Below are 112,430 nucleotides of genomic sequence, written 5' to 3'. Positions count from 1 at the left end.
AGGGCGCCCTGCGCGATGCCGAGCGCCTGAGCGGCGATGGTGATGCGGGTGTGGTCCAGCGTCTTCATCGCGGTGGCGAAGCCGGTGCCCTCCTCGCCGATCATGCGGTCCGCCGGGATGCGAACGTTGTCCAGGTAGACCTCGCGGGTCGGGGAGCCCTTGATTCCGAGCTTCTTCTCGGGGGCGCCGAAGGAGACGCCCTCGTCGGACTTCTCGACGACGAAGGCGCTGATGCCCTTGGAGCGCTTCGTCGGGTCCGTCACGGCCATCACCGTGTAGTACTCGGAGACGCCGGCGTTGGTGATCCAGCGCTTCACGCCGTTCAGCACGTAGTGGTCGCCGTCTCGGACGGCCTTGGTCTTCATCCCGGCCGCGTCCGAGCCGGCGTCGGGCTCGGAGAGGCAGTACGAGAACATGCCGTCGCCCTTGGCGAGCGGGGTCATGTACCTCTTCTTCAGCTCCTCGGAGCCGGAGAGGATGACCGGGAGCGAGCCCAGCTTGTTCACCGCCGGGATGAGGGAGGAGCTCGCGCAGACGCGGGCCACCTCCTCGATCACGATCACCGTGGCGAGGGCGTCGGCGCCCGCGCCGCCGTACTCCTCGGGTACGTGCACGGCGTGCAGGTCGTTGGCCACCAGCGCGTCCAGCGCCTCCTGCGGGAAGCGGGCCTCCTCGTCCACCGCGGCGGCGTACGGCGCGATCTTCGCCTCGGCCAGCGAGCGGATGGCGTCACGGAGCATGTCGTGCTCCTCGGACGGGCGGTACAGGTCGAAGTCAGCCGATCCGGCCAAGGTCTCTCACGCTCCAAGGACGCTGTGTGTCTAAGTGCGATGCTGGCGCTAATTACCGTTAAGTAACTCGAATTTTAGAGGTCGGCTCACGGGAGTGATACGTGAGCTTGGCGACAGCTGGGAAGCTGCCCGTCAAGCCCTCCGACTATGCTCGGGCCCGCACTGCCACCGTCCTCGTTCTGGAGCACCCCATGGCCCTCAAGATCACCGTGATCGGCACCGGCGGCTACCTGGGCACCACACACGCCGCCGCGATGGCCGAGCTCGGCTTCGAGGTCCTGGGCATCGATGTCGTGCCCGAGAAGATCAAGGCCCTTGAAGAGGGCCGGGCTCCGATGTACGAGCCAGGGCTCGAGGAACTGCTGCGCAAGCACGTGGCCGGGATCGAGGGTTCCACGGGCAGACTGCGCTTCACCATGGACTGGGAGCAGGTCGCCGACTTCGGCGACGTCCACTTCGTCTGCGTCAACACGCCTCAGCGCCACGGCGAGTACGCCTGCGACATGTCGTACGTGGACAACGCGGTGAACTCGCTCGCCCCCCACCTGAAGCGGCCCGCGCTCGTCGTGGGCAAGTCGACCGTGCCGGTCGGGTCCGCAGACCGGCTGGCCAAGATCCTCGCAGAGCAGGCGCCCGTCGGCGAGGATGCCGAGCTGGCCTGGAACCCGGAGTTCCTGCGCGAGGGCTTCGCCGTCCAGGACACGCTACGGCCGGACCGGATCGTGGTCGGTGTGCGCAGCGAGCGCGCCGAGAAGCTGCTGCGCGAGGTGTACGCGACCCCGATCGCCGACGGCTCCCCCTTCGTCGTCACCGACTTCCCCACGTCCGAGCTGGTGAAGACCTCCGCCAACTCCTTCCTCGCCACCAAGATCTCCTTCATCAACGCGATGGCGGAGGTGTGCGAGGCCGCCGGCGGCGATGTCGCCAAGCTCGCGGAGGCCATCGGCTACGACGACCGGATCGGGAAGAAGTTCCTGCGGGCCGGCATCGGGTTCGGCGGTGGCTGTCTGCCCAAGGACATCCGCGCCTTCATGGCGCGCGCCGGTGAGCTGGGCGCCGACCAGGCGCTGACCTTCCTGCGCGAGATCGACTCGATCAACATGCGCCAGCGCGGCCAGATGGTGGAGCTCGCGCGGCAGGCGCTGGGCGGCGGGCCCTTCCTGGGCAAGCGGGTCGCCGTGCTCGGCGCGACCTTCAAGCCCGACTCGGACGACGTACGGGACTCGCCCGCGCTGAACGTCGCCGGACAGATCCACCTCCAGGGCGGCCAGGTCACGGTCTACGACCCCAAGGGCATGGACAACGCCCGCCGTCTCTTCCCCACCCTCGGCTACGCCGACAGCGCGATCGAGGCGGTGCGGGGCGCCGATGTCGTACTGCATCTGACGGAGTGGCGGGAGTTCCGCGAGCTGGACCCGGCGGAGCTGGGTGAGGTCGTGGCGGCGCGGGTCGTGCTGGACGGGCGCAACGCGCTCGATCCGGAGGTGTGGCGGGGCGCCGGCTGGACCTACCGGGCGATGGGGCGGCCGACGGCCTGAGTTCCCCCGCCGCGGCTGCCGTACCGGACCGCGCGGGCAGACGGGTGACGCCGTTTCGGCCGAGGCTCAGTCGGCCGAAACGGCGTCTTGGGCATTCTGCCCCACATCGGCGACCCCGCGCCGAGTGAATCTTCAACAACCTTTCGAAAAGGCTCACTTGGCTCGGTAGCGCCGCATCTTCGCGCGCGCCCCGCACACCTGCATCGAGCACCAGCGGCCGCGGCCGGCCGGACTGCGGTCGTAGTACGCCCAGTGGCAGTCGGCCGCCTCGCACGCCTTCAGCCGTGTCCAGGTGCCCTCGACGAGGGCCTGGGCGATGGCCGCCGCCACCCTGGAGGGCAGCGGGACCTCGTCGGCGGCGCCGCGGGCGGCCGCGCCCAGGGTCGCCGAGCCGTCGGTGGCGTCGACCCTGACGAGCAGCGGGGCCGCCGCCAGCAGATCGCCCAGCGGGGTCACCGCGCGGTGCGGCGGATGGCCCGCGTGGGCGAGGAGGGCCACGCGCAGGGACTCCCGCAGTTCCCGTGCCCTCGGCAGATCCTCCTCGGCCAGCCCGAAGCGGGCCCGGCCCTGCGCCGTGTCCAGCGCGTCGGTGCCCGACTCGAGGTCCAGCGTGTTGACCAGGGCTTCGACCAGCTCCAGACCCCCGGGCGCGGGTGATCTCTCACTCATGGCTGCACGCTACCTCCCGCGTTTCCCCTTGCGACGTTACCGCCAATGCGGGAGTATGCGGTAACGGAGTTACCTGTTGAGTGTGAGTACAGGTAACGAATGCTTCGAGGAGGAAGCCATGGCCATCGCCGAAGTGGGCGCCGTCGTCCTGGACTGTCCCGACCCCCGCGCTCTCGCCGACTTCTACGCGCGCGTGCTCGGCGGCAGCGTCGAGGGCGAGGGTGACTGGGTGGATCTGAAGGTGCCCGGCGGGCAGTCGCTGGCGTTCCAGGCCGCCCCCGGGTTCGTGCCGCCGAAGTGGCCGGCGGCCGATCACTCGCAGCAGTTCCACCTGGACCTGACCGTCGAGGATCTGGACGCGGCCGAGAAGGAGGTACTCGCTCTGGGCGCGAAGCCGCTGGACACCGAGGACCGCTCGCGGACCTTCAAGGTTTACGCCGATCCAGCCGGGCACCCGTTCTGCCTGTGCGCCTGCTGAGCACGCCCTGATTCGCCGGGAGGAACCCATGGCCCCCGTGGCACCCCTGCGTTCCGTCGTCATCGACTGTCCCGACCCGCGTGCCCTCGCCCGCTTCTACGCCGGCGTGGGCGGCGGTACGCCCGAGGACGACGACCCGGAGTGGGTCGTACTCCAGCTGCCGGGCGGGCCACGGCTCGCCTTCCAGTCGGCGCCCGGGCACACCCCGCCGGAGTGGCCGCGGGCCGACCGCAACTCCCAGCAGTTCCACCTCGACTTCGACGCCGGGTCCACCTGGGAGGAGGTCGAGGCGGCCCAGGAGAAGGTGCTGGCGCTGGGTGCGCGGCTGCTGCGCGCGGAGGACAAGGACGACTTCCGGGTGTACGCCGATCCGGCGGGGCATCCGTTCTGCCTCTGCCGGATCGAGCACCCCTGAGTCCGGTCCGTCGAACTCCGCGATCCTGCGGCGCCGGACCGGCGGGGCGACCGGCCGCGTCGGCCACCCCGCCCCGGCGATCAACCGTCCAGCTGCTCGATGGTCGCGTTGGACGGGCCACGGCTCGCCCGGAGGTCGCGGGCCACGTCCTCGGCCGCGCCCAGAACCCGTACGGCGTTCTGCCAGGTCAGCTTGGCCAGGTCGGTGCTCGACCAGCCGCGGTCCAGCAGTTCGGCGATGAGGTTGGGGTAGCCGGAGACGTCGTTCAGGCCGTCGGGCGTGAAGGCGGTGCCGTCGTAGTCGCCGCCAATGCCCAGGTGGTCGATGCCGGCGACCTCGCGCATGTGGTCCAGGTGGTCGGCGACCGTGGACACCGTGGCGACCGGGCGCGGGTTGCTCTCCTCGAAGGCGCGGTGCACCTTCATCGCCTCGGGGGTCGTGTCGAGGTGGTGGAAGCCGTGGGCGCGCATGTTCTCGTCGGCGGCGGCCGTCCAGTCGACGGCGGCCTGGAGGACGAACTTCGGCACGAAGGTCACCATCGCGACGCCGCCGTTGCCGGGGAGGCGCTCCAGGACGTCGTCGGGGATGTTGCGGGGGTGGTCGCACACCGCCCGGGAGGAGGAGTGGGAGAAGATCACCGGAGCGACGGAGGTGTCGAGCGCGTCGCGCATCGTCGTGGCCGCCACGTGCGAGAGGTCGACCAGCATGCCCTCGCGGTTCATCTCCCGGACCACCTCGCGGCCGAAGGCCGTGAGGCCGCCCGCCGCGGGTACGTCCGTCGCCGAGTCCGCCCACGCGATGTTGTCGTTGTGGGTGAGGGTCATGTAGCGGACGCCGAGCGCGTACAACGCGCGTAGCGTCGCGAGAGAAGCGGCGATGGAGTGGCCGCCCTCCGCGCCCATCAGGGAGGCGATGCGGCCCTCGGCGCGGGCGGCCTCCATGTCGGCCGCCGTCAGCGCCGGGCGCAGGTCCTGCGGGTAGCGCGCCAGCAACTGCCGTACGCAGTCGATCTGTTCGAGGGTGGCGCTGACCGCCGTGTCCCCGGCGTAGTCCGACCGCACGTACACCGACCAGAACTGCGCGCCCACGCCGCCCGCGCGCAGCCGCGGGATGTCGGTGTGCAGGTGGGCGCCCTGGTGGCCGGCGATGTCGCGGGCGTCGAGGTCGTAGCGGACCTGTTCGCGCAGGGCCCACGGCAGGTCGTTGTGGCCGTCGACGACCGGGAACTCGCGCAGGAGTTCCCGGGCTGCCTCCAGGGAGGTCATCGTCGTCACTTCCCCGAGCCGAAGCCGAAGCCGGCCGCGCCCTCCACCTTGGCGCGCAGGCGCTTGCCCTTCTCGGTGGCCTGGTCGTTCAGGTCCTGCTGGAAGTCCCGCATCTTCTGCAGCAGGTCCTCGTCGTGGGCGGCGAGGATGCGGGCGGCGAGCAGACCGGCGTTGCGCGCGCCGGCGACCGAGACGGTGGCCACGGGCACGCCGGCCGGCATCTGCACGATCGAGAGCAGCGAGTCCATGCCGTCGAGGTACTTCAGCGGGACCGGGACGCCGATGACCGGCAGCGGCGTGACCGAGGCGAGCATGCCGGGCAGGTGAGCGGCTCCGCCGGCCCCCGCGATGATCACCTTCAGGCCGCGCTCGGCCGCCTGCTCGCCGTAGGTGACCATCTCGCGCGGCATACGGTGCGCGGAGACGACGTCGACCTCGTACGCGATCTCGAACTCGTCGAGGGCCTTGGCGGCTGCCTCCATGACGGGCCAGTCGGAGTCCGACCCCATGACGATGCCAACAACGGGGCTCATTCGGTGATCGTGCCTCTCAGGTAACCGGCAGCGTGACGCGCGCGCTCGAGAACGTCGTCCAGGTCGTCGCCGTAGGTGTTGACGTGGCCGACCTTGCGGCCGGGCTTCACGTCCTTGCCGTACATGTGGATCTTGAGCTGGGGGTCGCGGGCCATGCAGTGCAGGTACCCGGAGTACATGTCGGGGTAGTCGCCGCCGAGGACGTTGACCATGACCGTCCACCTGGCGCGCGGGCGCGGGTCGCCGAGGGGGAGGTCGAGGACGGCCCGGACGTGGTTGGCGAACTGGGACGTGATCGCGCCGTCCTGGGTCCAGTGGCCCGAGTTGTGCGGGCGCATCGCCAGTTCGTTGACGAGTATGCGGCCGTCGCGGGTCTGGAACAGTTCGACGGCGAGGTGGCCGACGACGCCGAGTTCCTTGGCGATGGTGAGGGCCATCTCCTCGGCCTTGAGCGCGAGGGCCTCGTCGAGGTCGGGGGCGGGGGCGATGACCGTGTCGCAGACGCCGCCCACCTGGCGGGACTCGACCACCGGGTAGGCGACGGCCTGGCCGTGCGGGGAGCGTACGACGTTCGCCGCGAGCTCCCGCGCGAAGTCGACCTTCTCCTCGGCGAGGACCGGGACGCCGGCGCGGAACGGCTCGGCGGCCTCCTCGACGGAGTCGACGACCCAGACGCCCTTGCCGTCGTAGCCGCCGCGGACGGTCTTGAGGACGACGGGGAAGCCGTCACCCTCCGCGCCTTCGGGGAGGCCCTCGCGCGCGAACGCGGCGACGTCCTGCGGGTCGCTCACGATCCTGTGCCGTGGGCAGGGGATGCCGATCGCGTCGAGCTTCGCGCGCATCACACCCTTGTCCTGGGCGTGCACGAGCGCGTCGGGGCCGGGGCGTACGGGGATGCCGTCCGCTTCCAGGGCCCTGAGGTGCTCGGTGGGTACGTGTTCGTGATCGAAGGTGATCACATCGCACCCGCGCGCGAAGTCGCGCAGCGTGTCGAGGTCGCGATAGTCGCCGACGACGACATCGCCGACGACCTGCGCCGCGGAATCCTGAGGGGTGTCACTGAGGAGCTTGAATTTGATGCCCAGCGGAATGCCCGCCTCGTGTGTCATACGAGCGAGCTGGCCTCCGCCGACCATGCCGACTACGGGGAACGTCACGCCCCTAGGGTATCGGCCACGCCGGGGCGACCCTCTTACCGGACTTTTCCGGGTCTCTTCCCGGTCTCTGAGCTCGCCCACAGGCAATCGCGAAGGGGGGTGGTTAGCATGGCTGAGTTGACGAAACCGACCGACAAATCGACCGACAGGAGCCTTCACGACCATGGGACGTGGTTCCTCGGGGCTTCATACGGCGCCTCCGGTACCCCGCAGTGCCGTACGGCAGCGCGTCGACCGGCTGGTGCGTGAGGTCGCCAAGTTCGGCGCGGTGGGTGGGACCGGGGTCCTGGTCAACTTCCTCGTGTTCAACCTGGTACGGCATGTGACCGATCTCCAGGTGGTGCGGGCGAGCGTCATCGCGACCGTCGTCGCGACCCTCACCAACTACGTCGGCTACCGCTACTTCACGTACCGCGCCCGTGACAAGAGCCGCCGCACCAAGGAACTGAGCCTGTTCCTGCTGTTCAGCGTGGTCGGCCTGGTGATCGAGAACGGTGTGCTGTACGCGGCGACGTACTGGTTCGGCTGGGACAGCCCGCTGCAGAGCAACATCTTCAAGTTCCTGGGCATCGGTGTCGCGACGCTGTTCCGGTTCTGGTCGTACCGGACCTGGGTGTTCCGCGCGCTGCCGGGTCAGGAGCCTGCCGCCGGCGCGGAATCGTTCCTGGAGACGCGCAAGCAGCCGGAGAAGCCTCGCGTGAGGCAACGGGTGGGCTGACGTAGCCGGCGTCGAAGGCGCCCGCTACCTGACCGTCGGCCCCGAAACCTGTGTCGGCTTCGGTGGGGGCGTGCGGGAGAGGAACAGGGCTATGACCGGGGGGTTCGCCTGGAGCATTTCCAGGCGGCCGCCGTCCGCCTCCGCGAGGTCGCGGGCGACTGCCAGGCCGATGCCCGTGGAGTTGCGGCCGCTGATGGCGCGCTCGAAGATGCGGGCGCCCAGGTCCGCCGGGATGCCCGGGCCCTCGTCGGTGACCTCGATGACCGCCTGGTTTCCGGTGACGCGGGTGCGCAGCGCCACCGTGCCGCCGCCGTGCATGAGGGAGTTCTCGATCAGGGCCGCCAGCACCTGCGCGACCGCGCCCGGGGTGCCGACCGCCGTGAGGTGGCGTTTGCCCGAGCTGACGATCGCCCGGCCCGCGCTGCGGTACGCCGGGCGCCACTCCGCCAGCTGCTGCTGGATGACCTCGTCGAGGTCGAAGGTGACGGCGGAGCCGTTGCGCGGATCGCGGGAGTTGGTCAGGAGGCGTTCGACCACGTCCGTGAGGCGCTCCACCTGCGTCAGCGCGATGGTCGCCTCCTCCTTCACCGTGTCGGGATCGTCGGTGAGGGTGATCTCCTCCAGGCGCATGGACAGGGCCGTGAGCGGGGTGCGCAGCTGGTGGGAGGCGTCCGCGGCGAGGCGGCGCTCGGCTGTGAGCATCCGCCCGATGCGCTCCGCGGAGGCGTCCAGTACGTCCGCCACCCGGTCCAGCTCCGGGACGCCGTACCGCTTGTGACGGGGGCGGGGGTCGCCCGAGCCGAGGCGTTCCGCCGTCTCCGCCAGGTCGGTCAGCGGGGAGGCGAGGCGGTTCGCCTGGCGCACCGCCAGCAGGACCGCCGCGATCACCGCCAGCAGCGCCACCGCCCCGATGATCAGCAGCGTACGGCCGACCTCGCGCGTCACCGACGAGCGCGGCTCCAGCACGGTGACCGTCTCGCCCTCCTCGCCCGTCTCGGTGGCGCTGATGACGTCGCCGGTGGGCCTGGTGCCCACCTCGATCACCGGTTTCCCCGGGATGCGGATCTGGGCGTAACGATCCCCCTGGATCTGGTCCCGCAGCACCGAGGCGTCCACGGTCTCGTCGCCGAGGAGCCGGCTGTCCACGATGCTGACCAGCCGAACCGCCTCGGTGTCCACGCGCTCCTGCGCGGTGCTGGTGATGGTCCGCGTCTCGACGATCACGAGCGACACGCCGAAGACGGCGATGACGACGAGAACGACGGCGAGCGTGGACTGGATCAGTCGACGACGCATGTCCTGTTACTTGTCCGTGTGGCCCGCAGGCTCAGCTTTTCTCGAAGCGGAAGCCAACGCCCCGCACCGTGGCGATGTAGCGGGGGTTCGCCGCGTCGTCGCCCAACTTCTTACGCAACCAGGAGATGTGCATGTCGAGCGTCTTGGTCGACGACCACCAGGTCGTGTCCCACACCTCGCGCATCAACTGGTCCCTGGTGACGACCCGCCCCGCGTCGCGCACGAGCACCCGCAGCAGGTCGAACTCCTTGGCCGTGAGCTGGAGCTCCTCGTCCCCCATCCACGCCCGGTGCGACTCGACGTCGATCCGCACCCCGTGCGTGGCCGGCGGCTGCTGCGGCTCGGCCGCCCCGCGCCGCAGCAGGGCCCGGACCCGGGCGAGCAGCTCGGCGAGGCGGAACGGCTTGGTGACGTAGTCGTCGGCGCCCGCGTCCAGACCGACCACGGTGTCCACCTCGTCGGCGCGCGCGGTCAGGATGAGGATCGGCACGGCGTGGCCCTCGGAGCGCAGGCGGCGGGCCACCTCCAGGCCGTCCATGCCGGGCAGGCCCAGGTCCAGCACGACCAGGTCGACGCCGCCCTGCATTCCTGCGTCGAGCGCGGTGGGGCCGTCCTCCCGCACCTCGACCTCGTACCCTTCCCGGCGCAGGGCACGGGCCAGCGGCTCCGAAATGGACGCGTCGTCCTCGGCGAGCAGTACACGGGTCATGAGCTGATGGTAGTCCGCCCAGGACAAGAGCTGGGGTGTGATCGGGAGTCTTGATTCTTACTCACTTCTGGCCTGTCTCTTACCTTCGGCCCTGTGGTACAGACCATACGTATGAAGTGCGATCCTGGAAAGGACCTTGGAAAGGGCGTCTGCGGTTCCCTCGACACCTGTGATCCGTATCTCAAGTCCTTCCATATCCGGCAGTGTCCTGACGTATGGTGACTCCACGCCTGTATCACTGCGGGGACCTTCGGCGCACTTGACGCTGGGGGTCTCTTTCATGTGCGGACTGAAAAAGGAATGACCTGTGGCCGGGCCCCCGAAGGCGGGCCATACCCGCCGGCGCCGGCCGCCCCCCACCGGGCGCGTGACCGTTATACGTCGGTGCGCGTCCCGACCAGCAAGGATCGACCATGGCGTCCAGCCTGACGAAGGACTCGGCCTCCCCGGGCACCCCCGGCTCCGAGAAGACCTTCTTCGGCCACCCCCGCGGTATGGCCACGCTTTTCATGACGGAGATGTGGGAGCGCTTCTCCTGGTACGGAATGCGCGGCATCCTCGTCCTCTACTTGATCGCGGGTGTCCTCGACGGCCCCCTGGCGGGCCGGGAAGCCCTGGCCGCCTCGATCTACGGCGTGTACAACGCGGTCGTGTACATGGCCGCCATGCCCGGTGGCTGGGTCGCGGACCGCCTCTGGGGTGCCCGCAAGGCGGTGCTCGTCGGCGGCATCGTCATCGCCGCCGGCCACTTCACGCTGGCGATCCCCGCGGACGCCGCCTTCTTCTGCGGTCTCGGCCTGATCGCGATCGGCACCGGTCTGCTGAAGCCGAACATCTCCGCGATGGTCGGCGGCCTCTACGAGGGCCAGCCCAGCGCCCGCCGCGACGCCGGTTTCACCCTCTTCTACATGGCGATCAACATCGGCGGCATGGCCGCCCCGCTGGTCGTCGGCTACCTCGGCGAGAACGTCGACTGGCACCTCGGCTTCGGTGTCGCCGGTGTCGGTATGACCCTCGCCGTCATCCAGTACGTCCTCGGCGGCCGCCACCTCGGCGACATCGGCAAGCACCCCGGCACGCCGGCCTCCCCCGAGGAGAAGCGCGCCGCGCTGCGCAAGGTCGCGCTGTGGGGTGGCATCGCCGTCGCCGCGCTGCTGGTGGACATCGCGCTGGGTACGTACGACATCGAGCACATCGTCAACGTGCTCGCCATCCTCGGCATCGTGGTCCCGATCGTCTACTTCGTGACGATGTACCGGAACCCGGCCCTGGCCGCCGAGGACAAGCCGAAGATCCAGGCCTTCGCCTGGTTCTTCGCCACCGCCGTGCTGTTCTGGATGATCTACGACCAGTCCGGTTCGCTGCTGACGATCTTCGCGGACGGCAAGACCGACCGCATGATCGGCGGCTGGGAGTTCCCGGCGTCCTGGTACCAGTCGGTGAACCCGGCCATGGTCATCGTGCTGGCCCCCCTCTTCGCCGCGCTGTGGGTGAAGCTGGCCCGGCGCGACCGCGAGCCCAGCACGCCCATGAAGTTCGCCCTGGCGATGCTCCTCATCGGTGGCTCGTTCGGCATCATGGGCCTGGCCGGCGCCGCCGCCGCGAACAGCGACACGGGCAAGGTCACCGTCTTCTGGCTGCTGAGCGTCTACCTGGCGCAGACCCTCGGCGAGATGTGCCTGTCGCCGGTCGGCCTGTCCCTGTCGACGAAGCTGGCGCCGAAGCAGTTCGTGGGCCAGATCATGGGTCTGTGGTTCCTGGCCACCGCGACGGGCAACGCGCTCAACGGCTGGACCACCAAGCTCAACGCTCCGCTGGGTGACGCCGTGTACTACACGATGTGGGCCGTCATCGCCGTCGCGGCCGGGCTGGCGTTCATGATGGCCGGGCGGAAGATCCGGGCGCTGATGGGCGACGTGCGCTAGCGCGCTGCTTGAGCCGACGGGGGTCGCTGGGATCCAGGTGGGTTTCAGCGGCCCCGTCGGTTTCTGTACTGTGCGCGGTTCCCCGCGCCCCCAAGAAGGGTCGGTCAGCGCATCCCTCGCCTGGGCATGAAGGTGAACACAGCGCCGCCCAGCAACAGTGCCGTTCCTGCCACCAAGCCCAGCGCCTTCAGCGACCCGTGATCCTCCGCCCCCGTCGCCGCCAGACCCCCGTCGGTCGACGAGCCGCCTGCCGAACCCCCTGCCGAACCGCCGCCCGACGCGCCGCCCGGCTGTTCGGAGGTGTCCAGGGTGAGGGAGACCTCGGTCTTCGTCGGGGTGCAGGTCGTCGTCGTGCCCAGGGCCTTCACCGTCAGTACGCCCGGGGAGAGGGTCGACTCGCCGCTCGCGCCCGGCTTGTAGGTGCCGGTCAGGTCCGGGATCTCGATCGGGTCGCCCGCCTTGATGGCCTCCGCGTTGGTCGGGCCCTCGACGTGGACCGTGCCCTTGTCCGCGCCGCCCAGGACGACCTCCATCGACGGCTTGACCGAGTCCTTGGGGATGTCGGCGGGGCTGTCCATCACCGACTTCTTGAACCGGACGGTGAGGTCGAAGTTCCCGCCGTTCTTCTTGGCGTCGATCTGGACCGGCGAGGTGGCCTTCTTGTCGCCGATGGGCGTCTTGCACTCGTAGGGGACCTGGACCTCCTTGCCGGTGAAGTCCGTCCGGCCTCCGCCGCCGCCTCCGCCCGTGCTCGACGAGCCGCCCGCGTCGCCGCCCGTCTCGCTCTCGCTCGGCGTCGGACCGGAGGATCCCGTGGGCGGGCCGGTCGGCACGGTGGTCGGCAGCGTCGGCACGCTCGTCGGCAGCGTCGGGACGACCGTCGGCAACCCTCCCGTCGTACCTCCCGAACTCCCTCCCGCGTCCGTCACCTTGATGGTCGCGGCCGGCTTCACCGTCTCCTTCGGCGCGCACTTGGTGTCGGTGGAGATCGGCTTGCTGACGTTGATGTTGTACGCGTCAGGCGTCAACGTCACCTCGCCCGGTGCCGTCAGCTTCAGCTTGCCCTTCATGTCGGACAGCTTCATGTCGCTGTTCTTCGGGATCGGCGGGTTCTGCCGCGGCCCCTGCATGGCGAGGTCCGCGGTCTGCGCGCCGGCCGCCTTGAGGGTTCCCGTCGGCTGGACCGTGTCCTTGTCCAGGTCCAGGATGTCGGGGTTCTTGGACGCCGCCTGCACGAACTTCCAGACGATCTCCACCTCGTCGCCGACCTTCGCCTGCGCCGGTGCGGTGATCTCCACCTTCGTCGTGCCCTGGACCGGCGGCAACCCGGAGATGGCGGGCGGGACGCACTCGGTCGCGTACGACACCTCCGCGGCCTGGGCGGGCCCGGCGGACACGCCGAGCAGGATGCCCGCGCCGCCGAGCATCAGGGCGACGCCCGCCGCGCCCCCTCTTGTCGGGCTTGCCGGTGTGACTCTCCTTCGCTTGCTCACGGGGGTCCCTTCCTGGTCGGAGCCGTAGGACTCGTACGACTCGTCGGGCTGTCGTCGTGCGGTGCGGAGAGCCGACCGGCCGTGCCCGGGTCGTTGTCCGGGGTGAACCACGGCAGGGTCGAGGACGAACGAGCGGCGTGCCTCGCCTCTTCGCGGGGCCTCAACCCCGGCAGGCGCAGGGCCAGTTCGGGCAGGCGCAGCCCACGGTGGCGGGCGGTCTGCCGCGGCCGTACCCGGTCCACCACCGCCATCCCCGCACGGAACAGCGCCGCCGGCACGACCAGGCAGGCCAGCGTCCAGAACAGCGGCACGCCCCAGGGCCGGCCCACGCCCCAGGGCTGTTCGGCCATCACCTTGCCGCCGTACTTCAGGGAGACGGTGTAGTCGCCGTGCGCCCCGGCGGCGAGCTGCACCGGCAGTTCGATCCGCGCCTTCCCGCCGGGCCGGATCGTGCCGCGCCACTGCTGTTCCTCCCACTGCGGGGCGAACACGCCGTGCGCGGTGCCGACCTGGAAGACCGGGTTCCGCACGGCCGAGGTGCCCACATTGCCGACCGTGAAGACGAGCGTGCGCGTGGGCGGCGCCCCGAACCAGGTGAGCAGGCCGCTCGATCCGTCCAGCCGGGTGTCCGTGAGGACCGACAGGCGTCCGCCGGCCGCCTCCGCCGGCAGCGGCTCGACGGCGTGCCCGGCCACCTGGAAGACGGCGTCGGCCTCGGCCTTCGCCCCGGTCACCGTCGCGACGTGCACCGCGCACGGGCACGGCACGGGCGGCTCGGCCACCGGCAGCTTCCTGCTGAAGCGCCCCTCGGCGTCCGTGGTCACGGCCCTGCCGTCCGCGTTGGCGCAGGAGTTGGTGCCCCCTCGTACGCCGGTCGACGGCACCGACTGGCCGCAGATCAGGATCATCAGCAGGGCCCGCGCGCGCCAGCCGCTGCCGGTCACCGTGATCGAACCACCCGTCCCCGCCTGGGACTTGGAGAGCTTCACGACGGGCGGGGCGTCGGCCGCCGACGCGGTCACGGCCGCCGTCGGCGGCAACAGCAGCGCCAGTACCGTCAGCAGCGCCGAGATCCGCACCCTCCCGTTCACGTCCCCGCTCCCGTCAACTCAGCTGTGCTGTAGGGCTGTTCGGGCTCGGCGGCGGTCCCGCCGCCGTCGTGCGGCCTACGACGCCTTCGACGCCGTAGGGCCCAGAGGGCGCCCCCAGCCGCCACCGCGCACCCGGCGATCCCCGGCACCACGCCCGGCGGCACGAACCGCGCCGACGCCTGTGCCGTGTCGCTCGCCCCGCCCGCCGCCGTCACCGTCAGCCGCACGTCCACGGCGTCCAGCGCGGGCCGGTCCGGCCAGGGCTCGGTGAGCTTCGTACGGCTGCCCGGGGGCAGGGCGGCGGGGAGGGTGCGCGGGGCGCGGTCGAGGAGGCGGCCGAAGACACCGTCGGCGCGGACCGCCAGGGTCGGGGTGAGGGTTGTCGTACCGCGGTTGACCAGCTCGTACGCGATGCCGTCGCCGCGCACCGCCACGTGTTCGACGGTCAGTGCCGTCAACTCCGGGCCGGTGACGCGGAGTCTGAGCGGGACGGCCCGGGAGCGGCCGTCGGTGTCGCGCGCGACGATCTCGCCGGAGCGGTCGCCGGGGGCCGTGCCCGTCGGGGCGGCCACCGTGAACGGGACCTCGGCGCGGGTGCGGGCCGGGATCCGGACCGGGCTGTGCGCGAAGGCGATCGGGACGCCGGTGCCGTGCAGCCGTACGGTGACCGCCTCGTCGCCCCGGTTCGTCACGGACACCGTGTCCCGCAGCACCGTGCCGGGCTCGCCCTCGGCGTAGAAGGCCGGCCGGCCGCCGCCCGAGGGCGCGACGGACCAGCCCTCGGTGGCGCTCGCCGCAGGGGCGGCCGCGAGCACCAGCGGCAGGAGCAGGCACGGACACAGGACACGGACGGCTGACGACATCGGCGGCTCCAGCGGTGATGCGAAACGGTCAGCGGCGGGCCGGCTGCCCCCTGCGCGTCAGCCACAGCGCGCCCGCCGCGCCGACGAGCAGGACCGTGCCGCCGAGGGTGCCCAGGGCGATCGCCGAGTCCTCGGGGCCGGTCTGCGGGAGCTCCGCGCCGGAGTCGGAGCCGCTCTGACTCGTGCCGCCCGCGCCGGCCGCCGCCGTCACGTCGAGGGTCAGCGAGGGCCCGGGGTTGTTGGTGGGGGTGCACGTGGTCGTCGTGCCGAGGGCCTTGATGGTGAGCACGCCCGCCGTGAAGGTGACCTCGCCGGTCTTCTTCGGGGTGTACGTCCCCGTCAAGTCGTTGATCTTGATGGGGGTGTCGGCGGGAATCGCCTCCTGGTTGGCCGGGCCGGTCACCGCCAGGGTGCCGTTGTCGGCGCCGCCCAGCTTGATGGTGGCGCTCGGTTTCATCGCGCCCTTGCCCAGTTCGACCGGGCTGGACGAGACGCCCTTCTGCCACGACATGGTGATCTTGTAGCCGCCGCCGCTCTTGACGCCCTTGATGTCGATGGGCGAGACGGCACTCTTGTCACCGATCGGCGTCTTGCAGGCGTAGTTGACGTCGACGACCTCGGCCCGGGCAGCGGGGGCGGCCATCAACACCGCCGAGCCGGCCAGGGCCGCGGCGGTCGCGAGCACGGCGGTTCGCTTCTGCTTCGACACGGTCCCCTCATTCCTGACGGCACATCAGATCGGCCGTCAAGGTACGCCCGGGGCCTTGAGGAGGGAAGACACGGCGCACGCCGGAGTTGTGACGATCCGGCGTGCGCCGAGTGGAGGGGCTGACCCTCGGTAACTCAGCGTCGGGCCTGGCCCAGCACCTCGGGCAGCCCCCACCGCCGCAGCACCTCGGGCACGGCCACGGTCCCGTCGGCCCGCTGGTGCTGCTCCAGGATGGCGGGGAGCAGCCGGCTGGTGGCGAGGCCCGACGCGTTGAGAGTGTGGACGTACGCCGACTTGCCCCCGCCGTCCGGGCGGTACCGGATGCCGCCGCGACGGGCCTGGTAGGCGCGGGCGTTCGACACCGAGCTGACCTCGGCGTACCCGCCCAGGCTGGGCAGCCAGACCTCCACGTCGTAGGTCTTGGCCTGCGCGGGGCTGGTGTCCCCGGCGGCGAGCTTGGTGACCCGGTGATGGAGGCCGAGCCCCGCGACCAACTCCTCCGCCCGCGCGAGGAGTTCGAGGTGCGCGGCGTCCGAGTCCTGCGGTCGGGCGAACTGGAACAGCTCCACCTTGTTGAACTGGTGGCCCCGCAGCGTCCCGCGTTCAGCCGTGCGGTGGCTGCCGCCCTCCCTGCGGTAGCAGGGCGTGTAGGCGACGTACCGGCGCGGCAGTTCCCGCTCGTCGAGCGTCTCACCGCGATGGAGGTTGACCAGGGCCGTCTCGGCGGTGGGCAGCAGGAACCGCTCGGGACGGCCGCCCTCGCCCTCCTCCACCACGAAGACGTCCTCGGCGAACTTCGGGAACTGGCCCGCCGTATAGCCGGCGTCGTAGGTGAGCAGATGCGGCGGCAGGACGAACTCGTAGCCCGCCCGGCGATGGGCGTCCAGGAAGTGGTTGAGCAGCGCCCACTCCAGGGCGGCGCCCTCCCCCCGGTAGACCCAGTGGCCGTGGCCGGCGAGCGCCGTGCCGCGCCCGTGGTCGACGAGGCCGAGGTCCTGGCTGAGCCGGACGTGGTCCCGGGCGGGGAACCCGAAGGCCGGCGGGGCGCCCACGCTCCGTACGACCTCGTTGTTCTCCTTGCCGCCCGCCACGACGTCGTCGTCCGGGAGGTTGGGCAGGGCGTCGAGGAACTCCTGGTGGCGGGCGGCGAGGCGAGCGAGGTCCGCCTCGGTTGCGGTGAGCCGGTCGGTCAGGGCCTTGGCCTCGGCCCGCAGTTCCTCCGCGGGGGCGTCCGTACGGCGTCGTTCGGCGATCTCGGCCGAGATCCGCCGCCGCTCGCCCCGCAGCCGCTCCACTGCCGTACGCAGCACGCGGAACTCCGCGTCGAGGGCGAGAAAGGCCGGGAGGTCGGCGTCCACAGCGCGTTTGCGCAGGCCGGCGCGGACCTCGTCGGGGTGTTGTCGGATGAGGGTGACGTCGAGCATGATGCGCGCTCCGTCCGGTCGGCCGGGGCGCACGGTCCGCCCCGGGGTGGTCCCTCGGGGCGTGGGCGAGAGGGTGCTCGCGGTGCCACCACGCCTTCACCGCCGCACGTCACCCTTGTGGCCGTACGACGGACTCGTTCGGGCCCGATGACGGGGGCCGGCCGGCGGGGCATTTCCTCCCCGCACTCGGGAGTGGATTCACCCGGAGCGCGAGGCCGCCTTCACAACGACCGGCGGCTCTCTCGGCTCGCGGATCCGGGCTACTGGTCTCCGTCAGCGCGTTGCCGAGAGGGTAAAGCAGCACCTCAGCGCCGCGGAACCGATTTTTCCGTACGGCCGGACGGGCGCCCTATGCCGGTGCGCCCAGCTCCGCCCACACCGTCTTGCCCGCGAACCCGGGGGTCCGTACGACCCCCCAGTCCAGGCACAGCCGCTGCACGATGAACATGCCGTGGCCGCCGGGCCGGCCGGCGCGATGCGGGGTGCGGGGGGCCGGCTGGCCGGTGCCCTTGTCGGAGACCTCGACGCGGATCACCTTGTTGTCGCAGGCGATCCGCAGTTCGTCGGGACCCTCGGCGTGCAGGCAGGCGTTGGTGACCAGCTCGGAGACGACGAGCAGCACATCCTCGGCGGCGGCCCGCTGGTCGGCGCTCGCGGCGGGCAGCCAGCCCCACGCGTACAGCGCCTGGCGGGCGAAGTCACGGGCGAGCGGCACGACTCCGCTCTGGCCCTCGAAGTCCAGCCGCCGGACCTGACGCCCCGCCGGGGCCCCGGCGGACGCCTCGGACCCCTCGGACGCCCCGGAAGCGCCGCTGGGCTCAGGGCCGCGGTCGCCCGGCGAGAAAGGCCGGGTGGTGCTCATCAGCGCTTCACCTCACCGATTCACCAGTTCAACGTTCACACGATTCAGAAGTCAGTACGCGGAGTCAGTACGTCAGTACACAGTCCTTGCCTGATAGGTCGGTCACAGTCCCCACCCCCGGTGGCCGACATCACAGCCGACACGTTCAGGGAGTCTCCTGCCCGACCGCGCCGAGGGAACACCCCCGTATTCGGCACGAATGACGTGACGTCCGATGCGGGGTCGGGCGGGAGGGGTCAACCCGACCCGTCGGCCGTGTCGGACAGGGCGGATTCGAGCGAGTCGTGGACCGTGAAGACCGCTCCGGCCCCTGTGATCTCGAACACGCGCGCAACGGCGGGCAGCATGCCCGCGAGATGCACCCCGCCACCGGCGGCCTCCGCTTTCAAACGCGCTCCGAGCAGCACGTTCAGTCCTGTGGAGTCACAGAACTCCAGCCGCGAGCAGTCGACGACCAGTCGGCTGAAGCCCTTGTCGAGGCAGTCCTCAAGTGGCCCACGCAACAAATCGGCGGTGTGGTGGTCCAACTCACCCGCCGCGGTCACGACGGCGCTGGAGCCCTCTTCCCGCACCTCGACCAGAAGTCGGCCAGACTGTGCGCTGCCGACCGTCCCGCGGTCCATGCCGTCTCTCACTCCCGACGTCGTGGCTGCTGACTGACGCTCCCGAACACTACGCCTTCCCTACGCCCTCCAACACCCGAACATCCACCCAGAAACGGACATTTCGGAACAGAGCGCACTTGCGGTGGGCTCACGAAAGCGGGTAGGGCTAGTAGAGACACGTAACCGACTCGGCCGGCTTTGGAGGCGCCGCACACCGCAGTGCACGCACAGGCTTCGGCAGCCATATGCCGAGAACGATGGAGGACATCATGTCACCCCGGCTCGACGCATCGCATACCCAGAGCGCGACGTCGGCACCCCGACCGGCACACCTGGATCCCATCGAGCAGAACAGCGACGTACATTCCGAACACGATTTCGGTCACGACGACGCACTCGCCGGGCTTCCGGACATCCCCCCGTACGACGAGGTGGGACCGGTGGACGCGCGAGCCCTGTCCAAGACCCTCTTCGAGCGGCTGGAGTCGCTGGAGGAAGGGACCCACGAATACTCGTACGTCCGCAACACGCTCGTCGAACTCAACCTCGCCCTGGTCAAGTTCGCCGCCTCCCGCTTCCGCTCGCGCAGCGAGCCGATGGAGGACATCATCCAGGTCGGCACGATCGGCCTGATCAAGGCGATCGACCGCTTCGAGCTCAGCCGAGGCGTGGAGTTCCCCACCTTCGCCATGCCGACCATCATCGGCGAGATCAAGCGTTTCTTCCGCGACACGTCGTGGTCGGTGCGGGTACCGCGCAGACTTCAGGAACTCCGGCTCGACCTGGCCAAGGCCGGTGACGAACTGGCCCAGAAGCTCGACCGCGCCCCCACGGTGGCGGAACTGGCGGACCGCCTCGGCCTGAGCAACGACGAGGTCGTCGAGGGCATGGCGGCGTCGAACGCGTACACCGCCTCCTCGCTGGACGCCCAGCCCGAGGAGGACGACGCCGAGGGCGCGCTGGCCGACCGGATCGGCTACGAGGACCACGGCATCGAAGGCATCGAGTACGTCGAGTCGTTGAAGCCGCTCATCGCCGAACTGCCGCCCAGAGACCGGAAGATCCTCTCCCTGAGGTTCGTCGCGGGCATGACCCAGTCGGAGATCGGCGACGAGCTCGGCATCTCGCAGATGCATGTGTCGCGGCTGCTGTCGCGAACCCTGACCCGGCTCCGGAAGGGGCTGACGGTCGAGGAGTGACGACCGGCGGCGGAGGGACGTCCCCTCCCGCTGACCTGCGCTGTGCCCGGTACCCCGCCGAATCCGTCGGCCGGATACCGGGCACAGCGCGTTGCGGCCGTTCGCACCGGCCCCATGGGTTACCCACAGAAACCCTTTCCCCGAAGCGTCCCTTCCTCCACTATGAGCCGTCATACCCGCCGGTAAGTCAGCACTGCGAGCGGGCGGCAAGGCTGCGAGGAGGCAGGCGGATGGCTCGGGCCGACGACGGCGGGGACCGTGACCGTGGGGTGCACGCGGGCGCGTCCGACGCCCGGCTCACCGAACTGCTGCGCGCGGACACGGCCACCGCCTACCCGGCGCTCCACGAACTGCGCGCCCGCCATCACGCCTCCGTCCTCGCCTACGCCCGCCTGTGCACGCCGAACGAGTCCACGGCACGGCAGCTGGCGGCCCAGGCGTTCACGCTCGCGGCCCGGCAGACGGCGCGCGGCGTCGACCCGGGCCTGCCCTGGCGGCACCGGCTCCTGCTGCTGACCGCCCGGACGGCGGGGACGTGGGCCATGGACGAGCGGGCCGCGAGCCTCGACGCGGGCCTGCTGCTCGTCCTGAACACGGCCGGCGCCTCCGGCCCCGTCCCGCCCATGCTCACGGCCTTCCAGACCCTGCCGGCCCGCGCCCAGGGCCTGATCTGGTACGGGATCGTGGAGCGGGAGCCGGTGGAGCGGACGGCCGGTCTGCTCGGCCTCACCCGCGAGGACGTGGCGTACGGCGTCGAACCAGCCCTCCAGCACCTGTCCCGGGCCTGCCTGCGCACCCGCCTCGCCGGCTCCGACGACCCGGACTGCCCCGACTTCGGGCGCCTCATCGAGGAGTCGGTACGGCCGGACAGTCCCCGCGACAGCGCTGATCTGCACGCCCACATGGCGCGCTGCCCGCACTGCACGGCGGCGTACGAGGAGCTGTCGGCGCTGCGGGACGCACCGCGCGGGGCGCTCGCGGAGGGGCTGCTGCCCTGGGGCGGGACGTCTTACGCGGCACGGCGCGCGGACGAGCGGGAGGCCGCCCGTCCCGTCGCGGAGCGGAGGTGGCCGCAGGCGGGCCTGCCGTGGGACCGGCGCCGGGTCGTGCTCGTGTCGGCGGCGCTCGGGGTGGCGTTGCTGCCGCTGGTGGTGTTCCTGGTGGCGCAGGGCGATTCGCCGTCGGCGCAGGATCCGGTGGGGTCGGTCAAGACCGCGGTGAGCGTGCCGCCGGTGGCGGTGACGGTGACGGCCACCGTGTCGGCGACGCCGTCGACGTCATCACCCTCGCCGTCGACGTCGACGTCGACGTCGCCGTCACCGTCGCGGACGTCCAAGTCACCGTCGCCGACGCGGAGTTCGCCGCCCCCGAAGACCGCCCGTCCGAAGCCGCCCTCGCCTTCCGCCCACCCGCCGAACGGCAGCTTCGCCCAGGTGGTGAACGTCGCCTCGGGCCAGTGCCTGGACATCGACGGCGACCCGTACAACGGCACGGACGTCGTCACGGCCACCTGCACGTCCTCGGACGACCAACGGTGGCGGGTCGACGCCGGACGCGGCGTGCTGCAGTCGTACGCCTATCCCGGCTACTGCCTGGACAGCCGCGGCTCCCTGGACCGGGGCATCGGCATCTGGGAGTGCGACGCGGTCTACGGGCCCAACGGCCAGAACCTGAGGTTCGCGGTGGACTCCCGCGGCGTGATCCGCCCCGGCATCGCCCCGGACCACGCGGTGACCCCGGGCGGGGACGACTCGCTGTCCCTGGTGCGGGAGGCGGGGCGGGGGGATCAGCGGTGGCGGGCGGGTGCTTCCTGATCAGGCTTCACAGCTCCTGGCCGGGCTGCCGCTTCCTCGTCAGACCTCGCGTACGCCCCGCCGCCACACCCCGCTGACCAGCGGGACGCCCGGCCGGTAGGCCAGGTGCACATGGCTCGGGGCGTCCAGGAGGATCAGGTCGGCTCGGGCGCCCGGGGTGAGTCGGCCGATGTCGTCGCGGCGCAGGGCCGCCGCGCCGCCCGCCGTGGCCGACCAGATCGCCTCGTCCGGGGTCATCCCCATGTCCCGTACCGCGAGTGCGACGCAGAAGGGGACGGACGAGGTGAAGGACGAGCCCGGGTTGCAGTCGGTGGACAGGGCGACGGTGACGCCCGCGTCGAGGAGGCGGCGGGCGTCGGGCCACTGGGCGCGGGTGGAGAACTCGGCGCCCGGGAGGAGGGTGGCGACGGTGGCGCTGTTCGCGAGCGCGTCGACATCGTCGTCCGTCAGGTGGGTGCAGTGGTCGGCGGAGGCGGCGTCCAGTTCGACGGCGAGTCGGACGCCCGGGCCGTAGGACAGCTGGTTGGCGTGGACGCGCGGGTGCAGTCCCCTGGCCTTGCCGGCGGTGAGGATCGCGCGGGCCTGGTCGCCGTCGAAGGCGCCCTTCTCGCAGAAGACGTCGATCCAACGGGCGTACGGGGCGCAGGCGTCGAGCATCTCGCCGGTGACGAGGGCCACGTACGCCGCCGGGTCCTGGGCGTAGTCCGGCGACACGATGTGGGCGCCGAGGTAGGTGACCTCCTCGGTGTGGGCGGCGGCGATGCGCAGGGCCCGGGCCTCGTCGTCGACGGTCAGGCCGTAGCCGGACTTGGTCTCGAAGGTGGTGGTGCCCTGGCGGAGCGCCTCGTGGAGGTAACGGGTGAGGTTGGCCTCCAGTTGCTCGTCGCTCGCGGCGCGGGTGGCGGCGACGGTCGTGCGGATGCCGCCCGCGCTGTACGGCCGACCCGACATCCGGGCGTTGAACTCCTGCGTCCGGTCGCCCGCGAAGACGAGGTGGGAGTGGGAGTCGACGAAGCCGGGGAGGACCGCCCGGCCACCGGCGTCGACCCGATTGTCAGTGGCGGGTGCTTTGCTTTGATCACCGGTCCACGCGACGCGGTCGCCTTCGATGACGACGGCCGCGTCCTGGATCAGTCCGAGGGGGGATCCGTCACCGAGGGAGGGGTCGTTGGTGACCAGGGCGGCGATGTTGGTGATGAGCGTGCTCGCGGTGCTCGCGGAGTGGGCGGGGCTGACGGTCGTCGCGTTGCTCATGGCGTCCTTGGTTGCCTGGTCGGCGGTGGGGTCGGGTTCGGGGGCAGGGGCGGAGGCGGGCCGCGGGGGCGGGCGGCCCGGGGTCATCCGCGCAGGGCTGCGACGGCGTCCGCGAGGGCTTTCGGCACATCCGGTACGAGGGCGTGCACCCCGTCCCGTACGACGTGCCGACCTCCCACGACCGTATGCGACACGTCTGCTGCCGACGCGGCGAATACGGCCGTCTCGGCCCCGAGCCGCGGAAGCGGTCCTGCCGTCCTGACCGAGTCCAGCGCGATCGTCGTGAAGTCGGCGAGCGCGCCGGGCGCCAGGGTGCCCGCGTCGTCCCAGCCGAGGGCCGCGTGGCCGTCGGCCGAGGCCGCCCGCAGCAGGGCCGCCGCCGTCCAGTGACCGCGCGTACGGGTGCGCAGGCGCTCGTCGAGCTCCATCGCCCGCGCCTCTTCGAGCAGGTCGATCACGGCGTGGCTGTCGGAGCCGAGGCAGAGCGGGGAGCCCTCGTTCTGGAGGGCGACCGCGGGTCCGATGCCGTCGGCGAGGTCCCGCTCGGTCGTCGGGCACATGCAGGTGCCGGTGCCGCTGCCGCCGATGAGGGAGATGTCCTCGGCGGTGAGATGGGTGTTGTGGACGCCGGTGGTGCGCGGTCCGAGCACGCCGTGCAGGGCGAGGAGCTGCGTCGGGGTGCACCCGTGGGCCTCCAGGCACGCCTCGTTCTCGGCGGTCTGCTCGGACAGGTGCACATGGAGCGGGGCCCGCCGCTCCTCGGCCCAGCGTGCCACGGTCGCCAACTGGTCGGCGGGCACGGCCCGTACGGAGTGGATCGCCGCCCCGATCCGTGCGTGATCCCGTTCCTTGAGAACTGAACAGCGTTCGGCCCAGGACTCGGCGTCGCCGTCGGAGAAGCGGAGCTGGTGGGTGTTGGGCGGCTGTCCGAAGCCGGAGGAGAGGTAGGCGGTGTCGAGGAGGGTGATCCGGATGCCGGCTTCGGCGGCGGCCGCGACGAGGGCCTCGCCCATGGCGTTGGGGTCGGCGTACGGGGTGCCGCCCGGGGCGTGGTGGACGTAGTGGAACTCACCGACCGCCGTGATGCCGGCCAGGGCCATCTCGGCGTACACGGCGCGGGCGAGCGCGTGGTAGGTGTCGGGGGTCAGCCGGTCGGCGACGGAGTACATGACCTCGCGCCAGGTCCAGAAGGTGCCGGAGCCGACCTGGACGGTGCCGCGCAGGGCGCGGTGGAAGGCGTGCGAGTGGGCGTTCGCCAGGCCGGAAAGGGTCAGCCCGCGCAGGATCTCGGCACCCGGGGGCGGGGCGGGGACGTCGGTCCGGACGGCGGTGATGCGGCCGGCTTCGGTGTCCACGGCGACGCCCGGCTCGACGTGTGGGTCGAGCCAGGCGTGTTCCAGCCAGTACGTGCGGCTCCGCTGGGTGGGCGTCACGAGCAGGCCAGTCCTTCCAGTACGTCGGCGAGGGCGAGCACTCCGGCCACGCAGTCGTCCTCGGCGGCGAACTCGGCCGGGGAGTGCGAGACGCCCGTGGGATTGCGCACGAACAGCATGGCGGTCGGGATGCTCCCGGAGAGGATTCCGGCGTCGTGTCCGGCACCGGTCCCCAGGACGGGCACGGTGATGTCGGTGTGCTTGCCCAGGATGCGGGCGAGTTCGTCGCGCAGGGCGTGGTCGAACTCGACGACGGGCGTGAAGGACTCGCGGACCACGTCGAGGTCGATGCCGTGGGCTGCCGCGTACTCCCGGGCGGCCCGCTCGACGCCGCCGACCACGCGGTCCAGGGCGGCCTGGTCCTCGGCGCGGGAGTCGAGCCAGCCGCGCACGAGGGAGGGGATGGCGTTGACGCCGTTCGGCTCGACGGCGATCTTTCCGAAGGTGGCGACGGCGCCGGCGAGTTCGGCCTCGCGGCGGGCGGCGAGGACGGTCTCGGCGTACGACAGCATCGGGTCGCGCCGGTCCACGAGCCGGGTGGTCCCGGCGTGGTTGGCCTCGCCCCGGAAGTCGAACCGCCACCGGCCGTGCGGCCAGATGGCGCTGGCGATCCCGACCCGGTCGCCGGACAGGTCCAGCGCCCGGCCCTGCTCGACGTGCAGCTCGACGAAGGCACCGATGCGGGCGAGCCGCTCCGGGTCGGCGCCGATGGTGTCGGGGTCGTACCCGGCCGCCTCCATGGCCCGGGGCAGGCTGACCCCGTCCCCGTCGGTCAGCTTGTGGGCGTCCGCCACGGTGAGCTGCCCGGCGGTGAGCCGGGACCCGACGCAGGCGAGCCCGAAGCGGGCGCCCTCCTCGTCGCCGAAGTTGACGACGGCGAGGGGCTTGGTGAACTCCACGCCCCTGCCACGCAGTTCGTCGAGCGCGGCGAAGGAGGACACGACCCCGAGGGGCCCGTCGAAGGCCCCGCCGTCGGGTACCGAGTCGAGATGCGACCCGGTGACGACGGCGTCCCCGGCGGCGGGGTCCCCGAGCCAGGCCCACTGGTTCCCGTTCCGGTCGACCTCGTAGGCGAGCCCGCGTGCCTCGGCCTGCTCCTCGAACCAGGAGCGGCATTCGGAGTCGGCACCGGTCCAGGCGAATCGGCGGTAGCCGTGGGAGTCGGGGTGCCGGCCGATGGGGAGCAGCTCGCGCCACATGGCGTGGAACGAGCTACCGCCCCCGGTCGGTGGGCCACTGTCGTTCTGCGTCACGCGTCGTCACCCTCGCGCATGGGAACCCGCACGCCCCGCTCGTCGGCGACCGACTCCGCGATGTCGTACCCGGCGTCCACGTGCCGGATGACCCCCATACCGGGGTCGTTCGTCAGCACCCGCCGGATCTTCTCCCCGCCCAGCTTCGTGCCGTCGGCCACCGTCACCTGCCCGGCGTGCAGGGACCGGCCCATCCCGACGCCCCCGCCATGGTGGATGGACACCCAGGACGCACCGGACGCCACGTTCACCATCGCGTTCAGCAACGGCCAGTCGGCGATCGCGTCCGACCCGTCGAGCATGGCCTCGGTCTCGCGGTACGGCGAGGCGACGGAGCCGCAGTCGAGGTGGTCGCGCCCGATGGCCAGCGGCGCGGCGAGCTCCCCGCTCGCCACCATGTCGTTGAACCGCTCCCCCGCCTTGTCCCGCTCGCCGTAGCCGAGCCAGCAGATGCGCGCGGGCAGCCCCTGGAAGTGGACCCGCTCCCCCGCCATCTTGATCCAGCGGGCCAGGGACTCGTTCTCCGGGAAGAGGTCCAGGATCGCCTTGTCCGTCTTGGCGATGTCGGCCGGGTCGCCCGACAGGGCCGCCCACCGAAAGGGGCCCTTGCCCTCGCAGAACAGCGGGCGGATGTAGGCCGGCACGAACCCGGGGAAGGCGAACGCCCGGTCGTACCCGGCGAGTCGGGCCTCGCCGCGGATCGAGTTGCCGTAGTCGAAGACCTCGGCACCGGCGTCCATGAAGCCGACCATGGCCTCCACGTGCCGTGCCATCGATTCCCGCGCCCGGGTGGTGAAGCCCGCCGGGTCCTTCGCCGCGTAGGACGCCATCTCGTCGAAGTCCACGCCCAGCGGCAGGTATGCCAGCGGGTCGTGCGCCGAGGTCTGGTCGGTGACGATGTCGATGGGGGCGCCCATGGCGAGGAGCTGCGGGACCAGCTCGGCGGCGTTGCCGAGGACGCCGATGGACAGCGGGCGGCGGGCGTCGCGGGCCTCGACGGCCAGCTGCAGCGCGTGGTCGAGCGAGTCGGCCTTCACGTCCAGGTAGCGGTGTTCGATGCGCCGGTCGATCGCGCGCGGGTCGCAGTCGACGCAGATCGCCACGCCGTCGTTCATGGTCACGGCGAGCGGCTGGGCGCCGCCCATGCCGCCGAGACCGGCGGTGAGGGTGATCGTCCCGGCGAGGGTGCCGCCGAACTTCTTCGCGGCGACGGCGGAGAAGGTCTCGTAGGTGCCCTGGAGGATGCCCTGGGTGCCGATGTAGATCCAGGAGCCGGCCGTCATCTGGCCGTACATGGTGAGGCCGAGGGCCTCCAGGCGGCGGAACTCCTCCCAGGTGGCCCAGTCGCCGACGAGGTTGGAGTTGGCGATGAGGACGCGCGGGGCCCACTCGTGGGTCTGCATGACGCCGACGGGGCGGCCGGACTGGACGAGCATGGTCTCGTCCTGCTTGAGGGTCTTCAGGGTGCGGACCATGGCGTCGAAGGACCGCCAGTCACGGGCCGCCTTGCCGGTCCCGCCGTAGACGACGAGCTGGTCGGGGTGCTCGGCGACCTCGGGGTCGAGGTTGTTCTGGAGCATCCGCAGGGCGGCTTCCTGCTGCCATCCCAGGGCGCTCAGTTCCGTACCGCGCGGCGCTCGGACGGGGCGGGGTCCTGACATGGTCTGCCTCCAGCGGATGGTGACTGCGGGTTGTGACTGCCGCTTGTTGAAGTGGGTATTCACATCCTGGCTACCTGAATAGAACTAGTCAATACGTCCGTGCGCCAGCGTCTGCGTGTCCCGGATGTTTGGCTGGATGCATGGGCTCGTACAGCGAGATGACGGGGGATGCCGTGAGCGACCGAGTGGACAGCGGGATCGAGGTTCCGGCGTGGGACGCCGACCGGGCCGCCCGGCGGGACGAGGCGGTGCGGGCCGCCGTGGAGCAGGGGCTGCTCGGAGCCGGCTCCCCCATCGTCGGCCTGCTGGACGTCACCGGCATCCGGGAGTCGGCGGCGGCGCTGCGGGCGGCGTTCGACGCGGTGGTGGCGCCGGGCACGCCCGTGCTGCACGCCTTCGCGGTGAAGGCGACCCCGCTGGTGCCGGTGCTGCGGCTGCTGCGCGAGGAGGGCATCGGCGCGGAGGTGGCCAGCCCGGGTGAGCTGGCGCTGGCGCGGGCGGCGGGGCTGCGCCCGGAGATGACGGTGCTGGACTCGCCCGCCAAGACGCCGGCCGAGCTGCGCCAGGCGCTGGCGCTGGGCATCGCCGTCAACGCGGACAACCCGCAGGAGCTGGACCGCATCGACGGCCTGATGAGGTCGGCCACCAGCCGCTCCCCGCTCGGGATCCGGGTGAATCCGCAGGTCGGCGGCGGTTCCATCGAGGCGACGTCCACGGCTACGGCGACATCGAAGTTCGGCGTGGCGCTGCGCGACGAGGGGGCGCGGGAGTGGGTCGTACGGGCGTATCAGGACCGCCCGTGGCTGACCCGGCTGCACGCGCACACCGGGTCCCAGGGGATCCCGCTGTCGCTCATGGCCCAGGGGGTCGCGGCGGCGTACGCGCTCGCGGAGGAGATCAACCGGAGGATCGGCCGACGGCAGATCGACACGCTCGACATCGGCGGCGGACTGCCGGTGAACTTCGCGTCGGACGCCACCACGCCGACGTACGCGCAGTACGCGCGGCTGCTGAGCGAGGCGGTGCCGGGTCTGTTCGACGGGCGGTACGGGCTGGTGACCGAGTTCGGCCGGTCCTTGCTCGCCAAGCACGGGACGGTCGTGGCGCGGGTCGAGTACGCCAAGAGCGCGGGTGGCCGCCCGGTGGCGGTCACGCACGCGGGCGTGCAGGTGGCGACGCGGACGGTGTACGCGCCGGGGAGCTGGCCGCTGAGGATCGCGGCGTACGACGGCAAGGGGCACCCGAAGCAGGGAACGGCGGTGGTGCAGGACGTGGCCGGTCCGGCCTGCTTCTCCGGTGACCTGCTGGCCGAGGGATGCGCGCTGCCGCTGCTGGAACAGGGGGACCACGTGGCGGCGCTGGACACGGGGGCGTACTACTTCGCGCATCACTACGCGTACAACTCCCTCGCCCGGCCCGGCATTCACGGCTTCGCCCCGGACGGGAGCGGGGGCATCGCCTTCGCGACCGTGCGTGAGCAGCAGTCGCTCGACGAGATCGTGGACGAATCCGGCGGGGCGCACGCGGCCTCGCTCACCACCCTGCCCGCGCCCTGATCACTCAAGGGAAATCAGGGCCGAATCGAGGAGGGGCACCGTGGGCGATCCTCCGGGCGGCGACCACGAGGTGTCGGAGGCCGCCGAGACGGCGGAACCGGCGCGGCCGGCCGCCGAGCAGCACGCGTTCGGGGCGGACGTCGACGCCGATGACGACGGCGCCGACGACACGGATCCGCCCGTCGAGGACGTGATCCTCAGCAGCCGGGACAGCCACCACCCGCTGCGGTTCGTGCCGACCACCTTCGACCTCAATGCGTCCGCCGCCGGCGGCACCGACGCCGTCCGCGCCAAGATGCGCACGAGGGAGCACCTCGGCCTCAGGGCGGCACCGAGGACATCCTGATCACCCTCACCGACCAGTACCACCTGATCCGGCTGGTCACCGGACGCGGGGGCAACGGCCTCCTCCTGTACCTGGTGCTGGACGCCCGCGGAAGATCGAGGAGGGCCTGGAGGTCTGGCCTACACCAGGGCCGCGGTGCGGCGGCGGGCCCCGCCCGGGGCGGCGTCGCCCGCGGCGATGCCCGTACTGCGGTACACCTTGACCGCCTTGCCCGCCGGCCGGCCACCTCGCCGGTCGAGCCAGTCCACCCGCACCCACAGCAGGGCGTTCTCGGCCCGCTCCCGCCGGCCGAGCCACGCGGCCTTGAGCCGCAGCCCCGCTCCGCATCCCGCCAGCAGCATCCCGCCCGCCGCCGGCACGGCGAAGGCGCTGCCCAGCGCGGCGACGAACGCGAGCAGCAGCCACCAGCGGTGGCCGCGACGCCAGTTGCGGGCGGACACCGAGCGGTCCTGGAGCACGTCGTGCTTGCCGGCGCGGGCGGCCGAGCGGGCCAGGGCGGTGTAACGCCCGCGGCGTGCGTACGACACGACCACCGCCGCGACGATGAACAGCGCGGCCCCGGCCAACACCCCGATCCGACGCCCCGTCAGCCCCGGCACCAGCACACCGATGCCCGCCGCGAGCACTCCGAGCCACCACAACGGCGCCGCCCCGGACCGTACGACGACCGCCACCCGAGCCAGCCCCTGACCTCCGCGTGCCACGTTCCGCCTCCTCGTCGCCCTGGCACAGTTCTGTCGGGCGGGCAGATTAGTGAAGAAACGTGAGACGAGTCTTAAAACTCACTCGCCAGAAGAACTCACTCGGCAGGTGTCACTCGGCAGGTGTCACTCGACAAACAGCCCCCGCACCGCCGCCCGCGCGTCGAACTCCTCCAGCCGTGCCTGGGCGTCCGGCAGGTCGTCGCACATCGCCTCCAGCAGGACCCGGCCCAGCAGCATCGGCGCGCAGGCGGTGTCGAAGGCGAGGCCCGTACCGACGGCCGCCGGCAGCAGCAGGTCGGAGACCTTGGCGACCGGCGCGAACGCGGAGTCCGCCACCGTCACCACCGTCAGCCCGGCCTCCTTGGCGTACGCCAGCGTGTCCACGACCTCACGCGGGTGCCGGGGCAGCGCGAAGCACAGCAGGGCCGTCGCGCCGGCCCGGACGGCGGCGTCGACACGGTCGTGGATCATCGTGCCGCCCTCGTGCAGCAGCCGTACGTCCGGGTGGACCTTGGCCGCGAAGTAGGCGAAGCCGTACGCCTGGGAGGCCGCGGCGCGCAGGCCGAGGACGGGGAGCGGACGCGAGGCCGCGAGCAGCCGCCCGGCCTTCTGGACGGGCCGCGGGTCGGCGAGCGCCTCGGCCAGATGCCGCAGATTCTCGATCTCGGCCTCGACGGCCTGCTGGTACTCGTTGTACGAGCCGGCGTCCACCGGCTGCTCGACGGGCGCGACCTCGCGCAGGTGCCTGCGCAGCGCCGGGTAGCCGTCGAAGCCGAGGGCGACGGCGAAGCGGGTCACGGACGGCTGGCTGACCCCGGCCAGCTCGGCCAGCTCCACGCTGGACAGGAACGGCACGTCGGCGGCCCGCCGCACCATGCTGTGCGCGATGCGCCGCTGGGTCGGCGTCAGCCGGTGCCCCTCGAAAAGCGCCTGGAGCCGCGCGGCGGAGCTGTCCGTCCCCCTGGTGTTCCTGTCCGCGCTCATGCCGCGCTCCCGCTCCCCATGCAGCCCACACCTCTCACTCCGGACAACCGGCCTATTCAGATATCAAGAACTCTGCATGACCTTATACAGCCGGGCAAGAGACATCCGTTCCGGTCACCGCCCGGCGCCCTGGCCTGCCCCCGCACGAACAGGGGGGCTAACCCCAGTGCGGCCGTCGCCCCCGCTCCCTACCGTGGATCGCATGACCGGAATGGACGCGCGGGACACCGAGCTCAAGAAGGAACTCAACGCCACCCTGCAGGCCCGCAGGTAGCTGGGCGACGAGTACGAGTCCGCGCTGGTCGACTCGTTCCTGGAGAAGGTCGACCAGCGCATCGACGGGGCGGTCGAGCGCCGACTGCGGCGCCAGTCGGCCGAGCAGCAGATGGTGGCGGCCCGGGGCGCCCGGTCGCCGAAGCCGACGGACTCCTTCGGTGAGCGCTTCGGCTTCGGCATCGTCTCGCTGGTCGTGGCGATCCCGCTGTCCGCGATCGGCGGCGGCGTAGCCGGCCTCTCCGGTCTGCTGGTCACCTGGGTCGGCATCGTCGGCGTCAACGTCGTCCAGGCGGCGCGCACCCACCCCGGCCTGTTCAGGGGCCTGCGCCGCAAGGCCGCCAAGGACGACGACAAGTGGGAGGACTGACCCGCTCCGGGGAGCCTGGGGGACCGGGGCCGAGCCCGCCGTGATCCGTCCGCCCGCACAAGGAGTTTCATGCGCGGGGACCGCCGCTCCCCCGTTTCCAGGGGGCGGGACGACGGCGGTCCCCGCGAGGGACGCGGGCCGGGTCAGGGCCTGGCTTGCGCGTCCTTGGCGTCCATGGAGGTCCGGGAGCCGCTCCGGAGGTCCTTGGCGCCGTTCGGCGCCGGCTGGGGCGGGGAGCCGCTCCCGCCCTGCCGACACCCCCTAATGTGCCGGACCCGTGTTAAGCGGGTGCTGCGCGGACGTGACGCGCTCGTACCAGTTCCGCGACGTTCCGAGCGGCCGCTGTCACCCCAAGTTCGCCGCGTACACGGCCCGTTCACCGCGGGTTCGCCGCCAGGTCCGCCGCTACTTCCCGCCCTTGGCGAGGAAGGCCAGCAGGTCCTGCCGGCTGACCACACCGGTCGGCTTGCCCTCGACGAGGACGATCGCCGCGTCGGCCGCGCCCAGCACGGACATCAGGTCCGCGACCGGCTCACCGGAGCCGACCTGCGGCAGCGGGGCCGACATGTGCTTCTCCAGCGGGTCGTCGAGCGAGGCCCTCTTGGTGAACAGCGCGTCCAGCAGCTCCCGTTCGACGACGGACCCCACGACCTCCGCGGCCATGACGTCCGGGTGACCGGCGCCCGGCTTCACGATGGGCATCTGCGAGACGCCGTACTCCCGCAGCACCTCGATGGCCTGACCGACCGTCTCGTCCGGGTGCATGTGGACTAGGGACGGCATGGCGCCGTGCTCCTTGTCGTTGAGGACGTCGGCGACGCGCGCGCTCGGGCCCTCGTCCTCCAGGAAGCCGTAGTCGGCCATCCACTCGTCGTTGAAGATCTTGGAGAGGTAGCCGCGGCCGCTGTCCGGGAGCAGGACCACCACGACGTCGTCCGGACCGAGCCGCTCGGCGACCTCCAGCGCGGCCACGACCGCCATGCCGCAGGAGCCGCCGACCAGCAGGCCCTCCTCGCGGGCCAGCCGCCGGGTCATCTGGAAGGAGTCCTTGTCCGACACGGCGACGATCTCGTCGGCGACGGTCCGGTCGTAGGCGGTCGGCCAGAAGTCCTCACCGACGCCCTCGACGAGATACGGCCGCCCGGAACCGCCCGAGTACACCGAACCCTCGGGGTCGGCGCCGATGACCCGCACCTTGCCGTCGCTGGCTTCCTTCAGATAGCGGCCGGTACCGGAGATGGTGCCGCCCGTCCCCACGCCCGCCACGAAGTGGGTGATCTTCCCCTCGGTCTGCTCCCACAGCTCGGGGCCGGTGGAGTGGTAGTGGGAGAGCGGGTTGTTGGGGTTGGAGTACTGGTCCGGCTTCCAGGCGCCCGGCGTCTCCCGCACCAGGCGGTCGGAGACGTTGTAGTAGGAGTCCGGGTGCTCGGGGTCGACGGCGGTCGGGCAGACGACCACTTCGGCGCCGTAGGCCCGCAGTACGTTGATCTTGTCGGTGCTGACCTTGTCAGGGCACACGAAGATGCACTTGTACCCCTTCTGCTGAGCCACGATGGCGAGACCGACACCGGTGTTGCCGCTGGTCGGCTCGACGATCGTGCCGCCGGGCTTGAGCGCACCGCTCTCCTCCGCGGCCTCGATCATGCGCAGGGCGATGCGGTCCTTCACGGAGCCGCCCGGGTTGAAGTACTCCACCTTGGCCAGGACGGTCGCCCGGATGCCCTTGGTCACATTGTTGAGCCTCACCAGCGGGGTGTTGCCGACGAGACTGATCAGCGAGTCGTGGAAATGCACCGTTGTCTCCGGATGCTGAAAAAGAAATGGTCCTAGTGGTTCCGCCAGCCTATGGCCTGCACCGGGCCCATGACGGTCGTTCACTCCTCGTTGGGATTGGGCCACGGTCCGTGCGGGGCAAGCAGTTGATGTACGGCTATGAGGAGGTGGCGGCGACGCATGACGAGCTTGTCGAGGGCGAGGGTGGCCCGGCGGATCGCGGCGGGCGCCGCGTACGGCGGAGGCGGGATCGGGCTGGCCGGCGCGGCGGCCGTGGGTCTGCTCCTCGCCGAGGTGCGGCTGGCCAGGCGCCATGTGGGCAACGGAACCGACAACCATGTACCGAACGCCGACGGCCGGTACGGCCGCGGGTACGGCACCGCCGGCGAGGCACCGCTGCGTCTGACGCTGCTGGGTGACTCGACGGCCGCGGGCCAGGGCGTGCACCGGGCGGGCCAGACGCCGGGCGCGCTGCTGGCGTCGGGGCTGGCGGCGGTGGCGGAACGGCCGGTGCTGCTGCGCAACGTGGCGCTGCCGGGCGCCCGTTCGGACGACCTGGACCGCCAGGTGGCCCTGGTGCTCGCCGATCCCGCGCTGGTGCCCGACATCTGCGTGATCATGATCGGCGCGAACGACGTCACGAACCGGATGCCGCCGACGCGCTCGGTCCGTCACCTGTCCGCGGCGGTACGGCGGCTGCGCACGGCCGGCGCGGAGGTGGTGGTCGGCACCTGCCCCGACCTCGGCACGATCGAGCCGGTCCAGCAGCCGCTGCGGTGGCTGGCCCGACGGGCCTCACGGCAGCTGGCGGCCGCGCAGACGATCGGCGTCGTCGAGCAGGGCGGCCGCACGGTGTCGCTGGGCGACCTGCTGGGCCCGGAATTCGCGGCGAACCCCCGTGAACTCTTCGGCCCCGACAACTACCACCCCTCGGCGGAGGGCTACGCCACCGCGGCGATGGCGGTCCTGCCGACGGTCTGCGCGGCGCTGGGCCTGTGGCCGGCGGAGGAGGAGCGCCCCGACGTCACCCGTCGCGAGGGCTTCCTGCCGGTGGCCCGCGCGGCGGCGGAGGCCGCGTCCGAGGCGGGCACGGAGGTCACCGCCGCCATGCCGACGGGGCCGAAGGGCCCGTGGGCGCTGCTCAAGCGCAGGCGCAGGCGCAGGCTGGGAGAGGCGGAACCGTCACCCGCCAGCCCGTCCGGCGTCTGAGCCCATCGGAGGACCAAGCAAGCGCTTAGAAAATTGCGGCCAGGGTCACACCCCCATCCCCGTGACCCTGACCATACGTACGGGTAACTTCCCACACAGCCCTGCCCGACCCCCCGGTATGTCAATGGAGCCGTGATGCCCGAAGCCGTGATCGTCTCGACCGCCCGCTCCCCCATCGGCCGCGCCTTCAAGGGCTCCCTCAAGGATCTGCGCCCCGACGACCTCACTGCCACGATCGTCCAGGCGGCCCTCGCCAAGATCCCCGAGCTCGACCCCCGGGACATCGACGACCTGATGCTCGGCTGCGGTCTCCCCGGCGGCGAGCAGGGCAACAACCTCGGCCGTGTCGTCGCCGTGCAGATGGGGATGGACCACCTCCCCGGCTGCACGATCACCCGGTACTGCTCCTCGTCCCTGCAGACCTCCCGCATGGCCCTGCACGCCATCAAGGCCGGCGAGGGCGACGTCTTCATCTCGGCCGGCGTCGAGATGGTCTCCCGGTTCGCCAAGGGCAACTCCGACAGCCTCCCCGACACGCGCAACCCCCTCTTCGCCGAGGCGGAGGCCCGCACCGCCGCCGTCGCCGAGCAGGAGGGCACCACCTGGCACGACCCGCGCGAGGACGGCCTGCTCCCCGACCCGTACATCGCCATGGGCCAGACCGCCGAGAACCTCGCCCGGGCGAAGGGCATCACCCGCCAGGACATGGACGAGTTCGGCGTCCGCTCGCAGAACCTCGCCGAGGAAGCCATCAAGAACGGCTTCTGGGAGCGCGAGATCACCCCGGTGACCCTCCCCGACGGCACCGTCATCAGCAAGGACGACGGCCCCCGCCCCGGCGTCACCATGGAGGGCGTCCAGGGCCTGAAGCCGGTCTTCCGCCCCGACGGCCTGGTCACCGCCGGCAACTGCTGCCCGCTCAACGACGGCGCCGCCGCGGTCGTCGTCATGTCCGACACCAAGGCCCGCGAGCTCGGCCTCACCCCGCTCGCCCGCATCGTCTCCACCGGCGTCTCCGGCCTCTCCCCGGAGATCATGGGCCTCGGCCCGGTGGAGGCCTCGCAGCAGGCGCTGCGCCGGGCCGGCCTGACGATCGACGACATCGACCTGGTCGAGATCAACGAGGCGTTCGCCGCCCAGGTGATCCCCTCCTACCGCGAACTGGGCATCGACATCGAAAAGCTGAACGTCAACGGCGGCGCCATCGCCGTCGGCCACCCCTTCGGCATGACCGGCGCCCGCATCACCGGCACGCTCATCAACTCGCTCCAGTTCCACGACAAGCAGTTCGGCCTGGAGACGATGTGCGTCGGCGGCGGCCAGGGCATGGCGATGGTCATCGAGCGCCTGAGCTGAAGCGCCCGAACCGAAGCACCCGAGCGACCCCTGGGTAGTCAACTCACGACCCAGCGTGAGGCTTCGGCCCAGAACCCGGGAAACCCCTTGGTTCTGGGCCGTTTTGTGATCCAATCTCCCCCAGGATGTGACCTATCTCCCTCCGTCGAGGGATTCACGCAGCTCAGAGCCGTTGCAGCACCAAACCCCAGGCCCAAAGTCCTGTCCGTTTCGTGACGTTACGCACTGACAGCTGGATAGTCCGCCCTTCAAGCTGATGTAGGAAGTCGGGGGTCGACTTTGAACCGGGAGTACGTCAGTGAGCGCCATGCCGATCGCCCTGCTGCTCACCACGGCCGCCACCGGCGCCGTGGGCGTCGCCGTCCTGCGCACCCTCATGGTGCTGCGTCGACAGGTCGCGGCCCTGCACACCGAGCTGGCACAGAGCAACGCGGCCGCGACCCGCGGTCTCGTCCCGTCCGCCCGCCTCTCCACCGAGGCCGAGGAGATACGCGCCGCCGTCGCCGAGGCGCTCGCCGAGGAGCGTGAGCGGGAGCTGGCCGAGGCCCGGGCGTTCTGGGCCGCCCAGGAGGCCCGTGACGCCTCCGACGCGCCCACCCTGCTGGGCCTGTCCGACAGCGAGCTGTTCCTGCCCCGTCAGGCCGATTTCGCGGGCCTTGAGCACCTGGAGCACGTGGAGCGCCTGGAGCCGGTGGCGGAGCCGAGCGCGGACGCCGACGAGTTCTCCCCCAAGGACTTCGTCCAGGGGAGCACCCCCAGCGAGTCCCCCGAACTGGCCGCGGCACGCCGCCGCCACCCCTCCCACCCGGACTTCGTCCCGGTCTCCTCACCGGCCGTGAACGACCACGAGCGCACGGTGTCCACCCTTGAGGAGCTGGCCGCGTCCGCCACCGAACTGACCGACGTCCGCCCGGGCCCCCTGGGCACCCTCGACGTCTACGTCTTCGCCGACGGCACGACGCTGTGCATGACGCCGGGCCACCGCGAGACGGCGGAGCGCCTGGCGGCGGCCCTGCGCGCGGGCGAGACACCGGTGCTGCTGGGCGGTTCGGGAGTCTCCGGCGCCTACACGCTGACCTTCGCGTGCGGCGGGGAGAACGTCTACATCCTGGCCGACCGGGTCATAGCGTCCCTCTAGGCGTCCCGCTGGGCGTCCCCCAGGGCCTGCCGTTCGGATCCACGCCGGCGTCGGGGGATCACACCCCGGCCCGCTTCTGCGCCTCCGCCACCAGCCGCACCGCTTCCAGGACGTCCGCGTCGGTCTCGATCACCGTCGCCAAGTCATGCGCCGCGACGGTGATTTGGTCTGCCGCGGCGAACATCCCGGCATCGGGCATGACACGGGGCTCCACCTCGGGCGCCTCCAGGAGCTGGGCTCTGCGCGCCAGCTCTCTGGCCAGCCCCAGCGCCTCCGAAGCCGCACTTCTCTGCAGTCGGCTCTGCGGCGCGGCCCGCAGACGATCAGCGAAATGATCAACGGCACGAGTCAGAGGCGTCGTATCAACCACGCCGTGAGCGTACGCGACTGTTGCCAACGGGCGAACGCTCAGGCACCGTGACCTGAAGGACCGGCTTACATCCCCTTTGCGTCCGGAGGCGCCGATGTCCCACGTCCTCTCCGAGGAGACCCACCGCAACATGCTCGCCCGCATCCCCCACTGCACCGGTCGTGAAGTCTCCGACTGGCTCCGCACCGTAGAAGAAGGCCCGGCTCTCGTCCGTTTCGAGGAGAAGGTCAGCTGGCTTCGCCACGAATACGACCTCGCGTACGGCCACGCGAAGGCGATCGTCCACGAGTACGACCTGAGGAGGGCGGCGCGCAAATTCCTCTAGGCGCGCACAGACGACGAAGGGCCCCGGGACGAACCCGGGGCCCTTTCGCCTACGACCGTCGTCGCGCTACGGCGTCGGGAGTCAGTCGCTGCTGTTGAGGATCGAGATGAGCCTCAGGAACTCCATGTAGATCCACACCAGGGTCAGCGTGAGGCCGAAGGCCGCGAGCCAGGCCTCCTCGCGCGGCGCGCCGTAGGCGATGCCGTCCTCGACCTGCTTGAAGTCCAGGGCGAGGAAGCAGGCGCCGAGCAGGATGCCGACGATGCCGAAGACGATGCCGAGCGGGCCGCTGCGGAAGCCGAGGCCGTCACCGCCGCCGAAGACGGCGAACAGCAGGTTGACCGCCATCAGCAGGATGAAGCCGAGCGCGGCCGCCATCACGAAGCCGACGAAGCGGCGGTTGACGCGGATCCAGCCCGCCTTGTACGCCACCAGCACGGCGGCGAAGACCGCCATCGTGCCGAGCACCGCCTGCATGGCCGCGCCACTGGCGATGTGGGTGTCGACGACGCTGGAGACGACGCCGAGGAAGACACCCTCCAGCGCGGCGTACGTCAGGATCAGTGCCGGCGAGGCCTTGCGCTTGAAGGACTGCACGAGCGCCAGCACCATGCCGATCAGACCGGCACCGATGGCGATGCCGTACGACCGGTTGATGTTCGCCGCGTCGACCGGCAGCAGCGCCCAGGCGAGCGCGGCCGTGACGATCAGCGTGCCGAGCGTGGTGCCGGTGCGCAGGATGACGTCGTCGATCGTCATCCGGCCGGTGGTGGCCGGGGCCTGCGGCGGCGCACCGTGCTGAAGGTCCTGCTGGGCGTACGGGTTCTGCGCGTACGGGTTGCCCGCCTGCGGCTGGGCGTACGGGTTGCCCTGTGTGCCGACAGCGGCGCCCCCGGCCTGCGGCGCGGTGTTGAAGCCCGCGTAGCCGTTGTCGCGGCTGAACCCCCGTCGCGAGAAGACCGGGTTGCTGCTCCTCATTTCACTCCTCCATGGCCACCGTGCGTAGCCTTGGCTCAAGAGTAATAGGTGGGCAAAGGATTGACCCTAGTGCTTGGGGAGGATCTTTCCCTCGTCGTGCTGCGCAACACGCTACGCGGCTCGGTGATTCCCAGCCACGGAGGGGATCATTCATGACCAACCTGCGACGTGGCCGGAACCGATCGGAGATCACTCCTGTGCCCCACGCGTACGGTCACCCGAACGGAAACCCCGTGTACGCCTCGGCGAGGTCCGTCTCGGCCGCCCGCGATCCGGCGATCCGCTCCAGTCGCGCGAGCTGGAGCCGGTCCTCGAAGGGCGTGGTGCCGGGGGCGCGGTGCAGCAGGGTCGTCATGTCGTAGGAGAACCGCTCGGCCTGCCAGACGCGGCGCAGACAGGTCTCGGAGTAGGCGTCGAGGAGCTCGGTCGACCCGGTCTCCCTCTGGTGCGTCAGCGCCCTCGCGAAGGTGACGACGTCCCCGACGGCGAGATTCAGCCCCTTGGCGCCCGTCGGCGGCACGATGTGCGCCGCGTCACCGGCCAGGAAGAGGCGGCCGTGGCGCATCGGCTCGTGGACGTAGGAGCGCATGGGCGTGACCGACTTCTGGGTGAGGGGGCCGCGCTCCAGCCGCCACCCGTCGGCCGTCTCGAAGCGGCGCTCCAGCTCCGTCCAGATCGCCTCGTCGCTCCACTCCTCGGCGTCCGTGCCCTCGGGCACCTGGAGGTAGAGACGGGAGACGGACGGGGAGCGCATGGACAGCAGGGCGAAGCCGCGGTCGTGGCGGGCGTAGACCAGCTCGTCGTGCGAGGGGGCGACGTCGGCGAGGATGCCGAGCCAGCCGAAGGGGTACGTCCGCTCGAAGACCTGGGTCAGCTCGGCGGGGATCGCCTTGCGGGACACGCCCCAGAAGCCGTCGCAGCCGACGACGTAGTCGCATGCGAGGACGTCCTCGCCCCCCTGGTGCCGGAAGCGCACGCGCGGATGGTCGGTGTCCGCGCCCTCCACCGCCAGTGCCTCCGCCTCGAACAGCAGCGGGCCGCCGTCCTTGAGCTGGAGGGCGATGAGGTCCTTGCAGACCTCGGTCTGGGCGTAGACCATCACGGACCGGCCGCCGGTGAGGGCGGGGAAGTCGACGCGGTGGCGCCGCTTGGCGAAGCGCAGCTCTATGCCGTCGTGCCGGAGGCCCTCGCGGTCCATGCGCTCCCCGGCGCCGGTCGCGCGCAGCACGTCCACGGTGCCCTGCTCCAGGATCCCGGCGCGCTGGCGGTGTTCGACGTAGGCGCGGTCGCGGCTCTCCAGGACGACCGAGTCGATGCCGGCGGTGTGGAGCAGCCGGGCGAGAAGGAGGCCGGCGGGGCCTGCTCCGATGATGCCGACGGTCGTACGCATCGGTCGTTCCTCCAAGGCGGCGTTCGCATGGTGAACTTTTATTCACCATCTTCTGACCGAGTCTCCGACCGCATACGCCCGCTGTCAACGGTCGTGCGTGAACTCCTGAAGGGGCGATGCGCCCTTGAAGGGGAGGGAAGGGTCTCGGAAGTGCCCAGAGCCGGACTTGAACCGGCACGCCCGCGAAGGGGCAGCGAGGTTTAAGCTCGCCGTGTCTGCATTCCACCATCTGGGCAGGCCATGGGCTCCGCATCGAGGTTCCGAGCCTATCGGGACGCATCCCCCGAACAGCGGATGGGCGGACCGATGTTGTCTTATTTTATTGACGTCTGAGGGTGCATCAGCCCGCGGTACGCGCCATCCGCACTTGCCAATAGCCTTACGTGCGACGGTGGGCGGCGCATACGGAATGACGGAATTTCACCGTCCAAACAAGGACGCTCCACCTGTTCCCGACGCGATCCCCTCTCAGGGATCCTCGTCATCCTCAGGTATGACGCCGCCGTCTCCGCTCCATCCGCAGTCTGTCTTCAGAACCGGAACAGCGACTGACTACACGGCGGTTTCCGGACGGGACGATGGACGAGTCCTTCGAACACACCGTCGTCCCTCAGGAGCGTTCCTCTCGTGACCACCGCATCCATCGCCGGCCGGACCACCACCGTGGCCGCGCGTGCCACGGATCTGTCGAAGATCTACGGACAGGGCGAGACCCAGGTGGTCGCCCTGGACCGCGTCTCCGTCGAGTTCCAGCAGGCCGAGTTCACCGCGATCATGGGCCCCTCCGGTTCCGGCAAGTCCACGCTGATGCACTGCGTGGCCGGCCTGGACACCTTCTCCTCCGGTTCGGTGCGCATCGGCGACACCGAGCTGGGCTCCCTGAAGGACAAGCAGCTCACCAAGTTGCGCCGGGACAAGATCGGCTTCATCTTCCAGGCGTTCAACCTGCTGCCGACGCTGACCGCGCTGGAGAACATCACCCTTCCGATGGACATCGCGGGTCGCAAGCCGGACAAGCAGTGGGTGGATTCGGTCATCCGGATGGTGGGCCTGGCCGACCGGCTGAGCCACCGTCCCGCGCAGCTCTCCGGCGGTCAGCAGCAGCGCGTCGCCGTGGCCCGCGCGCTGGCCTCCAAGCCCGAGATCATCTTCGGTGACGAGCCGACCGGAAACCTCGACTCGCGCTCGGGCGCCGAGGTGCTGGGCTTCCTGCGCAACTCTGTTCGGGAGTTGGGCCAGACGGTGGTGATGGTGACGCACGACCCGGTGGCGGCGGCGTACGCGGACCGGGTCGTGTTCCTCGCGGACGGACGGATCGTCGACGAGATGTACAAGCCCACCGCGGACAACGTCCTCGACTTCATGAAGCAGTTCGACGCGAAGGGCCGCACCAGCTGATGTTCCGCACCGCCCTGCGCAACGTACTCGCGCACAAGGCCCGGCTCCTGATGACCGTGCTCGCCGTGATGCTCGGCGTCGCGTTCGTCTCCGGCACCCTGGTCTTCGCCGACACCCTCTCCAACGCCTTCCGCAATCAGTCGGCGAAGAGTTACGACGACGTCGCCGTCGCCGTCACCTCGTACGCCGACGCGGACAACCCCGAGGAAGAACCCGGCCTTTCTCAGAAGACCCTCGACAAGATCTCCGCGGTGGAGGGCGTCGACGCCGCCTACGGCCGCGTCGACGGCTTCGCCGGGGTCGCCGACCCCGACGGGAAGCTGATCGGCGTCGGCTGGTCCAACAAGGGCTCCAACTTCGCCCCCGGCAAGGACGGCAAGGACCCCGCCTACACGTTCACCGACGGCTCCGGCCCGGTGAAGGACGATCAGATCGCCCTGGACAAGGAGTCCGCGGCCAAGGGCGAGTACCAGGTCGGCGACCGGGTCCGGGTCGCCACGAACGGCCCGGTGAAGGAGTTCACCCTCAGCGGCGTGTTCACCACCGAGGACGGCGCCGTGAACGCCGGCGGCAGCCTCGTCCTCTTCGACACCGCGGTCGCCCAGAAGCAGTACCTGAAGCCGGGTTACTTCACCAGCGCCTCCGTCACCGCCGCCCCCGGCGCGTCCGACACGAAGATCCTGGACGCGGTCGAGCCGCTGCTGCCGGACACCGCCGAGGCGAAGACCGGACAGGCCCTCGCGGACGAGCAGGCCGAGCAGATCGAACAGGGGCTCAGCTCGCTCAAGCAGGTCCTGCTCGGCTTCGCGGGCATCGCCCTCTTCGTCGGCATCTTCCTGATCTCCAACACCTTCACGATGCTGGTCGCCCAGCGCACGAAGGAGATCGCGCTGATGCGGGCCGTCGGCGCGTCGCGCAAGCAGATCACCCGCTCGGTGCTCGCCGAGGCCGCGGTGGTGGGCCTGGTCGCCTCGTTGATCGGCTTCGTCCTCGGCGTCGGTCTCGCGGTCGGTCTGCGGTCCGGAATGGCCGCGTTCGACATGAAGATGCCCAACGGACCGCTGGTCGTGTCCGCCACGCCGGTGATCGCCGCGATCGGCGTCGGTGTGCTGCTCACGATGTTCGCCGCCTGGCTGCCCGGCCGCCGGGCCGCGAAGATCCCGCCGGTGGCGGCCATGAACAGCGTCCACGCGGTGGCGACCACCAAGTCGCTGGTGCTGCGCAACTCCATCGGCGCGGCCATCACCGCTCTCGGCGCGGTCGGGATCGTGGCGGGTGCCTCCTCCGGCGGCGGCGACGGACGCCAGCTCATCGCGGCGGGCGCGTTCTTCGCGCTGGTCGGTGTGATCATCCTGATCCCGCTGCTGTCCCGGCCCGTGATCGCGCTCGTCCGTCCGCTGCTCGTCGGCCCGTTCGGGGTGGCCGGCAAGCTGGCCGGCCAGAACGCGGTCCGCAATCCCCGCCGCACCGGCGCCACCGCCTCGGCGCTGGCGATCGGACTGACGCTCGTGACCGGCCTGTCGGTGCTCGGTGTCACGGTCGGCACGGCCATCGACAAGATGACCACGGACAACATCAAGGCCGACTACATGGTCTCGATGGCGAACAGCGGGGCCCTCGACCAGTCCGCGCTGACGGCCCTGGAGAAGGCCAAGGGCGTCTCGGCGGTCTCGCCGCAGCAGAGCGTCTACTTCCAGGCCGGCGGCGAGGACTTCGTGTCCGCCTCGGCGGTCACGCCGGGCGACATCGAGAAGGTCCTGAACGTCGACGTCGTCAGCGGCTCCCTCGACTCGCTGGCCAAGGGTCAGATCGCGGTCGCCGAGAAGACGGCCAAGAGCAAGGGCTGGAAGCCCGGCGACAGCGTCCCCGTCACCTTCAGCGACGAGAAGAAGGACAAGCTGACGGTCGGCGCCGTCTTCAAGGACAGCGAGTTCCTCTCCCCCGTCCTCGTCGACACGAAGGTCGTGAACCCCCACGAGGTGCGTCCGTCCATCCAGCAGATCTTCGTGAAGGTGGACGGCGGCCAGTCCGCGGCGAACGAGAAGGTCCTCATCGACGCGCTGGGCGACAACCCCGCGATCACGGTCATGGACCGGCAGGACATCCGCAACGAGTTCGGCGGCGTCATCAACACGATGCTGAACATCATGTACGGCCTGCTGGCGATGGCCCTGATCATCGCCGTGCTCGGCGTCGTCAACACCCTCGCGATGTCGGTCTTCGAACGGCAGCAGGAGATCGGCATGCTGCGCGCCATCGGGCTCGACCGGCGCCGGGTGAAGCGGATGGTCCGGCTGGAGGCCGTGGTCATCTCGGTGTTCGGCGCGACGGTCGGCATCGGTCTCGGCTCGTTCCTCGGCTGGGCGATCGGCGAGACCATCGCGGATGAGATCCCGGGCTACGCGCTGGTCCTGCCCTGGGACCGGATCGGGATCTTCCTGGTGCTGGCCGGTCTGGTGGGTGTCCTGGCCGCGCTGTGGCCGGCCCGCAACGCCGCGCGGCTGAACATGCTGAACGCGATCAAGGCCGAGTGACGGCGTCCCGCCCCACCGAAGGGCCGGGCATCCCCGCGACGGGGAGGCCCGGCCCTTGCGCTTGCGTCCGGATCAAGTGCGCTCGGGCTCGCTCCACGTGCGGGAGCGCAACGGCATCCCGGAGTCACCGGAGTCGGGCGTTCTGACGGCCAGCACCTGGTTGACGCCGATGCGGTTGTGCTCGAAGGCCAGCGCGCACGCGGCCATGTACAGCCGCCAGACGCGGGCGCGGCCCGGGCTGGTGAGCTGGACGGCCCGGTCCCAGTCGGCCTCCAGGTTGGCGACCCAGCGGCGCAGGGTCAGGCCGTAGTGCTCGCGGATCGACTCCACGTCCCGCACCTCGAAGCCGGCGCGTTCGAGCTGGGTGACGGTGACGCCGATCGGTTGGAGCTCGCCGTCCGGGAAGACGTAGGAGTCGATGAACTCGTCGACCCGGTAGGAGGTTTCGTCCCGCTGCGGGCGCCGCCCGATCTGGTGGTTCAGCAAGCGGCCCCCGGGCTTCAGGAGCCGGTGGAGCACATCGGCGTACTCCAGGTACCGCTCGGCGCCGACGTGTTCGGCCATGCCGATGGAGGAGATGGTGTCGTACGGCCCGTCGGCGACGTCCCGGTAGTCCTGTACGCGGATCTCCACCTTGTCGGTGAGCCCCTCGTCGGCGACGCGCTTGCGGGCGTAGGCCGCCTGCTCGTGGGAGAGGGTGATGCCGACGACGCTCACGCCGTACTCGCGGGCGGCGTGCACGGCCATGGAGCCCCAGCCGCAGCCGACGTCGAGCAGCCGCAGGCCGGGTCTGACGGCGAGCTTGCGGCAGACGAGGTCGAGCTTGTCGCGCTGGGCGGCCTCCAGGGTGCCCTGCGGGGGCGGGGCGGACCAGTAGGCGCAGGAGTACACCATGGACGGGCCGAGGACGATCTCGTAGAAGTCGTTGCCGACGTCGTAGTGGTGGCTGATGGCGCGTTTGTCGGTGCGCTTGGTGTGCAGGTGGCCGCGGCGCCGGCGGACCTCCTCGGGCGGCGGTGCGGGCGGCAGCGGGACGCCGCCGAGCTGGACGAGGCCGCGGACGGCGGCGCGTGCCTCGGGATCGCGCAGGGTCTCCGTGAGGCCGCGGGCGTCCTCACCCCGCTCCCACACCAGTCCCGACAGCAGGTCGAGGGCGGCGTACAGGTCCCCCTCGATCTCCAGGTCACCGGCCACCCAGGCGCGTGCCAGGCCCAGTTCGCCCGGCTTCCACAGCAGTCGGCGCACGGCACGGCGGTTGCGGACGACGAGTGTCGGCGCACCCGGCGGCCCCGACTGTGAACCGTCCCAGGCGCGGATGCGCACCGGGAGGGGTGTTCCCAGCAGTTGTTCGAGAAGGACCTGCAGCCGCAGCGCGGCGTCAGCCATGGCGCACACCTCCGTGACGACGAATCCCGGAATGTCCAACACCACGTAAACACCTGCGGGGGTGGGACGCAGTCCCCCACGCGCGTTACGGCTGGGCAAACAACCGTTACGGAGGCGGCGAAAGCCGAAGGACCTCCCGCACCACGGATGGCGGGAGGTCCTTCGGTGTGGTTCAGCGACCGGAGGAGGTCAGGAGGCCTTGGCCTTCTCGCCCTTCTCGGCCTTGCTCGCGGCAGCGACCGGCGCCGGCTTGGCCGCCTCGTAGAACTCCTCGCGCGGGGACTCCAGCGCGCCGAGCGCCACGACCTCGCGCTTGAGGAACATGCCGAGGGTCCAGTCGGCGAAGACGCGGATCTTGCGGTTCCAGGTCGGCATCGCCATGCCGTGGTAGCCACGGTGCATGTACCACGCCAGCCGGCCCTTGAGCTTGATCTTCATCTTGCCCATGACGATCATCGCCACGCCCTTGTGCAGGCCGAGACCGGCGACCGCACCCTTGTTGGCGTGCTCGTAGTCCTTCTGCGGGAAGCCCCGCATACCGGAGATCACGTTGTCGCCGAGCACCTTGGCCTGGCGCAGCGCGTGCTGGGCGTTCGGCGGGCACCAGGCGTTGTCGTTGCCCGCCTTGCGGCCGACGAGGTCCGGGACCTGGGCGTTGTCGCCCGCGGCCCAGATGTAGTCGGTGCCCTTGACCTGGAGCGTCGTCTCGCAGTCGACGTGACCGCGGGGGCCGAGCGGCAGACCGAAGCGGGACAGGGCCGGGTTCGGCTTGACGCCGGCGGTCCAGACGATCGTGTTGGAGTCGACCTCGAGCCCGTTCTTCAGCACGACGTGGCCGTCGACGCAGGAGTCCATCGAGGTGGAGAGGTAGACCTCGACCCCGCGGGCCTCCAGGTGCTCCTTGCCGTACTGGCCGAGCTTGGGGCCGACCTCGGGGAGGATCTTGTCGGCGGCGTCGACGAGGATGAACCGCATGTCCTCACGGGACACGCTGGTGTAGTACTTCGCCGCGTCGCGGGCCATGTCCTCGACCTCGCCGATGGTCTCCGCGCCCGCGAAGCCACCGCCGATGAAGACGAAGGTGAGCGCCTTGCGGCGGATCTCCTCGTCGGTCGTGGAGTCGGCCTTGTCCAGCTGCTCCAGCACGTGGTTGCGCAGGCCGATGGCCTCCTCGATGCCCTTCATGCCGATGCCCTGCTCGGCGAGGCCGGGGATCGGGAAGGTGCGGGAGACCGCGCCCATCGCGATGACCAGGTAGTCGAAGGGCAGCTCGTACGCCTCGCCCACCAGCGGGGCGATCGTGGCGACCTTGCGGTCCTGGTCGATGGTGGTGACCCGGCCGGTGAGGACCTCCGCCTTGGGCAGCACGCGTCGCAGCGGGACGACGACGTGGCGCGGGGAGATGCTGCCGGCGGCGGTTTCGGGGAGGAAGGGCTGGTAGGTCATGTACGACCGGGGGTCGACGACCGTGACGGTCGCCTCGCCGTAGCGCATCTTCTTGAGAATGCGCCGAGCTGCGTACAGGCCTACGTACCCACCGCCTACTACGAGGATCCTGGGACGCTCCGTGGTGCTCATGCCATCGAGTATCCACCCGCTCCAGGGGGGTCGCTCGTGCGCCCCTTCACAAGCTCTTGCATGCCCTGTGCTACACTCCCCGGCCCGCGTGACGCAGGTCATGTCCACGGTCGGGAACCCGTACACGGCACGACCCGTTGTCAATGCCGCGTGAGCTGCCTCTCTAGGTCGCCGGACCCCCTGTGAGCGGACGGAAACGACCTTCGGCGGCGGACTCCTCGCCCCTCCATACACCGTCCATCTGAACATGTTCAAGGGCCTGTTCACCCCTCGGAAGGGTCAACCGGCAGCCTTCCGTGCTTCGACTGGGCCGAATTCCTTGTGAAGAACTTCACGAACTTTCTTCGGCGGGGGCTTTCGAGGCGTCACGCGAGGACCCACCAGCCCCCTTCCGAGACGCTCATACGCTAGCCGACCTGCTCAACCGACGGCTACCAGCCAGTAACAAACGAGACCCGAACCCTCCTCGGACAGCGACCCGCGCCACCGTTCACCCGTCAGCCACATTCCGCGCGCGCTCGGACACAAGCGTGCATAACGTGCAGCCATGATCACTACACACCAGGCCCTCAAGCGGGCCACCGCGCGAATAGTCTCTGTCGGCGCTGCCCTGGGCATTGCCCTGGCGTTGGGGGCAGCGTCGGCCGCCTCCGCCGCGGCCGCACCCACCCACCACGTCGCCGCGAAGGCCACGGTCGCCAAGGCGAGTCCGAGCCACGGCGGCCACGGCCACCACCACGGCCACCACGGTGACGACGGGGGGTGCAGCGGCCTCATCGTCCTCCTCTGCAACTGACGGACAGCCCACATGGGCATAGACGACGGCCCCGTCACCTCCTCGGAGGTGACGGGGCCGTTCCGTGTCAGCCGCGCACCTCGCGGACCACATCAATCGGGCCGAGGAAGGCGTTCCGACGGTCATCACGCGCAACGGCGCTCCGGTGGCGGCCGTGGTGCCGATCGCGGACTTCGAAGCGCTGGAGGAAGCGGCCGACGTGATGTTGGCGCGTGAAGCCGAAGCGGTCCTGGCCGAGGACGGTCCCACCGTGACGATGGCGGAACTACTGGCGGATCTGTTCACCGAGCATGACGGCGAGACGGCGTGAAGTACGCCTTCCGGTTCACCACGGCGGCGCAGCGGCAGCTCCGGGCCATCAGCCGGCCCGACGCCATGCGCATCCTGACTGCGCTCACCGCACTCGGCGAGGACCCGTACCGCGAGGACGCCGACGTCAAGAAACTCACCGGCCCGTCGGGACTCTGCCGGCTCCGGGTGTAGTACGTGGCAAACGCCACCGCCGTCACCAACCGAGGAGTGCCGCTGAACGCTATCGGGCGTCCTCTGCCGCTTTGATCGCGATGCCGTCGAGGATGTCGTGCTCGCTGACGACGACCTCCTCGGCGCCGATCCGCTCCATGATCGCGAGCAGCACCAGGGCGCCCGACGCGATGACGTCGACCCGCCCCGGGTGCATGGACGGTACGGCCGCGCGCTCCGCGTGGGTGGAGCGCAGGAGCCAGTCGGTGATCTCCCGGACCCGGTCGTGGGTGATCCGGGAGTGGTGGATGCGGGTCGAGTCGTACTCCGGCAGGTCCTGGGCGATCGCCGAGACCGTGGTGACCGAACCGGCGAGGCCCACCAGCGTGCGCGCCTCGCGCAGGGGCACCGTCTCCTCGGCGAGGTCGAGGGCCGCCTCGATGTCGGCCCGCATCGCCGCGATCTGCTCCGTGGAGGGCGGGTCGCAGACGACGCCGTCGCGGACCAGATGGCGCTCGGTCAACCGCACGCAGCCGACGTCCACGGACCGTGCCGCCCGGACGTGCTCCTCGCCGACGACGAACTCGGTGGACCCGCCGCCGATGTCCACGACGAGGTAGGGCCGGTGCAGGTCCTCGCGTCCCGCCAGCTCCCTCGTCGCGCCCGTGAAGGAGAACTCCGCCTCCTGGTCCCCGGTGATGACCTCGGGCTCGACGCCCAGGATGTCCAGGACCCCGCGCACGAATTCGTCCCGGTTCTCGGCGTCCCGCGAGGCGGAGGTGGCCACGAAGCGGAGCCGCTCCGCGCCGTGCTCCTTGATGATCGCCGCGTACTCGCGGCAGGCGGCGAAGGTCCGCTCCAGCGCCTCGGGAGCGAGCCGGCCCGTGCGGTCGACGCCCTGGCCCAGACGGACGATCGTCATACGGCGGTCCAGGTCGACGAGGTGCCCGGTGGCGGGGTCCACGTCGGCGACGAGAAGCCGGATGGAGTTGGTACCGCAGTCGATGGCGGCGACGCGGCTCACTGGTCGTCCTCCTCGGACTTCTCGCCGTTCTCGGCCTTCTCGCCCTTCTCGGCCTTCTCGGCCTTCTCGGCCTTCTCCGGAAGCGTCACGCAGGCTCCCTTGCGCCACCACTCGGGCAGCATCGCGAGCGCCTCGTCGCCCAGTGGGTTGACCCCGGGACCGGCCGCCAGCGAGTGGGCGACCAGGACGTGCAGGCACTTCACCCGGTCCGGCATGCCCCCCGCGCTCGGGAACCCCTTCAGCTCGTCGATCTCGTCACGGCGCCGGATGTAGTCCTCGTGCGCGGCACGGTAGGCGGCGGCCAGCTCCGGGTCGCTCTCCAGCCGGGCCGTCATCTCCTTCATCACGCCGTTCGCCTCCAGCGTGCCGATCGCCGACGACGCCTTGGGGCACGTCAGGTAGTACAGCGTCGGGAAGGGCGTGCCGTCGGGCAGGCGCGGGGCCGTCTCGACCACGTCCGGCTGTCCGCACGGGCACCGGTGCGCGATCGCGCGCAGGCCGCGCGGCGGACGCCCGAGCTGCTGCTTGAATGCCTCGACGTCCGCGTCGGTGGGCTCGGTGCGCGGGGTGGGCGGCGGGGGCGTTTCCATGCCTGTCTTTCTATCGGTTTCTCACCGGCGATCCGTCGGCCGGTCCTGACGATCGCTCGGACCATCGGTTCGGACGATCGGTGCGCCGGTCTCGCTGGTCTCGCCGGTTCCTTGGTCTCGCTGGTCTCGCTGGTCTCGCTGGTCTCAGTGGTCGGCGGCGTCGGCCTTGTCGACCCCGTCCCAGATGTTCGTGTACCAGGGGCGGTCGGCCGCGCCCAGGTCGGTCCGCGACTGCTTGGCCGCGTCCGGGTCGATCACGACGTAACCGGTCTCCCCGGGCATCACATAGTGCAGTCGCTTCCGGATCTGCTGCTCGGCGTAGGCGTCGTCCTGCCAGCGTGCCTTGGTGTCGCGCAGCTGCTCGACCCGTTCGGCGGCTTCCTGCTTCTGCCGTTGCAGATCGGCGATCTCGGCGCGCTGGGAGACGTACTGCCTTATGGGGTAGGCGAGCGCCACGACCATGGAGCAGACGACCAGCGCGAGCAGGGCGGCGCGTCCGGTGAGCCTGGAGCGCCGGGCCTGCCGCTTGGTCTGGGAGCGGTAGACACGGGCAGCCGTCTGCTCGCCGAGCAACCGGATCCTGGTCGCGGTGGAGAACCGGTCCCGGTCCTTGACGGCCATGTCCCGCCTCCCGTTTCACGCGCGTACGTCCCCGCACACGGTACGGGACCGAGTACGGGGACGTACGTACGACTGGCTAAGCCTTAACCCGGTGAGGGTCAGGTCCTCAGCCCTTGAAGCGCGGGAACGCGCTGCGCCCGGCGTACACCGCCGCGTCGTCGAGGATCTCCTCGATGCGCAGCAGCTGGTTGTACTTGGCGACGCGGTCCGAGCGGGCCGGGGCGCCGGTCTTGATCTGGCCGCAGTTCACGGCGACGGCGAGGTCGGCGATGGTGACGTCCTCGGTCTCGCCGGAGCGGTGGGACATCATGCACTTGAAGCCGTTGCGCTGGGCCAGTTCGACGGCGTCCAGGGTCTCGGTGAGGGAGCCGATCTGGTTGACCTTGACCAGCAGGGCGTTGGCCGCGCCCTCCTCGATGCCGCGGGCCAGACGCTCGGGGTTGGTGACGAACAGGTCGTCGCCGACGAGCTGGACCTTGTCGCCGAGGCGCTCGGTGATGGTCTTCCAGCCGTCCCAGTCGTCCTCGAACAGCGGGTCCTCGATGGAGACCAGCGGGTACGCGTCGACGAGCTCGGCGTAGTAGTCCGTCATCTCGGCGGCGGAGCGCTCCTTGCCCTCGAAGACGTAGACGCCGTCCTTGTAGAACTCGGAGGCGGCGACGTCGAGGGCCAGGGCGATCTGCTCGCCGGGGGTGTAGCCGGCCTCCTTGACGGCCTCGAGGATGAGGTCGAGGGCGGCGCGGTTGGAGTCCAGGTTCGGGGCGAAGCCGCCCTCGTCGCCGAGGCCGGTGTTCAGGCCCTTGCGCTTCAGCACCTTCTTGAGGGTGTGGTAGACCTCGGCGCCCCAGCGCAGCGCCTCGGAGAAGGACTCCGCACCGATCGGGGCGATCATGAACTCCTGGATGTCTACGTTGGTGTCGGCGTGCGAGCCGCCGTTCAGGATGTTCATCATCGGCACCGGCAGCAGGTGCGCGTTCGGGCCGCCCAGGTAGCGGAACAGCGGGAGGTCGCTGGCCTCGGAGGCGGCGTGGGCGACGGCGAGGGAGACGCCGAGGATGGCGTTGGCGCCGAGGGAGCCCTTGTTGTCGGTGGCGTCCAGGTCGAACATGGCCTGGTCGATCAGGCGCTGCTCGGTGGCGTCGTAGCCGACCAGCTCCGGGCCGATCTGCTCGATGACGGCCAGGACGGCCTTCTCGACGCCCTTGCCGAGGTAGCGGTTCGGGTCGCCGTCGCGGAGCTCGATGGCCTCGAAGGCGCCGGTGGAGGCGCCGGACGGGACGGCGGCACGACCCGTGCTGCCGTCGTCGAGGCCGACCTCGACCTCGACCGTGGGATTGCCTCGGGAGTCCAGGATTTCCCGGGCTACGACGACGTCGATGGACGGCACGAGCATCTCCTTCTTGGGATGTGACGCGATGTGACGCTGGTGGTGCGCGGCACGTGGCCGTGCGCCTAGAGCCTAACCGCCTCCGGGACATCGGTCGGCGAGCGACCGTCCCGTGGACAGACTGACGGTACACATTGTTCCCGTGCGGAACAAAGAGGCTTCCGGATGACGAACAGAAAACGAATCCGGAACGAATCCGGAACGAATCCGGGTGGAAGAACGGGCGCAGAGAAAACCCCGCCCCGGTGCGTACGGGGGAACACGCACCGGGGCGGGGAGTCCGTGAGGACGGGGGCGGCGTCGCCCTCACGTGGTTCTCGCCATGAGGTCCACGGAGGGGAGGGCGCTCGGGTTCAGCCGCCGGCCCCGTACTGCTTCCCGGATTACTTCAGGTGCAGCTGCTGACCCGGGTAGATCAGGTTGGCGTCCTCGACGATGTCCTTGTTGAGCTGGAACAGCTTCTCCCAGCCGCCCTTGACGTCGCGCTCCTGCGCGATCGAGCTGAGGGTGTCGCCCTTGACGACCTTGTACTCGCCGTCGCCCTTCTTGACCTTCTTGCCGGTCGGGGTGGTGACGGTCTTCTTCTCGGCGGCCGGACGCTCGGCGGAGCGGGAGGCCGGCTGCTGCTCGGTGGAGCGCGTGGTGGCCTCGGAGCCCTGCGAGGAGTCGCTCGACGAGGAGCCGGAGTAGGCGGCGCTCGACAGGCCGGTGCCGCAGTGCGGCCAGGCACCCTTGCCCTGGCCCGCGAGGACCTTCTCGGCTATCTCGATCTGCTGGGCCTTGGTGGCCTGATCGGCGGTGGAGGCGTACTTGGTGCCGCCGTACGCGGCCCAGGTGGAGGCGGAGAACTGCAGACCGCCGTAGTAGCCGTTGCCGGTGTTGATCGCCCAGTTGCCGCCGGACTCGCACTGGGCGACGGCGTCCCACTCGGAGGCGGTGGCGGCCGAGGCGCTGCCGGCGGCCATCAGCGGGGCCGCGACGGCGGCGGCGCCGGTGACGCCGACGACGGCGATGGCGCGAGCGGCCTTGGACGGACGACGGTGCTTGCCCTTGCTGGAAAACAGCATGGAGAGATCCCCTCACCGACGCCTGCGAGGTGAGCTGTCGGGTTCGGGCCGGTTGAGTTGCCCGGCCGCGCACCGCTGGTGTCCGGTGCGCGACTTAACCCCTAGCCGACTCCGGCCGTGCGGCCCCGAAGGGCCTCAACTGCCGGACCCGGCGCTTACCTTGGGTCCCCCGCTCCTGCCTACGGCGCTTGACGCGACGACTGTTCCCGTACGGCCGCCGGCAGGATTCGGCGTGACGGCTGTCGGGGCTCGCTCTGGTGGCGAGCGGTCATGACCGTAGACACGCGATTCGCGGAATTTCAAAGACGATCAGGGCTTCTGAGATCTATCTCTCACTGCATCTAAAACGGACATTCAGGTGCGAATCATGACGCGAACTCCCGCAGTTTTTCGCCCCGTTCAGCCCTTATTCGGCGGGGACGTCCAGGGTCTGACCGGGGAAGATGTGGTTGGCGTCAGTACCGATGGCGTCCTTGTTCGCGTCGTACAGCGCACGCCACCCGCCGTCGAGGTCAAGGGAGTCGGCGATGGACGCGAGAGTGTCACCGGCACGGACGCTGTACGAGGCGTGGCGACCGCTCGACTTGGCGGTGCCGTCGACAGTCTCGCTCTCCTCGGCGCTGGCACCGCGGTGGCGCCCGGAACCGGCCGCTCCGCCGTCGAGCGCTCCGGTGTCGACCAGACTCCAGGAGCCCGCCTCCTGCTGCCAGTTGTCCTGATGGCCACTCTCGGGCGTCTCGGCGGGCGAGTCGTCGGGCGACTGCGCGGCCTCCACCTCGGGCGACTTTTCGGACTTCTTGGAACTGTCCGCCTCAGGGGACGAGGAAGGTGAAGAGGGAGAGTCTCCGGAGGAGTCGGACGAAACATCCGAGGAGCTGTCGGACGAGCCAGAAGAATTGAGCAAACCAGACGAATCATCCGAGTTTGACGAGTCCGTTGAGCCTGTCGAGCCCGTTGAGCCCGTCGAGCCCGATGAAGTGTCCGGATTCGACGAGTTGGATGAATCGAGCAATCCGGAGGATCCAGACACTTCGGACGGCGAGTCCTCCGCGACGCCCGTGTCGAGGTCGACGGAACCGGACTCCTGAGTGAGCCCGCTGAGCAGCCCGCAGGTGCGCCAGGCGCCGACGCCCTGGTCCGCCAGGATGTTCTGGGCCACGGAGATCTGCTGGGAGCGGCTCGCGAGGTCGGGGCTCGCGGCGTAGTCGAGACCGCCGTACTTGTCCCAGTCCTCCTGCGTCAGCTGAAGTCCGCCGTAGCGCCCGTTACCGGTGTCCGCGCTCCAGGATCCGCCACTCTCGCAGTCGGCCACCTTGTCCCAGACCGTGCCGTCGGCGGCGCTCGCGCCCGTGGCCCCGAGGAGCGGGATGGCGATGGCGGAGCCGGTCACTCCGGCCGCGACCAGAAGTGCCGGGGCCTGACGGGGGCGACGGTGACGACCGTTCCCGGAGAGCATGCAGGGGCCTTTCGCGAGACAGCAGTGACCGCGGCGCGTAAAGCCGGTGCGCCGTCGTTGATCCGTGAACGTATAGGCAGGCGATCACTTGTCACAAGTTAATGCCGCGCAGATCACGTGAAGATCACAGACATGAGCGCGTGTCACCTTTGCCAGACGGACGTACTCACTCAACTGGGCTGAACTTCACCGGCAGCGTGCGCAGTCCACGCATGATGAGGCCGCCCCGCCACCGCAACTCGGCCGGGTCCACCGCGAGTTGCAGATCCGGGAGCCGGGTGAGCAGCGTCGCGAGGGCGGTCTGGCCCTCCAGGCGGGCGAGCGGGGCGCCGAGGCAGTAGTGGATGCCGTGGCCGTAACCGAGGTGCTGGTTGTCGCGGCGGCCGAGGTCGAGGACGTCGGGGTCGGCGAACCGCTCCGGGTCACGGTCGGCGGCGGCCAGGACGACGAGGACGGGGTCGCCGGGTGCGATGTGCTGCCCGCCGATGGTGAGGGGCTCGGTGGCGAAGCGCCACGTGGCGAGTTCCACGGGGCCGTCGTAGCGGAGGAGTTCCTCCACTCCGGTCTCGAGGAGGGCGGTGTCGTGGGCGGTCAGGGACTCCTGGAGGCGGGCGCGCTGCTCGGGGTGGGTGAGCAGGGCGTAGGTGCCGTTGCCGATGAGATTGACGGTCGTCTCGAAGCCGGCGAACAGGAGGATGAAGGCCATGGCGGCGGCCTCGTTCTCGGTGAGGTGCTCGCCGTGGTCGGAGGCCCGGATGAGACCGGAGATGAGGTCCTCGCCGGGGGTGGGGGCGTCGGGGAGCGCCTCGCGCTTGCGGTGGATGAGCTCGGCGAGATAGCCGCGCATCTTCTTCACGGACCGCGCGACGCCGCCCCGGGGGCCGCCCTGGTGACGGATCATCATGCCCGCCCAGTCCCGGAAGTCGTCCTGGTCCTCGCGGGGGACGCCGAGCAGGTCGCAGATGGCGTAGATGGGCAGCGGGAAGGCGAACTCGTGGATCAGGTCGGCGCTGCCCTTTTCCGCGAACCCGTCGATCAGGCTGTCCGTGAGCTCCTGCACGCGCGGCGCGAACTCGGCGACACGGCGCGGGGTGAACGCCTTGCTGACCAGTCGGCGCAGTCGGGTGTGGTCCGGCGGGTCGATGTTGAGCAGATGCGTCATGAGCTCGGCCTTGCGCTCACCGGGGATGCCGGTCTTGCCCTTGGCGTGGGCCGGCTCGTCGTGGTGGGCCGGGTTCTTGGAGAGCCGGTTGTCGGCGAGCGTCTGCTTGGCATCGGCATACCGGGTGACCAGCCATGCCTCCACGCCGCTGGGGAGGCGGGTCCTGTGCACGGGCGCGTGGTCGCGGAGCCAGGCGTAGGCGGGATACGGGTCGGTCGCGAACTCCCAGGTGAAGAGGTCCGGGGGTTCGGGCGCGGTGCTGGTGGGGGCGGGCTGGTCGGTCACTCCTCGACGGTATCCGGAGCGTCGGTGGGGGCGCGGCCCCGAGGGTGGCCAGGAGGCGGGGGGTCGGGGTTGCCCTGTGGGGCTCGCGGCAGCGGCCTTGTCGAGGGCCACGCCCTGCCGGCCGCTCCACGATCGCACCGGCCGCCCCCTCGCCTCCGGCCCCGCCCGCTGCCAGGGCGGCACTCGGTGGCTACGCCAGCACTCGGTGGCTACGCCGGCACTCGGTGGCTACGCCGGCACTAATTGACTACGGGGGCGCTAAGCGGACATCCCCTCAGCAGCCCGCACGGCATCCCGGTAAGCCCGAGCGGCAACCCTCAGCGCCGCCTCCGGGTCCACCCCGGCCGCCTCCGCACGCACCGCCATCGCGAGCAGCTCGTAACCGATGCCCTCGCCTGTCGGCAGGTCCACCCGCAGTCCCGCCGTCCGCACCCGCGACGCCAGCTTCGCCGCGAGGGCGAGGCCCGGCTGGCCCAGGGGGATGCCCTCCGTCACCGACTCCCGCTGCTTCTCGACCGCCTTCGTGCGCAGCCAGTGCTCCTTGACCTCCTCAGGCGTCGTCGCCGTCTCGTCCCCGAAGACGTGGGGGTGGCGGTGGATGAGCTTGGTGACGATGCCGGCGGCGACGTCGTCGATGGAGAAGGGGGCGTCCGGGTCCTCCTCGGCTATGCGGGCGTGGAAGACGACCTGGAGCAGGACGTCACCCAGTTCCTCGCGGAGTTCGTCGCGGTCACCGTCCTCGATCGCCTCGACGAGTTCGTACGCCTCCTCGATGCCGTACTTCGCCAGGCCCTTGTGGGTCTGCTGGGAGGACCACGGGCACTCGGCGCGGATGCGGTCCATGACCTGGACGAGGTCGAGGAGGCGGGCGCCGGGCAGGTCGTAGGAGGCGGGGAGCAGTTCCAGTTCCGGCATGCTGACGCGTCCGGAACCGGCGAGGCGTGCCAGGCCGTCGGTGAGCGCCGGCTCGCCCTCGCCCGTGGCCACGACGACGACGGTGTGGCCGCCGGCGCACGCGGCGATGAGCTCCTCGGCGGTCGGGGCGGCCTCGTCGACCGCTATCCCTGCCTCGCGCAGATACGGCAGCTGCGGATGCGCGCCGTCCGCGCACAGCACACGGTCGGCGCCGTGCAGCGCCTGCCAGGCGGGCCAGGACAGCAGGCCGGGCGCGACACGGTGGCTGGTGGTGAGCAGGACGATGTGGCCGGGGGCGGCTTCGGGGCTGGTTGCGTTCACGATCCGAACGTAACCCACGACGCGGACGGACCCCCGAGTTATCCACAGGCCGGGTGGCTCCGCCGACGTCCCTGGTGGGGCCGACGACGTCCCTGGTGGGGCCGAGGTTGTCCCTGGTGGGGCCGAGGTTGTCCCTGGTGGGGCCGAGGTTGTCCCCCGGGGAGCGCCGGTGTCCCCCGGTCGGACCGCCGTACCGTTACATCGTCTGCTGCGTCCCCGTAGCCGTCACCTCGCGCACCCACGGCGTCTTCGCGTCGGCCCGGCTGTTCTTCTGGACGTCCCAGGTGCCGTACCGCGGGTTGAGGTCGATGTCGAGCTTCTTGGCCGCCTCGGTCAGGGCGTTCCAGAAGGCGGGCTTGCCGGTGTCGGTGCCGAGCTTTTCGGCGAGTTTCTGGGCCTCAAGCTGGAGGCGGAGGTTCTCGTCGAGGCGCTGCGGCGGGATGCCGTACTGCTGGAGCCAGGCCGCCTCCAGCGCCTTGGCGCCGCCGACCTGCTGTTCCAGGTCGGTGCGCATCCGCTGGAGCTCCTTGCGGGTGACGGTCACCCCGGCGTCCTGGGCGGCGCGGTGCAGCACCTCGTCGAGGACCATGGTGTGCAGGACGTCCCGGGGGAGGCTGCCGGACTTGGCGATGACCTGCGCGTACTGGGCGTCGTCCGGTACGGCCGCGCGCTGGGCGGCACGGACCTCGCTCACCCTGTTCTCGAGCTGTGCGACGGTGATGCGCTGGCCGCCGACGACGGCCGCCGCACCGGGATGCGCATCGTTCCCGCAGGCGGTGAGCAGCGGCGCCGCGGCGATCGCGGCGGAGAGAAGGAGCGCGGTGCGACGGCGGCGGTGCAAGGAGACCTCCCGAGGAGAGCTTGTGCGGCGGTGCACAAAGTCTTGCGGTGATCGATGGTAGGCAGTGGGCAAGCTCTGGCCAACCCATTCGACCAACGATTCATCAGGACTTCCGGCACCGCCGCGCCACCCGCACGGCCCTCAAGGTGAGCGAACGCCGTCCCGGAGCGGTCGGCGTCCCGGAGCGGTCGCCGGCGCGGAGCGGTCGGCGTCCCGGAGGCGTCGCCGCACCCACGCGCGCGTGTCTCAACGCGACCGGCCTCGACACACGGGCCTCGACACACGGGCCTCAATACGCGGGCCTCGACGCCACACATGCCTAGCCGCGCACCTGTCCCAGCCACTGCAGCGTCCGGCGCACCTCGGCCGCGAGCGGGTGGGCCGGGCCGTGCAGGCGTTCCACGTCGAGCAGCAGGCGGGCCAGGGTGTCGTGGGCGGCGGGGCGGTCGCCGAGCGCGAGCAGGAGGTGGCCGATGCGGCGGCGGACGTCGTGGGCGAGTTCGTGGTCGTTGCCGGAGACGTACTGGTTCTCGTAGTACGGCAGCAGCGCGCGGTACTCGGCGAGTGCGGCCGCCGGTTCGCCGAGCTGCTCCAGGCACTGGGCGGCGTCGTAGCGGAAGCGCAGGGACTGCGGGTCGGCCTGACCGGCCTCGGCGGCGCGTTCGTCGGCGAGCCGGCGCAGTTCGGGCAGCGCGCGCCGGTACTGGCCGTCGTCCATGAGCGTCGCCGCGTACTGCTTGCGCAGGGTGCGGACGACCGGGGAGTGCTCGCCGTGCTGTTCGGCGGCGGCGGGCAGGATCGCGCCGAGGATGTCGACGGCCTGGGTGATACGGCCCTCGCCGAGGAGGCGCTTGACTTCGTCGACGGCGCGCGCGACGTCCGGCTTCTCGTCGGCGGATGTGACGGGGGTGGCGGGGGCGGGCTGGGGCGCGGGGGTGCGGGCCCGGTCCGGCCAGGGAGCATGGGGGCGCAGGAAGGGGCGGGTGGGGTCGAGGGGCGCCCCGGTGGGCGTTCCGCGCGCGGGCAGGAGCAGCGCGAGGTGCTCGTACACCTCCTGCGCGGAGGCGGGGCGGTGCTGCGGGTCCTTGGCGAGCAGGCGCAGCACCAGGGCTTCGAGTGCCTCGGGGACCTCGGGGCGGATGCGGCGCACGGGCAGCGGTGGCTCGTACAGGTGCCGGTGCAGCACGCCGAGCGCCGTCGAGCCGGAGAACGGCACGTCGCCGCTGAGGAGTTCGTGCAGTACCACGCCGAGTGCGTACAGGTCGGTGTACGGGCCGACCGCGCCGCCCATCGCCTGCTCGGGGGCCATGTAGGCGGGCGAGCCGATGGGCGTGCCGGTGTGGGTGAGGCGGGTGGTGTCGGCGTCCATGACGGAGGCGACGCCGAGGTCGAGGACGGTGACCGTGCCGTCCTGCTTCACCATCACGTTGCGCGGCTTGAGGTCGCGGTGGACGATCGGCACGGCGTGCACGGCGCTCAGCACGGCGCACAGTTGCGCGGCGACCGCGACCGCCCACTGCCAGGGGTACGGGTCGTGTTCGGCGAGATGGGCGGAGAGGTCGACGCCGTCGACGTACTGCATGACGAGGAACAGCTCCTCGTCCTCGCTGCCCGCGTCGTGCACGGTGACGAGCCCGGGGTGGTCGACCTGGGCGGTCACCCGGCACTCGCGCAGGAACCGGCGGCGCAGCTCGTCCGCCTCCTGCCCGGCCACCTTGTCGGGGCGCAGCAGCTTCACGGCCACGCGCCGGTCGAGCCGCTGGTCGTACGCCGTCCAGACCTGGCCCATGCCGCCCTGTCCGATGAGCGTGGACAGTTCATAGCGGCCGGCGACGACACGTCCTGCCGCCACGGTCACCTTCCGCCCTCGGGGTTGCCGTCCTGCCGGCCGTCGTGCTGGCGCAGGTAGTCACTGAGCTCGTCGAGCTCGGCGCGCACCTGGTCGATGCGCGCGGGCGCGGGGCGCTGCGGGGGCGGTGGTACGGGGGTCCGGGACATCGGCGGCTGCGGTACCGGAGTCTGGGGAACCGGCGTCTGGGGTGTCGGCCGTGACTGCGGCACGGTCGTCGCGGTGTACGGCGACTGGGCCTGGGCCTGGGGATAGCCGTACGCCGGGGCCGGGGGCCGCTGCGTGGCGTAGCCGGGGAAGCGGAGCTGGTGGAAGTGGCGTATGTCGGCGGAGAGGTAGTACGCGATCGACGCCACGAGGCCGCCCATGACCAGGGCGAGGCCCGTCCAGCCGCCGGGGGTGTGGATCTCGTCGCCTGGTTCGGAACCCATCAGGTAGAGGCCGAGGAACTCCACCAGGATCGACGCCACGAACAGGCACCAGTCCAGCGCCCTGCGGGTCACGATGGCCAGGCGCAGCATCATCACCCACATCAGCAGGCCGAAGCTCAGCACCGAGAGCACGACGAAGAACACGCGCAGGAAGACCAGCCACCCCGTCGGCGGCGGCTCCTTCACCGGCTGCGTGTAGCCGTGGCCCTGCATGGCTGCTCCTGTTACCTGAGATGGGCGTGCGGGGTCGGCCCCCTGCCCGGTGCGGGACAACCTCGATCGTGCGATTGTCGCTTCGAGCGTATAGGTCGACACCGACAAACGGTCACCGGTTGTACCGAACCGTTGTCGTGCTGATCACTTCGTTGGACGGCGCAGGTGGCGGAGGGTCGGCTTCCGGCTCAGAGCGGGTGCCGCATCCACACGTTGGGCTCGACATACACCGCGTAGTCCCGCTCCGGCTCGCACCGCACCGGCACCAGCGCGCCGGGCACCTCGATGTCGCCCGCGGTGTCGAAGGGCAGGCCGGTCCAACTGCGCCACTGCTCCAGCGAGCCGGCGACGGTCATCGAGGCCGGGGCGATGGAGTCGACGGTGGCGCCGGCGCGGGCGTGGACGCGCAGCCAGGGATCGTGGGGCAGGCCGTCGGGGCGTACGCGACGGGCGTACTCCTCGATGGGAGTGTGCGGTTCGAGGTGTTTGGCGCTGGGGCGGACCGGCGCGACGACCTCGTGGAAGCCGTGGGCTCGGGCGTTGTCGCGCATCGCGGAGAGCATCCGCGCGGACAGCCCGCCGCCCTGGGCATGCGGGGCGATGACGACGGAGATGGCGCTTACCGTGTCGGGCCGGGTGCCGTTGCGCAGGTCGGCGAAGGCCCACACCAGCACCTCGTCCCAGCCCCGGACGGGCAGTCGGCCGCGGCCCTCGGCGGCGAGGGCGAAGGGCACGCTGTAGGCGTGGGCTACGACATCGCCCCGCTCGTCCTCGGCGAACAGCGCGTACTCCGGGAGTTCGCGGGGGATGCGCCCGTAGTGGGCGTTGCCCACCGGGTCCTGGACCGTGAACTCCGGCCAGGTGTCCGCCATGCCGACGACCCGGCCGAGCATCTCGGGGCGTTCGGCGAGGCTCGATACCTTCAGCTCCATGCCCGTCACCGTAGAGGCCGGGTGACCGCGCCCACCAGCCGATTCGGGCCCGCCGACCGGCACTCCGTCGCGTGCCCGGCCCGCCTCACCCTCCGCACTGGCGCAGCATCATCTCCTTGTCGGCGGCTGTGACCGGCAGTTCGTACTTCAGCGACACCTGGGCGAAGCGCACCGCGTACGAGCAGCGGATCCGCTTGTTCGGGGGCAGCCAGGACGCGGGACCGGAGTCGCCCTTGGAGCCGTTGGTCGGGCCGTCGACCGGCATGAGGTTGAGGGGGTCGTTGGCGATGTCCTGGCGTTTACCCTTCGGCCAGCGGGAGGCGCCCATCTGCCAGTCGTACGACAGCGGCATGACGTGGTCGATCTGCACGGCCGTTGCGCGGGACTTGACCCACTCGATCGTCCGGCCCGTGTACGGGTCGTGCAGCGTCATGGACGTCACGACGCAGTCCGAGCCGGAGCGGAAGCGGATGTCTTCGCCGTCACGCTTGAGTAGGTCGTTGCGGGTGTCGCAGCCGTTGCGCGCGAACGGGATGCCGCCCGGGGCCGAGTCCATCCAGGCGTAGCCGAACTCGTCCCGGTCGTAACCCGTCCTGGGGCCGCGGCCCTTGGTGGCCACCTTCTCGATGAGGGCCCGGGCCTCGGCGCGGTCGGCGTCCGAGGTGAGGGGCGCGAGCCCCGGTTTGGTGCCGTCGGGGTTGTCCAGCGGGCTCGCGGCGCGGCCGGAACCCGGGGCGGGGGCGGTGTCGGTGGGTGCGCTGTCCACGGGCAGGTCGACGTTCTCGCAACCCGTCAGTGCCAGCACCATGCCGAGCATCGTCGCGGCGCTCGCCGCCCCGCCCCTCAGACGCATCACGCCGCGCCCCTCCCCTTGCTGCCCGTTCCGCCCCGCACAGGCGGTTTTCCCTGGTACGCCGTCGTCCACACGGTAGCGACCCGGCGCGCGGCGGCGTTCAGGAGGTCCAGACCACAAGGAGGTCAACTGCGCATACCTCCCAACTCGGGCGTATCGTCAGTGGTGAATCACCTCCGGAAGGAGCTCTGCATGGGCATCTTCGACAGGTTCAAGAACCGCCACGGGCAGGACAAGGCCAGGGACATGTCCGACACCGCGGAGCGGAAGGCCAACGAGAAGTCGGGCAACAAGTACGAGAGCCAGGTCGACGACGCGCAGCAGCGCATGGAGCGCGAGTTCGGCCTGGACCGCGACCGCGACAGGCCCGAGCAGCAGTAGGGCCGCAGACGCCAGGCCTTCACCGCATCACCGTGCGAACAGGGGCCGTCCGCGGGAAGCAACCTCCTGCGGGCGGCTTTCTCGCACCATCCCGGTCCGCTCTCACTCCTTCCCGGTCCGCTCTCACACCTTCCCGATTCCCAGCGTCGTCTCCGAAGGCAGCAGACCGGAGGACAGCACCGCCACCCAGAACTCGCCGAGCAGTTCCACGAGCCGGTCCAACTCCTCGGCGCTCAGCGCCCGCCAGGGCACGGCGGCGAGCCGGTCGGTGTGGTCCTCCACCGTGCGGCGCAGCTCGCGGCCCGCCTCCGTGGCCGTACCGTCGGCGTCGACCAGACCTCGGGCCGCCAGGCGGGCGCGGGCGGATGCCCACTCCTCGGGGCTCCAGCCCCGGCTTTCGAAGCGCTCGACGGACGCGGCGCCGATCGCGGCGAAGGACACGAGTGATTCGACGGGGTCGAGGCCGGCCACCAGCAGGGCGGCTATGTGGCCGTCACCCCGGTGTTCACGCAGGAGTGTCGCCGCGTGCCAGAGCTGGAGGTGCGGGACCTCCGGCCAGTCCAGGGCGGCGTGGGCCGCGGCGAGCGGGCGGCCCGCGGTGTCGGCGGCCTCGGCGGCGCGGCGGGCGAGGGCTGCGGCTTCCCCGAGTTCCTTACTGTCCGTCCGGGCGCCGAATATCGCGCGGTAGGCCCGGTCGATCCCCCGCGCCCTCGCCCGCAACAGCGCTTCGGGCTCGGCGATCTTCCACGCGTGGTCGATGTGCTCGGCGACCGTGCGCGGACTGAAGCTGTAGAAGGCGGACGTGACACGCTCCCCGCCGACCGCCCCCAACGGCGCTGCCCGGTACGGGAAGTAACTCGGCCAGCGTTCCTCGGTGGGGTATCCGAGCGCGGCGGCCTCTTCGAAGACTTCCGGCGCGTAGTACAGCACCGCGTGCAACGGCTCCAGCAAGTGCCAGAGCTGACGTACGCGACCCGATTCCGGACCGCCGCCCTGATTCACCACGACGCGACTCCCCTGGCTCGATGTCGCGGGACTCCCGGCACCCCGCAACTTGACACTGACAAGATTGTCAGGCGCCGCCCGAACTTGTCAATGCCTAGATTGCGCGTACGCTGCTGACCATGGCCCCCGAGAAACCCTCCCGCCGCCCCTACCACCACGGTGACCTGCGCCGCGCCATCCTCACCGCGGCCCTGGACGTCATCGCCGCCGACGGCCCGTCCGCGCTGAGCCTGCGCGACCTCGCCCGCCGCGCCGGTGTCTCGCACGCGGCGCCGGCCCATCACTTCAAGGACCGCACCGGACTGCTCACGGCGATCGCCGCCGAGGGGTTCGGGCTGCTCGCGAGCACGCTCAACGAGGCGGCGGACCTCAGGGACGCGGGCGTGCGCTACGTCCGCTTCGCGCGCGAGCACCCCGCGCACTTCCAGGTGATGTTCACGCCCGAGCTGTTGCGCGCCGACGACCTGGAACTGACCACGGCCCGCACCCTCGCCGGCGACGCACTGCGCGGCGCCGTCTCCTCCGTAGGGCCCGAGAACCTCGGCATCGACTCCCGCCTGGCCGGCATCGCCGCCTGGTCCCTGGCCCACGGCTTCGCCACGCTGCTCCTCGGCCACAACCTGGACGGCCCCGTCGGCGACAGGGACCCGGAGGAGGTGTTCCGGACGCTGGCGGCGACGCTGTTCCGGACCGGGACGTAACCCCTGGTGAGAGAACCCGGGTGACAGAACCTCAGGTGACAGAAACCCGGAACAACGCTTGACCTCAAGTCCACTTGAGGTCACAGAGTGATCCGCATGACCACCGAAACCGCGCACACAGCCGTCGTGGAGGCCGTCGTACAGGCGGACCTCCAGGCCATCGCCGAAGTCGTCGCCGCCGTCGAACGCACCCAGCGGGCCAAGGACCCCGACGGCTTCCTCGCCCTCTTCCACCCCGACGCCCTGTGGACCACCGCCCACGGCAAGGTCCTCATCGGCCTCGACGCCATCGCCGAGTTCACCCGCGCGGTGCTGCCCACCGCGACCTGGGACGGCGAGGTCACCTACGAGGTCGCGCACGCCCGGTTCCTGCGGCCCGACGTGGCGGCCGTCAAGGTCCGGCAGGTCTACCACTCGCCGCAGGGCGACACGGAGGGCTCCCCGCTGTACGTCATGACGAAGCAGGACGACGGAAGGTGGCTGCTGCACACCGGGCAGAACACCGAGGTGCGGGCCGACGTCGGCTAGGCCGCTCGCCCGCCCGGCCGGCACCCGCCCGGCCACCCGGCCACCCGGCCACCCGGCCACCCGGCCACCCGCTTGACCTTGACACTGGCGGCAAGGTCCGACCATCGGGTCCATGAACGCCGCAGATCGTCGCACCGTCATCGTCACCGGGGCCGGCACCGGCATCGGCCGCGCCACCGCCCGCGCCTTCGTGGCCGAGGGCGCGCATGTCCTCGCCGTGGGCCGGCGCCCCGCGCCCCTCGCGGAGACAGCCGCCCACGCCGCGGACCGCATCACACCACTCGCCGTCGACATCACGGCCGACGACGGCCCCGACACCGTCGTCGCCACGGCGCTGGAGCGGTACGGCCGCGTCGACGTGCTGGTCAACAACGCGGCCGTCGTCAGCACCGAGTCCCTGCGCACCTACACCCGCGCCTCGGTCGAGCCCCAGCTCGCCACGAACCTCCTCGCCCCCGTCCTGCTCACCCAGGCCGCCCTCCCGGCGCTGGAGGACAGCCGTGGCGTCATCGTCAACGTGACGACGTCCGTCGCCCAGCGCGCCTGGCCCGGCGACTCCCTGTACGCGGCCGGGAAGGCGGCCCTCGAAGTCCTCACCCGGAGCTGGGCGGTCGAGCTGGCCCCGCTCGGGATCCGGGTGGCCGCCGTGGCCCCGGGGGCGATCGAGACGCCGATCGGCGATCACGCCGGCCACACCCCCGAGCAGCGTGCCGCGATCCGCGCGTGGCAGTTGGCGCACACCCCGCTGGGCCGGATCGGCCGCCCCGACGAGGTCGCCTGGGCGATCACGCAACTCGCCTCCCCGCACGCCTCGTTCGTCACGGGCGTGGTCCTTCCGGTGGACGGCGGCGCCGTCGTCGCGTGAGACTGGCCCGCGTGGAACGACCTTTGCCGCACCCTCCGGGACAGCCCCGAATGCGCATCGGTGAGCTCGCCGAGGCGACCGGCACGACGCCGCGCGCCCTGCGGCACTACGAGCAGGCCGGGCTCATCGCCTCGGAGCGTGCGGCGAACGGCTATCGGTGCTACGACACCACTGCCGTCGTCCGCGTCCGCAACATCCGGCGCCTCGTGGACGTGGGCCTCACCCTGGACGACGTGCGCGTGTTCCTGCCGTGCCTGGACGGCGACGTCACCGAAGGCCCCGCCTCCGACACGGCGCTCCGGGTCGCCCTCGACCGCCTCGCCGCGATGGACGCGCGCATCGCGGCGCAGGCCGCGGTACGGGACCGCCTGGCGGCCGCCCTGGCCGAGGCGACGGCCGGGCGGGCACGTCCGGTGGCCTGAGCCTCCCGCGTCCCCCGGCGGCCATGCCCGCCACGGTGCGGCAGGAAGCGGCCCCGGAGTCACACGGGCGCAAACCGTGCGCGACCCGCGCGCAAACCGTGCGGCTACGACCCCAGGATCGACGTCAGGAACTCCCCGACCCATCCGAGCAGGTCCCGCCCGACCAGCGGCTTCCCGCCCACCTTCGCGGTCTTCGGGCGCGGCACCAGCACCTGGTGCGCCGCCGGCTTGATGACGGTGCCCGGGTACAGGCGCTTGACCCTCAGCTCCTGGGACTCGCGCAACTCCACCGGTGCGAAGCGGATGTTGGTGCCCTGCAGCACGATCTCACCGACGCCGCACGCGCGTGCCAGCATGCGCAGTCCCGCCACCAGGAGGAGGTTCTCGACGGGCTCCGGCAACTTGCCGTAGCGGTCGGTGAGTTCCTCTCGTACGGCCTTGATGTCCTCCTCCGTGTTCGCGGAGGCGATGGAGCGGTACGCCTGGAGGCGGAGCCGCTCGCCGGGCGCGTAGTCGTGCGGGACGTGCGCGTCGACCGGGAGCTCGATCTTGACCTCCAGCGGCGGCTCCTCCTCGACCGCGCCCTCCAGCGAGGCGCGGTAGTCCGCGACCGCCTCGCCGACCATGCGGACGTACAGGTCGAAGCCGACGCCCGCGATGTGGCCGGACTGCTCGCCGCCGAGCAGGTTGCCCGCGCCGCGGATCTCCAGGTCCTTCATGGCGACGTACATGCCGGCGCCCATCTCCGTGTGCTGGGCGATGGTCGCCAGGCGCTCGTGGGCCGTCTCCGTCAGCGGCTTCTCCGGGGGGTACAGGAAGTACGCGTATCCGCGCTCCCTGCCTCGTCCGACCCGGCCGCGCAGCTGGTGCAGCTGGGAGAGGCCGAAGTTGTCGCCGCGCTCCACGATCAGCGTGTTGGCGTTGGAGATGTCGATGCCGGACTCGACGATCGTCGTGGAGACGAGGACGTCGAACTTCTTCTCCCAGAAGTCGACGACGACCTGCTCCAGGGCCTGCTCCGACATCTGCCCGTGAGCTGTCGCGATGCGTGCCTCCGGGACGATCTCGCGCAGGCGGGCGGCCGCGCGGTCGATCGACTCGACACGGTTGTGGATGTAGAAGACCTGGCCCTCGCGCAGCAGTTCGCGGCGGATCGCGGCGCCGATCTGCTTCTCCTCGTACGGGCCGACGAAGGTCAGGACCGGGTGGCGCTCCTCGGGCGGGGTGGTGATCGTCGACATCTCGCGGATGCCGGTGACCGCCATCTCCAGCGTTCTGGGGATCGGGGTGGCGGACATCGTCAGGACGTCGACGTTCGCGCGCAGCTTCTTCAGCTGCTCCTTGTGCTCGACGCCGAAGCGCTGCTCCTCGTCGACGATGACCAGCCCCAGGTCCTTGAACTTCGTCTCCGCGGAGAACAGGCGGTGCGTGCCGATCACGATGTCCACGGAGCCCTCGCGCAGGCCCTCCAGGACGGCCTTCGCCTCGGTGTCGGTCTGGAAGCGGGACAGGGCACGCACGTTGACCGGGAACTGCGAGTAGCGCTCGGAGAACGTCCCGAAGTGCTGCTGGACCAGCAAGGTCGTGGGGACCAGTACGGCCACCTGCTTGCCGTCCTGGACGGCCTTGAAGGCGGCCCGTACCGCGATCTCCGTCTTGCCGTAACCGACGTCGCCGCAGATCAGGCGGTCCATCGGGACCGACTTCTCCATGTCCTCCTTGACCTCGGCGATGGTCGTGAGCTGGTCGGGGGTCTCGGCGTACGGGAAGGCGTCCTCCAGCTCGCGCTGCCAGGGGGTGTCCGCTCCGAAGGCGTGCCCGGGGGCGGCCATGCGCGCGCTGTAGAGCTTGATCAGGTCGGCCGCGATCTCCTTGACGGCCTTCTTCGCGCGTGCCTTGGTCTTCGTCCAGTCGGCGCCGCCCAGGCGGTGCAGCGTGGGCGCCTCGCCGCCGACGTACTTGGTGATCTGCTCCAGCTGGTCGGTGGGGATGTACAGGCGGTCGCCGGGCTGGCCGCGCTTGGCGGGGGCGTATTCCACGACGAGGTACTCGCGCGTGGCGCCCTGGACGGTCCGCTGCACCATCTCGATGTAGCGGCCGACGCCGTGCTGCTCGTGGACGATGTAGTCGCCCGTCTCCAGGGTGAGCGGGTCGATGGTCTTGCGGCGGCGGGCCGGCATGCGGGCGCCGTCCTTGCCGGCCGCCTTCTGCCCGGACAGGTCGGTCTCGGTCAGGACGGCCAGCTTGAGGACGGGGTCCACGAAGCCGTAGTCGATCGAGCCGCAGGCGACATGGACGACGGACGGGGAGATCTCCCCCAGGTCCGCCTCCAGGCGCGCGGCGACGCCCTCGCCGCCGAGCACCTCGACCGTGCGGGCGGCCGGGCCGTGGGCCTCGGTCACGAAGACCGTGCGCCAGCCGTCGGCGAGCCAGCCCTTGGTGTCGGCGAGGGCCTTCGCGGTGTCACCGCGGTACGACTCCGGCGCGTGCATGCCGAGCTTGAGGGTGTCGGCGTCGACCTCGTCGTCGGCCGCGAACGGCGAGACCGACCACCACATCATGTCCAGTTCACGGGCGCGGTCGCGGACGTCCGCGATGGACCACAGGGAGGCCGCGCCGACGTCGATGGGCGCCTCCCCGCCGCCGGCCGTGGCCGCCCAGGACGCCTGCAGGAACTCCTGCGACGTGGCCACGAGATCGGCGGCACGCGTGCGTACCCGTTCCGGATCGCATACGACGGCCATGGCGCCCTTGGGCAGGACGTCGAGCAGCAGCTCCATGGCGTCGACGAGGACGGGGGCGAGGGACTCCATGCCCTCGACCGCGATGCCCTCGGCGATCTTGCCGAGCAGTTCGCCGAGCTCGGGGTGCTGTTCGGCGAGGGCACGCGCGCGTGCGCGGACGTCGTCGGTGAGGAGGAGTTCGCGGCAGGGCGGGGCCCACAGGCCGTGTTCGGCGACTTCGAGGGAGCGCTGGTCGGCGACCTTGAAGTAGCGGATCTCCTCGATGTCGTCACCCCAGAACTCGACGCGCAGGGGGTGTTCCTCGGTGGGCGGGAAGACGTCCAGGATGCCGCCTCGTACGGCGAACTCGCCGCGCTTCTCGACGAGCTCCACGCGCGCGTACGCGGCGGCGGCGAGGGCGTCCACGACGGCGTTCAGGTCGGCAGTCCGGCCGGTCCTCAGCGCCACCGGTTCGAGGTCGCCGAGGCCCTTGACCTGAGGCTGGAGGACCGAGCGGATCGGGGCCACGACGACGGAGACCGGGCCGGTCTCGGGGTCGTCGGCGCTGGGGTGGGCGAGACGGCGCAGGACGGCGATGCGGCGGCCGACGGTGTCGCTGCGAGGGCTGAGGCGCTCGTGCGGAAGCGTCTCCCAGGAGGGGTACTCCGCGACGCCCTCCGGGGGGAGGAGGGAGCGCAGGGCCGCCGCCAGGTCCTCGGCCTCCCGGCCCGTCGCCGTCACCGCGAGGACGGGGCGGTCGCTCTCGCGGGCGAGGGCGGCGATCGTGAACGGGCGGGCCGCCGGAGGGCCGACCAGGTCGACGTGCATGCGGTTGCCGTCCGCGGCCGCCCTGATCGCTTCCGTGAGGGCGGTGTCCTTGACTACGGCGTCGAGCAGACCGTGCAGACTCATTCGGGGCGCTTTCCGTCCGGGGTGGGCAACACGAAGGGCCCGACGCGCGGTACGGGCCGGGGGGTTCCAGCGTACGTCGCTGCGCGGGCCGGTGCGGGGGCTGTGGATAACGTCCGTTCTCCGGTGGCTCGGCCCGGCTGTGCCGTCACACAGGGGGCGCAGGGGCCTCCGGCTGGGACCGCCCCGCCGGGACCGCCCGACCGGCGCCGGAAGGTGTGGGTGGGCAAAGGCCCCGAAACCCGTACCGCGTAAGGTCCCTCCATGCCCACCCCCACCACCTCCGCGACGCCGAACACGTCCTCGGACCCCCACATACCGGCGCCCGCCACCCGCCCCGGCGGCCAGGAGCGGCCCGATCCCGGGCGGCGTGATCCCTGGCTGCTGGCCGGTGTTCTCCTCGTCGGCTACGCGATCGTGTCCGTCGGGCGTTACCGGCAGCTCGGGCAGCGGTCCTGGGACCTCGGGATCTTCGAGCAGGTCATCCGCTCCTACGCGCATCTCCAGGCGCCGGTCGCCGACCTCAAGGGCCCCGGGTTCAACATCCTGGGCGACCACTTCAGCCCCGTCACCGCCCTCCTCGCGCCGCTGTACCGGGTCTTCCCCTCGCCGGTCACCCTGCTCGTCGCCCAGGCGGCGCTTTTCGCCCTGTCCGCCGTCCCCGTCACCCGCGCCGCCGCCCGGCTGCTCGGGCGGCCGCGCGGTCTCGCGATCGGGGTGGCGTACGGGCTGTCGTGGGGGCTTCAGCAGGCCGTCGACTTCGACTTCCACGAGATCTGCTTCGCCGTACCGCTCATCGCCTTCAGCCTGGAGGCGCTGCTCGCCCGGCGCTGGCGTGCCGCTCTCCTGTGGGCGCTTCCCCTCGTCTTCGTGAAGGAAGACCTGGGGATGACCGTCGCCGCCATCGCCCTGGTCGTCGCCCTGCGAGCCCGCCGCGACTCCCGGCACGCGGCCCGGTACGCGATCGGCGTCGCCGTGTTCGGCGTGCTGGCCGTGGCGGTCACCCTGCTGCTGGTCATACCGGGCTTCAACAACGCCGGAACCTACGACTACTGGGACAAGGTGAGCGAATCGGGCGGCGGCGGTCCCTTCGACGGCCTCGACACCAAGCTCCGCACGCTCGGCTGGCTGCTCATCCCCACCAGCGGGCTGCTCGCCCTGCGGTCCCCGGCCCTGCTGGTGGCCCTGCCCACGCTCGGATGGCGCTTCGTGTCGTCCTATCCGGAGTACTGGGGGACGGACTGGCACTACAGCGCGGTCCTGATGCCCGTCGTCACCCTCGCTCTCGTCGACGCCCTCGACACCGCCCGCCAGAGCCCTCGCGCGTGGCTGCGGTCGTACGTGAACCATCTGCCGGCGGCCGTCGCCGCCGCCTCCCTCGCGTTGACGACCTCGCTGCCGCTGGCCGCGGTGACCGAGGGCGAGATCTATCGCAAGCCCGCGCGCGTGAGCGACATCGAGCGGCTGCTGGCGGAGGTTCCGGACGGGGCCTCGGTCGAGGCGAACATCGCTCCGATCAGCCGGCTCACCTCACGCTGCCGGGTCTTCTGGATCACCAACACGCGCGGCGTCGAACCCGACTTCATCGCCCTGGACAACTCCCGCAAGCAATACCGGGACGTCGAGGGCTACGTCAGGACCCTGCACCCCGACGCCCGGTACGCGGTGAAGGGCACCGCCCACGGATTCGTCCTGCTGCAACGGCAGATCTGACAGGGGCACGACGGGCACGGCGGGCACCGACCGCGGGCCCGGTCCGGAAGGTGACACCTCCGGACCGGGCCCGTCCCCCGGTAGCCCCCGGTAGCCCCCGTAACCCCCGTAACCCCCGTAACCCCCGTAACCCCCGTAACCCCCGTAACCCCCGTAACCCCCGTATACGGTGGCTACTCGGTCGCGATCGCGTTCAGTACGTTCATCCGGCCCGCCCTGAACGCCGGCACCAGTGCCGCGAACAGGCCCACGAAGGCCGAGCCGATGAAGACGCCGGTGATCGTCGGCCACGGGATCTCCAGGACGTTCAGACCCTCCAGGGCCAGCAGCCGCTGCGCCGTCGCGCCCCAGCCCATCCCGAGTCCCAGGCCCAGCAGGGCGCCGAACAGGGCGATCACCACGGACTCCATGCGGATCATGCGGCGCAACTGGCGGCGGGAGAGCCCGATGGCGCGCAGCAGGCCGATCTCCCGGGTGCGTTCCACCACCGACAGGGCCAGGGTGTTCACCACGCCCAGGACCGCCACGATGATCGCCAGGGCCAGCAGGCCGTAGACCATGTTCAGGAGCTGGCCCATCTGGTCCTTGAGCTCCTGCTTGTAGTCGGTCTGGTCGCGGACCGGGTACTGCGGGTAGTCGTGCAGCGACTTCTTCAGGGCCGCGTACGCCGCCTCCTCCTGGCCGTCCTTCGCCTTGCCGAGCAGCATCTGGCTCTGCGGCATCCGGTCGGCGGGCAGGTACTTGCGCAGCGTCTCGATGCTGATGTAGCGCGCGCCCTGGTCGAAGGAGGTGTCGTCGTCCGTGATGGCCGCGACCTTCAGTTTCGCCGTCTCGCCGCCCTCGAAGGCGACGGTGATGGTGTCGCCGACGTGCACGCCGTGCTTCTTGGCGTAGTCGGATCCGACCGACATGGCGTCCTTGCCGTAGGCGGCGGACAGGGTGCCCTCCGTGGTCGTACGGCGCAGGTCCTCGGCGTACGTCGGGTCGGCGGCCGTGAGCCCCGTGTCGTCGGTCTTGCCGTCCGGCGAGGTCAGCGTGGCGTGGACCTCCTTGGAGCGGGTGACGTGCTCCATGCCCGGCGTCTGCCGCATCGCCTGCTCGGCCTCGGCGACGATCTGCTGCTGGCCGCGCATGACGATGAAGTCCGCACCGACCGACTTGTCGAGCTCGCTCGTCGCCGAGGCGACCATCGAGGAGCCGACCACCGACAGGCAGGCCACCAGCGCGAGACCGATCATCAGGGCGGCGCCCGTGGCGCCGGTGCGGCGCGGGTTGCGCAGGGCGTTGCGCTCGGCCAGGCGGCCCACGGGTCCGAAGGCCCGCAGCAGCACCGCGCTGAGCACCCGGACCACGCCGCCGGCGAGCAGCGGGCCGATGACGACGAAGCCGATCAGGGTCAGCACCACGCCGCCGCCCAGCATCAGCGCGCCGTCGCTCGCCTTGTCGGCGGTGGCGGCCGCGAACAGGGCGAAGGCGCCCGCGCCGGTCAGCACCAGTCCGACCAGGCCGCGGATCCGGCCCGCCTTGCCGTCGGCCGGCGTACCGGCGTCGCGCAGGGCGGCCATCGGGGAGACCTTGCCGGCGCGGCGGGCGGGCAGGTAGGCGGCCAGCACCGTCACCACGACGCCCAGGATCAGGCCGACGACCGGGGTCGTCGCCTTCACCGTCAGGTCGTCGGTGGACAGGTTCATGCCGGCCATCGACATGAGCTTCATCAGGCCGATCGCGATGCCGACGCCGGCACCCACGCCCAGCACGGATCCGACGAAGCCGAGCAGCAGCGCCTCCACCAGCACGGACCGGTTGACCTGCCGGCGCGAGGAGCCGATCGCCCGCATGAGGCCGATCTCGCGGGTGCGCTGGGCGACCAGCATCGAGAAGGTGTTGATGATCAGGAAGACGCCCACCAGGAACGCGATACCGGCGAAGCCGAGCATGGCGTACTTGATGATGTTCATGAACTCGCCGACGTCCTTGCGGTTCTCGTCGGCGGTCTCCTTGGCCGTCTGGATCTTGTACGAGCCGTCCAGGGCCTGCGCGATGTCCTGCTTGAGCCTGGCGTCGCTCACGCCGTCCGCCGCGGTGACCGAGATCTGCGTGAAGCGGCCGGTGGCGCCGAGCAGGGTGCGCTGGGCGGTCTCGGTGTCGAAGTAGACGACGGCCGCGCCCGGGTTGGTGACCTTCCAGGAGGCTATGCCGACGATCCGCGCGCGGATGTCGCCGGTGGCGGCGATGGTGCGCAGTTCGTCGCCGAGCTTCAGGTCGTGCTTGTCGGCGGTGTCCGCGTCGACCATGACCTCGGTGGGGCCGCGCGGGGCGTGCCCGGAGGTGATCTCCATGGACTTCAGGTCGTTGTCGGTCCAGTTGCCGGCGAAGGTGGGCGCTCCGGTGGAGGAACCCATGTTCTTGTTCTCGGAGTCGACGACGGTCACGCTCGTCGAGGCGACAGCGCCCGCCGCCTTCTCGACGCCGTCGACGGCCGCGACCTGCTCCACGGTGGAGGCGGGCAGCGAACTGGGCCGGCCCGTGCCGTCGCCGTCGTCCTCGTCCCCGGCGTCCTTGGCGCTGACGGTGACGTCGGACGAGGTGACCGCGAAAAGCTTGTCGAAGGTGGTGTTCATCGTGTCGGTGAACACCAGCGTCCCGCACACGAAGGCGACGGACAGGAGCACCGCCACCGCCGACAGGGCCATGCGCCCCTTGTGCGCGAGGAAGTTGCGCAGGGAGGTCTTCAGGACGGTCATGACGTACGCCCCCGGGCGTCGAAGTCCTTCATGCGGTCCAGGACGGCCTCGGCGGTCGGCTTGTACATCTCGTCGACGATGCGCCCGTCGGCGAGGTACAGCACCCGGTCCGCGTACGAGGCGGCGACGGGGTCGTGCGTGACCATCACGATGGTCTGCCCGAGTTCGTCGACGGACCTGCGCAGGAAGCCGAGGACTTCGGCGCCGGCCCGGGAGTCGAGGTTTCCGGTGGGCTCGTCACCGAAGATGATCTCGGGGCGGGCGGCGAGGGCGCGGGCCACGGCGACGCGCTGCTGCTGACCGCCGGAGAGCTGGGTGGGCCGGTGCTTGAGCCGGTCGGACAGGCCCACGGTGTCGACGACGCGCCCCAGCCACGCCCGGTCGGGCTTGCGGCCCGCGATGTCCATCGGCAGCGTGATGTTCTCCAGCGCGTTGAGCGTCGGCAGCAGGTTGAACGCCTGGAAGATGAAGCCGATCCGGTCCCGGCGCAGCTGGGTGAGCTTCTTGTCCTTCAGCCCGGTGATCTCGGTCTCGTCGAGGTAGATCTGTCCGCTGCTGACGGTGTCGAGCCCGGCGAGGCAGTGCATCAGGGTGGACTTGCCGGACCCGGAGGGGCCCATGATCGCGGTGAACTGGCCACGCGCGATGTCCACGTCGACATGGTCGAGGGCGACGACACGGGTCTCCCCCGACCCGTACGCCTTGACGACCTGCCGCGCCCGCGCGGCAACGGCCGTACGCCCTCCAGTACCCCCGTGCCTGGGAATGGTCACAGCCGATGTCACGGTATGTCTCCTAAGTCGGTCATCAAATGAATCTGTCGCACCGGTCGTTCGGCGGGTGAATCACGAGGACTGGTACGACGGTCAGTCTCGCGGCGGGAGAGGGTCCTGCGCGCTGGTGCGCAACCCCCTCTTGTGCGGGGGAAAACCCCACCCCCGCGGGTTCGGTCAGCCGCCCCCCAGCGGCGTGAAGCCAGATTAAGGACGCCCCCCCTGCCCTCTCGTCCTCCGGCGGTACCAACCCTCCCCGAGACGTAGTACGGAGGTCCCCCTAGGGGCTCTCCCCCTTCCGGTGGAGCCCGCCTCGGGGTCGCCTCCCCCCTCGGGCCCATCCAGGCTCCACCCTCCCGCAACGTGAAGGTCAAGTGGGAAGCTGATCCGCGGGATATGGATGCAAGGGGAAACCAAAAGGGAGAGGACTCCGGTGGGCCGCACGACACCCGCGACAGGCGACACCGCACAGCACACCGGAACCGACAAGCGCGCGGCCGTGGTAGCGGCTCTGATGCTCGCGATGGCGCTGGCCGCGCTCGACTCCACCATCGTCTCCACCGCCGTACCGCAGATCGTCGGTGACCTCGGCGGCTTCTCGGTCTTCTCGTGGCTGTTCTCCGGATACCTGCTCGCCGTGACCGTGACCCTGCCGGTGTACGGCAAGCTCTCCGACACCTTCGGCCGCAAGCCGGTGCTGATCGCGGGCGCGGCGCTGTTCCTGCTGGGTTCGCTGCTGTGCGCGGTGGCCTGGAACATGGGGGCGCTGATCGCGTTCCGGATCGTGCAGGGGCTGGGCGGCGGCGCCCTGCAGGGCACGGTGCAGACGCTGGCCGCCGACCTGTACCCGCTGAAGGAACGCCCGAAGATCCAGGCCAAGTTGTCCACGGTGTGGGCGGTGTCGGCGGTGGCCGGGCCGGGGCTGGGCGGGGTCCTGGCGGCGTACGCGGACTGGCGCTGGATCTTCCTGATCAACCTGCCGATCGGGGCGGTGGCGCTGTGGCTGATCGCGCGGCACCTGCACGAGCCGAAGCGTGCCCCGGACCCGGACGCGTCGGCCACGCGCGCGCGTGTCGACTGGGCGGGCGCGCTGGCGGTGTTCACGTGCGGGGGCGTGCTGCTGACGGCGCTGGTGCAGGGCGGGGTGGCCTGGCCGTGGCTGTCGGGACCCTCGATCGCCCTGTTCGGTACGGGACTGGCGCTGGCGGCGGTCGCGGTGTGCGTGGAGCGCCGGGCGGCCGACCCGATCATCCCGGGCTGGGTGTGGCGCCGCCGGACGATCGCGGCGGTGAACCTGGCCCTGGGCGCGCTGGGGCTGCTGATGGTGGCGCCTACGGTCTTCCTGCCGACGTACGCCCAGTCGGTCCTCGGACTGGCTCCGGTGGCGGCCGGATTCGTGCTGTCCGTCTGGACGTTGAGCTGGCCGGTGTCGGCGGCGTTCAGTCAGCACGTGTACCGCAGGATCGGGTTCCGCAACACGGCGATGCTGGGGATCGGGGCGGCGTCGCTGATCCTCCTCGCGTTCCCGTTCCTGCCGTATCCCGGGCAGCCGTGGCAGCCGGCGCTGCTGATGCTGTTGCTGGGCGCGGCGCTGGGGCTGTTCCAACTGCCGCTGATCGTGGGCGTGCAGTCGACGGTGGGCTGGTCGGAGCGGGGAACGACGACGGCCTCGGTGCTGTTCTGCCGGCAGACGGGTCAGACGGTGGGCGCGGCGGTCTTCGGCGCGGTGGCGAACGGCGTACTGGCGTCCCGGCTCGGCGGCGCGAGCGACCTGGACTCGGTGACCCGGGCGCTGGACTCGGGCACGCCCCCGGAGGTGACGAGGCGGGCCATCGCCGACGCGGTGCACGCCGTGTACCTGGGGGCGTCGTGCGCGGCGGCACTGGCCTTCGTGGTGCTGTTGCTGCTGGCGCCGAGGCGGTTTCCCGTCCTCAAGGACCCGGCGTGACACGGGCGGCGACCGGCAGATGGTCGCTGCCGGTGGCGGGCAGCGTGCGGATATGACCGACCGTCGCCGCGCGGGCCATGACCTGGTCGATGCGGGCCAGTGGCACAGCGGCGGGGAAACTGAGGGCGAAGCCCCGCTCCGCCACGTTCATCCGTGAGGTGAGCGGGGCCAGCCCGCGGTCGTCGACCGTGCCGTTGAGGTCCCCCATCAGCACCACCGTCCGCAGCTTCTCGGCGGCGACGGCCTCGCCCAGCAGGCCGGCGCTCTCGTCGCGCCAGGAGGACGCGAGGCCGCTCGCCCGGATCCGGACCGAGGGCAGGTGCGCGACGTAGGCCGCGAGGTCACCGTGCGCCGTGTGGACGACGACCCGCAGCCCGCGACTCCAACCCTCCCCGATCCCCCGGGGTTTGATGTCCACCGCCCGGGCACCGGTGAGCGGATGCCTCGACCAGAGTCCGACGGTGCCCCGGACCGCGTGGTACGGAAAACGCGGGGCGAGCGTCTTCCGGTAGACCGGCAGCGCCCGGGGCACCACCTCCTCCAGCGCGATGAGATCGGGCTCGGCGTCGGCCAGGGCACGGGCCGTGCCCGCCGGATCGCCGTTCTCGTCACTGACGTTGTGCTGCACCACGAGCAGGTCGTGCGCGCCGGGCTGCGGCGCGGGCAGCAGCAGCCCGCCGAAGAGGTGCGTCCAGGCCGCCACCGGCAGCAGCAGGGCCACCAGCGCGACGGCCGAACGGCGCACCAGGGCCAGGCCGAGCAGCACCGCGATGACGGCGCCGAGCCAGGGCAGAAAGGTTTCCACCAGACTGCCCAGGCGCCCCACGGAGTTGGGTACGGCCCGGTGGAACGCCAGCAGCCCGCCCGTCAGTACGGCGAGCGCCGCGAGCATCCGCCCCCGCGCCGGCCACCGCGTCCTCGCCGCCCACACTGTCGATGTCACGCTTCCCAGGACGAGCCGCCGGGGAAAACAGTTTCGGACGGACGCCTCGGTGTCCCTATCCTGCGCCCATGGTGAAGTTGGAGCGGCTACGGGCCGACCACGCGGACGCCCTGCTGGCCTTCGAGCGGGAGAACCGGGAGTACTTCGCCCGGTCGATCCCGGATCGCGGGGACGCCTACTTCGCCGACTTCCCCGCACGGCACCAGGCGTTGCTGGCCGAACAGGACGCCGGGATCTGCCACTTCCACGTCGTGCTGGACGGCGCGGGGCGCCTCGTCGGCCGCGTGAACCTGGTCGACGTCGAGGACGGTTCCGCGGAACTCGGTTACCGCGTCGGCGAACGCGCGGCGGGCAAGGGGGTCGCCTCGGCGGCGGTCGCGGAGGTGTGCCGGGTGGCCGGGACGGCGTACGGGCTGACGTCGCTGGTCGCCGTCACCACCCTGGACAACCTCGCCTCCCGGGCGGTCCTGGAGCGCAACGCCTTCGCCGTCGTGGAAGACGGGGCAGACATCGTCGTGGGCGGCCGGCCCGGGCTCCGCTACCGGCGCTCGCGTCTCGGGCACTGACGGCGCACGCATTGTGCGCACATCGAGCGGGCGGCGAAGGCCGGATCGCTTGTTCCAACTGTTTACCGCGTGACCATCCGCCGGTTCCGTACGCGTCGAGAGTGACAGCTACGATCCGCCGGTATTTGACACCTGGTGATCGACCCAGAGCTGAATCGGTCGACGTCACACCAATGGGGAGGGCTTATGGGTTCCAGAATGCGAACGATCCGCATCGGCATGGTGAGCGTGGGGGCGGCTCTGACGCTGGGCGCGGTGGCAGCACCGGCGACGGCCGAGCCGCAGCGGACCACGGAGGCCGTCCAGACGCAGGCCGAGGCCGCCCCCGCGCCGACGGGACTCGCCTACACCTACGACGCCGCCAGCCAGACCGTGACGGTCACCTGGGACCCCAAGGACCCGGCGGACACCATCACCCGCAATTACCGCCCGGGCTCGTGCGGTCCGACGCCGCAGCACCCCTGCTTCATTTCCTCCCAGGTCATCCTGGGCAACTCCTTCTCTTTCAAGAAGGCGCCCAACACCGCTCCCGCATACGTCAAGATCTACGCCGAGAACGCCACCCACCAACTCACCGGCTCCCAGGTCCTGACCGTCACTGTCTGACCAGGTAGTACTCCACTGCCGTACGGCGGCCACTCCAGTGCGGATGTCCTGGGTCAGCCATCGCTGGGTGGCGGGGTCTTGTGCGTCGCATGGTTCGTCGGTCAGGCCCTCCAGCCGGTCCCGGACGAAACAGGCCCGCCACCGGCTCACCGTGTGCGCCTCAACGCCAAGCCGGGCCGCAACGTCCTTGCTCGAAGCGCCGGTTGCGCTCTCCAGCACAGTCCGGCACCGCAAAACAGGGCTTGGAGGGAGACGTGCCGCTCGCCCGGGACTTCGGCCCGCTGCTACGACGTCATGGGGCGCCGGATCGGTGAGAGGGCAGCGGTGTCCGCCTCGCCGGATCCGGTGTACGTCGTCTCGCGCGCCGCGCCCCCCGCCGCACCGGCCTCCCCGGCCCACCCTCGCCCCGGCCTCCGCCCCGGCCCTCTCTCCCCCGCCGAACACATCGTCCTCAGCCAGCGCTACGCCGCCCGCGACGCCGCTCCCGGCAAGGACAACGGCGACGCACCACCGCCGTACGGCTACCGCCTGGGCCGTCGTACGCGCATGACCGTCGACGTCTACAACTTCGGTGACTCAGGGCGGCAGGTGACCGTCACGGCGCGGGCGATGGGGGCGGGCTGGTCGGTTCGGGCGGTGGGCGGCGCGCGTGTGTGGGTGCCGGCCGGGGGACGCGCCGGCGTGGAGTTCGTGGTCGTCGCGGGGCGTTCGGTGCCCCGCGGGACGGACCATCGGCTGGCTTTCGGGGCGCGGCTCGACGACGGGGGCGAGGTGCCTGGCAGCGTGGCGTTGGTTCACCTGAGACAGGCACTGGGTCAACCGCGGTGACACCCCAGGTCTGACACGGTTCGGTGAAGTATGCGCATACCGACCGCTCAGTTTGGTGAAACCCCCGCGCACGCCCCGTACTCCGAAGTAACGTGCGTGGCTCGCCCGCCCCCCACACACTCCCTGCGGTCCGCCCGCCGGACCCGAGTCACGCAAGGAGCACGGGATGTCCCCGTCCAACGACCCGTCACCGTACCCGTACGGCCGAGGTGACGCGTCACCGTCGTACGCCACCTACCCCTGGCAGCCCCCCGCCCCTCCCCAGCCGCCTCCACCCCCGCACCACCGGACCCCGGACCATCCGCTCCTCGGCCACCACAGCGACCTGCGCATCCTGCGCACCGCCTACCGCTGGCAGCGGCGCGTGGCGACGCTCACCGCGCTCGGGTACTTCACGGTGTTCCTGGTCCTGTCCGCCGTCGCGCCCGGGTTCATGACGAGCACCCTCACCGACGGACTGCCCACCGGTCTGCTGCTCGCGCTGCTCCAACTGCCCGTGACCTGGCTGGCGATCTGGCTGTACGAGCACACCGCCCGCCGTCACGTCGACCCGCTCGCGGACCGCATCCGCAAGGAGGCCGCGGTGGACGCCAGGCGCGAGGCCGGCAAGCGGGGGACGCGGCGATGACGGACTTCAGCGGAGACGCGCAGGCGACGTCGCTGGTCGCGTTCTGTGCCGTGGCCACGATCACGCTGCTGCTGTGCGTGATGACGGGCCCGGACCGGGACGACCTCGACGAGTTCTACACGGGCTACAGCTCCCTGTCGCCCGTGCGCAACGGCCTGGCGATCGCGGGCGACTACATCAGCGCGGCGACCGTACTGGGCACGACCGGCGTGATCGCGCTGTGCGGTTACGACGGGATCGTGCTGGCGCTGAGCACGGCCCTGTCGCTGATGCTGCTGATGTTCCTGCTGGCCGAACCCCTGCGCAACGCCGGGCGGTTCACGATGGGCGACGCGCTGGCACGCCGCATGCCCGGGCGGGGCGTGCGGATCGCGGCGTGCGCGGTGACGCTGGCCGCGCTGCTGCCGCTGATGCTGGTGCAACTGGCCGGCACAGGGCAGTTGCTGGCGTTCATCCTGGGGTTCTCGGGCGAGTCCTTCCAGACCGGGTGCATCGTCGGTCTGGGCGTGCTGATGATCAGTTACGCGGCGATCGGCGGGATGAAGGGCACGGCCCTCATCCAGATCCTGAAGATGGTGATGCTGCTCGGGTCGGGCGCCGTGGTCGCCGTCCTGGTGCTGGACCGGTTCGACTGGGATCCGACCGCGCTGTTCAGCGCGGCGGCGCGGCAGAGCGGGGTCGGCTCGGCGTTCTTGGAGTCGGGCCTGCAGTTCGCGGGCGGGCCGTATCCCCGCCTCGACATGATCAGCTCCCAGCTCGCGGTCGTCCTCGGCGGCGCGTGTCTGCCGCACATCACGATGCGTATGTACACCGCGAGCGGCGCTCGTCAGGTGCGGCGCTCGATGTCGTGGGCGGTGTCGAGCGTGGCGGTGTTCGTGCTGATGATCACGGTGGTCGGCTTCGGCGCGACCGCGCTGATCGGCCGGGAGGCCATCGCCGGGGCGGACCCGCAGGGCAACACCGCCTACCTGCTGGGCTCCAGGGCCGCGTTCGGCGCCGAGGTCTCGAACGCGGAGACCCTCCTGTTCACGGCGGTCACCACGGCCATCTTCCTGACCGTGCTCGCCTCGGTCGCGGGCATGATCCTCGCCTGCGCGAACTCCCTCGCCCACGACGTGTTCGCCACACGGCTGCGGGAACTGTCCGGACGCCGCGAGATGGCGCTGGCACGGCTGTCGGCACTGGCGGTGGGCGTTCCGGCGATCATTCTGGCCACGATGGTCCAGCACCGCAGCCTGCAACCGCTGGTGACCCTGTCCTTCACCCTGGGCGCCTCCGCCATCGCCCCGGCCCTCGTCTACAGCCTCTTCTGGCGCCGGTACACGCGAGCCGGGCTGCTGTGGACGCTGATCGGCGGCTCGGTGGTGGTGCTGGCGCTGATGCCGGGGACCAATCTGGTGTCCGGGTCGCCCGTCTCCGCCTTCCCCGACGCCGACTTCAACTGGTTCCCGTTCACGACACCGGGGCTGGTGTCGATTCCGGCCGGGTTCGCCCTCGGCTGGCTGGGCACGGTCGTCTCGGGGCGGCGGCAGACGGAGGAGCACCGGCGGCAGTACGAGGCCGTGGAGGGGTGGATTCTGGCGGGGGCGGCACGCAGGGGTGGTTGACGGCCGGGAGCGGCGGCTCGGGGGTGTCGTCGCGGTCGTTGACGTCGGGGGCGGTGACCTTCGGCGGCAGCGGCAGCGGCAGCGGCAGCGGCTTTCAACGAGGGCGATCGGCGGTGGCGGTCATTCCCTGACCGCCTGCCCCGTCAGTGCCGTCAGGCTGTTGCGCATCTGACCGATGTGCGCCCGTACGTCGTCCCACATCGCCTGGTGCTCGCACAGCACCCGCTCCGTCTCCCGGGCGATCTGGTCCGCCCGCCGCCGGGCCTCCGCGAGCACCTCCGCCGCTCGCGCCCGTGCCTTCTCCTGCAACCGCTCCGCCGAAGCCTCCGCATCCGCCAACTCCTGCTTCGCCTCGGCCAACGATGCCTCGGCCCGCGCCACCCGCTCCTCCTCCGCCGCCTCCAGCGCGGCCAGCCGTTCCACGGCCTCCCGCTCCACCTCCGCCCACCGCCGCGCCTGCTCCTCGGCCTGCTCGGCCTGCAACCGGGACGTGCGCTGCCGTACCTCGCGCAGCGCCCCGAGCTCCTCCCCGCGTCCCTCCTTCACCGCGCGCCGGGAGGAGATACGGATCTCACCCGCCTCGGCGCGGGCCGCGCTCAGCCTCTGCCGGGCGTACTCGTCGGCTTCGGCGCCCATGGCGTCGGCGTGCGCCTGGGCCGCGTCGCGCACGCCGTCCGCGTGCGCCTGGGCCGCGTCCATCAGGCGCCGCGCCTCCTGCCGCGCGCCCTCCCGCACCGCCTCGGCCTCCTCCCGCACCAGCTCGAAGATCTGCCGCGCCCGCTCTCCGAGCGTCTCGTACGTCTGCGGGGCGAGCTGCGCCACCACCTCCCGCAGCCGCTCCGCCTCGGCGTCCATCTCCTTGGCCAGCACGGTGAGCCGGGCGGCTCGTTCCCAGGCGGCATCACGGTCGCGGAAGAGGGCGTCGACGTAGGCGTCGACCTGTTCGGGACGGTAGCCACGTCCTCGTACGACCACGAAGTCGTGGGGCGAGACCGGTGCGCTGCTCATCCTGGAACCCCTTTCCACCGAACGGATGCGAAATGATGATTTAGCGCACATCTTGATGTATCGGACAGAAGCGTTCATAACGCGACACTCCGCGCGCGGGAGCCGGCCGCGCGCTGCGGAGGTCAAGAAGTGCAGGTGAAAGGAGGTGGAGGAGGGGGTGACGGGAGGGAGGAAGGAGAGAGGTGGGAGGAGAGCAGTGGGGCGAGGTGCGCGGAGGGCCGGGGGCGGGGCCTCGGAGCGCGCGGACCCAGGGCGGGAGGGCGCAAGGGTGCGGCAACTCAAGGCGCGCAGGGCCGGGAATGAGGCTCGTGACGCGGAGACCGCTGACGAGGCGGTCCGGGGAACGGAGGCGGTTGAAGGCACGTAGACCCAGAGCGTGGGGCCGAGGGGCGCGAGGCAGAGGAGGGCGGGCCGGGTTGAGGGCCACCGGGCCGGGGAGGAGGAGGGCCGGGTTGAGGGCCGCCCGGCCGAGGGGCCGAGGAGTGCGGAGCTGCGGACGCGCGGACCGAGGGCGCGCAAGCCTGGCGCACAAGCCCAGGGACCCAGGGGACCAGGGCGCCGAGATCTCAAGAGGCGCAAGGGCTCCCAGGCGCAAGGACTCAGCGGTGCGGGGACTCAGCGACGCGGGAGACCCCGGCGATACGACGACCCATCGACACGGAGACCGATCCCTGCGACGCAGGCGAAAGGCCGACCGGCCCCGGCGACGCAGGCGAAAGGCCGGCCCCGGTCTCACGCAACCGGGGCCGGCCCTTTCACGCCTCCCGCGCGTCGCCGCCAGCGGCGGTCAGGTGGCGGTCAGGTGGCGGCGCTACGACAAGTGAGCGGACGGCGTCACAGCAGCCCGTCCCACATCTGCTCCAGCAGCACCGACCACCAGCTCTCCGGCGATCCGAGCGCCGCCGGGTCGAGGGCGGCGAGCTGGGCCTGGAAGTCGACGGTCCAGCGGCCCGCCTGCTCCGGGTTCAGGCCGAAGCGCAGCCGCCACATCCGGCCGAGCAGCGCCAGGCAGCGCTGGAACTCGGGCAGACCCGTGTTCACGAACTGCGGCGGTACGGGCGCACCACCCGGCCCCGCCTCCACCGGCACGGCGACGATGTGCGCCGTGCCGTACTGCACACAGATCGCCTTGCCGAAGTCGCTGCCCATCACGAGGTACGAGCCCGCGTCCGACGCCGGCTGCACCCCACGCTCCTGCGCCAGCTCCGCCAGCGTCGGAACCGGCCGCCCCGGCTGGGCCTGCGCCCAGAAGAACGGACCCATGTCCATCGGCAGGCCCCCGACCACCAGGCTGTGCGCCACGACCGGCGGCACACCCTGCCGGGACACGGCGGCCTGCTCGAACCGGAAGATCCCCGGCCCGAACGCCCCCGCCAGCTCCTGCGCCACACCCTCCGGCGGAATCGGCGGCGCCGACTGCACCTGCGGAAGCGGGGCGCGGACCGGCGCCGGCCGGGCAGGACCGTCGGCCACCTGATGCAACTCGCCTTGGTGCGCGAGGAGTTGCTGCATACCCTGCTGCCGGCTCGCGTGATCCCTGCCGTACGGCGCGATGGACGTGATCCGCGCCTGCGGCCACTGCTCCCGGATCATCCGCGCGCAGTAGGCGCCCGGCAGCTCGCACGACTCCAACTCGGTGTGCAGCTCCAGGACCTGGTCCGGGGGCACGTTCATGCTCCGCAGCTCGTGGAAGATCTGCCACTCCGGGTGCGGCGTGCCCGGCGCCGAACGCCGGATCAGCTGCTGCTCCGACCCGTCCTGCGCGCGGTAACGCAGCACAGCCTGATAGCCGGGGCCGACGGTCGGCTGACCGGTGGGCTGCTGCGGGTAACCGTACGCCGGAGGCTGCCCCGGCCCGGGCTGACCGTGCGGCGCCGGAACGGCACCGGGCGGCATCGGGGGTTGCGGGGGTTGCGGGGCACCGGGCGGCATGCCGGGGGCGCCGGGCGGCATGCCGGGAGCGCCGGGGGCTCCGGGGGCTCCGGGGGCTCCGGGGGCTCCGGGGGCTCCGGGCGGTGTGGGGACGCCGAGAGCACCGGGCACCGGGGGTACGCCAGGCGCGCCGGGAGCGCCGGGAGCCGCGGGTACGCCGGGAGCGCCGGGCGGCTGCGGCGGCGGAGGCACACCGGGGCCGCCGACCGGCGGCGCGGACAGCACGGTCTCCGCATGGTGAACGCCACCTCGGTCCCCGCCCGCGGAGCCCTGGGCGCCAGGCCCACCAGGCATGCCGGGGGCACCGGGAGGCTGAGGGGCACCGGGCGTGCCGGGGGCACCCGGAGCCCCGGGCGGGCTGGGGACGCCAGGCGGCTTCGGCGCACCAGGTACACCGGGGGCACCCGGAGGCGGCGGAGGACCGCCCATCCGACTGGGGTCGGCCAACACCGTGGCGGCCTGGTGCACACCGCCCGCAGGCGTACCACCGGGCACACCGGGCAGGTCAGGAGCACCGGGCGGCCGCGGAGCCCCCGGCCCGGCAGCACCCTCAGACCCATCGGGTCCCAACGCCGACACGAGCTGCGTCGGAACGTACCCACCGGCAGACGCACCCGCCGCACCCGGAGGAGGAGGCGTGCTCCCCGCACCCGGCGCGGGAACCCCGGGCGGAGGCGTGCTGCCCTGCGGCGCACCACCCTGCGTCGCCTTCGCACCCGGCGCGTTCGGATCGCCGACCGCCGGCTCGACCGCCGTCGGCGGAAGCTGGCTGCCGCCCGACATCAGCGCTGTATCGGCATCCGGCACCACAGGAGCGGGCGCAATGTCGTCGGAGCTCAACGGCGGCGCGAACACCGTCTCCGGCAACGGCACGGAACGGTCCTCACCCGGATCGGCGTTGGTGTCCGTCCCCGCCCACGGAGTCGCCCCCTCAGGCACACCGGGCACCCCCGGCGGAGGAGTCGCCGAAGACCCCGCCGGCACCCCGCCCTGCGTCCCACCAAGCGCCCCGGCACCGGACGTACCACCGCCCGCACCCCCGGCCACACCAGAACCGGAACCAGAACCGGAACCAGAACCAGAACCAGAACCTGCAGCACCCGCACCCGCACCGGACTCCGCACCACCGCCGGCCCCGGAACCCGCGCCCGGACCCGAACCCGCGCCCGAACCCCCGTCCCGCCGATCCGGAACCCCCATCCGATCCGCCGCCTCCTGCAACCACTCCGGCGGAGTCAGCAAGAACGACGTCTGGTTCAGATCCATCCGAGCCGGAGCAGCCGGCGCCGGCTCGGCCACCGCTCCCCCGAGGCCGTACTCCTCCTCGTACCGGCGAATCACCTCACCCACCGGCAACCCGGGCCACAGCGTCGCCTCCCCGCTGTCCCGCGCGATCACCAGCCGCTGCCCGCCCCCGTCCGAACGCGGCCCGTCCGCACGATCCTCGGCCCACACCACGAACCCGAGCTCGAACTCCCGCACCCGCACTTCACGATGCTGGTACGACGGCACATCCCCGTTGATCCACTCTTCCGCGCGCTCCTGCGCCTGCGCGAACGTCACCATCGCGAAGCTCACTCCCCCACAGCCGCGGCAGCCACGGGCACCGCACGCGCGAACCCACCGTCCACCATCAGATTCGCCACCGTCTCCAACTCCGGCGGAGAACCCGCCAGTCGGGACAGAAACGCGTCGAAGTCCTCACCACACGGCAGCAGCAACCGCTCCACCCGCTCCGCCGCCGACCACGCCGGATCCACATCCCGCGCATCGTCATACGCGCAGAACCACACCGAACCGACCCGGTCGCCACGCACCTTCACGGCCAGCAACCCGCCCTGCACGAACCCGACACCCAAATAATCCTTGGTCAGATGGTCCCGCAGACACTTGTTGACATAGACCAGGTCGTTGACCGCCGCCTCGTCCCGGACCGTGAAAAAAGGCTGATCGACCAGCAGGCCCAACTCCGCGTCCAAAGCCGTCCCCACCGGAGCACAGCCACCCGCCGCCTTCAGAAACGACCGATACGCACCCGGCAGCCGATACCCGAGGTCCTCCTCGACCCCCAGCACCTGCGACTCCGTCACCGCCACACCCGACTTCGGCAACCGGAAATGCGCCGGCCGCGTCTCCTGCAACGGCCGCGTCCCCCGCTTGTCCTGATCCACCGTCGACGTGGCGATCCCACCGTGATGCCGCAGCAACGCCTTCACCTCGACCGGCACCAACTCCAGCCGCCGCGCACCCACCACGTGATGCCACGTCCAGCCGTGCGGCGTCGCCACCGCCGGCACCGTGTCCCACAGATCGTGCCCCGACGCCGCCAGCGCCGCGTTCGCCGACACATAGTCCGTCAGCCGCAACTCGTCGACACCGAAACCCTCCGGCGGCTCCGCGATCTCCGCCGCCGCCCGCGCATACGGCGAGAAGTCGGGATAACCACCCTCGTCGACCCGTACTCCTCTCGGGTGACGGGCCGCCCGCACCGGATCCGGGAAATGCACGACCTGCCCGGCGTAGGCCGCGTTCGGCGGCGCGGCTTGCTGCCCGAGCCGACCTGTCGTCATGGCGGTAGCCCCCTGCGGCGTTCTGACACGGCCCGCCACGACCACTCTCGGTCACAACGGCCTCGTATCGACTGTCTCGTCTGCCTCCACGCGTCACCGCATGGAAAGCGGTGCCGACAGCCTATGCGGTACGACGACACCGGTCACCGGCACCGGCCACGCCCCCTCCGCTTCCGTGACCAGCCGTCACCCCGCCGTGACAGCCCGCCCCAACCCGGGCGTGTCGCACCGCCCCAGCTTCCCCACCCACTACGCCATTTGGCACTCTGTGACCTCCAAGAGCATGCCCGGGGGATGCTCGGGAGGGGATGATGATCATGAACGCGACGCAGACAGGCCCACACGCAGCCAGGTCCGGCGACCCCCGCATCAGCTGGAGCGCCACCGAAAACCCCCACGCACCCACCCTGCGCCACCGCCGCGACGGCATACTCCCCACCGTCGCCGCCGCCCTCTCCGTCCGCGGCGCCACCCTCACCGGCACCGCCGCCCGCGGCGACCAACCCCCCGCCCTGCACCACCTCGTCCAGGACTTCCTCGACACCCTCACCAGCGGCCAACGCGACCGCTTCACCGGCCGCTGCGCCGAGACCATCCTCATCTCACGCCACATCGCCGCCGCCGACGCCGCCCGCAGCAAACGCGCCGCCCGCAAACCCATGACCAACGGCGAAGCCCGCAAAGCCCTCAAACAGGCCAAACTCACCGCCCGCCGCATCCGCGAGGACGGCGACCCCCTCCACGGCAGCTTCGCCGCCCCCTGCCGCGCCTGCACCGCCCTCAGCGCCCACTTCGGCGTCCGCATCGTCGACCCCACAGCCACCGACGACTGACCCACCGACCACCCACCAGCAAGACCGCACCCCCGCCGGACGGCCACACACCACCGCACCCCCGGCGCACTCGACGAACGAAGGGCAGATGCACACCGACCGCACCTCCTCCCCCAGTCTCGGCTCCGCTCGACCGGGGGGACCCCCATCCCGCTTCCCCGTCCCCGTCGACGCCGCCCTGCGCGCCGCCGGCTGGCAACCCGGACGCTGGGACATCAAACAAGCCGAGATCTGGGCCGACACCCTCCGCGAACACACCTCACCGGCCGGCCACCGCCACGCCGTCTTCCCCGCCGCCGTGGAAGCCTGGGCCGAATTCGGCGGCCTCCACCTCACCCCCACCGGCCCCGGCCGCCAGGTCGCCCCCGCACACCTCCACTTCGACCCCCTCCACGGCCTCCACATGGCCCGCACCCTCGGCGACCTCGGCCGCGCCCTCGACACCGAGGTCTGCCCCCTCGGCGCCGAAACCGACACCCAGGCCATCCTCGCCATCGACACCGAAGGCCGCGTCTACACCCTCGACCACACCGGCGACTGGTACCTCGGCCCCGACATCGACCAAGCCCTCGCCGGACTCGTCGCAGGCATAGAACCCGTACGCCTCACAGCGGGCTGACACCCCACAGAGCACCGGCCACACAGCACCGGCCACACAGCACCGCAGCACACCCAGCGACAGCGCGGACGCTACGCCGCCGGAATCACCGCCGACACCCGAAAACCCCCCGCATCCGTCGGCCCCGACACAAACACCCCACCCAGCGCCACGACCCGCTCCCTCATCCCCACCAAGCCATTACCCCCCGACGGCAACCCCGCCGACGACGCCGACGACAACTCCGGCGGCGGCTCGTTCTCCACCTGCATCGCGATCTCCGACACCCGATGCGCGAGCCGCACATGCGTCTTCGCCCCCGCCGCATGCTTGTGGACGTTCGTCAACGCCTCCTGCACCACCCGGAACGCCGTCTGCTCGACCACCGGCGCATACGAACGCGACTCCCCCTCCACCGACAGATCCACCACCATCCCCGCGGCGGCCGACTGCCCGATCAACTCGTCCAACTCCGACAGACAAGGCCCCTCCCCAGCCCCCTCGTCCCCACCGAACACCTCCCGCTCAGCAGCCGCAGCGGCCGCGACCCCCACCGCGGCAAGCGGCACGACAGACCGCTGCTCCCGCTCCGCACCGCCCCCACTGCGCAGCACCCCGAGCATCTCCCGCAACTCCGTCAACGCCTGCCGACCCATGTCCCCCACGAGCGCGGCATTCCTCACCGCCTTCTCCGGATCCTTGCGCGCGACCGCCTGAAGCGCGGCCGCGTGCACGACCATCAGGCTCACCCGATGGGCCACCACGTCGTGCATCTCCCGCGCGATCCGCGTCCGCTCCTCGCCCCGCGCCCACTCCGCCCGCTCCTCGGCCCGCTCGGCGAGCAGCTGAAGCTCCCGCTCCAGACTGTCCGCCCGCTCCCGCAGACTCTCCATGAGCCGCCGCCGGGCCCCCACATACAGCCCCAGCAGCAACGGCGGCGCGGTCACCCCGAGCGCGGTGGTGACGGAGACCACCGGAACCATCCAGTCCTCGAAGGCCGGGTTCCCCCGCGCCGTGGCCTGCCGCACCCACACGAACGTCACGATCAGCATCCCGACGAACGACATCCCCGCGAGCGAGGCGATGATCCGCCGCGGCAGCTCGGAGGCGGCGAGGGTGTACATGCCGACGATGCCCATGAGGATCCCCATCTGGGCGGGCATCACAGCGATCGACACCAGCACGACGGCGATGGGCCACCGCCGCCGCACCACGAGCACCGACCCGGCCAGAACCCCGAAAACGACCCCCGCGGCCAACGGGATCCTCGCATCCTGAGCGAACCGGAACCCCTCCACTCCGCACTCCAGCGCGGACGCGACGGCCAGACTCACGTCCAGCACCGCCGCCCGCAACCTGCCCCACCACCACGGCCCCGCCCCCGGTGGCGGGTGCCCGGCGTGATCTTCCCCCGTCGTGGTCATGCCTCCAGCCTACGGGCGGACGTGCCCCGTTTTCCGGCGAGTTTCGCGGACTGGCCTACACCACAGCGCGTGACCGAACATAAGCAAAACCACCCGATATCCCTCGAACTGCTGAATCGCTCACCGTTCGACCCCGGAAGCGATCATTCCGGCCGGACGGTATGCCTATGGCACATCCACAGGGCAAATACGCCGACTTCGAAGGACTGCGGGAGCGGGCGGTGGCGCTGCGGCGGCAGGGCTACAGCCTTCGGCAAATCCGCGATGAGTTGAAGATCTACAACAACGACATCCTCAACCAGCTGGTGAAAGGGGAGCCACCACCGGAGTGGACGAAACGACCGAACGCCAAGGACGACCTCCGGGCGAGGGCACGCGAGCTACGCCTCCAGGGCTGGACGTACGACCAGATCGAGGCGGAGCTGGGCTGCTCCAGGAGTTCGGTGTCACTGTGGGTGCGAGATCTGCCCAGGCCCAAGCCTCGCTACACGCCGGAGGAACAACGAGCCCTCATGCAGGAAGGGCTGGCAAAGCGGCGCGCGGCGGACAACGAGGAGCGCAGGAGGACCAAGCTCGGAGCTCACCGGGAGATCGACGAGCTGACGGACCGCGAGCTTTTCCTGGCCGGGGTCGCGCTGTACTGGGCCGAGGGCTCCAAGAGCAAGCCCTACGACCGCCGAGAGCGGGCCATCTTCGTCAACAGCGACCCAGGTGTGATCCAGACTTACCTTGCTTGGCTGGACCTGCTCGATGTGGACCGGGAGCGCCTACGCTTCCGCCTGCTCATCCATGAGTCGGCGGATGTCGACGCCGCACACCGGTTCTGGGCGGAGATCGCTGACATCGACGTCTCGATCTTCGCCAAGCCGACGCTCAAGAAGCACAACCCGAAAACGGTCCGCAAGAACACCGGTGACGACTACCACGGCTGCCTGGTCATCGGCGTGGCACGCAGCGCCGATTTGTACAACCGCATCGAGGGCTGGTGGAGCGGCATCGTGTCCCACGCGCAATCACGTCTCCGGTAAGGTCTGAGTCGCTGTCCCCCGTGGTGTAACTGGCAGCACACTGGTTTTTGGTACCAGCAGGACAAGGTTCGAATCCTTGCGGGGGAGCCACAGCACACAAGACCTCGGTTCGGGCCCTGACAGCCAAGTCAGGGCCCGCTCCCATGTCCCCCACGAATCGCCCCGGTATCCTGCGGATGTCACCCCACCCCCTCCACAGCCGAAGGGCATCCCGTGAGCGCCATTCGCCCGGCAGCCGTCGTCGTTCTCGCAGCGGGTGAGGGCACCCGTATGAAGTCGGCCACACCGAAGGTCCTGCACGAGATCTGCGGACGCAGCCTCGTGGGGCATGTGCTCGCCGCCGCGCGTGAGTTGCGGCCCGAGAACCTGGTCGTGGTCGTGGGCCACGCGCGGGAGAAGGTCGCCGCGCATCTCGCCGAGGTCGACCCCGGCGTACGTACCGCCGTGCAGGCCGAGCAGAACGGCACCGGGCATGCCGTGCGGATGGCCTTGGAGGAACTCGGCGGCACCGTCGAGGGGACCGTCGTCGTCGTATGCGGCGACACTCCCCTCCTCACCGGCGAGACCCTCACCCACCTCGCCGCCACCCACTCCGCCGACGGCAACGCCGTCACCGTGCTGACCGCCGAGGTCCCGGACGCGACCGGGTACGGGCGGATCGTGCGGGACGGGGCGTCCGGGGCCGTGACGGCGATCGTGGAGCACAAGGACGCGACCGAGGCGCAGCGGGCGGTCCGGGAGATCAATTCGGGGGTGTTCGCGTTCGATGGGCGGTTGCTGGCGGATGCGCTGGGCAAGGTTCGTACGGACAACAGTCAGGGTGAGGAGTACCTGACGGATGTGCTCGGGATTCTTCGGGAGGCCGGTCATCGGGTCGGTGCGTCGGTCGCGGGGGATCATCGGGAGATCGTTGGTATCAACAACCGGGTGCAGTTGGCGGAGGCGCGTCGGATTCTCAATGACCGGCTGCTGACCCGCGCGATGCTCGACGGTGTCACTGTGGTGGACCCGGCGACGACCTGGGTCGATGTGACGGTGTCGTTCGAGCAGGACGCGGTTGTCCATCCGGGGACGCAGTTGCAGGGGGCCACTCACCTGGGTGAGGGTGCGGAGGTCGGGCCGAATTGCCGGCTGAGGGATACGCGGGTGGGTGCCGGTGCTCGTGTGGACACCACGGTGGCGGATGGTGCTGTGGTGGGGGCGCAGGCGAGTGTGGGGCCGTTCGCCTATCTGCGGCCGGGTACGCGGTTGGGTGCGAGGGGCAAGATCGGTACGTATGTGGAGACGAAGAACGCGTCGATCGGTGAGGGGACGAAGGTGCCTCATCTGTCGTATGTCGGTGACGCGAGTATCGGTGAGTACACGAACATCGGTGCGGCGAGTGTGTTCGTGAACTATGACGGACAGGACAAACACCACACGACGATCGGTTCGCACTGTCGTACCGGTTCGGACAACATGTTTGTGGCTCCTGTCACGGTCGGGGACGGTGCCTATACGGCTGCGGGCTCTGTGATCACGAAGGATGTGCCGCCCGGTTCGCTGGCTGTGGCCCGTGGTCAGCAGCGGAATATCGAGGGTTGGGTGGCTCGTAAGCGTCCGGGCAGTGCGGCTGCGAAGGCGGCTGAGGAGGCCTCTCGTCAGGGTGGGCGTGAGGACTGACCGGAAACCGGTGCGTCAAACACGGCGTACCGTGATAAGTGCATACCCGCACCCCACCAGCTGAGACGGCTTCCCGCACCCAGCCGGGACTGCCTGCTCGACACCCAGCTGCGACACCTCTGAGGAGACTGTGCTGTGACCGGGATCAAGACGACCGGCGAGAAGAAGTTGATGTTCTTCTCCGGCCGCGCCCACCCCGAGCTTGCCGAGGAGGTCGCCCAGCAGTTGGGTGTCGGGGTTGTCCCGACGAAGGCCTTCGACTTCGCCAATGGCGAGATTTATGTGCGTTATCAGGAGTCGGCGCGTGGTGCGGACTGTTTCCTGATCCAGAGCCATACGGCTCCGATCAACAAGTGGATCATGGAGCAGTTGATCATGATCGACGCGTTGAAGCGTGCGTCGGCTCGTTCGATCACGGTGATCGTGCCGTTCTACGGTTACGCGCGCCAGGACAAGAAGCACCGTGGGCGTGAACCGATTTCGGCGCGCATGATCGCGGATCTGATGAAGACGGCCGGTGCCGATCGGATCCTGACGGTGGATCTGCACACGGACCAGATCCAGGGTTTCTTCGACGGGCCGGTGGATCATCTCTTCGCGCTTCCGCTGCTGGCGGACTACGTGGGTGCCAAGGTCGACAAGGAGAAGTTGACGGTCGTCTCGCCGGATGCCGGCCGGGTGCGGGTGGCGGACCGTTGGTGTGATCGTCTTGGGGCTCCGCTCGCGATCGTGCACAAGCGGCGGGACAAGGACGTGGCGAACCAGGTGACCGTCCATGAGGTCGTGGGTGAGGTCAAGGGTCGGGTGTGTGTCCTGGTGGACGACATGATCGACACGGGTGGCACGATCTGTGCGGCGGCGGACGCGTTGTTCGCGCATGGTGCCGAGGACGTGATCGTGACGGCGACCCACGGTGTGCTGTCCGGGCCCGCCGCCGACCGGCTGAAGAACTCGCGGGTGAGTGAGTTCGTGTTCACGAACACGCTGCCGACGCCGGGTGAGCTGAGCCGGGATCTGGACAAGTTGACGGTGTTGTCGATCGCGCCGACGATCGCGAGTGCGGTGCGTGAGGTGTTCGAGGACGGCTCGGTGACGAGTCTGTTCGACGAGCAGTAGGGATCCGAGCGGTAGAGATCCGAGCGGTAGAGATCCTTTTGGGTGCGGCCTCCCTGTCCGAGTAGACTGCTGCAGTTGCTCGGCGAGGGAGGCCGTACCCGTTTGTTTTCCGGGTGTCGGCGGTCCGTTATCGACGCGCTCTTCGTAGCAGGCCGTTCGTGGCCGGGTGACCACGTCCGTTTCTACTTCTACGAGGAGTGATCCATATGTCCGAGGTGAAGCTCAGCGCCGAGACGCGCACCGAGTTCGGCAAGGGTGCCGCGCGTCGTATCCGTCGTGACAACAAGGTTCCGGGTGTGCTGTACGGCCACGGTTCGGACCCGCTGCACCTGACGCTGCCGGGTCACGACCTGCTGCTGGCGCTGCGTACGCCGAACGTCCTGATCGCGCTGGACATCGACGGCAAGACCAATGAGCTGGCGATCCCGAAGGCCGTGCAGCGTGACCCGCTGAAGGGCTTCCTGGAGCACGTCGACCTGCAGCTGGTCAAGCGGGGCGAGAAGGTCACGGTGGAGATCCCGGTGCACACCGAGGGCGAGCTGGCCCCGGGTGGCAACCTGCTGGAGCACGTGCTGAACGCGCTGCCGGTCGAGACCGAGGCCACGCACATCCCCGAGTCCGTCACCGTGTCCGTCGAGGGCCTGGGGGCCGGTGCCTCGGTCCTGGCCAAGGACATCACGCTGCCGAAGGGCACGACGCTGGCCGTCGAGGAGGACGCTGTCGTCCTTCAGGTTCTGTCCGCGCAGGCCGAGGAGGCCCCGGAGGGCGGGGCCGCCGAGGGCGAGGAAGTCGCCGAGGCCTGATCCTCTGCCTGGCCGGGGTCTGGTCCTCGGCTTTGTCATCGGTTCGTCAGCCGCTGTCCCGGTGGGGGCAGCGGCTGGCGCGTATCAAGGAGACATGGACGTGACGACCGACCCGAGCGCCCCTTGGCTGATCGCCGGCCTCGGTAATCCCGGGCCCGAGTACGCGATGAACCGGCACAACGTGGGGTTCATGGTGGTGGATCTGCTGGCGGAGCGGATCGGGGGGAGGTTCAAGCGGGCGGGGAAGGCTCAGGCGCAGGTCGTGGAGGGGCGGATCGGGCCGCCGGGGCCGTTGAACCGTCGGGTGATTCTGGCGAAGCCGATGTCGTACATGAATCTTTCGGGCGGGCCGGTGACGGCGCTGCGGGACTTCTACAAGGTGCCGGTGGGCAACATCGTCGCTGTTCATGACGAGTTGGACATCGATTACGGCGTGCTGCGGTTGAAGCTGGGTGGTGGCGACAACGGGCACAACGGGCTGAAGTCGATGACGAAGGCGATGGGTTCGGACTATCACCGGGTGCGGTTCGGGATCGGGCGGCCTCCGGGTCGTATGCCGGTGGCGGACTTTGTGCTGAGGGACTTCTCCTCCGCCGAGCGCAAGGAGCTGGACTATTTCGTGGACCGGGCGGCGGATGCGGTGGAGTGTCTGGTGATCGAGGGGTTGGAGCGGGCGCAAAGCACGTACAACTCCTGACTTGTCCGCCTGGTGCGGCGGACGGAGGTTGACCGGGTGCGGGGGCATGGCCAAGGATCGCGGCCATGCCTTCTGCCGTTGTCTCCAGTCAGGGCGCCGTGACCGTGCTGCGGTTCGGGCGGTTCGCGGCGATGGGTACGGTCGCGGCGCTGATTCTGATCGCGGGTGTGTGGGCGTCGTGGGGCAGTGCTCAGCATGTGATGCTCACGAAGGGCCGGGAGAGCGGCACGATCGAGGTGGCGCGGTGTGGTGCGGACACGTGCAGTGGTCCGTACACGCCGCTCTCGGCGGGGTCGCGGCCGCGTGAGTCGGTCGTCATAGAGAAGAACGCGGCGGTGCGGACGGGGCGGACGTACACGGTTGTGGTGAAGCCGGGTGGTGACGCGGTGGTGCGGTCGGGGCCGGCGGGTGTCCTGTATGCGTGGGTTCCGTTGGGTGGTGCGTTGTTGCTGGCGTCGGTGGTGGTCGCGGGTGGGTTGCGGCGGACGCGGGTGGCGTGGGTGCTGGCGGGGTCGGGGATCGCGCTGCTGACGGCGGCGTTCGTGACGGTCTGAGGGCTTGGCCGTTCTCCCTGTGTGTGGAGGATCTGTGTGTTGCCTGTTCGTGATTGACCGGGTGTCAGTCCGGGCTGGAAGCTGAGCCGCCCCCTCCACATCTTCCCGTTCCTTCTCGAAGATGGACTACTGCCTCATGCGTACCCTCAACCGCGCCGGCGCTCTGTCCGCCGTCGCCGCGGCCGCGGTTTTCTGTGTTCCGGCCGCCGCCCATGCCACCCCGCCCGGGGACAACGGCACCGTCAAGATCCATGACGCCTCCACCGGCGAGGAGCTGCGCAAGAACGAGCCGCACGTGTGCGAGTTCTACCTCGACGCGTTCGGCTTCGACAGCGTCCAGCAGGTCGACTGGCACATCGAGTCCTGGGCCCCGACGGCCGGTGTCAAGGGCGAGACCGTGCAGTCCGGTGAGATCACCCTGGACGGTGAGGGTCATGGCCGCACCGAGGACATGACGCTGCCCGACGGGCACTACAAGCTGTTCTGGAACTTCGAGGGCGAGCACGGTTCGGCCAAGCACAAGGTGTTCTGGACGGACTGTGAGGACGAGGAGGAGGGCGGTGTCCCGGCCGCGCCGAGCCCGTCCGTCTCCGAGTCCGGCACTCCGGGTGAGTCCGGCACCGAGCCGGCCGCGAGCCCGTCCACGTCGGCAGCGGGCGCCGCGTCGCCGTCGTCGTCGCCGTCGGCGCAGGGGGGTGGGGGTGACCTGGCCGAGACCGGCAACGGTGCTCCGGTGGGTCTGCTGGCCGCGGCGGCCGCGGCGCTGCTGGGTGCCGGCGGGTACCTGGTGTTCCGGCGTCGCAAGTCCTGACGAAAGGCCGTGACGAACGGCCGTGACGAACGGCTGTGACGAACGGTGCCCCCGTGCTCGTACGAAGCACGGGGGCACCGTTCGTTGTGTGCGGGCGGGTCAGCCGGTGTTGCGCAGGCCCGCCGCCACGCCGTTCACGGTGAGCAGCAGGGCGCGGGAGAGCAGCGGGTCGGCTTCGGCGCCGGCGGCCGCGGCGTCGCGCTGGCGCTTGAGGAGGGCGACCTGGAGGTAGGAGATGGGGTCGAGGTAGGCGTCGCGGATGGCGAAGGTCTGCTTGAGGACCGGTGTGGCGTCGAGGAGTTCCTTCTCGCCGGTGACCTTCAGGACTTCGGCGACGGTGCGTTCGTGTTCGGCGCGGATGGTGTCGAAGACGTGCTTGAGCTCGTCCGGGACGAGGGTGTCGACGTAGTGCGCGGCGATGCGCAGGTCGGTCTTGGCGAGGGTCATCTCGACGTTGGAGATGAAGTTGCGGAAGAAGTGCCACTGTTCGTGCATCTCGTCGAGCACGGTGTCGAGGCCGGCCTCGCGCAGGGCCTTGAGGCCGGAGCCGACGCCGAACCAGCCGGGGACGATCTGCCGGGACTGGGTCCAGCCGAAGACCCACGGGATGGCGCGCAGTCCGTCGAGCGAGACGCCCGAGCCGGGGCGGCGGGAGGGCCGCGAGCCCAGGTGCAGGTCGGCGAGCTGGTCGACCGGCGTGGAGGCGAGGAAGTACGTCGGCAGATCGGGGTCCTCGACGAGCTTGCGGTAGGCGGCGTGCGCGGCGTCGGAGACGACGTCCATGGCGGCGTCCCAGCGGGCGAGTGCCTCGACGGACTGGCGGGGCGCGGTGTGCAGGGCGGACGCCTGGAGGGTGGCGGCGACGGTCAGTTCCAGGTTCTCGCGGGCCAGGGAGGGCACGAGGTACTTGTCGGAGATGACCTCGCCCTGTTCGGTGACCTTGATCTCGCCTTCGAGGGTGCCCCAGGGCTGGGCGAGGATGGCGTCGTGGGAGGGGCCGCCGCCGCGGCCGACGGTGCCGCCGCGGCCGTGGAAGAGGCGCAGGCGCACGCCGTAGCGGTGGGCGACGTCGCGCAGGCGGCGCTGGGCGCGGTGGATCTCCCACTGGCTGGTGGTGATGCCGCCGAACTTGGAGGAGTCGGAGTAGCCGAGCATGACCTCCTGGACGTCGCCCCGCAGGGCCACGAGCCTGCGGTACGACGGGTCGGAGAGCATGTCCTCCAGGATGGTGTCGGCGGCCTTGAGTTCGTCGGTGGTCTCCAGGAGGGGGACGATGCCGATCTTGGCCCAGCCGGCGTGCAGGTCGATGAGGCCGGCCTCGCGGGCGAGGACGGCGGCGGCGAAGACGTCGTCGGCGCCCTGGCACATGGAGATGATGTACGACTCGATGACCTCGGGTCCGAAGACCTCCAGTGCTCGCTTGACGGTCTGGAACACGCCGAGGGTCTTCTCGCCGGCCGCGTCCACGGGGGCGGGGGTGGGCGCGAGGGGGCGGCGGGACCTGAGTTCCTTGGCGAGGAGCTTGGTGCGGTAGTCGCGGGGCATGTCGGCGTAGCGCCAGGATTCCTCGCCGAGGCGGTCGAACAGCTGACCGAGGGCGTGGTGGTGGGCGTCGGCGTGTTCGCGTACGTCCATGGTGGCGAGCTGGAGGCCGAACGCGGACAGGGTGCGGATGGTGCGGTTCATGCGGCCGTCGGCGAACAGGCCGCCTCTGTGCTCGCGCAGTGACGTCTGGATCAGCTTGAGGTCGTGCAGGAGCTCGCTGGTGCCGAGGTAGTCGCGGCCGGGCTCGTGCGGGATGTTCCTGGCCAGGCGCGTCTTGGTGTTCTCCAGCTTCTGCCGGATGCAGGTGGCCTTGAGCCGGTAGGGCTCCTCGGCGTTGAGGCGCTTGTAGCGGGGGCTGATCTCGGGGAGGTTCTCCAGGTCGGCCTTCAGTGACTCCAGGAGTTCCTCCGTCGCGCCGGTGTAGCGGATGGAGTTCGACAGGAAGCCGCGCAGCTCGTCGATCATCTCCAGGGCGTCGTTGATGCCGTGCTCGTGCTGGAGGATGAGGACGTCCCAGGTGACCTGGGGGGTGACGTTGGGGTTGCCGTCGCGGTCGCCGCCGATCCAGGTGCCGAAGGTGAGCGGGCGGGTGTCGTCGGGGATCTTGTGGCCGACGCGCTCCAGCTCGGCCGTGAGGTCCTCCAGGACGTCGCCGACGGCGCCGGCGTGGAGTTCGTCGAGGTAGTAGATGGCGTTGCGGGCCTCGTCGGCGGGCTCGGGGCGTACGACGCGCAGTTCGTCGGTCTGCCATACGAGGTCGATGTTCTCGGCCAGTCGGGTGTCGTGGCGGCGGCGGTCGCCTTCGAGGACGGGGGTCTCCAGGAGGGCCGCGATGCGCCGGAGCTTGTTCAGGACGGAGCGGCGGGCGGCCTCGGTGGGGTGGGCGGTGAAGACGGGGCGGACGTTGAGGTGCTGGACCGTCTGGCGCAGGTGCTCGGGGTCGGCGTCCTTGAGGCGGTCGGCCGTACGGGCGAGGAGGCCGCCCTCGGCGGCGCGCCGGGCGCGCAGCTCGCGGCCGCGGTGGACCTGCTCGGTGACGTTGGCCAGATGGAAGTAGGTGGAGAAGGCGCGGACCAGCTTGGCCGCGGTCTCCAGCTCGGTGCCGCGCAGCAGCTCGGCGGCGGCCTCGCCGTCCTCCCGGGTGAGGCGGCGGACCTTCTCGACGAGCTCCAGCAGCTCAGGGCCCTCCTGCCGGACGAGGGTCTCGCCGAGGAGATCACCCAGTCGGCGGATGTCGGCGCGCAGCTCGCTGCTCGTCGTCATGGTCTGGTCGTCGGCACTGCTCACAGGTGCGGCTCCTTGCAGTGTTGAAGCTCGTCTGGGAGGGAACCCGGACGGCGTCTCGCGCGGCGGGCGCCGCTTACGGGGCCGGACGTCCGGGAAGAGAAATCAGAGCGGACCGCGCTGTCCGACCGACTCCAGGATAGGTGTCGGCCGGAAGGCGCAGGCTCTCGGGCTCTTGCCGCCGGGCGGCGCACTGCCATACTTACGATGCCGTAGGTTACGGAACCGTAGGAAGCACCGCACGGGTTCCCGTGGCCCGGCTACCCCCTCTCCATCCACAGACCCCCCAGGGGACGCGTATGACCAGTAGTTCCGACGTGATCGAAGACGCCCCGAAGGCGCCCGGTCAGGACACCGACGCCGCAGCCGCCTCCGCTACCGCCACGCTGGGCGGCGAGCAGAAGCGCTCCATCGAGCAGATCGCCCTCCTCCTCTTCATCACCGTCCCGTTCCTCGCGCTGCTGGCGGCCGTGCCGCTGGCGTGGGGCTGGGGGGTGAGCTGGCTGGACCTCGGTCTGCTGGTGTTCTTCTACTACCTGGGGTGCCACGGCATCACGATCGGCTTCCACCGCCACTTCACGCACGGTTCGTTCAAGGCCAAGCGGCCCCTGAAGATCGCGCTGGCAATCGCGGGGTCCATGGCGGTCGAAGGTCCGCTGGTGCGCTGGGTGGCCGATCACCGCAAGCACCACAAGTTCTCCGACGCGGAGGGCGACCCGCACTCGCCGTGGCGGTTCGGCGAGACCCTTCCGGCCCTGATGAAGGGCCTGTGGTGGGCGCACATCGGATGGATGTTCGACGAGGAGCAGACGTCGCAGGAGAAGTACGCCCCGGACCTGATCAAGGACAGGACGCTGCGCACCATCTCCCGGCAGTTCGTGCTGTGGACGGTGGTGTCGCTGGCGCTGCCGCCGCTGATCGGCGGTCTGGTCACGATGTCCTGGTGGGGCGCCTTCACCGGGTTCTTCTGGGGTTCGCTCGTCCGGGTGGCCCTGCTGCACCACGTGACGTGGTCGATCAACTCGATCTGCCACGCGGTCGGCAAGCGCCCCTTCAAGTCGCGTGACCGTTCGGGCAACGTGTGGTGGCTGGCCGTCCTGTCGTGCGGTGAGTCGTGGCACAACCTGCACCACGCCGACCCGACGTCCGCACGGCACGGTGTGATGCGCGGCCAGCTCGATTCGAGCGCCCGCCTGATCCGCTGGTTCGAGATGCTCGGCTGGGCGTACGACGTGCGCTGGCCGTCACGCTCGCGTATCGATTCACGCCGTAACACCGGGGAAGGCGGCTCCCGGCACGGGAAGGAGCCCGTCAAGGCGGCATGATGGTCGCTGTGGCGACCGACTCGAGCAGTACCCCCGGCAACGACAAGCAGCGGCGGGCGCGCCGTACCCGGATGACTGGTGCGGAGCGCCGCCAGCAGCTGCTGGAGATCGGTCGCACCCTCTTCGCCGCGAAGGGTTTCGAGGGCACGTCGGTGGAGGAGATCGCGGCGAAGGCCGGGGTGTCCAAGCCGGTGGTGTACGAGCACTTCGGCGGCAAGGAGGGGCTGTACGCGGTGGTGGTGGACCGTGAGATGCGGAGGCTGCTGGACGGGGTGACGGGCTCGCTGACCGCCGGCCATCCCCGTGAGCTGCTGGAGCAGGCGGCGTTCGCGCTGCTGGACTACATCGAGGAGTACACGGACGGTTTCCGCATCCTGGTCCGTGACTCGCCCATCCCCCAGTCGACGGGTTCCTTCGCCTCGCTGATCTCGGACATCGCGACCCAGGTGGAGGACATCCTGGGCCGCGAGTTCAAGAGCCGCGGCTTCGACCCCAAGCTCGCCCCGCTGTACGCGCAGGCCCTGGTCGGGATGGTCGCCCTGACCGGCCAGTGGTGGCTGGACGTCCGCCGCCCGAAGAAGGCGGAGGTGGCGGCCCATCTCGTGAACCTGGCGTGGCACGGGCTGGACGGCCTGGAGCCGAAGCCGCGGCTGATAGGGCACCGCAAGAGCTGACGCACCTCGGGTGCCGCAGGCTCAGCCCTTGAAGGTGTCCTTCCCCTTCTCCTTCATCTGGCGGGCGCTGCCCTTCCTCTTCTCCGTCTTGCCTTCGGCGGTCAGCCCCTCGTTGCCGACCGTGCGGCCCATGGCTTCTTTGGCCTTGCCCTTGAGCTCTTCCTTCTTGCCCCTGGCCTTCTCTTCCTTCGCCACGTCCCTCACTCCTCGCAAGGCTTGACGTCGTGGTCACCTCAGCGGGTGACCCTCGCCGTGGCGCCCAAACAGCGGTTCCAGGTTCCATGAGCTTCGGCACCACAAGATGAACCTTGTGCCATCATGTGCACATGACTGAGATCACGATCAGCGCTGCCCGTTCCCAGCTCGGCGACCTGGTCCGGCGCGCGGCGCACAGCCGCGAGACCATCGCCATCACCGACCACGGGCATGTGGCAGCCCTGCTTGTTTCTCCGCAGGTGATAGAGGATCTCGAAGACGCCCTCGCCGTCGCGGACTATCAGCGGCGCAAGGCGGAGGGCACGCTCGGCGAGGGCGCCATTCCGCATGAGGAAGTCGGCCGCATTCTGGGGCTGCGCCCGTGACCTACCGCATCATCTGGGAGCCGAGCGCCACGAACGCGGCCGTCCGATTCCTCAAGGACGACCCGGTCGGACTCGCCGCGGTCTACGAAGCCGTCGACGCCCTCGCCGAAGCGCCGCGTCCCATCAACTCCGTCGCCTACGGAGTCGACATCCGACGCCTGCGCGTGGGCGGCTACCGCGTTCTCTATGTCATCGACGACGAAGTGATCCACATCCTCGTCACTCATCTCGGCCGCACATCCTGAGCCCCACCGGCTCCAGGAACTCCAGGCGGTTGCCCACGGGGTCGTAGGAGTAGAAGCGTCGGTGCCCCGGCAGGTTCTCGTCCCACTCCACCGGGGCTCCATGGGCCGCCAGCCGGGCCCCGTACCGCTCGATCCCCGCCACCCGCAGCCCGGGGTGTGCCTTCTTGGCGGGTCGGAAGTCCGCCTCGATGCCCACGTGCAGTTGCACTGCCCCGGTCCGGAACCAGCATCCGCCACGCGCTGCCAGTACCGGCGGCTTGGGGATCTCGGTCATGCCGAGGACGCCCGCGTAGTACGCCCGCAGCTGCTCCTCCGAGCCGGGCGGGGCCGCGAGCTGGACGTGGTCGACGGCGGTGATCATCACGCCTCCTTGCGAGCCACGGCGAAGATGCGGCGGAACGGGAAGGGGGTGCCGTGCGGGCCGGGCGGGTACGCCTCGCGCAAGGCAGCCCGGTAGTCGTGCAGGAAGGCCTCATGCCGGTCGGGGGTGTCGGCGAGCGCCGTCAGGACCGGTCGCAGGCCCGTTCCCTTCACCCAGTCGAGGACGGGGTCCTCGCCGGTCAGCAGGTGGATGTACGTCGTCTCCCAGACGTCGGCCACGCAGCCCAGGTCGGCCAGCCTCCGCAGATACGCCTCCGGGGCGAGGACTGCGTCCTCGTGGCGCAGGGTGTCGGTGAGGCCGTACCGGTCTGCGAGGTCGCGCATCAGGCGGTGGCTCGGGGCGTCGAAGTTGCCGGGGACCTGGAAGGCGAAGGTGCCGCCGGGGCGCAGGCCCGCCACCCAGGCGCCGAAGCGCCCCACGTGGTCCGGCACCCAGTGCAGCGTGGCGTTGCTGACGATCAGGTCGTACGGCTCGTCGGGCGTCCACGTCCGTACGTCGGCGTGGGCGAAGTCGAGGCGGCCGCCGCCCGGGGTCGGCCCTTCGTGCTCGCTGTGGGCCTTGTCGAGCATCTCGCCGGAGTTGTCGTAGCCCGTGATGTGCGCGGTGGGCCAGCGCTGTGCGAGCAGGGCGGTGACGTTGCCGGGGCCGCAGCCGAGGTCGGCGATGCGGGGCGGGTCCTGAGGCAGGTCGGGGACGCGGGCGAGGAGATCGGTGAAGGGGCGGGCGCGGTGGCCGGCGTGGCGCAGGTACTGGGCGGGGTCCCAGGTGGGGGTGGGGGCGGCGGCAGCGGACATGGGCGGGGCCTCCTGTCTGTCGCTTCCAGCCTGCCCTCCCAGGTATCTTGACGTCAAGAGACTTCATGTCGACACAACCACTACACTGATCGCCATGGAGGACGAGGTCGATCGGCTGGTCGCAGCGTGGCGCCGGGAGCGCCCGGACCTCGACGTGGAACCGCTCGAGGTGCTCAGCCGGGTGAGCAGACTGGCCCGGCATCTGGACCGCGCACGCCGGCTGGCCTTCTCCGAGCACAACCTGGAGCCCTGGGAGTTCGACGTGCTGACCGCGCTCAGGCGCGCGGGAACTCCGTACCAGCTCTCCCCGGGCCAGCTCCTGACGCAGACCCTGGTCACCTCGGGCACGATGACGAACCGCATCGACCGCCTGGCCAAGAAGGGCCTGGTCGAGCGCCTCCCCGACCCCAGTGACCGGCGCGGAGTCCTCGTCCGCCTCACCGACGAGGGCCGCGACCGCGCGGACCAGGCCCTCGCCGGCCTCCTCGACCAGGAGCGCGCCATCCTCGCGGAGCTGTCACGCGCCCAGCGCGGCGAACTGGCCGGCCTGCTACGCCAGCTGACGGCCCCGTTCGACAACATCCCCGGGTAGACCGAGGGCCCGACCCCACACGGCACGCGAACGCGACGGCGCCGCCGGCGCAGCACACCCCCAACCGGCCAAGCTCCTCACTCGACGCCGGCCGCCGCCACGGCTGTGGCCCCCGCCATGGAGAACGGCGGGCCACGACACCCAAGGCCATCCTCACGGAGCGGCGCCGCCAGCATGGCGAGCCGCGACACGACACCCAAGGCCATCATCGCGCCGCCAAGACACCCGGACCCCCACCCCACGACATCCCCGGACCGAGCAACCGGCCCACCCCGCGAACACGACCGCACCACCGGCGAAGCACACCCTCGACCAGCCAAGCTCCTCACTCGACGCCGGCCGCCGGCCCGCGGCCCAGCCCGTCAAGCAGAACGGCGGCCACGCCGCCCAGGCACCCCGGCGCTCATCCCACGACATCCCCGGACCGGGCAATCGGCCCGACCCCCACACGGCGCGCGAACGCGACGGCGGCCCCGGGGGCGCGGTGTGCGCGGTGTGCGCGGTGTGCGCGGGTGGCTGAGGGAACGCTCCCCGGTCGGGTTCCCTCCCCGGAGCCCTACGCCAGCTGACCGCCCCGTTCGACCACGTCCCCGGACAGGTCGACCGGTCCCACCCCCGCCCTGCGCGCGAGCGCCACCGCGGCGAGGGTGGAGTGGACGCCGAGTTTGCCGAGGACGTTCTGCATGTGGGTGCGGACGGTGTGCGGGGACAGGAACAGGCGCTCGGCGACCGCCTTGCGGCCCAGGCCGGCCACCATGCAGCGCAGGACCTCCCGCTCGCGCGGGGTCAGTGACTCGACCAGGCGCTCGCTCTCGGTGCGGTGCTTGCGGGCGGCGGTCAGCTCCCGCAGCACCCCGGTGAGCAGGGCGGGCGGCAGATGGGTCTCGTCGCGCAGCACCCCGCGGATGACCGTGAGCAGCCGGGACAGTGAGCAGTCCTTGGCCACCCATCCGGACGCCCCGGCCTGGAGGGCCAGCGCGGCCCGGCGCGGATCGTCCTTCTCGGCGAGGACGACGATCCGTACGGCCGGCTGCGCGGAGCGGACTCCGGCGACCAGCGAGATGCCGTCGACGAGCCCGTCCTCACCCACCTCCTGAACGGGAACGGCGGGCCGGACCCCCGGCACGTTGCCACCCAGGTCGGCGTCGACGAGCAGCACGTCGTACCGGCGCCCCTCGGCGGCCGCGCGCTCCAGGCTGCGCAGCGCCGCCGGACCGCTGCCCGCGGCGGAGACGTCGACGTCGGGCTCGGCGGCCAGGGCGGCGGCGAGCGACTCGGCGAAGATGCGATGGTCGTCGACGACCAGGACTCGGATGCGAACCACGAAACCCCCTTCCCCACGCTCCCGAAGAGCAGGGGATACCCCATCGTCATGAGGACGACACCGGGAGACGAACACCGTCGCAGGCGCGACGCCCGAAGCGGGGACGGCCGCACGGCCGCCGCCGTGCAAGAACCGCTACCCCCACTTCGGGCGCCGAACCCGACTGTCTCGCCCCCTGATCAGCACCGGCCCCCACCGATGCTGTTCATCAGGGTACGGCCGGGTGGCGGGAGCGGAAGGCAATTTGCAGAACTGGTTCGCCGACGCGTTTATGGTGAGCCGCATGTTTCGTCTGGAGACAGAAGTCGACACATCGCGCCAGGATCTGCTCCGCCGCCGGCTGCGGGACACCAACACCGCGGCCTCCCCGATCCTGCGCGCCCTGCGCGGAACCCCAGGTGAACGCGAACGCCCGCTCCAGGTCTGGGGGTTGGACGGCTCCGGCGCCGTGGCCGGCGGGCTGGTCGGCCACACCTGGACCAGCTGGCTCCACGTCACGTACCTCTGGGTCGACGAACGCCACCGCGGCGCCGGTCTCGGTTCGCAGTTGCTCGCACGCGCGGAACGGGTGGCCCGCGACGAACGGGGCTGCACCGCCGTACGCCTGGAGACGTGGGACTTCCAGGCGCCGGAGTTCTACAAGAGGCAGGGGTACGACGTGGTGTGCGTGATCCCCGACTATCCGCCGGGGATCACGGAGTACACCCTCGTCAAACGGCTGGGGTGAGCCGCGGCGGCGTCCAGGCGTGGTGCCGCAGGACGCCGTGCCTGGCGAGGGCGAACGGGGTCAGGCGGACGGCCGCGTCGCGTACGGCGACGGCGAGCGGGTGGGTGAGCTGGTGCCCCAGGCGACCGGCCTGGCGGGCGGCCCGCGCGACCGCCTGGCTGCGGGGGCGGCGCTCGGCGTCGTAGCGGATGAGGGCGGCCTCGGGCGTGGGCTCGGCCGCGAGCGCGGCGGCCAGGGCGACCGCGTCCTCCAGGGCCTGGCAGGCGCCCTGCCCGAGATTCGGGGTCATGGCATGCGCGGCGTCGCCGAGCAGGGCGACGCGACCGACGGTGTAGGAGGGCAGGGGGACGGCGAGTTCGTGGACGTCGTGGTGGAGGACGTCGGCGGGGCGGGTGGCCGCGAGCAGCGTGGGCACGGGGTCGTGCCAGTCGCCGAACCGGCGGCGCACGGCGCCGAGCGGGTCGGAATGCCGTACGCCCGCCGCCGTCTTGACGACCGCGTGCCACTCGGCCCGCCCGTCGTTGAAGGCGATGTGCCCGAACTCCGCGCCTCTTCCCCAGCTCAGCTCGAAGTCGGTACGCAGGTCGACGGGGTGCGCGGTGAGGGCGCGGACCACCGTGGAGCCGCTGTAGGCGGGGCCGGGGTGGCCGGGGAAGAGGGTGGCGCGCAGACGGCTGTCGACGCCGTCGGCGGCGATCACGAGGTCGGCGTCGAGCGGGGCTCCGTCGCGGGTCGTGACGCGGGGTCGGGCGGGGTCGCGGAGGTCGAGGCCGGTCGCTTCGGTGCCGATGACGAGCGACTCGGGCGGGAGGGCCGCGCGCAGCGCCCGGTGCAGTGCGGCCCGCGGGATGCCGACGATGGGTGTGCCCACGGCGCGCTCGACGGCGGCCCCGTCCATCCGCATGAGCCAGCGCCCGCCGGGGGTACGGGTACCGCCGGTGTACTGCCCGCGGCCGGCGGCACGCACGGCTTCGCCCACGCCGAGGGCGTCCAGGGCGTGGATGCCGTTGGCGGCCAGGGAGATCCCGGCGCCGACGTCGGCGAGGACGGGTGCCTGCTCGACGACGGTCACGTCCCATCCGACGCGCCGCAGCCCGAGACCGGCGGCGAGCCCACCGATGCCTCCGCCCACGACGATCGCACTGCGCCCCCTCACGAACCCCTCCTTCTACATGTGTAGAAAGCTGAGCATAGGGCAGGACTTCCGCTGCTGTAGAAAGGGGTCGTGGCAACCGAACGACGCACCGCCCTCGCCGACGCCGCCATCACCGTGCTCGCCGAGGAAGGGGTGCGGGGCCTGACCCACCGGGCCGTGGACCGCGCGGCGGGCCTGCCTCCAGGCACGACCTCGGCGTACTTCCGCACCCGCCAGGCCCTTCTCACCGCCCTCGTCCGGCGTCTGGTCGAGCTGGACCAGGCGGAACTTCAGGCGGCCGGCGAGACCATGCCGACGCTCCGCACGGCGGCCGACCTCGTCGACCGCCTCACCGAGTTCGTCGAACTCCGCCTCTCCGCCCCCGCCCGCCGCCGCACTCTGGCCCGTTACGCCTGCACGATGGAGAGCGTCCGCCACCCCGAGCTCCGCGAGATCCTCACTCCGCACGACAACGCGGCCCACACCGCCGTCCGCACCTTCCTGGCCGTCCATGGCACCCCGGACCCGGCGGCCCGCACGCGGACGCTGCTGCACTGCGTCGACGGACTGGTCTTCAACGGCCTGACGAGGGGCGGGAACGTGGCACGGGAAGACGTGGAGGGGCTGGTGTTCGCGGCGCTGCGCGGCACCACGCGGGTGCGGGTGGAAAGGGACGCGGGCTGAAGGCACCGCCCTCAGCCCGCACCTGTCAGGACCGCGGCCCCGCACTTCTCGGGGTCACCGCACCCGCCGTGCCCCCGCCGCCGGCACCGCCTCGAACACCCGTGGCGCGGTGAAACCGGCCGCGGCGAACGCCTCTTCGACGGCCTTGGTGAGGGTCTCGACGTCGGCCGCCTCGGCCAGCACGATCGCCGAGCCGCCGAAGCCGCCGCCGGTCATGCGGGCGCCCAGGGCGCCGTTCGCCAGGGCGGTGTCCACGACCAGGTCCAGCTCCGGGCAGGAGATGCGGAAGTCGTCGCGCAGGGAGGCGTGGCCCTGGGTCAGGACCGGGCCGATCGCACGGGTCTCGCCGGACTCCAGCAGGGAGACGACCCGCTCGACGCGCTGGTCCTCCGTGACCACGTGCCGGACCAGGCGGCGGACCTCCTCCTCGTCGCCCAGCCGCTCCAGCGCCGCGTCCAGGTCGTCGTACGCGATGTCCCGCAGGGCGTCCACGCCGAGCAGCGCCGCGCCCTTCTCGCAGCCCGCGCGCCGCTTGCCGTACTCGCCCTCGCTGTGGGAGTGCTTGACCTGGGTGTCGACGACCAGCAGGCGCAGCCCCAAGGCGGCCAGGTCGAAGGGGATCTGCTTCTGGGAGAGGTCCCGGGTGTCGAGGAACAGGGCGTGGCCGGCCTCGCAGCAGGCGGACGCCGTCTGGTCCATGATGCCGACCGGGGCGCCGACGTAGACGTTCTCGGCGCGCTGGCACAGGCGGGCCAGCTGCCAGCCCTTGAGGCCGAGCCCGTACAACTCGTTGAGCGCCAGCGCCACGACGACCTCCAGCGCCGCCGACGACGACAGGCCCGCGCCCGCCGGGACCGTCGAGGCGAGGTGGATGTCGGCGCCGGTCACCGCGTGGCCGGCCTGGCGCAGCGCCCAGACCACACCCGACGGGTACGCCGTCCAGCCGCGGTCCGACTCGGGCGCCAGGTCGTCGACGCGCAGGTCCACGACGCCGCCCTCGACGTCCGACGAGTGCAGGCGCAGTACGCCGTCGTCGCGCCGCGAGACCGCCGCGACCGCGGTGTGCGGCAGCGCGAACGGCATGACGAAGCCGTCGTTGTAGTCGGTGTGCTCGCCGATCAGGTTGACCCGGCCCGGCGCGGCCCACACCCCTTCCGGCTCGGCCCCGTACAGCTCCTTGAACCGCTCGGCGACCGCGGCTGCCGTGTCGACGCTCATCCCCTGACCCTGACCTTCCCTGCTGAACCGGCCCGCTCGGCCGGTGAGTTGACCGGCCGACTAGCCGTAGAACTTAACCTGCGCGGCGCTGCGCGAACTCCCAGGCGTCCGCGACGATCCCCGCGAGGTCCGCGCGGGACGGATTCCAGCCGAGCCGCTCGCGGGCGGTGTCGGCGGAGGCGACGAGGACCGCCGGGTCGCCGCCCCGGCGCGGGGCGACGACCTCGGGGATCGGGTGACCGGTGACCTGCCGGACGGTCTCGATGACCTCGCGGACGGAGAAGCCGTTGCCGTTGCCGAGGTTGCAGATGAGGTGCTCACCGGGCCGGGCGGCCTTCAGCGCCAGCAGGTGGGCCTCGGCGAGGTCGGCGACGTGGATGTAGTCGCGGACGCAGGTGCCGTCGGGCGTCGGGTAGTCGTCGCCGTAGACGGAGATCGCGTCGCGCTTGCCCTGGGCGACCTGGAGGACGAGCGGGATGAGGTGCGACTCGGGGTCGTGGCGCTCGCCGCAGTCTCCGTAGGCGCCCGCGACGTTGAAGTACCTGAGCGACACGGCACCGAGTCCGTGGGCCGCCGCCTCGCCGGTGATCATGTGGTCGACGGCGAGCTTGGAGGCGCCGTACGGGTTCGTCGGCCGCGTGGGCGCCGACTCGACGATCGGCACCTCCTTCGGCTCGCCGTAGGTGGCCGCCGTGGAGGAGAAGACGAGCTTGCGCACGCCCGCCTCGCGCATGGCACCGATCAGCGCCATGGTGCCGCCGACGTTGTTGTCCCAGTACTTCTCGGGCTTCACGACCGACTCGCCGACCTGCGAGAACGCGGCGAAGTGCAGCACGGCGTCGAAGGAGGAGTCCAGCCACTTGGCGGCGTCGCGGATGTCGCCCTCGATGAAGGACGCCCCGGACGGCACACCCGCGCGGAAGCCGGTGGAGAGGTTGTCGAGGACGACGACCTCCTCGCCCGCCTCGATCAGGTGCTGGGCGACGACACTGCCGACGTAGCCCGCGCCACCGGTGACCAGATACTTCCCGCTCATGAACTCGCTACCTCTCGCAGTCGCTCGGCCGCGCGCTCCGGCGGCACGTCGTTGATGAACACGTTCATGCCGGACTCGGAACCCGCGAGGAACTTCAGCTTGCCGGAAGTGCGGCGGATGGTGAAAAGCTCGAGGTGGAGCGCGAAGTCCTCACGGACGACGCCCTCGAAGTCCTCCAGCTGCCCGAACGGCGCCTGGTGCCAGGCGGCGATGTACGGCGTGGGCGGCTCACCTTCCCCGAAGATCCGGTCGAAGCGCCTCAAGAGTTCCAGATACACCTGGGGGAACTCTGTGCGCGCCTCCTCGTCCAGCGCGAGCAGATCGGGCACCCGGCGCTTCGGGTACAGGTGGAGCTCGTACGGCCAGTGCGCGGCGTACGGCACGAAGGCCACCCAGTGTTCACTCTCCAGGACGACCCGCTCGTCGGCGAGTTCACGCTCCAGGACGGCGTCGAAGAGGTTCTCCCCGCCGGTGGCGTCCTTGTGGGCCGCGACGGAGCGCAGCATCAGGGCGGTGCGCGGGGTGGTGAAGGGGTAGGCGTAGATCTGCCCGTGCGGGTGCTGCAGCGTCACGCCGATCTCGGCGCCGCGGTTCTCGAAACAGAACACCTGCTCGACGGAGGGCAGCGATGACAGCTCCGAGGTCCGGTCCGTCCACGCCTCCAGCACGAGCCGCGCCTGCTCCTCGGTCAGGTCGGCGAAGGACGCGTTGTGGTCGGAGGTGAAGCAGACGACCTCGCAGCGCCCGGAGTCGCCGGCGAGCGAGGGGAAGCGGTTCTCGAACACGACGACGTCGTAGGAGGAGTCCGGGATCTCGCTCAGGCGGTCGCCCTCCGAGGGGCACAGCGGGCACTCGTCGGCCGGCGGATGGTACGTCCGCCCCTGCCGGTGGGAGGCGATGGCGACCGCGTCGCCGAGCAGCACGTCGTGGCGGACCTCGGACGTGGTGACCGTCCGGTCCAGCGGACGGCGGTCGACGGCGTCGCGCACCGTGTCGTCGCGCAGGTCGTAGTAGACGAGCTCACGACCGTCGGCCAGTTGGGTCGAGGTCTTCTTCACGGCGGACTCCATTTCGAGCCACTCAGGTCTTCCGAGACTCCATCAAACAGAACTAAACACAGAGAAACACAACTCACCACGACAGTCAACATCGCAATCAATCAAAAAGCATCAGCTGACGTGTTCAATTACTGAACGCAGGGGCGCAGGTTCCGCTCTGTATCGGTTCGCGAAACGAAGCGAGTACGTATGCAAACCCCCACAGAATCCCCCACCTACCTCGCCGCCGAGCTTCGGCTCCCCACGAACTGGCTCGACTACACGATCCTCGGCATCTACTTCCTCGTCGTGCTGGGCATCGGCTTCGCCGCCCGCCGCTCGGTGAAGACCAGCCTCGACTTCTTCCTCTCCGGCCGCTCACTGCCCGCCTGGGTCACCGGTCTCGCCTTCATCTCGGCCAACCTGGCCGCCACCGAGATCCTCGGCATGGCCGCGAACAGCGCGCAGTACGGCGCCTACACCGTGCACTGGTACTGGATCGGCGCCATCCCGGCCATGGTCTTCCTCGGCCTGGTGATGATGCCCTTCTACTACGGCAGCAAGGTCCGCTCGGTCCCCGAGTTCCTGCTCCTGCGCTTCGACAAGTCGGCGCATCTGCTCAGTTCGATCCTGTTCGCCTTCGCCGCGGTCCTGATCGCCGGAGTGAACCTGTACGCCCTGGCGATCGTCGTCGAGGCCCTGCTCGGCTGGCCCCAGTGGGTGGCCATCGTCGTCGCGGGCTTCTTCGTCCTCGCCTACATCACCCTCGGCGGCCTGTCCTCCGCGATCTACAACGAGGTCCTGCAGTTCTTCGTGATCCTCGCGGCCCTCATCCCCATCACCATCCTGGCGCTGAAGAAGGTCGGCGGCTGGGACGGCCTGACGGACTCCCT

At 70.9% G+C, this 112,430-nt stretch carries 102 protein-coding genes, 2 tRNA genes, 5 pseudogenes and 1 riboswitch (2 of these 110 running past the window's edge); of the genes and pseudogenes, 50 read left to right on the top strand and 59 right to left on the bottom strand.

All coding sequences use genetic code 11. The features are described from left to right. Window positions 1–791, bottom strand: partial view of an acyl-CoA dehydrogenase family protein gene (locus ABZ078_RS04935; protein WP_356571668.1) — the 5' portion only. Its footprint begins 367 nt before the window's first position; only the first 791 of its 1,158 coding nucleotides appear in the window; its start codon is at window positions 789–791; the stop codon falls past the left edge of the window. Window positions 792–982: 191 nt separating this feature from the next. Between ABZ078_RS04935 and ABZ078_RS04930 the strand changes: the two genes are divergently transcribed. Continuing rightward, window positions 983–2,329 carry a UDP-glucose/GDP-mannose dehydrogenase family protein gene (locus ABZ078_RS04930; protein WP_356571717.1) on the top strand — a complete coding sequence of 449 codons (1,347 nt, stop codon included), beginning with the start codon at window positions 983–985 and terminating at the stop codon, window positions 2,327–2,329. A gap of 153 nt (window positions 2,330–2,482) precedes the next feature. On the opposite strand, the gene ABZ078_RS04925 is transcribed toward ABZ078_RS04930, so the two are convergent. Continuing rightward, a complete protein-coding gene (locus tag ABZ078_RS04925; RefSeq protein ID WP_356571666.1) occupies window positions 2,483–2,998 on the bottom strand; it encodes a CGNR zinc finger domain-containing protein in 516 nt (171 codons plus the stop codon). A gap of 118 nt (window positions 2,999–3,116) precedes the next feature. On the opposite strand from ABZ078_RS04925, the gene ABZ078_RS04920 reads away from it, so the two are divergent. Together ABZ078_RS04920 and ABZ078_RS04915 are read left to right on the top strand one after the other, a co-directional pair. After that, a complete protein-coding gene (locus ABZ078_RS04920) occupies window positions 3,117–3,476 on the top strand; it encodes a VOC family protein (RefSeq protein ID WP_356571664.1) in 360 nt (119 codons plus the stop codon). A 28-nt stretch (window positions 3,477–3,504) separates the two neighbouring features. Then, window positions 3,505–3,891, top strand: a complete 387-nt coding sequence (locus ABZ078_RS04915) for a VOC family protein (RefSeq protein ID WP_356571662.1) — start codon at window positions 3,505–3,507, stop codon at window positions 3,889–3,891. Window positions 3,892–3,971: 80 nt separating this feature from the next. Here the strand turns inward: ABZ078_RS04915 and ABZ078_RS04910 are convergent, their stop codons facing one another. Genes ABZ078_RS04910 through ABZ078_RS04900 form a run of 3 tightly spaced genes read right to left on the bottom strand, consistent with a single transcriptional unit; the run spans window position 3,972 to window position 6,846 of the window. Next, the gene (locus ABZ078_RS04910) at window positions 3,972–5,156 is read right to left on the bottom strand and encodes a dipeptidase (RefSeq protein ID WP_356571715.1); all 1,185 of its coding nucleotides are present in this window, start codon (window positions 5,154–5,156) and stop codon (window positions 3,972–3,974) included. Window positions 5,157–5,161: 5 nt separating this feature from the next. Next, complete coding sequence (gene purE / locus ABZ078_RS04905; protein ID WP_356571660.1) at window positions 5,162–5,689, bottom strand: 5-(carboxyamino)imidazole ribonucleotide mutase; 528 nt, start codon at window positions 5,687–5,689, stop codon at window positions 5,162–5,164. Continuing rightward, entirely contained in the window at window positions 5,686–6,846 is a 1,161-nt protein-coding gene (locus ABZ078_RS04900) for a 5-(carboxyamino)imidazole ribonucleotide synthase (protein WP_356571658.1), read from the bottom strand. The genes purE and ABZ078_RS04900 overlap by 4 nt, the downstream gene beginning before the upstream one ends. Window positions 6,847–7,009: 163 nt before the next feature. On the opposite strand from ABZ078_RS04900, the gene ABZ078_RS04895 reads away from it, so the two are divergent. Further along, a complete protein-coding gene (locus tag ABZ078_RS04895) occupies window positions 7,010–7,564 on the top strand; it encodes a GtrA family protein (RefSeq protein WP_356571657.1) in 555 nt (184 codons plus the stop codon). Window positions 7,565–7,588: 24 nt separating this feature from the next. Here ABZ078_RS04895 and ABZ078_RS04890 read toward each other — a convergent pair whose 3' ends face one another. Then, complete coding sequence (locus tag ABZ078_RS04890; RefSeq protein WP_356571655.1) at window positions 7,589–8,860, bottom strand: ATP-binding protein; 1,272 nt, start codon at window positions 8,858–8,860, stop codon at window positions 7,589–7,591. Window positions 8,861–8,891: 31 nt separating this feature from the next. Beyond that, on the bottom strand, window positions 8,892–9,569 hold the full coding sequence (locus ABZ078_RS04885; RefSeq protein WP_356571653.1) for a response regulator transcription factor: 678 nt from the start codon (window positions 9,567–9,569) through the stop codon (window positions 8,892–8,894). 413 nt (window positions 9,570–9,982) lie between these two features. Between ABZ078_RS04885 and ABZ078_RS04880 the strand changes: the two genes are divergently transcribed. Next, window positions 9,983–11,494: a peptide MFS transporter gene (locus tag ABZ078_RS04880; protein WP_356571651.1), complete on the top strand. Its 1,512-nt coding sequence runs from the start codon at window positions 9,983–9,985 to the stop codon at window positions 11,492–11,494. 104 nt (window positions 11,495–11,598) lie between these two features. Here the strand turns inward: ABZ078_RS04880 and ABZ078_RS04875 are convergent, their stop codons facing one another. From ABZ078_RS04875 to ABZ078_RS04845, 7 genes are all read right to left on the bottom strand, one after another. Then, window positions 11,599–12,921, bottom strand: coding sequence for a hypothetical protein (locus ABZ078_RS04875; protein ID WP_356571713.1), 1,323 nt, complete (start codon window positions 12,919–12,921; stop codon window positions 11,599–11,601). A 62-nt stretch (window positions 12,922–12,983) separates the two neighbouring features. Next, window positions 12,984–14,078: a hypothetical protein gene (locus ABZ078_RS04870; protein ID WP_356571649.1), complete on the bottom strand. Its 1,095-nt coding sequence runs from the start codon at window positions 14,076–14,078 to the stop codon at window positions 12,984–12,986. Further along, entirely contained in the window at window positions 14,075–14,941 is an 867-nt protein-coding gene (locus ABZ078_RS04865; RefSeq protein WP_356571647.1) for a hypothetical protein, read from the bottom strand. Before ABZ078_RS04865 ends, ABZ078_RS04870 begins: the two co-directional genes overlap by 4 nt. A 28-nt stretch (window positions 14,942–14,969) precedes the next feature. Continuing rightward, window positions 14,970–15,650, bottom strand: coding sequence for an LPXTG cell wall anchor domain-containing protein (locus tag ABZ078_RS04860; protein ID WP_356571645.1), 681 nt, complete (start codon window positions 15,648–15,650; stop codon window positions 14,970–14,972). Window positions 15,651–15,784: 134 nt separating this feature from the next. Next, window positions 15,785–17,074: a serine--tRNA ligase gene (gene serS, locus ABZ078_RS04855; protein WP_356571643.1), complete on the bottom strand. Its 1,290-nt coding sequence runs from the start codon at window positions 17,072–17,074 to the stop codon at window positions 15,785–15,787. A gap of 349 nt (window positions 17,075–17,423) precedes the next feature. Further along, on the bottom strand, window positions 17,424–17,936 hold the full coding sequence (locus ABZ078_RS04850; RefSeq protein ID WP_356571641.1) for an ATP-binding protein: 513 nt from the start codon (window positions 17,934–17,936) through the stop codon (window positions 17,424–17,426). Between the two features lie 236 nt (window positions 17,937–18,172). Further along, the gene (locus tag ABZ078_RS04845) at window positions 18,173–18,559 is read right to left on the bottom strand and encodes an STAS domain-containing protein (RefSeq protein ID WP_356571639.1); all 387 of its coding nucleotides are present in this window, start codon (window positions 18,557–18,559) and stop codon (window positions 18,173–18,175) included. Window positions 18,560–18,798: 239 nt separating this feature from the next. On the opposite strand from ABZ078_RS04845, the gene ABZ078_RS04840 reads away from it, so the two are divergent. Then, window positions 18,799–19,740: an RNA polymerase sigma factor SigF gene (locus tag ABZ078_RS04840; protein WP_356571637.1), complete on the top strand. Its 942-nt coding sequence runs from the start codon at window positions 18,799–18,801 to the stop codon at window positions 19,738–19,740. Window positions 19,741–19,970: 230 nt separating this feature from the next. After that, entirely contained in the window at window positions 19,971–21,554 is a 1,584-nt protein-coding gene (locus ABZ078_RS04835) for a ricin-type beta-trefoil lectin domain protein (protein ID WP_356571635.1), read from the top strand. A 39-nt stretch (window positions 21,555–21,593) separates the two neighbouring features. Here ABZ078_RS04835 and hutI read toward each other — a convergent pair whose 3' ends face one another. Genes hutI through hutU form a run of 4 tightly spaced genes read right to left on the bottom strand, consistent with a single transcriptional unit; the run spans window position 21,594 to window position 27,155 of the window. Then, window positions 21,594–22,895, bottom strand: a complete 1,302-nt coding sequence (gene hutI, locus ABZ078_RS04830) for an imidazolonepropionase (protein ID WP_356571633.1) — start codon at window positions 22,893–22,895, stop codon at window positions 21,594–21,596. Next, window positions 22,892–24,241, bottom strand: a complete 1,350-nt coding sequence (locus ABZ078_RS04825; RefSeq protein WP_356571631.1) for a formimidoylglutamate deiminase — start codon at window positions 24,239–24,241, stop codon at window positions 22,892–22,894. The genes hutI and ABZ078_RS04825 overlap by 4 nt, the downstream gene beginning before the upstream one ends. After that, window positions 24,238–25,440, bottom strand: a complete 1,203-nt coding sequence (locus ABZ078_RS04820) for an allantoate amidohydrolase (RefSeq protein ID WP_356571711.1) — start codon at window positions 25,438–25,440, stop codon at window positions 24,238–24,240. Before ABZ078_RS04820 ends, ABZ078_RS04825 begins: the two co-directional genes overlap by 4 nt. 50 nt (window positions 25,441–25,490) lie before the next feature. Further along, on the bottom strand, window positions 25,491–27,155 hold the full coding sequence (gene hutU, locus ABZ078_RS04815; RefSeq protein ID WP_356571629.1) for a urocanate hydratase: 1,665 nt from the start codon (window positions 27,153–27,155) through the stop codon (window positions 25,491–25,493). Between the two features lie 140 nt (window positions 27,156–27,295). On the opposite strand from hutU, the gene ABZ078_RS04810 reads away from it, so the two are divergent. The 3 genes and pseudogenes from ABZ078_RS04810 to ABZ078_RS04800 all read left to right on the top strand — a co-directional run. Beyond that, entirely contained in the window at window positions 27,296–28,711 is a 1,416-nt protein-coding gene (locus tag ABZ078_RS04810) for a diaminopimelate decarboxylase (protein WP_356571627.1), read from the top strand. 13 nt (window positions 28,712–28,724) lie between these two features. Then, window positions 28,725–28,961, top strand: a pseudogene (locus ABZ078_RS04805) (hypothetical protein); the annotation flags it as partial. Next, window positions 28,953–29,143 (top strand): annotated as a pseudogene (locus tag ABZ078_RS04800) (hypothetical protein); the annotation flags it as partial. The pseudogenes ABZ078_RS04805 and ABZ078_RS04800, both read left to right, overlap by 9 nt. 33 nt (window positions 29,144–29,176) lie before the next feature. Here ABZ078_RS04800 and ABZ078_RS04795 read toward each other — a convergent pair. Together ABZ078_RS04795 and ABZ078_RS04790 are read right to left on the bottom strand one after the other, a co-directional pair. Next, the gene (locus tag ABZ078_RS04795) at window positions 29,177–29,761 is read right to left on the bottom strand and encodes a hypothetical protein (protein ID WP_356571625.1); all 585 of its coding nucleotides are present in this window, start codon (window positions 29,759–29,761) and stop codon (window positions 29,177–29,179) included. Between the two features lie 123 nt (window positions 29,762–29,884). Beyond that, the gene (locus tag ABZ078_RS04790) at window positions 29,885–30,745 is read right to left on the bottom strand and encodes a MurR/RpiR family transcriptional regulator (RefSeq protein ID WP_356571623.1); all 861 of its coding nucleotides are present in this window, start codon (window positions 30,743–30,745) and stop codon (window positions 29,885–29,887) included. Between the two features lie 202 nt (window positions 30,746–30,947). On the opposite strand from ABZ078_RS04790, the pseudogene ABZ078_RS04785 reads away from it, so the two are divergent. After that, window positions 30,948–31,388 (top strand): annotated as a pseudogene (locus tag ABZ078_RS04785) (hypothetical protein). A gap of 405 nt (window positions 31,389–31,793) precedes the next feature. Here the strand turns inward: ABZ078_RS04785 and ABZ078_RS04780 are convergent. Continuing rightward, the gene (locus ABZ078_RS04780) at window positions 31,794–33,182 is read right to left on the bottom strand and encodes a cystathionine beta-synthase (RefSeq protein ID WP_356571621.1); all 1,389 of its coding nucleotides are present in this window, start codon (window positions 33,180–33,182) and stop codon (window positions 31,794–31,796) included. A 159-nt stretch (window positions 33,183–33,341) separates the two neighbouring features. On the opposite strand from ABZ078_RS04780, the gene ABZ078_RS04775 reads away from it, so the two are divergent. The 3 genes from ABZ078_RS04775 (at window position 33,342) to ABZ078_RS04765 (ending at window position 36,864) form a co-directional block, all read left to right on the top strand. Further along, complete coding sequence (locus tag ABZ078_RS04775; RefSeq protein WP_356571619.1) at window positions 33,342–34,370, top strand: SGNH/GDSL hydrolase family protein; 1,029 nt, start codon at window positions 33,342–33,344, stop codon at window positions 34,368–34,370. Window positions 34,371–34,505: 135 nt separating this feature from the next. Further along, entirely contained in the window at window positions 34,506–35,726 is a 1,221-nt protein-coding gene (locus ABZ078_RS04770) for an acetyl-CoA C-acetyltransferase (protein WP_356571617.1), read from the top strand. A 298-nt stretch (window positions 35,727–36,024) separates the two neighbouring features. After that, window positions 36,025–36,864, top strand: a complete 840-nt coding sequence (locus ABZ078_RS04765) for a hypothetical protein (protein ID WP_356571615.1) — start codon at window positions 36,025–36,027, stop codon at window positions 36,862–36,864. A 58-nt stretch (window positions 36,865–36,922) separates the two neighbouring features. Here the strand turns inward: ABZ078_RS04765 and ABZ078_RS04760 are convergent, their stop codons facing one another. Then, complete coding sequence (locus ABZ078_RS04760) at window positions 36,923–37,234, bottom strand: hypothetical protein (protein WP_356571613.1); 312 nt, start codon at window positions 37,232–37,234, stop codon at window positions 36,923–36,925. A 94-nt stretch (window positions 37,235–37,328) separates the two neighbouring features. Here ABZ078_RS04760 and ABZ078_RS04755 point away from each other — a divergent pair, with 94 nt between their 5' ends. Further along, a complete protein-coding gene (locus tag ABZ078_RS04755) occupies window positions 37,329–37,559 on the top strand; it encodes a DUF4287 domain-containing protein (protein ID WP_030049879.1) in 231 nt (76 codons plus the stop codon). A gap of 81 nt (window positions 37,560–37,640) precedes the next feature. On the opposite strand, the gene ABZ078_RS04750 is transcribed toward ABZ078_RS04755, so the two are convergent. The 3 genes from ABZ078_RS04750 to ABZ078_RS04740 all read right to left on the bottom strand — a co-directional run bounded on the left by ABZ078_RS04750 (window position 37,641) and on the right by ABZ078_RS04740 (window position 40,162). Next, on the bottom strand, window positions 37,641–38,537 hold the full coding sequence (locus ABZ078_RS04750; protein WP_356571611.1) for a Bax inhibitor-1/YccA family protein: 897 nt from the start codon (window positions 38,535–38,537) through the stop codon (window positions 37,641–37,643). Between the two features lie 214 nt (window positions 38,538–38,751). Continuing rightward, window positions 38,752–39,927, bottom strand: a complete 1,176-nt coding sequence (locus ABZ078_RS04745; protein ID WP_356571609.1) for a 4-hydroxybenzoate 3-monooxygenase — start codon at window positions 39,925–39,927, stop codon at window positions 38,752–38,754. A 151-nt stretch (window positions 39,928–40,078) separates the two neighbouring features. Next, a tRNA-Leu gene (locus ABZ078_RS04740) sits at window positions 40,079–40,162 on the bottom strand. Between the two features lie 392 nt (window positions 40,163–40,554). Between ABZ078_RS04740 and ABZ078_RS04735 the strand changes: the two genes are divergently transcribed. Both ABZ078_RS04735 and ABZ078_RS04730 read left to right on the top strand, forming a co-directional pair. Beyond that, entirely contained in the window at window positions 40,555–41,325 is a 771-nt protein-coding gene (locus tag ABZ078_RS04735) for an ABC transporter ATP-binding protein (protein WP_356571607.1), read from the top strand. Then, window positions 41,325–43,859: an FtsX-like permease family protein gene (locus ABZ078_RS04730; protein ID WP_356571605.1), complete on the top strand. Its 2,535-nt coding sequence runs from the start codon at window positions 41,325–41,327 to the stop codon at window positions 43,857–43,859. Before ABZ078_RS04735 ends, ABZ078_RS04730 begins: the two co-directional genes overlap by 1 nt. A 72-nt stretch (window positions 43,860–43,931) precedes the next feature. Here ABZ078_RS04730 and ABZ078_RS04725 read toward each other — a convergent pair whose 3' ends face one another. After that, window positions 43,932–45,245 carry a class I SAM-dependent methyltransferase gene (locus ABZ078_RS04725; RefSeq protein ID WP_356571603.1) on the bottom strand — a complete coding sequence of 438 codons (1,314 nt, stop codon included), beginning with the start codon at window positions 45,243–45,245 and terminating at the stop codon, window positions 43,932–43,934. 189 nt (window positions 45,246–45,434) lie between these two features. Beyond that, complete coding sequence (locus ABZ078_RS04720; protein ID WP_356571601.1) at window positions 45,435–46,823, bottom strand: NAD(P)/FAD-dependent oxidoreductase; 1,389 nt, start codon at window positions 46,821–46,823, stop codon at window positions 45,435–45,437. A 547-nt stretch (window positions 46,824–47,370) separates the two neighbouring features. Here ABZ078_RS04720 and ABZ078_RS04715 point away from each other — a divergent pair. From ABZ078_RS04715 to ABZ078_RS04705, 3 genes and pseudogenes are all read left to right on the top strand, one after another. After that, on the top strand, window positions 47,371–47,619 hold the full coding sequence (locus ABZ078_RS04715) for a hypothetical protein (RefSeq protein WP_356571599.1): 249 nt from the start codon (window positions 47,371–47,373) through the stop codon (window positions 47,617–47,619). Between the two features lie 64 nt (window positions 47,620–47,683). After that, entirely contained in the window at window positions 47,684–47,929 is a 246-nt protein-coding gene (locus tag ABZ078_RS04710) for a type II toxin-antitoxin system prevent-host-death family antitoxin (RefSeq protein ID WP_356571597.1), read from the top strand. Beyond that, window positions 47,926–48,099, top strand: a pseudogene (locus ABZ078_RS04705) (type II toxin-antitoxin system RelE/ParE family toxin); the annotation flags it as partial. The gene ABZ078_RS04710 and the pseudogene ABZ078_RS04705, both read left to right, overlap by 4 nt. A gap of 52 nt (window positions 48,100–48,151) precedes the next feature. Here the strand turns inward: ABZ078_RS04705 and ABZ078_RS04700 are convergent. The 13 genes from ABZ078_RS04700 to ABZ078_RS04640 all read right to left on the bottom strand — a co-directional run bounded on the left by ABZ078_RS04700 (window position 48,152) and on the right by ABZ078_RS04640 (window position 62,028). Continuing rightward, on the bottom strand, window positions 48,152–49,105 hold the full coding sequence (locus tag ABZ078_RS04700) for a Ppx/GppA phosphatase family protein (RefSeq protein WP_356571595.1): 954 nt from the start codon (window positions 49,103–49,105) through the stop codon (window positions 48,152–48,154). After that, complete coding sequence (locus ABZ078_RS04695; protein WP_356571593.1) at window positions 49,102–49,695, bottom strand: DUF501 domain-containing protein; 594 nt, start codon at window positions 49,693–49,695, stop codon at window positions 49,102–49,104. The genes ABZ078_RS04700 and ABZ078_RS04695 overlap by 4 nt, the downstream gene beginning before the upstream one ends. Before the next feature lie 144 nt (window positions 49,696–49,839). Continuing rightward, entirely contained in the window at window positions 49,840–50,316 is a 477-nt protein-coding gene (locus ABZ078_RS04690; protein WP_356571591.1) for a septum formation initiator family protein, read from the bottom strand. 106 nt (window positions 50,317–50,422) lie between these two features. Then, window positions 50,423–51,703 carry a phosphopyruvate hydratase gene (gene eno, locus ABZ078_RS04685; RefSeq protein WP_189782754.1) on the bottom strand — a complete coding sequence of 427 codons (1,281 nt, stop codon included), beginning with the start codon at window positions 51,701–51,703 and terminating at the stop codon, window positions 50,423–50,425. Window positions 51,704–52,086: 383 nt separating this feature from the next. Next, window positions 52,087–52,770 carry a transglycosylase family protein gene (locus ABZ078_RS04680; RefSeq protein ID WP_356571589.1) on the bottom strand — a complete coding sequence of 228 codons (684 nt, stop codon included), beginning with the start codon at window positions 52,768–52,770 and terminating at the stop codon, window positions 52,087–52,089. A 4-nt stretch (window positions 52,771–52,774) separates the two neighbouring features. Beyond that, a riboswitch (cyclic di-AMP (ydaO/yuaA leader) is annotated at window positions 52,775–52,967 on the bottom strand. A gap of 209 nt (window positions 52,968–53,176) precedes the next feature. After that, the gene (locus ABZ078_RS04675; RefSeq protein ID WP_356571587.1) at window positions 53,177–54,226 is read right to left on the bottom strand and encodes a transglycosylase family protein; all 1,050 of its coding nucleotides are present in this window, start codon (window positions 54,224–54,226) and stop codon (window positions 53,177–53,179) included. Between the two features lie 166 nt (window positions 54,227–54,392). Continuing rightward, window positions 54,393–55,673, bottom strand: coding sequence for a cytochrome P450 (locus ABZ078_RS04670; RefSeq protein ID WP_356571585.1), 1,281 nt, complete (start codon window positions 55,671–55,673; stop codon window positions 54,393–54,395). 258 nt (window positions 55,674–55,931) lie between these two features. After that, entirely contained in the window at window positions 55,932–56,909 is a 978-nt protein-coding gene (locus tag ABZ078_RS04665; RefSeq protein WP_356571583.1) for a nucleoside triphosphate pyrophosphohydrolase, read from the bottom strand. Window positions 56,910–57,105: 196 nt separating this feature from the next. Then, window positions 57,106–57,750 (bottom strand): SurA N-terminal domain-containing protein, encoded by a 645-nt coding sequence (locus ABZ078_RS04660; protein ID WP_356571581.1) that lies wholly within the window; start codon window positions 57,748–57,750, stop codon window positions 57,106–57,108. 319 nt (window positions 57,751–58,069) lie between these two features. Then, window positions 58,070–59,566 carry a protein kinase gene (locus tag ABZ078_RS04655; protein ID WP_356571709.1) on the bottom strand — a complete coding sequence of 499 codons (1,497 nt, stop codon included), beginning with the start codon at window positions 59,564–59,566 and terminating at the stop codon, window positions 58,070–58,072. 38 nt (window positions 59,567–59,604) lie between these two features. Continuing rightward, on the bottom strand, window positions 59,605–60,243 hold the full coding sequence (locus tag ABZ078_RS04650; RefSeq protein ID WP_356571579.1) for a hypothetical protein: 639 nt from the start codon (window positions 60,241–60,243) through the stop codon (window positions 59,605–59,607). A gap of 188 nt (window positions 60,244–60,431) precedes the next feature. Beyond that, on the bottom strand, window positions 60,432–61,175 hold the full coding sequence (locus tag ABZ078_RS04645) for an N-acetyltransferase (RefSeq protein WP_356571577.1): 744 nt from the start codon (window positions 61,173–61,175) through the stop codon (window positions 60,432–60,434). An 85-nt stretch (window positions 61,176–61,260) separates the two neighbouring features. Further along, entirely contained in the window at window positions 61,261–62,028 is a 768-nt protein-coding gene (locus ABZ078_RS04640) for an HNH endonuclease family protein (RefSeq protein WP_356571707.1), read from the bottom strand. Window positions 62,029–62,220: 192 nt separating this feature from the next. On the opposite strand from ABZ078_RS04640, the gene ABZ078_RS04635 reads away from it, so the two are divergent. Then, window positions 62,221–62,409, top strand: a complete 189-nt coding sequence (locus ABZ078_RS04635; RefSeq protein ID WP_356571575.1) for an antitoxin — start codon at window positions 62,221–62,223, stop codon at window positions 62,407–62,409. A gap of 123 nt (window positions 62,410–62,532) precedes the next feature. Here the strand turns inward: ABZ078_RS04635 and ABZ078_RS04630 are convergent, their stop codons facing one another. Then, on the bottom strand, window positions 62,533–63,414 hold the full coding sequence (locus ABZ078_RS04630; RefSeq protein WP_356571573.1) for a hypothetical protein: 882 nt from the start codon (window positions 63,412–63,414) through the stop codon (window positions 62,533–62,535). Between the two features lie 119 nt (window positions 63,415–63,533). On the opposite strand from ABZ078_RS04630, the gene ABZ078_RS04625 reads away from it, so the two are divergent. From ABZ078_RS04625 to ABZ078_RS04610, 4 genes are all read left to right on the top strand, one after another. Then, on the top strand, window positions 63,534–64,115 hold the full coding sequence (locus ABZ078_RS04625) for a TetR/AcrR family transcriptional regulator (RefSeq protein ID WP_356571571.1): 582 nt from the start codon (window positions 63,534–63,536) through the stop codon (window positions 64,113–64,115). Between the two features lie 96 nt (window positions 64,116–64,211). Continuing rightward, window positions 64,212–64,643, top strand: coding sequence for an SgcJ/EcaC family oxidoreductase (locus ABZ078_RS04620; RefSeq protein WP_356571569.1), 432 nt, complete (start codon window positions 64,212–64,214; stop codon window positions 64,641–64,643). Window positions 64,644–64,755: 112 nt separating this feature from the next. Beyond that, a complete protein-coding gene (locus ABZ078_RS04615; protein WP_356571567.1) occupies window positions 64,756–65,508 on the top strand; it encodes an SDR family oxidoreductase in 753 nt (250 codons plus the stop codon). A 50-nt stretch (window positions 65,509–65,558) separates the two neighbouring features. Beyond that, on the top strand, window positions 65,559–65,930 hold the full coding sequence (locus ABZ078_RS04610; RefSeq protein ID WP_356571565.1) for a MerR family transcriptional regulator: 372 nt from the start codon (window positions 65,559–65,561) through the stop codon (window positions 65,928–65,930). 104 nt (window positions 65,931–66,034) lie between these two features. Here ABZ078_RS04610 and mfd read toward each other — a convergent pair whose 3' ends face one another. Continuing rightward, window positions 66,035–69,565: a transcription-repair coupling factor gene (gene mfd / locus ABZ078_RS04605; RefSeq protein ID WP_356571563.1), complete on the bottom strand. Its 3,531-nt coding sequence runs from the start codon at window positions 69,563–69,565 to the stop codon at window positions 66,035–66,037. A gap of 261 nt (window positions 69,566–69,826) precedes the next feature. On the opposite strand from mfd, the gene ABZ078_RS04600 reads away from it, so the two are divergent. Continuing rightward, window positions 69,827–71,275 carry a DUF2079 domain-containing protein gene (locus tag ABZ078_RS04600; RefSeq protein WP_356571561.1) on the top strand — a complete coding sequence of 483 codons (1,449 nt, stop codon included), beginning with the start codon at window positions 69,827–69,829 and terminating at the stop codon, window positions 71,273–71,275. A gap of 173 nt (window positions 71,276–71,448) precedes the next feature. Here ABZ078_RS04600 and ABZ078_RS04595 read toward each other — a convergent pair whose 3' ends face one another. Next, window positions 71,449–74,019, bottom strand: a complete 2,571-nt coding sequence (locus ABZ078_RS04595) for an FtsX-like permease family protein (RefSeq protein WP_356571559.1) — start codon at window positions 74,017–74,019, stop codon at window positions 71,449–71,451. Beyond that, on the bottom strand, window positions 74,016–74,804 hold the full coding sequence (locus ABZ078_RS04590; protein WP_356571557.1) for an ABC transporter ATP-binding protein: 789 nt from the start codon (window positions 74,802–74,804) through the stop codon (window positions 74,016–74,018). Before ABZ078_RS04590 ends, ABZ078_RS04595 begins: the two co-directional genes overlap by 4 nt. Window positions 74,805–75,192: 388 nt before the next feature. On the opposite strand from ABZ078_RS04590, the gene ABZ078_RS04585 reads away from it, so the two are divergent. After that, complete coding sequence (locus ABZ078_RS04585) at window positions 75,193–76,740, top strand: MFS transporter (protein ID WP_356571556.1); 1,548 nt, start codon at window positions 75,193–75,195, stop codon at window positions 76,738–76,740. Here the strand turns inward: ABZ078_RS04585 and ABZ078_RS04580 are convergent. Next, entirely contained in the window at window positions 76,724–77,632 is a 909-nt protein-coding gene (locus ABZ078_RS04580; RefSeq protein WP_356571705.1) for an endonuclease/exonuclease/phosphatase family protein, read from the bottom strand. The two genes, ABZ078_RS04585 and ABZ078_RS04580, sit on opposite strands and share 17 nt — an antisense overlap. Before the next feature lie 119 nt (window positions 77,633–77,751). On the opposite strand from ABZ078_RS04580, the gene ABZ078_RS04575 reads away from it, so the two are divergent. Both ABZ078_RS04575 and ABZ078_RS04570 read left to right on the top strand, forming a co-directional pair. Then, entirely contained in the window at window positions 77,752–78,249 is a 498-nt protein-coding gene (locus ABZ078_RS04575) for a GNAT family N-acetyltransferase (protein ID WP_356571554.1), read from the top strand. 198 nt (window positions 78,250–78,447) lie between these two features. Beyond that, the gene (locus tag ABZ078_RS04570) at window positions 78,448–78,855 is read left to right on the top strand and encodes a hypothetical protein (RefSeq protein ID WP_356571553.1); all 408 of its coding nucleotides are present in this window, start codon (window positions 78,448–78,450) and stop codon (window positions 78,853–78,855) included. A gap of 114 nt (window positions 78,856–78,969) precedes the next feature. Here ABZ078_RS04570 and ABZ078_RS04565 read toward each other — a convergent pair. After that, a pseudogene (locus ABZ078_RS04565) lies at window positions 78,970–79,254 on the bottom strand (helix-turn-helix domain-containing protein); the annotation flags it as partial. On the opposite strand from ABZ078_RS04565, the gene ABZ078_RS04560 reads away from it, so the two are divergent. From ABZ078_RS04560 to ABZ078_RS04550, 3 genes are all read left to right on the top strand, one after another. After that, window positions 79,180–79,683, top strand: coding sequence for a hypothetical protein (locus tag ABZ078_RS04560; protein WP_356571551.1), 504 nt, complete (start codon window positions 79,180–79,182; stop codon window positions 79,681–79,683). The pseudogene ABZ078_RS04565 and the gene ABZ078_RS04560 overlap by 75 nt on opposite strands. 166 nt (window positions 79,684–79,849) lie before the next feature. Further along, window positions 79,850–80,311, top strand: a complete 462-nt coding sequence (locus tag ABZ078_RS04555) for a DUF485 domain-containing protein (protein WP_356571549.1) — start codon at window positions 79,850–79,852, stop codon at window positions 80,309–80,311. After that, window positions 80,308–81,918, top strand: a complete 1,611-nt coding sequence (locus tag ABZ078_RS04550) for a cation acetate symporter (protein WP_356571547.1) — start codon at window positions 80,308–80,310, stop codon at window positions 81,916–81,918. The genes ABZ078_RS04555 and ABZ078_RS04550 overlap by 4 nt, the downstream gene beginning before the upstream one ends. A gap of 120 nt (window positions 81,919–82,038) precedes the next feature. Here ABZ078_RS04550 and ABZ078_RS04545 read toward each other — a convergent pair whose 3' ends face one another. The 3 genes from ABZ078_RS04545 to ABZ078_RS04535 form a co-directional block, all read right to left on the bottom strand. Then, window positions 82,039–82,926 (bottom strand): cellulose-binding protein, encoded by an 888-nt coding sequence (locus ABZ078_RS04545; protein WP_356571545.1) that lies wholly within the window; start codon window positions 82,924–82,926, stop codon window positions 82,039–82,041. 834 nt (window positions 82,927–83,760) lie between these two features. Then, window positions 83,761–86,424, bottom strand: coding sequence for an SUKH-4 family immunity protein (locus ABZ078_RS04540; protein ID WP_356571543.1), 2,664 nt, complete (start codon window positions 86,422–86,424; stop codon window positions 83,761–83,763). Between the two features lie 8 nt (window positions 86,425–86,432). Continuing rightward, window positions 86,433–87,428 carry an SMI1/KNR4 family protein gene (locus ABZ078_RS04535; protein WP_356571541.1) on the bottom strand — a complete coding sequence of 332 codons (996 nt, stop codon included), beginning with the start codon at window positions 87,426–87,428 and terminating at the stop codon, window positions 86,433–86,435. Between the two features lie 308 nt (window positions 87,429–87,736). Between ABZ078_RS04535 and ABZ078_RS04530 the strand changes: the two genes are divergently transcribed. Both ABZ078_RS04530 and ABZ078_RS04525 read left to right on the top strand, forming a co-directional pair. Further along, the gene (locus ABZ078_RS04530) at window positions 87,737–88,261 is read left to right on the top strand and encodes a YwqJ-related putative deaminase (RefSeq protein ID WP_356571539.1); all 525 of its coding nucleotides are present in this window, start codon (window positions 87,737–87,739) and stop codon (window positions 88,259–88,261) included. A gap of 88 nt (window positions 88,262–88,349) precedes the next feature. Further along, entirely contained in the window at window positions 88,350–88,880 is a 531-nt protein-coding gene (locus ABZ078_RS04525) for an SUKH-3 domain-containing protein (protein ID WP_356571538.1), read from the top strand. A gap of 71 nt (window positions 88,881–88,951) precedes the next feature. On the opposite strand, the gene ABZ078_RS04520 is transcribed toward ABZ078_RS04525, so the two are convergent. Further along, window positions 88,952–90,283 carry a histidine kinase gene (locus ABZ078_RS04520; RefSeq protein ID WP_356571536.1) on the bottom strand — a complete coding sequence of 444 codons (1,332 nt, stop codon included), beginning with the start codon at window positions 90,281–90,283 and terminating at the stop codon, window positions 88,952–88,954. Window positions 90,284–90,450: 167 nt separating this feature from the next. Between ABZ078_RS04520 and ABZ078_RS04515 the strand changes: the two genes are divergently transcribed. The 8 genes from ABZ078_RS04515 to ABZ078_RS04480 all read left to right on the top strand — a co-directional run bounded on the left by ABZ078_RS04515 (window position 90,451) and on the right by ABZ078_RS04480 (window position 96,954). Next, the gene (locus ABZ078_RS04515; protein WP_356571534.1) at window positions 90,451–91,311 is read left to right on the top strand and encodes a helix-turn-helix domain-containing protein; all 861 of its coding nucleotides are present in this window, start codon (window positions 90,451–90,453) and stop codon (window positions 91,309–91,311) included. 14 nt (window positions 91,312–91,325) lie between these two features. Beyond that, window positions 91,326–91,401: transfer RNA gene (locus tag ABZ078_RS04510), tRNA-Gln, on the top strand. A 123-nt stretch (window positions 91,402–91,524) separates the two neighbouring features. Continuing rightward, window positions 91,525–92,973 carry a bifunctional UDP-N-acetylglucosamine diphosphorylase/glucosamine-1-phosphate N-acetyltransferase GlmU gene (glmU, locus tag ABZ078_RS04505; protein WP_356571532.1) on the top strand — a complete coding sequence of 483 codons (1,449 nt, stop codon included), beginning with the start codon at window positions 91,525–91,527 and terminating at the stop codon, window positions 92,971–92,973. 135 nt (window positions 92,974–93,108) lie between these two features. Further along, window positions 93,109–94,089, top strand: coding sequence for a ribose-phosphate diphosphokinase (locus tag ABZ078_RS04500; protein WP_356571530.1), 981 nt, complete (start codon window positions 93,109–93,111; stop codon window positions 94,087–94,089). Between the two features lie 206 nt (window positions 94,090–94,295). After that, entirely contained in the window at window positions 94,296–94,892 is a 597-nt protein-coding gene (locus tag ABZ078_RS04495) for a 50S ribosomal protein L25/general stress protein Ctc (protein WP_356571528.1), read from the top strand. 94 nt (window positions 94,893–94,986) lie between these two features. Next, window positions 94,987–95,589: an aminoacyl-tRNA hydrolase gene (gene pth, locus ABZ078_RS04490; protein WP_356571526.1), complete on the top strand. Its 603-nt coding sequence runs from the start codon at window positions 94,987–94,989 to the stop codon at window positions 95,587–95,589. 65 nt (window positions 95,590–95,654) lie between these two features. Then, entirely contained in the window at window positions 95,655–96,143 is a 489-nt protein-coding gene (locus tag ABZ078_RS04485; protein ID WP_356571524.1) for a hypothetical protein, read from the top strand. Window positions 96,144–96,279: 136 nt separating this feature from the next. Next, window positions 96,280–96,954, top strand: coding sequence for an LPXTG cell wall anchor domain-containing protein (locus tag ABZ078_RS04480; RefSeq protein WP_356571522.1), 675 nt, complete (start codon window positions 96,280–96,282; stop codon window positions 96,952–96,954). Window positions 96,955–97,053: 99 nt separating this feature from the next. On the opposite strand, the gene ppc is transcribed toward ABZ078_RS04480, so the two are convergent. Then, window positions 97,054–99,786: a phosphoenolpyruvate carboxylase gene (gene ppc / locus ABZ078_RS04475; protein ID WP_356571520.1), complete on the bottom strand. Its 2,733-nt coding sequence runs from the start codon at window positions 99,784–99,786 to the stop codon at window positions 97,054–97,056. A gap of 296 nt (window positions 99,787–100,082) precedes the next feature. Here ppc and ABZ078_RS04470 point away from each other — a divergent pair, with 296 nt between their 5' ends. Together ABZ078_RS04470 and ABZ078_RS04465 are read left to right on the top strand one after the other, a co-directional pair. Further along, window positions 100,083–101,108 carry a fatty acid desaturase gene (locus ABZ078_RS04470; RefSeq protein ID WP_356571518.1) on the top strand — a complete coding sequence of 342 codons (1,026 nt, stop codon included), beginning with the start codon at window positions 100,083–100,085 and terminating at the stop codon, window positions 101,106–101,108. Beyond that, window positions 101,105–101,782 (top strand): TetR/AcrR family transcriptional regulator, encoded by a 678-nt coding sequence (locus ABZ078_RS04465; RefSeq protein WP_356571516.1) that lies wholly within the window; start codon window positions 101,105–101,107, stop codon window positions 101,780–101,782. The genes ABZ078_RS04470 and ABZ078_RS04465 overlap by 4 nt, the downstream gene beginning before the upstream one ends. 21 nt (window positions 101,783–101,803) lie before the next feature. Here ABZ078_RS04465 and ABZ078_RS04460 read toward each other — a convergent pair whose 3' ends face one another. Next, complete coding sequence (locus ABZ078_RS04460; protein WP_356571514.1) at window positions 101,804–101,977, bottom strand: CsbD family protein; 174 nt, start codon at window positions 101,975–101,977, stop codon at window positions 101,804–101,806. A gap of 131 nt (window positions 101,978–102,108) precedes the next feature. Between ABZ078_RS04460 and ABZ078_RS04455 the strand changes: the two genes are divergently transcribed. Beyond that, window positions 102,109–102,363 carry a type II toxin-antitoxin system Phd/YefM family antitoxin gene (locus ABZ078_RS04455; RefSeq protein WP_356571512.1) on the top strand — a complete coding sequence of 85 codons (255 nt, stop codon included), beginning with the start codon at window positions 102,109–102,111 and terminating at the stop codon, window positions 102,361–102,363. Continuing rightward, window positions 102,360–102,608, top strand: coding sequence for a type II toxin-antitoxin system RelE/ParE family toxin (locus tag ABZ078_RS04450; RefSeq protein WP_356571510.1), 249 nt, complete (start codon window positions 102,360–102,362; stop codon window positions 102,606–102,608). Before ABZ078_RS04455 ends, ABZ078_RS04450 begins: the two co-directional genes overlap by 4 nt. Here the strand turns inward: ABZ078_RS04450 and ABZ078_RS04445 are convergent. Both ABZ078_RS04445 and ABZ078_RS04440 read right to left on the bottom strand, forming a co-directional pair. Further along, complete coding sequence (locus ABZ078_RS04445; protein ID WP_356571508.1) at window positions 102,583–102,969, bottom strand: glyoxalase; 387 nt, start codon at window positions 102,967–102,969, stop codon at window positions 102,583–102,585. The genes ABZ078_RS04450 and ABZ078_RS04445 overlap by 26 nt on opposite strands. After that, window positions 102,969–103,784 (bottom strand): trans-aconitate 2-methyltransferase, encoded by an 816-nt coding sequence (locus tag ABZ078_RS04440; protein ID WP_356571506.1) that lies wholly within the window; start codon window positions 103,782–103,784, stop codon window positions 102,969–102,971. The genes ABZ078_RS04445 and ABZ078_RS04440 overlap by 1 nt, the downstream gene beginning before the upstream one ends. Window positions 103,785–103,878: 94 nt before the next feature. Between ABZ078_RS04440 and tamR the strand changes: the two genes are divergently transcribed. After that, window positions 103,879–104,376 carry a MarR family transcriptional regulator TamR gene (tamR, locus tag ABZ078_RS04435; RefSeq protein WP_004000571.1) on the top strand — a complete coding sequence of 166 codons (498 nt, stop codon included), beginning with the start codon at window positions 103,879–103,881 and terminating at the stop codon, window positions 104,374–104,376. Window positions 104,377–104,932: 556 nt separating this feature from the next. Here tamR and ABZ078_RS04430 read toward each other — a convergent pair. Continuing rightward, entirely contained in the window at window positions 104,933–105,700 is a 768-nt protein-coding gene (locus ABZ078_RS04430) for a response regulator transcription factor (RefSeq protein WP_356571504.1), read from the bottom strand. Window positions 105,701–105,971: 271 nt separating this feature from the next. Between ABZ078_RS04430 and ABZ078_RS04425 the strand changes: the two genes are divergently transcribed. After that, on the top strand, window positions 105,972–106,427 hold the full coding sequence (locus ABZ078_RS04425) for an N-acetyltransferase (RefSeq protein WP_356571703.1): 456 nt from the start codon (window positions 105,972–105,974) through the stop codon (window positions 106,425–106,427). Here the strand turns inward: ABZ078_RS04425 and ABZ078_RS04420 are convergent. Further along, window positions 106,411–107,583, bottom strand: a complete 1,173-nt coding sequence (locus ABZ078_RS04420; protein WP_356571502.1) for an FAD-dependent monooxygenase — start codon at window positions 107,581–107,583, stop codon at window positions 106,411–106,413. The two genes, ABZ078_RS04425 and ABZ078_RS04420, sit on opposite strands and share 17 nt — an antisense overlap. A 69-nt stretch (window positions 107,584–107,652) precedes the next feature. Here ABZ078_RS04420 and ABZ078_RS04415 point away from each other — a divergent pair, with 69 nt between their 5' ends. After that, window positions 107,653–108,246 (top strand): TetR family transcriptional regulator C-terminal domain-containing protein, encoded by a 594-nt coding sequence (locus ABZ078_RS04415; RefSeq protein WP_356571500.1) that lies wholly within the window; start codon window positions 107,653–107,655, stop codon window positions 108,244–108,246. Between the two features lie 54 nt (window positions 108,247–108,300). On the opposite strand, the gene galK is transcribed toward ABZ078_RS04415, so the two are convergent. The 3 genes from galK to galT form a co-directional block, all read right to left on the bottom strand. Then, entirely contained in the window at window positions 108,301–109,464 is a 1,164-nt protein-coding gene (galK, locus tag ABZ078_RS04410) for a galactokinase (RefSeq protein ID WP_356571498.1), read from the bottom strand. 73 nt (window positions 109,465–109,537) lie between these two features. Next, window positions 109,538–110,500 (bottom strand): UDP-glucose 4-epimerase GalE, encoded by a 963-nt coding sequence (galE, locus tag ABZ078_RS04405; RefSeq protein WP_356571496.1) that lies wholly within the window; start codon window positions 110,498–110,500, stop codon window positions 109,538–109,540. Further along, window positions 110,497–111,558 carry a galactose-1-phosphate uridylyltransferase gene (gene galT / locus ABZ078_RS04400; protein WP_356571494.1) on the bottom strand — a complete coding sequence of 354 codons (1,062 nt, stop codon included), beginning with the start codon at window positions 111,556–111,558 and terminating at the stop codon, window positions 110,497–110,499. Before galT ends, galE begins: the two co-directional genes overlap by 4 nt. A 189-nt stretch (window positions 111,559–111,747) precedes the next feature. Between galT and ABZ078_RS04395 the strand changes: the two genes are divergently transcribed. Beyond that, on the top strand, window positions 111,748–112,430 hold the 5' portion of the coding sequence (locus ABZ078_RS04395; protein ID WP_356571492.1) for a sodium:solute symporter family protein. The gene runs 1,009 nt beyond the window's last position; the window shows 683 of its 1,692 coding nt (coding positions 1–683); its start codon is at window positions 111,748–111,750; the stop codon falls past the right edge of the window.

The sequence above is a fragment of the Streptomyces sp. NPDC006385 genome (assembly GCF_040612485.1).
Lineage (GTDB): Bacteria > Actinomycetota > Actinomycetes > Streptomycetales > Streptomycetaceae > Streptomyces.
This window is presented reverse-complemented; position numbering and strand designations above follow the sequence as displayed.

Bases quoted from the DNA above. Each gene is read 5' to 3' on its own strand.
- ABZ078_RS04930 (WP_356571717.1), top strand. From the start codon at position 983: ATGGCCCTCAAGATCACCGTGATCGGCACCGGCGGCTACCTGGGCACC.
- ABZ078_RS04925 (WP_356571666.1), bottom strand. From the start codon at position 2,998: ATGAGTGAGAGATCACCCGCGCCCGGGGGTCTGGAGCTGGTCGAAGCC.
- ABZ078_RS04920 (WP_356571664.1), top strand. From the start codon at position 3,117: ATGGCCATCGCCGAAGTGGGCGCCGTCGTCCTGGACTGTCCCGACCCC.
- ABZ078_RS04915 (WP_356571662.1), top strand. From the start codon at position 3,505: ATGGCCCCCGTGGCACCCCTGCGTTCCGTCGTCATCGACTGTCCCGAC.
- ABZ078_RS04910 (WP_356571715.1), bottom strand. From the start codon at position 5,156: ATGACCTCCCTGGAGGCAGCCCGGGAACTCCTGCGCGAGTTCCCGGTC.
- purE (WP_356571660.1), bottom strand. From the start codon at position 5,689: ATGAGCCCCGTTGTTGGCATCGTCATGGGGTCGGACTCCGACTGGCCC.
- ABZ078_RS04895 (WP_356571657.1), top strand. From the start codon at position 7,010: ATGGGACGTGGTTCCTCGGGGCTTCATACGGCGCCTCCGGTACCCCGC.
- ABZ078_RS04890 (WP_356571655.1), bottom strand. From the start codon at position 8,860: ATGCGTCGTCGACTGATCCAGTCCACGCTCGCCGTCGTTCTCGTCGTC.
- ABZ078_RS04885 (WP_356571653.1), bottom strand. From the start codon at position 9,569: ATGACCCGTGTACTGCTCGCCGAGGACGACGCGTCCATTTCGGAGCCG.
- ABZ078_RS04880 (WP_356571651.1), top strand. From the start codon at position 9,983: ATGGCGTCCAGCCTGACGAAGGACTCGGCCTCCCCGGGCACCCCCGGC.
- ABZ078_RS04875 (WP_356571713.1), bottom strand. From the start codon at position 12,921: ATGCTCGGCGGCGCGGGCATCCTGCTCGGCGTGTCCGCCGGGCCCGCC.
- ABZ078_RS04865 (WP_356571647.1), bottom strand. From the start codon at position 14,941: ATGTCGTCAGCCGTCCGTGTCCTGTGTCCGTGCCTGCTCCTGCCGCTG.
- serS (WP_356571643.1), bottom strand. From the start codon at position 17,074: ATGCTCGACGTCACCCTCATCCGACAACACCCCGACGAGGTCCGCGCC.
- ABZ078_RS04850 (WP_356571641.1), bottom strand. From the start codon at position 17,936: ATGAGCACCACCCGGCCTTTCTCGCCGGGCGACCGCGGCCCTGAGCCC.
- ABZ078_RS04845 (WP_356571639.1), bottom strand. From the start codon at position 18,559: ATGGACCGCGGGACGGTCGGCAGCGCACAGTCTGGCCGACTTCTGGTC.
- ABZ078_RS04840 (WP_356571637.1), top strand. From the start codon at position 18,799: ATGGAGGACATCATGTCACCCCGGCTCGACGCATCGCATACCCAGAGC.
- ABZ078_RS04835 (WP_356571635.1), top strand. From the start codon at position 19,971: ATGGCTCGGGCCGACGACGGCGGGGACCGTGACCGTGGGGTGCACGCG.
- hutI (WP_356571633.1), bottom strand. From the start codon at position 22,895: ATGACCCCGGGCCGCCCGCCCCCGCGGCCCGCCTCCGCCCCTGCCCCC.
- ABZ078_RS04820 (WP_356571711.1), bottom strand. From the start codon at position 25,440: ATGTGGCGCGAGCTGCTCCCCATCGGCCGGCACCCCGACTCCCACGGC.
- hutU (WP_356571629.1), bottom strand. From the start codon at position 27,155: ATGTCAGGACCCCGCCCCGTCCGAGCGCCGCGCGGTACGGAACTGAGC.
- ABZ078_RS04810 (WP_356571627.1), top strand. From the start codon at position 27,296: ATGGGCTCGTACAGCGAGATGACGGGGGATGCCGTGAGCGACCGAGTG.
- ABZ078_RS04790 (WP_356571623.1), bottom strand. From the start codon at position 30,745: ATGAGCGCGGACAGGAACACCAGGGGGACGGACAGCTCCGCCGCGCGG.
- ABZ078_RS04775 (WP_356571619.1), top strand. From the start codon at position 33,342: ATGACGAGCTTGTCGAGGGCGAGGGTGGCCCGGCGGATCGCGGCGGGC.
- ABZ078_RS04770 (WP_356571617.1), top strand. From the start codon at position 34,506: ATGCCCGAAGCCGTGATCGTCTCGACCGCCCGCTCCCCCATCGGCCGC.
- ABZ078_RS04755 (WP_030049879.1), top strand. From the start codon at position 37,329: ATGTCCCACGTCCTCTCCGAGGAGACCCACCGCAACATGCTCGCCCGC.
- ABZ078_RS04750 (WP_356571611.1), bottom strand. From the start codon at position 38,537: ATGAGGAGCAGCAACCCGGTCTTCTCGCGACGGGGGTTCAGCCGCGAC.
- ABZ078_RS04745 (WP_356571609.1), bottom strand. From the start codon at position 39,927: ATGCGTACGACCGTCGGCATCATCGGAGCAGGCCCCGCCGGCCTCCTT.
- ABZ078_RS04730 (WP_356571605.1), top strand. From the start codon at position 41,325: ATGTTCCGCACCGCCCTGCGCAACGTACTCGCGCACAAGGCCCGGCTC.
- ABZ078_RS04725 (WP_356571603.1), bottom strand. From the start codon at position 45,245: ATGGCTGACGCCGCGCTGCGGCTGCAGGTCCTTCTCGAACAACTGCTG.
- ABZ078_RS04720 (WP_356571601.1), bottom strand. From the start codon at position 46,823: ATGAGCACCACGGAGCGTCCCAGGATCCTCGTAGTAGGCGGTGGGTAC.
- ABZ078_RS04715 (WP_356571599.1), top strand. From the start codon at position 47,371: ATGATCACTACACACCAGGCCCTCAAGCGGGCCACCGCGCGAATAGTC.
- ABZ078_RS04695 (WP_356571593.1), bottom strand. From the start codon at position 49,695: ATGGAAACGCCCCCGCCGCCCACCCCGCGCACCGAGCCCACCGACGCG.
- ABZ078_RS04690 (WP_356571591.1), bottom strand. From the start codon at position 50,316: ATGGCCGTCAAGGACCGGGACCGGTTCTCCACCGCGACCAGGATCCGG.
- ABZ078_RS04680 (WP_356571589.1), bottom strand. From the start codon at position 52,770: ATGCTGTTTTCCAGCAAGGGCAAGCACCGTCGTCCGTCCAAGGCCGCT.
- ABZ078_RS04675 (WP_356571587.1), bottom strand. From the start codon at position 54,226: ATGCTCTCCGGGAACGGTCGTCACCGTCGCCCCCGTCAGGCCCCGGCA.
- ABZ078_RS04650 (WP_356571579.1), bottom strand. From the start codon at position 60,243: ATGCAGGGCCACGGCTACACGCAGCCGGTGAAGGAGCCGCCGCCGACG.
- ABZ078_RS04645 (WP_356571577.1), bottom strand. From the start codon at position 61,175: ATGGAGCTGAAGGTATCGAGCCTCGCCGAACGCCCCGAGATGCTCGGC.
- ABZ078_RS04640 (WP_356571707.1), bottom strand. From the start codon at position 62,028: ATGCGTCTGAGGGGCGGGGCGGCGAGCGCCGCGACGATGCTCGGCATG.
- ABZ078_RS04635 (WP_356571575.1), top strand. From the start codon at position 62,221: ATGGGCATCTTCGACAGGTTCAAGAACCGCCACGGGCAGGACAAGGCC.
- ABZ078_RS04625 (WP_356571571.1), top strand. From the start codon at position 63,534: ATGGCCCCCGAGAAACCCTCCCGCCGCCCCTACCACCACGGTGACCTG.
- ABZ078_RS04620 (WP_356571569.1), top strand. From the start codon at position 64,212: ATGACCACCGAAACCGCGCACACAGCCGTCGTGGAGGCCGTCGTACAG.
- ABZ078_RS04615 (WP_356571567.1), top strand. From the start codon at position 64,756: ATGAACGCCGCAGATCGTCGCACCGTCATCGTCACCGGGGCCGGCACC.
- ABZ078_RS04610 (WP_356571565.1), top strand. From the start codon at position 65,559: ATGCGCATCGGTGAGCTCGCCGAGGCGACCGGCACGACGCCGCGCGCC.
- mfd (WP_356571563.1), bottom strand. From the start codon at position 69,565: ATGAGTCTGCACGGTCTGCTCGACGCCGTAGTCAAGGACACCGCCCTC.
- ABZ078_RS04600 (WP_356571561.1), top strand. From the start codon at position 69,827: ATGCCCACCCCCACCACCTCCGCGACGCCGAACACGTCCTCGGACCCC.
- ABZ078_RS04595 (WP_356571559.1), bottom strand. From the start codon at position 74,019: ATGACCGTCCTGAAGACCTCCCTGCGCAACTTCCTCGCGCACAAGGGG.
- ABZ078_RS04585 (WP_356571556.1), top strand. From the start codon at position 75,193: ATGCAAGGGGAAACCAAAAGGGAGAGGACTCCGGTGGGCCGCACGACA.
- ABZ078_RS04580 (WP_356571705.1), bottom strand. From the start codon at position 77,632: ATGCTCGCGGCGCTCGCCGTACTGACGGGCGGGCTGCTGGCGTTCCAC.
- ABZ078_RS04575 (WP_356571554.1), top strand. From the start codon at position 77,752: ATGGTGAAGTTGGAGCGGCTACGGGCCGACCACGCGGACGCCCTGCTG.
- ABZ078_RS04570 (WP_356571553.1), top strand. From the start codon at position 78,448: ATGCGAACGATCCGCATCGGCATGGTGAGCGTGGGGGCGGCTCTGACG.
- ABZ078_RS04555 (WP_356571549.1), top strand. From the start codon at position 79,850: ATGTCCCCGTCCAACGACCCGTCACCGTACCCGTACGGCCGAGGTGAC.
- ABZ078_RS04550 (WP_356571547.1), top strand. From the start codon at position 80,308: ATGACGGACTTCAGCGGAGACGCGCAGGCGACGTCGCTGGTCGCGTTC.
- ABZ078_RS04545 (WP_356571545.1), bottom strand. From the start codon at position 82,926: ATGAGCAGCGCACCGGTCTCGCCCCACGACTTCGTGGTCGTACGAGGA.
- ABZ078_RS04540 (WP_356571543.1), bottom strand. From the start codon at position 86,424: ATGGTGACGTTCGCGCAGGCGCAGGAGCGCGCGGAAGAGTGGATCAAC.
- ABZ078_RS04535 (WP_356571541.1), bottom strand. From the start codon at position 87,428: ATGACGACAGGTCGGCTCGGGCAGCAAGCCGCGCCGCCGAACGCGGCC.
- ABZ078_RS04530 (WP_356571539.1), top strand. From the start codon at position 87,737: ATGATGATCATGAACGCGACGCAGACAGGCCCACACGCAGCCAGGTCC.
- ABZ078_RS04525 (WP_356571538.1), top strand. From the start codon at position 88,350: ATGCACACCGACCGCACCTCCTCCCCCAGTCTCGGCTCCGCTCGACCG.
- ABZ078_RS04520 (WP_356571536.1), bottom strand. From the start codon at position 90,283: ATGACCACGACGGGGGAAGATCACGCCGGGCACCCGCCACCGGGGGCG.
- ABZ078_RS04515 (WP_356571534.1), top strand. From the start codon at position 90,451: ATGGCACATCCACAGGGCAAATACGCCGACTTCGAAGGACTGCGGGAG.
- ABZ078_RS04495 (WP_356571528.1), top strand. From the start codon at position 94,296: ATGTCCGAGGTGAAGCTCAGCGCCGAGACGCGCACCGAGTTCGGCAAG.
- pth (WP_356571526.1), top strand. From the start codon at position 94,987: ATGGACGTGACGACCGACCCGAGCGCCCCTTGGCTGATCGCCGGCCTC.
- ABZ078_RS04485 (WP_356571524.1), top strand. From the start codon at position 95,655: ATGCCTTCTGCCGTTGTCTCCAGTCAGGGCGCCGTGACCGTGCTGCGG.
- ABZ078_RS04480 (WP_356571522.1), top strand. From the start codon at position 96,280: ATGCGTACCCTCAACCGCGCCGGCGCTCTGTCCGCCGTCGCCGCGGCC.
- ABZ078_RS04470 (WP_356571518.1), top strand. From the start codon at position 100,083: ATGACCAGTAGTTCCGACGTGATCGAAGACGCCCCGAAGGCGCCCGGT.
- ABZ078_RS04465 (WP_356571516.1), top strand. From the start codon at position 101,105: ATGATGGTCGCTGTGGCGACCGACTCGAGCAGTACCCCCGGCAACGAC.
- ABZ078_RS04455 (WP_356571512.1), top strand. From the start codon at position 102,109: ATGACTGAGATCACGATCAGCGCTGCCCGTTCCCAGCTCGGCGACCTG.
- ABZ078_RS04445 (WP_356571508.1), bottom strand. From the start codon at position 102,969: ATGATCACCGCCGTCGACCACGTCCAGCTCGCGGCCCCGCCCGGCTCG.
- ABZ078_RS04440 (WP_356571506.1), bottom strand. From the start codon at position 103,784: ATGTCCGCTGCCGCCGCCCCCACCCCCACCTGGGACCCCGCCCAGTAC.
- tamR (WP_004000571.1), top strand. From the start codon at position 103,879: ATGGAGGACGAGGTCGATCGGCTGGTCGCAGCGTGGCGCCGGGAGCGC.
- ABZ078_RS04425 (WP_356571703.1), top strand. From the start codon at position 105,972: ATGGTGAGCCGCATGTTTCGTCTGGAGACAGAAGTCGACACATCGCGC.
- galK (WP_356571498.1), bottom strand. From the start codon at position 109,464: ATGAGCGTCGACACGGCAGCCGCGGTCGCCGAGCGGTTCAAGGAGCTG.
- galE (WP_356571496.1), bottom strand. From the start codon at position 110,500: ATGAGCGGGAAGTATCTGGTCACCGGTGGCGCGGGCTACGTCGGCAGT.